Source organism: Limnohabitans sp. MORI2 (assembly GCF_027925025.1).
Classification (GTDB): Bacteria; Pseudomonadota; Gammaproteobacteria; order Burkholderiales; family Burkholderiaceae_C; genus Limnohabitans.
Genome location: NZ_AP027058.1, coordinates 1,475,603 through 1,590,692, shown reverse-complemented (window position 1 = coordinate 1,590,692; position 115,090 = coordinate 1,475,603). Strand labels below are relative to the sequence as shown.

Genomic DNA, 115,090 nt, shown 5'->3' with positions numbered 1-115,090 from the left:
TAACGAAATGCGTGCCGTGTTGCATCGCGATCGCGTCAAAGCGCGTGTGGTGCGCTTTGATCGCAAAGGTCGACCAGAGGGGCGCGTGGTTGAAATTTTGGAACGATCCAAGCAGCCCATCATTGGTCGCTTGCTGCAAGAGAGTGGCGTTTGGTTAGTGGCCCCTGAAGACAAACGCTACGGTCAAGATGTCTTGATCAACAAAGGTGCCACGGCCAAAGCTGCGGTGGGACAAGTGGTGGTGGTCGAGTTGACCGAGCCACCCAGTTTGTATGGTCAGCCTGTAGGCCGAATCAAAGAAGTGCTGGGCGAGGTGGACGACCCAGGCATGGAAATCGAAATCGCCGTGCGCAAATACGGTGTGCCCTATGAGTTTTCGGATGCGTGCTTGGCCATGGCGCGCAGCTTGCCTGATCAAGTGCGGCCACAAGACAAAAAGAACCGTGTGGATTTGACGGATGTGCCGCTCGTCACCATCGATGGCGAAGATGCGCGTGACTTTGACGATGCTGTGTATTGCGAACCTGCCAAAGTGGGCAAGGGCAAAGGCTGGCGTTTGTTGGTGGCGATTGCCGATGTGAGCAACTATGTGGAAACCGGCAGCGCGATTGACGTGGATGCTTATGACCGCGCCACCAGCGTGTACTTCCCGCGCCGAGTGATTCCGATGTTGCCCGAGAAGCTATCGAATGGTTTGTGTTCATTGAACCCAGACGTCGAGCGTTTGTGCATGGTGTGCGACATGCTCATCAGTGCCTCTGGCGATGTGGAGGCGTATCAGTTTTATCCAGCGGTGATGTTTAGCCATGCGCGCTTTACCTACACCGAAGTGGCGGCCATTTTGTCGAACACGCGCGGCCCAGAAGCGGCTAAGCGAAAAGACCGCATCGAAGACTTGATCAACTTGCACGATGTCTATGGCGCATTGCTCAAAGCGCGCCGAGTGCGAGGTGCAGTGGACTTTGAAACCACCGAAACACAAATCGTGTGTGACGAAAGTGGCCGCATTGACAAAATCATTCCTCGTGTGCGCAACGATGCGCACAAGCTGATTGAAGAGGCCATGTTGGCGGCTAACGTGTGTAGCGCGGATTTCATCTTGCAAAGCAAGCACCCAGGTTTATTCCGTGTGCACGAAGGCCCAACACCCGAAAAGATTGACTTGTTGCGTGGCTACCTCAAAGCCACAAACGTGGGTTTGACGGTGGGCGACAACCCAAAGCCATCGGAGTTTCAAGCGATTGCAGAGGCCACCAAAGAGCGGCCAGACGCACAGCAAATCCATTCGATGTTATTGCGCTCGATGTCGCAGGCCGTTTACACACCCGACAACAACGGCCACTTTGGTTTGGCGTTTGAGGCGTACACCCACTTCACCAGTCCGATTCGTCGTTACCCCGACTTGCTGGTGCACCGCGTCATCAAAGCGATTTTGACCAAGCGCAAATACACCTTGCCGGCATTGCCTACACCGGGTGAAGCGCATGCCAAACTGGCGCGTCGTTTGGCGTCACGTGTGCGTGAACCAGAAGGCAAATTGGCAGTTAAGACCAAGCCATCACCAGATCAACAAGCCTGGGAAGCTGCAGGTTTGCACTGCAGCGCTAACGAACGTCGCGCCGATGAAGCCAGCCGCGATGTGGAAGCATGGCTCAAGTGCAAATACATGCGCGAGCATCTGGGGGAGGAATACAGCGGTGTGGTCACGTCAGCAACTGGCTTTGGCTTGTTTGTGACCTTGGATGCTATGTACGTCGAAGGCCTGGTGCACATCACCGAGCTGGGTGGCGAATATTTCCGCTTCGATGAAATGCGTCAAGAGCTGCGTGGTGAGCGCACAGGCATTCGCTATGGCATTGGTTCACGCGTGCGCATTCAGGTGAGTCGTGTGGATTTGGATGGCCGCAAGATTGATTTCCGCTTGGTGCGTGAAGCCGATGAGCTGTTGCCTCGCAATGGCAAAGAGGCTTCTGGTTCGCCCATGCAGAACTTCAAAACAGCGGTGAAAAAAGCATTCACCAAAATCAGTGGCAAGGGCGGGCGTGGTGAACCTAAATCGTCGTCAGGGCGCTCGGGTAAATCTGCTGACAAAAAAGGTGGCGCAAAGAGTCGACGTTCCCGAAAGTAGGTCGTTTTGGTGTTAACGCACTGATGCAGCCAGTAGGGCTGCATCGAGTACAGGCCCCGTGCTAGGCCATTCGTCTGCTATCTGCCCGTGTGCAAACACGGCTTGGCAGGTTGCTTCAAACACATCGTGATTGCTTGTGATGTACGCGCCAACCAGACCCGCCAGTACATCCCCGGTGCCAGCCGTGGCAAGCAAGGCATTGCCAGAGCCGTTGATGACGGGTGTTTGCATTGGGCCGGCGATGATGCTGCCCGAGCCTTTGAGTATCACCACGCACTGAAAGCGCTGAGCCAATTGTTGCGCGGCAACGATGCGGTTGTGTTGCACCTCCTTGGTCGTGCAGTTCAACAAGCGTGCTGCTTCAAGTGGATGTGGTGTGAGCACGGTGGGCTTGAGTCGTGCGCTACGTTTGATCAACAAGCTTTGCAGGGATGTGTCGCGTGCCACCGCATTGAGTGCATCGGCATCGAGCACCAGTTGTTGCGAGGATGACAGCACGTTCGGCAAAAGTGCGTGTATGTCATCGCCGCCACCGCAGCCGCACACGACAGTGGATGTTTGGAGATTCAAATCTTCAGGTGCGCGCACCATGAGCGGTGGGTGCGCTGCTGAGATGGCATGTCTTGCAGAGGCATCCAAGACGCCTGTGAATACTCGGCCTGCACCGCCATGCAAAGCTGCGACCGCTGCAAGAGTGGCTGCGCCGCTCATGCCTGACGCTCCACCAATCACCGACACGTCACCATAGCTACCTTTGTGTGAGTTGTGTGATCGTCGTTTCGCTGTTGTGATGCCTTGCTGTAGCCAAGCGCTGCATGCCTGTGTAGTTTCAACGTGAAGGTCGTTGAACCAAACCTGACCTGATGCATCACGCCCATCAGCGCTGAATAAACCCGGTTTTAAGGTGAGCAAACTCAGCGTGTGACACTGTGAATTGGTTGGGCCTGATTTGGCAGGTCCCAACCATTCACCTGTGTCTGCATTCAAGCCTGTGGGGATGTCGACGCACAGCGTCGGGGCCGCGGTGTTTTGCAATGCGTCTAGCCACTGTGCCATCACGCCATCGGGGCTGCGTTGTGCGCCGATGCCAAGCAGCGCATCAATCGCTAGGTCAAATTGTTCGGGAATTTGCTGGGCAAACGTCACGCCTGCTGCTTTGGCGCGTTGCCATGCGCGTTGCGCGTCAACTGGGCAGTGTTCATCTTGGCCTAACCAAGTCACGATAGGGTGTTTGCCCCACGATTGCAAATGCACGGCAGCTTCAAGGCCATCGCCACCATTGTTGCCAGGGCCGCAGGCAATCCAAATTTTTTGTGCGTGCGGTGCGATCGCCAATGCCAGTTGTGCCGTGGCCAAACCCGCACGTTGCATCAGTGTGTAAGCGGGCAGGGTGGCTTGTGCTTCGGCCTCAATGCTTCGGGTCTGCGCCACGTTGTACAGCGGCCATTTGGTTTGGCTGTTGATGCGTTGCGTCAGGCCGAGTTTGCTCATCGTTGAAGATGCAGTCGTTCAAGGCCGAGGCCTTGTAAATCAATGTCTGGGCTTTTGCCGTTGATGCTATCTGCCACTGCGCGGGCACTGCCGCAAGCCAAGGTCCAACCGCTTGCGCCGTGACCGAGGTTAAGCCACACACCCGAGATGCCACTGGCGCCGACGATGGGCGGGCCATCCGGCAGCATCGGGCGCGAGCCTTTCCACACCTGCACACTGTCTTGCGTACGTGCCGCCCCCGGAAACCAATTGTCCAGCACGCGGTATAGCGTTTTGATACTGGCAGGGTCATGGCGTTTGGCGTTGCCGCCAATTTCGGAACCGCCTGACACACGAACACGTTGTCCCAAGCGGCTGATGGCCACTTTGTATTGTTCGTCGATGACGCCACTGCGTGGCGCATCTAAAGGTTCACGCACGGCTGCGCTGATGGCGTAGCCGTGCACTGCAGCTAATGGAATGCGCAGCCCCAAGGGGCGAACGATTTGCGCACTCGCCAAGCCTGCGCTTACAACCACCGCATCAAACTTTTCCCCCATGTCGTGCTCAGAAGTGCGAATTGTTTTGGGTTGCGCGTTAGAGAGCGGCTGTACGGGCGTGTTGAAGTGAAATTTCACGCCCAAGGCTTCGGCTTCGCTCTTGAGCAGCAGCGTGAACTGGCGGCAGTTGCCAATTTCGTCGTCCGGAAAATGAATGGCTTGCGCCAGAGTTGTTTCGGGGTTGAGCGCAGGCTCAATGCCACGCGCTTCTTCGGCGTCGAGTGTCTTGAAACTCAGCCCTGCATCGCGCATGACTTGCAAGCTGTCTTGCATGAGTTGGATTTCTCGCTCTGTGCGCAGCAGCACCATGAAGCCTTGACTGTGCTCGTGCTCCAAATTGAGGGTGTCGGTGAGCGTGCGCATGCGGTGATGGCTGTACTCAGCCAAGCGCAGCATGCTGGCACGGTTGCGTGCGAAAGTGGCGGGTTTGCTGGCTTTGCGCATTTGCCACAGCCAGCGCCAATCGGCCATGCTAGGGCTAGAAATACGCAGCGGCGTGTCACGTTGCCACAGGTGCGACAGGATGTGTTTGACCACGCCTGGACGTGCCCACGGCGAGGCATAGCCTGCAGATGCAACACCAGTGTTGGCAAAGCTGCACTCTTCGGCGGCTGCGCCATTGCGTTCGAAAACGCTGACTTGGTGGCCTTGTGTGGCTAGTTCGTAGGCGGTGGTGATGCCAATCACGCCTGCGCCAATCACGGCGACCTTCATGGGCAAATCCTTGTTGAAGGCGTGTGGATGGGGGGTAAGGGCATGTCTGGGTGTGCTAGAATCATCGGGTTTTTCCGAGGTTTGAGGCGTTTGCATCAAGTTCGGATAAATATCACTCGCAAACCAGCCCAATCAAGGTGTTGCCAAAAGCTTTTCAAGAATGAAAACTGGCGGTGATGATGGGCTGGATTTTAGACCCAACCTTTGGAGTAACTCTATGTCAGTCACTATGCGCGATATGCTGGAAGCCGGCGTCCACTTTGGTCACCAAACTCGCTTCTGGAACCCCAAGATGTCACCGTTCATCTTCGGTCACCGCAACAAAATTCACATCATCAACTTGGAAAAATCGTTGCCGATGTTCCAAGACGCCATCAAGTTCGTCAAGCAGTTGTCTGCGAACCGTGGCACCGTGTTGATGATCGGTACCAAGCGTCAATCACGCGAAATCGTCGCCGCTGAAGCACAACGTGCTGGCGTGCCTTATGTTGACCAACGTTGGTTGGGCGGCATGTTGACCAACTTCAAAACAGTCAAGACATCGATCAAGCGTTTGAAAGATATGAAAATCCAGCAAGAAGCTGGTTTGGACGCTTTGTCTAAAAAAGAACAACTGATGTTCAAGCGCGAAATGGAAAAGCTTGAGAAAGACATCGGCGGCATCCAAGATATGGCTGTGTTGCCAGATGCGATCTTTGTGATCGACGTCGGCTACCACAAGATTGCCATCGCTGAAGCTCGCAAGTTGGGTATCCCATTGATCGGTGTGGTGGACTCTAACCACTCACCCGAAGGCATCGACTACATCATCCCAGGTAACGATGACTCTTCTAAGGCTGTGACTTTGTACGCTCGCGGCATCGCTGACGCGATCATCGAAGGTCGTGCCAACGCCACCAACGACTTGGTCAAAGCTGTGACCGAAGGCGGCGAAGAGTTTGTTGAAGTCGCTGCTTAATCGCGCAACCCAAGCTTGAAAAGGGGCTTGTGAAGCCCCTTTTTCACACCCAAATTGTTTTGAACTGAATACGGAGAATTTAAATGGCTGCAATTACCGCAAGCATGGTCGCTGAACTGCGCGCAAAAACTGACGCTCCCATGATGGAGTGCAAAAAAGCTTTGACAGAGGCCGATGGTGACATGGCCAAAGCGGAAGAGTTGTTGCGCGTCAAGCTCGGTAGCAAAGCTGGCAAGGCTTCTAGCCGCGTGACCGCCGAAGGCGTCGTGGCAAGTTTCATCAGCGGCAACACAGGTGCTTTGCTCGAAGTGAACTGCGAAACTGACTTCGTGACCAAGAACGACAGCTTCTTGGCTTTGGCGCAAGCCGCTGCCAAGTTGGTGGCTGAACACAACCCAGCTTCGATTGAAGCTTTGGGTGCGTTGCCTTACGAACAAGAAACTTTCGGCCCAACGCTCGAAGACGTGCGCAAAGGCTTGATTGGCAAGATCGGTGAGAACATGAGCTTCCGCCGCTTCAAGCGTTTCGACGGCGCACACAAGTTGGCTTCATACTTGCACGGCACACGCATTGGTGTGTTGGTCGAGTTCGATGGCGACGAAACAGCGGCTAAAGATGTGGCCATGCACGTGGCAGCGATGAAGCCTGTGGCATTGACCAGCGCCGATGTGCCTGCTGACTTGATCGAAAAAGAACGTTCAGTAGCTGCAGCCAAAGCTGCCGAGTCTGGCAAGCCTGCCGACATCGTCACCAAGATGGTGGAAGGTTCTGTGCAGAAGTACCTCAAAGAGGTGTCTTTGTTTGACCAAACTTTCGTCAAGAACGACAAGCAAACCGTTGAGCAAATGCTCAAGGCTGCCAACACCAAAGTGGCTTCTTTCACCTTGTATGTGGTGGGCGAAGGCATTGAGAAGAAGGTTGACGACTTTGCAGCCGAAGTGGCCGCCCAAGTCGCTGCCGCTAAGCAAACTGCTTAAACATCAAGGGGGGCTTAGGCTCCCCTTTTGATATCCCCCGTACATCAATTTCACCGCACACATCAAGGAGCTTTTTCATGACCACACCTCAACCAGCCTTTAAGCGCATTTTGCTCAAGCTGTCTGGGGAGGCCTTGATGGGCGACGATGCGTTCGGTATTAACCGCGCCACGATTGAGCGCATCGTGGGCGAGGTCAATGAAGTCACGCAACTCGGTGTGGAAGTGGCGGTGGTGATTGGTGGCGGCAACATCTTCCGTGGTGTCGCGGGCGGCTCTGTCGGTATGGATCGCGCTACGGCAGACTACATGGGTATGCTGGCCACGGTGATGAACTCTTTGGCTTTGGCTGATGCCATGAACAAAACCGGCATGACCGCACGCGTGATGTCTGCGATTGCAATTGACCAAGTGGTTGAGCCTTATGTTCGTCCTAAGGCGTTGCAATACCTCGAAGAGGGCAAGGTAGTCGTGTTTGCCGCCGGTACAGGTAACCCCTTCTTCACCACCGATACAGCAGCGGCTTTGCGCGGTGCTGAGATTGGTGCAGAAATGGTGCTCAAGGCCACCAAAGTGGATGGTGTGTACACCGCGGACCCCAAGAAAGACCCTAGCGCTACACGTTACAGCGAAATCAGCTTTGACGACGCCATTGGCCAAAACCTCGGCATTATGGATGCCACAGCATTTGCGCTGTGCCGTGACCAAAAATTGCCAATCAAAGTGTTCTCTATTTTCAAGAACGGTGCGCTCAAGCGTGTCGTCATGGGCGAAGACGAAGGCACCTTGGTGCACGCCTAATTTCCGATTTATCTGAACCTCACTCTGCTACCTGAGGAGCACAACATGACCATCGCTGATATCAAGAAAACCACTGAAACAAAAATGGGCCAATCGATTGCGGCCTTTAGCAACAGCTTGACCAAAATTCGCACCGGTCGTCCCAGCCCGTCGCTGTTAGACAGCGTGCAAGTCGACTACTACGGTTCCATGGTGCCGATCAGCCAAGTGGCCAACGTGTCTTTGTTGGATGCGCGCACCTTGAGTGTTCAGCCTTGGGAAAAACCAATGGCTGCCAAGATTGAAAAAGCCATCCGCGACAGCGATTTGGGTTTGAACCCATCGGCCATGGGTGAGTTGATTCGTGTACCCATGCCACCCATGTCGGAAGAGCGTCGCAAAGAGCTGACCAAAGTGGTTCGCAACGACGGCGAAAACGCCAAGATCGCTGTGCGTAATTTGCGCCGCGATGCCAACGAATCTGTGAAGAAATTGGTCAAAGACAAACTCGCTTCTGAAGACGACCAAAAACGCGCGGAAGCCGACATCCAAAAAGTGACCGACAGCCACATTGCTGAGATTGACAAACTCATCGCCAGCAAAGAACAAGAAATCATGGCGGTCTAAGCCAGATGCTCAAGCAACGCGTCATCACCGCGCTGGTTTTGTTGGCGCTGCTGCTGCCAGCTTTGTTGGCGAATACTGCTGAGCCTTTGGCGGGCCTGACCCTTGTCTTGATCGCTGCAGGTGCTTGGGAGTGGGGGCGTTTGAACGGGTTTGCTATGCGTGGCTCGTTGCGTGTGGCCGCCGTGTGCGTGATGCTGTGCTTGTACACATGGTCTGCACGCTGGGCCTATGACGCACCAGCCCATGTTTGGACGATCACCGGTGCTGCTTGGGTGCTTGTGGCTGGCTGGTTGATTCGCCAAGGCGTCGATCGTTGGGCCAGCATTTCACGAGTTCTGCGCTTGGTGGTGGGCGTGTTGGCGCTGTGGCTCACATGGGTGGCGATGTACCAAGCCAAGGTCATAGGCGTGAACTTTTTGTTGTCGGTGTTGTTCCTCGTGTGGATGGCCGACATTGCTGCTTATTTTTCAGGCCGAGCGTTTGGTCGCCGCAAACTTGCTCCCGCCATCAGTCCCGGCAAAAGCTGGGAAGGTGTGTGGGGCGGTATGGTGGGCGTGTTGCTCATGGCTTGCGTGTGGATTTGGATCGACACCCAATATGCGGTGGATGCCCCGAGCCTTTACACCCGTCTATACAACCGCGGCGTACCTTTCTTGGTATTGGCGACGCTGTTCCTCACCATGATGAGTGTGGCGGGGGACTTGGTGGAGTCACTGGTTAAACGCAGTGCTGGCATGAAAGACAGCAGCCAATTGCTGCCAGGGCACGGTGGTGTGTTGGACCGTGTGGATGCCTTACTACCCGCCTTACCGTTGGCCATGATGTTGGCGCAAACGGTGTGATGGACAAACATAAAAGCAGATCCTCGGATATGAAGCCACAACACATCACGGTGCTGGGCTCTACAGGCTCAATTGGCACCAACACCCTAGACGTCATCGCACGTCACCCAGATCGTTTTCAAGTGTTCGCACTTTCTGGCGCCACGCAAGTGGATTTGATGTTGCGCCAATGCGCGCAGTTCAAACCGCGCTTTGCAGTGATGGTTCACGCAGAGGCTGCACAGCAACTCAAAGACAAAGTCAAAGCAGAAGGCTTAGCGACCGAAGTGCTCAGTGGCGCTGTGGCCTTGGATGAGATTGCTGCTCATCCGGAAGTGGATGCCGTGATGGCTGCTATCGTGGGTGCTGCCGGTTTGTCGCCTTGCTTGGCGGCTGCACGTGCAGGCAAACGTTTGCTGCTCGCAAATAAAGAAGCTTTGGTGGTTGGTGCTGAAGTATTTTTAGATGCTGTCAAACAAGGCGGTGCCACACTGCTGCCGATTGATAGCGAGCACTCCGCGATTTTTCAGTCCTTGCCAGAGGATGCAGGGACTTGGGATGCGCGTGTGGAAAAAATCATTCTCACCGCATCGGGCGGACCGTTTCGCACGCGTGATTTGGCTACGCTCAGAGATGTGACGCCTGAGCAAGCCTGCGCACACCCCAATTGGGTGATGGGGCGCAAAATTTCGGTGGACTCCGCCACCATGATGAACAAAGCGCTGGAAGTGATTGAGGCGCGTTATTTGTTTGGCTTACCACCCGAGCGTTTAGAGGTGGTGATTCACCCACAAAGCATCATTCATTCCATGGTGCAGTACCGAGACATGTCGGTGGTCGCGCAGCTAGGAACACCTGATATGCGTGTACCAATTGCTTACGGTTTGAGCTGGCCTGAGCGCATGGATTCAGGCGCGCAAGCTTTAGATTTTCATGCCTTGTCAGCGATGACCTTTGAGGCTTTGGATGACCACGGTCACCCCGAACGTTTTGCTGGGATTCATTTGGCGTGGGATGCTTTGCGTGGTCCGCGCGGTACAACTGCCGTACTCAATGCGGCCAATGAAATCGCAGTGGCCGCATTCTTGGAGCGCCGCATTCGCTTTGATCAAATCCATGCTGTCAATCAAGAAAGCTTGACACAACTTTCCCCCTCTGTGCCTCACACGCTCGATGATTTATTGTCATTGGATGCCCAAGCGCGTGTTGTTGCAGAGCAAGTGGTTCGTTTGTTGGCCTCTTAATTCATGACGCTGCTTACATTCTTGCTGGCGTTAGGAGTACTCATCACGGTGCATGAGTGGGGGCATTACCGTGTCGCGGTTGCTTGTGGTGTCAAGGTGTTGACCTTCTCCATTGGATTTGGCAAGCCATTGTTGCGCTGGAAATCTCGTCGCTCACATCTAGGGCAAGAGACGGAGTTTTGTATTGGCTGGATACCCTTGGGTGGGTTCGTGAAGATGCTAGATGAGAACGAGGGCGAAGTGGCAGCCAAAGATTTGCCCATGGCTTTCAATCGTCAGCCCTTATGGGCGAGGGCATCTATTGTCCTAGCCGGACCTTTGGCTAATTTGCTTTTGGCAGTGTGTTTGTATGCCGCGATGTTTGGTATCGGTCAATACCAAACGTCAGCCACCTTAGCGGCGCCGGTCGTGGGGTCTGTGGCTGATATCGCCGGTTTACAAAGTGGTGACACTGTGTTGCGATTGGGAACGCATGCGGATGATTTGGACGAAGTGACCTCTTTGGAGAACATGCGTTGGCAGTTGTTGCAGCAGGCAGAGTCTGCGGTTTACTTAGAGGTGAAATCTCTGGGCAAGCAAACACCGCACGTGTTGCATTTGCCAGAGTTGCCCTCTGGTGTGATCACAAAGGAAGCGAATGCATGGCAAGCTCGGGGTTTGACCGTGGCATGGAGTCGAGCCCTGGTGGGTGAAATTCAACCTCATTCACCCGCTCAAAAAGCAGGTTTGCAACATGGCGACGAGGTGTTGCGCATTGATGGAAAAGTAGTTATTGATGCCTATGCTTTGCGGTCCATCGTGCGTCAGAGTGGTTCAGAGGAAGAGCCACCTTGGCAGATGTGGGAGATTGCACGTGGTGGGCGATACCTCACCCTGAATGTGCGTCCTGAGCGCGTTTTCGAGGGCTCTCAGCATTTCGGGCGAATCGGTGCGCAAGTCGGTGAGCCCCCCGCTCAGGTCTGGGTTCAGTCAGATGCGTTTGACAGCATCTCTCGTGCACTCTCGCAGACGAGACAAGTTATCACCATGACGCTTGAGATGTTAGGCCGTTTAATCACAGGCCAAGCCTCGTTGGACAACTTAAGCGGGCCGCTAACTATGGCCGATTACGCGGGGCGATCGGCTAACCTTGGTATGAGCGCTTTTTTGGGCTATTTGGCTCTGGTTAGCATCAGCTTGGGCGTGTTTAACCTGCTGCCACTGCCTGTGCTCGATGGTGGGCACCTGTTGTATTATCTTTATGAGGCCTGCACAGGCCATCCTCCCTCACCTGATTGGCTTGATGCCTTGCAGCGCGTGGGTCTGGTGGTCCTTGTGACTTTGATGGTTTTTTCTCTTTTTAACGACATGGTTCGCCTAGGCTGGCTTTTATAGCCACCTGAACATACACAAGACTATGCAATTTCCAGAATTTCGTCGCACCACTTTGGCCCAGACAACTGCATTTTTCGCAGGAGCCTTGATGGCGCTCAATGCGCTCGCCGCAAACCCTTTCATGGTGCGCGATATTCGTGTGGAAGGTTTGCAGCGTGTCGAGCCGGGTACTGTTTTTGCCTCCGTGCCATTTCGCGTGGGAGATCAATACACCGATGAGAAAGGTGCAGCGGCCATTCGGAGTTTATTTGCGCTTGGACTTTTCAAAGATATTCGAATCGAAGTCAACGGCGATGTGCTGGTGGTGATTGTGGAGGAGCGTCCTAATATTGCCTCTGTTGAATTCATTGGGACCAAAGAATTCGACAAAGATACATTGAAAAAAGCGCTCAAAGATATTGGTTTGACGGAGGGGCGTCCCTTTGATAAGGCCTTAGCAGACCGCGCTGAGCAAGAGCTCAAGCGTCAGTATGTGAACCGCAGTTTGTACGGTGCGGAAATCATCACCACCATCACACCGGCAGAACGCAATCGCGTGAATTTGTCGTTCACCGTGATCGAAGGCGATTTGGCCAAGATCAAAGAAATGCGCGTGGTGGGTGCCAAGGCATTTGATGAGTCCAAGTTGTTGGATCAGTTTGATCAAGGTACAGGCAACTGGCTGAGTTGGTACACCAAATCAGACCGTTATTCGCGCACCAAACTCAACGCTGATTTAGAAACATTACGTGCTTGGTATCTGGCCCGTGGTTACTTGGAATTTCGCATTGATTCCACCCAAGTGGCAATTTCTCCAAATAAACAAGACATCAGCATCACCATCAACGTGACAGAAGGTGACCGTTTTGTGGTCTCTGAGGTGGCGATGGAAGGCTACTACTTGGGCAAAGACGATGAGTTCAAGTCGCTCATTGAAATCCAAGCAGGCAAGGCATACAACGCCGATGAGGTTGCTCGCACCACCAAGGCCTTCAATGAGTATTTTGGTAATTTCGGTTTTGCTTTTGCGCGTACAGATGTTCGTCCGGAAATTGACCGTGCCACCAACCGTGTGAAGTTGGTGTTGGTTGCAGATCCTGCTCGCAGGGCTTATGTGCGACGCATCAATATTGTGGGCAACAACCGCACGCGTGACCAAATCGTACGTCGTGAATTCCGTCAAACAGAGGCATCTTGGTATGACGGTGAGAAAATCCGTTTGTCACGCGACCGTATCAATCGCCTGGGTTACTTCAAAGACGTCGAAATTGACACGCAAGAAGTGCCATCGACACAAGATCAGGTGGATTTGAATGTCAATGTGGTTGAGAAGCCAACGGGCATGTTGACTTTGGGCGCGGGTTTTTCAAGTGCTGAAAAAATGACGTTGTCTTTTGGCGTTCAGCAAGACAACGTATTTGGTTCAGGTCACAACCTTGGACTGCAGATCAGCACCAGTAAATTTAATCAATACTACATTCTGAATACGACAGATCCATACTTCACAGAGGATGGTGTGTCGCGTACCTATGAGCTGTATCACCGATCTAGCAAGCCATACCTCACCCAAGGCGGTAACTACAGATTGATTACTTCGGGTCTAGGCTTGCGCTTCGGTATTCCTTTCAGTGAACTCGACCGAGTGTTTGTTGGGGCTGCTGCGGAGCGGACAGAGCTTGTGCCTGGTACAAATATGCTGGGTGTTCATGCCGAGCTGTGCCAACAGTTTGGTTGCATCGCGCAGAACTTACCCATTACAGCGGGCTGGGCGCGCGATAGTCGTGACAGTTATCTCAACCCAAACAATGGGAAGTTCATTCGACTTAACTCAGAAGTTGGCACTTTTGGTGATGCGCGATACGCCAAGCTGGGCGGACAGTATCAGCAATATTTACCGCTGACCAAGCAGTACACATTTGCTTTTAATGCCGATTTGGGTCTGGGCAAGGGCTTGAATGGGCAAACCCTGCCTTTCTATAAGAACTACTACTCTGGTGGTCTGGGTTCTGTGCGCGGTTTCGAGCAAGGTACTCTAGGTCCACGCGATGTGACTGGTCCAGTGATCGGTGGTGCGAAGAAGGTGACATTGAATACAGAGTTTTTGATGCCATTCCCAGGAGCTGGCAACGATCGAACACTGCGTTTGTATGGTTTTTACGATGTGGGTAATGTTTTTGGTGAGTTCCAAAAAATTGAGGTCAGCCAGTTGCGTAGCTCATATGGCGCTGGTCTGAGCTGGGTCTCTCCGATGGGACCATTACGTTTTGCGTGGGCACGTCCGATTCGTTCGTTCCCAGGCGATAGAATTCAACAATTGCAATTCCAAATTGGGACGTCTTTCTGATGACTACGCTGATTCGTCAAATTTCCTTGGCTGTTTTACTGAGCTTGGCGGCGGTGCATGCGCAAGCTGAGGAAATCCGCATTGGCTTTATCAATACAGATCGTATTTTTAAAGAATCAAATACAGCCAAACAAGCGCAAGCCAAGCTTGAGCAAGAGTTTTCCAAACGTGAAAAAGAGCTGATTGATGCAGAGAAGTCTTTGAAATCAGCGGTTGAGAAATTTGAGCGTGATGCGCCTACGTTGTCTGAGTCACAACGCATGACGCGTCAAAAGCAGTTGGGTGAGCAAGACCGTGACTTCCAACGCAAACGCCGTGAGTTTCAAGAAGAGCTCAATGCCCGCAAAAACGAAGAATTCCAGCAAGTGCTCGAACGTGCCAATCGTGTGATCAAGCAAGTGGCTGAAACTGAAAAATATGACCTGGTGTTGCAAGAAGCTGTGTACATCAACCCCAAGCACGACATCACCGACAAAGTGCTGAAGGTCATCAACGCCGCTAAATAATCTGCCGTGGCACTGCGTCTCGGCCAGATCGTTGAAAGTTTGGGTGGTCGCCTCATTGGTGACCCCCAACACCTGATTCAAAAGCTTGCGCCGCTTGACACCGCTCAAATCGACGCGCTCAGTTTTCTAAGCAACCCCAAATACCAATCTCAGCTTGCTACGACGCAAGCAGGCTGTGTCATTGTGTCGCCGTCAGTTGCCGAAACTGCAGAAGTTTCGACGGCCTTGATCGTGGCGGACAATCCCTATCACTACTTTGCACGATTGACTCAGCTTTGGCGTCAACACACACGTGTGGCTAATGACCCATTAGTTCACCCGAGTGCGGTGATTCACCCTCAAGCCCATGTAGATGCCAGTGCGCGCATTGGTCCTCTGTGTGTGGTCGAGCGCGGCGCGCATATTGGCGCGAACACATGGTTGAAATCAGGCGTCACCGTGGGCGAAGATTGCCGCATCGGTGAGCGTTGCATCGTGCACGCAGGCGTGGTCATTGGCGCTGACGGATTTGGTTTCGCTTTGTTCGAAGGGCGTTGGGAAAAGATTGAGCAACTCGGTGCCGTGCGCATTGGTAACGATGTAGAAGTTGGTGCGAACACCTGTATTGATCGCGGTGCTTTGGACGACACCATCATTGAAGACGGTGTCAAGCTAGACAACTTGGTGCAAATTGGTCACAACGTCCATGTCGGAGCCAATACGGCCATGGCCGGTTGTGCTGGCGTGGCAGGCAGTGCACGCATCGGTGCCAATTGCACGGTGGGTGGCGGCGCGGTTGTATTGGGGCATTTGCAATTGGCCGATGGTGTTCACATCTCGGCAGCTTCGGTGGTCATGCGCTCCATTCGTCAGCCTGGCCAGTACAGCGGTGTGTTCCCAATCGACGACAATGCTGCGTGGGAGAAAAACGCCGCTACGCTACGCCAATTGCATCGCTTGCGCGACCGTATCAAATCTCTTGAATCAGCTTTTGAAAGTCAAAAAAAATGAGCATGGATATTCACCAAATCTTGAAGCAGTTGCCACATCGCTACCCATTTTTGTTGGTAGATCGCGTAACCGAAATTGATAAAGGCAAGAGCATCAAGGCGCTCAAAAATGTGACCATGAACGAGCCGTTCTTCGGTGGCCACTTTCCGCATCACCCCGTCATGCCTGGTGTGTTGATTTTGGAAGCCTTGGCTCAAGCCGCAGCCTTGTTGGCATTTGACACCTTGGGTGCTGCACCTGATGACAAAACTGTGTATTACTTCGCGGGTATCGATGGTGCGCGTTTCAAGCGCCCCGTCGAGCCAGGTGATCAGCTCACGCTTGAAGTGGAGCTGGAGCGTATGAAAGCTGGCATCTTTAAATTCAAAGCACGTGCCAAAGTGGGTGATGTGGTAGCCACCGAAGCTGATTTGATGTGCACCATGCGTTCTATCGCTTAACACGCCAACCCAAAGATGAGCCTCATTCACGCCACCGCCATTGTGGACCCCAAGGCCGAGCTTGACAGTTCGGTGCAGGTGGGGCCTTACACCATCATTGGCCCGAACGTTCGCATCGGCGCAGGCACGACCGTTGGTCCGCATTGCGTCATTGAGGGCCACACCACGATTGGCAATGACAACCGAATTTTCCAATTCAACTCATTGGGCGCTATTCCGCAAGACAAGAAGTACGCGGGCGAGCCTTGCGAATTGATCATCGGTGACCGCAACACCATTCGTGAGTTTTGCACGTTCAACATTGGCTCACCCGGCGATGCGGGCGTGACCAAAGTGGGTAACGACAACTGGATCATGGCTTATGTGCATTTGGCACACGATTGCATCGTGGGCAACCACACCATCTTCGCTAATAGCGCGCAGTTGGCTGGTCATGTGCATGTGGGCGACTGGGTGATTTTGGGTGGCTTCACCGTGGTGCATCAGTTCGTGCGCATTGGTGCACACAGCTTCTCGGCCATGCATTCGTTGTTGTTTGCCGATGTACCTCCATTTGTGATGTGCCAAGGACAACCTGCTGAGCCTCGTTCGATGAACTTTGAAGGCTTGCGTCGTCGCGGTTTTTCAGCCGAACGAATCAGCGCGGTCAAAGGCATGCACAAAGCCTTGTATCGCGATGACTTGACCTTAGAGCATGCCAAAGAGCGCATTGCCGCTTTGACCCAAGAAAAACCAGAGGCTGCGCCCGATGTGGCCATGATGCTGGACTTCTTGAACACTACATCGCCGCAACGCGGCATCATTCGCTAAAACTCATGGCTGAGGGCCTGTCTTTCTCGCTCGTCGCAGGCGAGGCCTCGGGCGATTTGCTGGCGGCTCTGTTGCTTGGCGGTATGCGTGAGAAGTGGCCTGCCATGCATAGTTCAGGCATTGGCGGTCAGCGTATGGCTGAGCAGGGTTTCCAAGCGCAGTGGCCTTACGAAAAACTCGCCGTGCGTGGCTATGTCGAAGTGCTGCGCCATTACCTAGAAATTGTGGGCATTCGCAACCAGCTGCGCGAACGCTTGCTGGCTCATCCACCCAGCGCTTTCATTGGTGTGGATGCACCCGACTTCAACCTTGATTTAGAGCGCGACCTCAAAGCACAAGGTATTCCAACGATTCACTTTGTGTGTCCTTCCATTTGGGCATGGCGCGCAGACCGTGTCGAGAAGATTCGCCAAAGCGTCGACCACGTGTTGTGCATCTTCCCGTTTGAAACCGACTTGCTCGCGCAGCATGGGATTGATGCCACGTATGTGGGGCACCCTTTAGCCAAAAACATTCCCGATGTGCCTGATCGTGCAGCTGCTCGGACTGCACTAGGCTTGCCGCAAGACGCGACGGTGGTGGCGTTACTACCAGGTAGCCGCAGCTCTGAAATTGAGTATTTGGCGAAGCGCTTTTTACAAGCAGCGCAACGAATGGCTAAGCAACAACCAGGCATGCACTTTGTGTTGCCCGCCATGCCTGCTTTGCGCGCGCGTATCGAGACCATCGTCAAAGGAGTGGGCGAGGTGCCCAATCTCTTAATCCTTGATGGTCAATCTCATGCGGCCTTGGCAGCCTGTGATGTCACACTCATTGCCAGTGGCACGGCCACACTCGAAGCCGCGTTGTTCAAGCGTCCCATGGTGATTGCCTACAACATGAACTGGCTGAGCTGGCAAATCATGCGCCGTAAAAAGCTTCAACCTTGGGTCGGTTTGCCCAATATCTTGTGCCAAGACTTTGTTGTGCCTGAGTTGTTGCAAGACGCTGCTACGCCCGACGCACTGGCACAAGAGGTGTTGCAATGGCTACACAACCCTGCGGCAGCGGCCGCTGTTCAACAACGCTTTGCCGCGCTGCACGATACGCTGCGCCGCGACACACCCGCACTGGCGGCTCATGCGATCGAAAAAGTTCTTGCGCGCTGAGCAAGCCGCGCTCATTTGGGACGCCCCAGGCTTAATCGCCGGGGTGGATGAGGCTGGCCGTGGGCCGCTGGCGGGGCCTGTAGTGGCCGCTGCCGTGATCTTGGATGACTTGAACCCCATTGCGGGCTTGGCCGACTCCAAAAAACTCACCGCCTTGAAGCGCGAGCGTTTGTACGACGAGATTCGCGCCAAGGCTTTGTGCTGTTCCATCGCTGAAGCGACGGTGGAAGAAATTGACGAGCTCAATATTTTGCAAGCCACCATGTTGGCCATGCGTCGCGCCGTAGAAGGCTTGCGCCTGAAACCCACCAAGGTGCTGGTCGATGGCAACCGCTTGCCCGTCTTGGATGTGTTGGCCGAAGCCATAGTCAAAGGCGACAGCAAGGTGCAAGCCATTTCAGCAGCGTCCATCTTGGCTAAAGTCCACCGTGACCGTTGGTGCCAAGAGTTGCATGCGCAGTATCCGCAATACGGTTTTGATGGCCACAAGGGCTATGGCACCGCGGCGCACTTGCAAGCCCTCAAAAAGCACGGCGCTACGCCTTGGCACCGCAAATCGTTTTCTCCTGTGACCGAGGTGTTGAAATGAACTTGATCACCTCGCGTGACAACCCCTTGGTCAAAGACCTGCGCCGTTTGTCGCAAGACAGCACGGCCTATCGCAAACTGGGACGCGTGTGGCTTGAGGGCGATCATCTGTGCCGTGCTGCACTCACGCGTGGCGTCAAGCCTGAGCATGCGGTGTTTGCTGAATCGCTGTGGGCCAATGCGCCGCGTGAGTGGACGCAAGCAGCTGAGCGCAACACCGTGTTGCCCGACGCGCTGTTTGCCGAAATCAGCAGCCTTGAGTCTCCCGCCAAGATGGGATTTGTGTTGAAGGCGCCGGCATCCCAAGAAGTTCAAGCCACCACACCAACGGTCGTACTAGATCGTGTGCAGGATGCAGGGAATGTGGGCTCGATTTTGCGAAGTGCTTCTGCCTTTGGCTTTAAGCAAGTGTTGGCGATCAAAGGGGCAGCAGCTTTGTGGTCACCCAAAGTCTTGCGAGCTGGTATGGGCGCACATTTCGGGCTTCATTTGGTCGAAGGTCTGAGCGTCGACGATTTGAATGCCTTGGACATGCCTTGGGTCGCCACCAGCTCGCACCAAGGTCCGTTTTTGCACACCTTGCTGGCCGAAGCTAAGCTGCCCATGCCCTGCGCTTGGCTGATGGGGCATGAAGGGCAGGGCGTGTCGCCCGCCTTGGCCGAGCGTGCGGCTGTTCATGTACGCATTGCCCAACCAGGCGGAGAAGAGTCGCTCAATGTGGCCTCGGCTGCTGCTATTTGCTTACACGCCAGCGCCACCTGTCATTTGGCTTAATTCGCCTACTTTGATTCGGGAAAACCAGTGCCTCGGATATAATGAGAGGCTTTCCCGCATCAACCCGTACGCCACAGCTCAAACCTAGGCAAATTCCTCGAACAAAGCAGCCCAAGAGACACGTTCTCTGGTAAGCGCTGAGGCGTACCCGAACTATTCCGGAGAACCCAGTGCTTTTGTCTCTTCAGGGAACCTTCCCGCCCGCCATCTTGGCGCTCGCAGACGGCACGGTCTTTATCGGCAACTCGATCGGAGCATCAGGCTCTACCGTCGGCGAAGTGGTGTTCAACACCTCACTCACCGGCTACCAGGAAATCCTCACTGACCCCAGCTACTGCCAGCAGATCGTCACCTTGACGTACCCGCATATCGGTAACTACGGCGTCAACGTGGAAGACATCGAAGCTGACAAAGTCCATGCCGCTGGCTTGATCATCAAAGACCTGCCTTTGGTCGCAAGCAACTTCCGCTCGAACCAAACCTTGTCGGCCTACTTGACCGATGCAGGCACGGTTGCGATTGCCAACATCGACACCCGTCAACTCACTCGCATCTTGCGTACCAAGGGCGCGCAAAACGGCGCGATCGTCGGCTTAGCCAAAGGGCAAGAAGTCACACAAGCCGTGATCGACCAAGCGGTGGCTGCCGCCAAAGGCGCCCCCAATATGGCGGGCCTAGATTTGGCCCAAAAAGTCACTGTGTCCAAGTCGTATGAGTGGACACAGACCGAGTGGACCTTGGGCGAAGGCTACGGCAACTTGACTGCACCTAAGTTCCATGTGGTCGCTTACGACTTTGGCGTGAAGAAAAACATCTTGCGCATGTTGGCCCAGCGCGGTTGCAAAGTGACCGTGGTGCCTGCGAAGACGCCTGCGGCTGAAGTGCTCAAGCACAACCCCGATGGCATCTTCTTATCTAACGGCCCTGGCGACCCTCAGCCTTGTGACTACGCGATTGCTGCGGCTGCTGAGTTGATCGAAACCGGCATTCCCACATTCGGCATTTGCTTGGGTCACCAAATCATGGCTTTGGCCAGCGGTGCCAAAACCTTCAAGATGAAGTTTGGCCACCACGGTGCCAACCATCCCGTGAAAGACCTCGACTCAGGTCGTGTCTCTATCACCAGCCAAAACCACGGTTTTGCGGTGGACGAAAAATCATTGCCAGCCAACTTGCGTGCCACGCACGTGTCTTTGTTTGACGGCACGTTGCAGGGCTTGGCCCGTACCGACAAGCCCGCGTTTTGCTTCCAAGGTCACCCCGAAGCATCGCCCGGTCCACACGACATTGCTTACCTCTTTGACCGCTTCATCAAATTGATGGAGGCGAAATAATCATGCCCAAGCGTTCCGACATTAAAAGTATTCTCATCATCGGCGCAGGCCCGATCATCATTGGTCAGGCGTGTGAGTTTGATTACTCTGGCGTGCAAGCGTGTAAAGCGTTGCGTGAAGAGGGCTACAAAGTCATCTTGATCAACAGCAACCCTGCCACGATCATGACCGATCCAGCCACGGCAGACGTCACCTACATTGAGCCCATCACTTGGCAAACGGTTGAGAAGATCATTGCCAAAGAGCGTCCCGATGCCATCCTGCCCACCATGGGCGGCCAAACCGCGCTCAACTGTGCGTTGGACTTGTGGCACCACGGCGTGTTGGCCAAGTACAAGGTCGAGCTAATTGGCGCAACGCCTGAAGCCATCGACAAAGCCGAAGACCGCTTAAAGTTCAAAGACGCCATGACCAAGATCGGTTTGGGCTCTGCGCGTTCAGGCATTGCCCACAGCATGGAAGAAGCGTGGGATGTGCAAAAGCGCGTGGGCTTCCCCACTGTCATTCGCCCCAGCTTCACGCTCGGCGGCACAGGCGGTGGTATTGCCTACAACTCGGAAGAGTTTGAAACGATTTGCAAGCGAGGCTTGGAAGCGTCACCCACCAATGAGTTGTTGATTGAAGAATCGCTCGTCGGCTGGAAAGAGTATGAGATGGAAGTGGTGCGCGACAAGGCGGACAACTGCATCATCATTTGCTCGATCGAAAACTTAGACCCTATGGGTGTGCACACCGGTGACTCGATCACCGTGGCGCCCGCGCAAACCTTGACCGACAAGGAATACCAAATCATGCGCAATGCCTCGTTGGCTGTGTTGCGTGAGATTGGTGTGGACACCGGCGGTTCGAACGTGCAGTTCTCCATCAATCCGAAAGACGGTCGTATGGTCGTCATTGAGATGAATCCACGTGTGTCGCGTTCATCGGCATTGGCTTCTAAAGCCACGGGTTTCCCGATTGCGAAAGTCGCAGCTAAGTTGGCTGTGGGCTACACGCTTGATGAGCTCCGCAACGAAATCACGGGCGGTGCTACGCCTGCGTCGTTCGAGCCATCGATCGACTATGTGGTGACGAAGATTCCACGTTTTGCGTTTGAGAAATTTCCAACCGCTGACAGCCGCTTGACCACCCAAATGAAATCGGTGGGCGAGGTCATGGCCATGGGGCGTACCTTCCAAGAGTCCTTCCAAAAAGCCTTGCGCGGTTTGGAAGTGGGCGTGGATGGCATGAACGAAAAAACGCAAGACCGCGAAGTGCTCGAGAAGGAACTGGGCGAGCCAGGTCCAGAGCGCATTTGGTATGTGGGCGATGCGTTTGCGCAAGGCATGAGCGTGGAAGAAGTGTTCTCGCTCACCAAGATTGACCGCTGGTTCTTGGTGCAGATTGAAGAGATCGTGAAGATCGAGTTGGAGCTTGAGACCACCACGCTCGAAGCAATTTCTGCCCAAGAGTTGCGCGCCTTGAAAAAGAAGGGCTTCTCCGATCGCCGCTTGGCCAAGTTGCTCAAGACCACAGAGCACGCTGTGCGTGCACGTCGCCATGCGTTGAATGTTCGTCCTGTGTACAAGCGCGTGGATACCTGTGCAGCTGAGTTCTCCACAGACACGGCGTACATGTACTCGTGCTACGAAGGCCATGGTGATGGTGAGTGCGAAGCAGAACCCACCACCAACAAAAAAATCATGGTGCTCGGCGGCGGTCCTAACCGCATCGGCCAAGGTATTGAGTTTGACTACTGCTGCGTTCACGCTGCACTCGCCATGCGCGAAGACGGCTATGAAACCATCATGGTCAACTGCAACCCAGAGACTGTGTCGACCGACTACGACACGTCGGACCGCTTGTACTTTGAGCCATTGACGCTCGAAGACGTGCTCGAAATCGTGGACAAAGAAAAACCAACTGGCGTCATCGTTCAATACGGTGGTCAAACACCTTTGAAATTGGCGCTCGGCTTAGAAGCTGCTGGCGTGCCCATCATTGGTACCAGCCCCGACATGATTGACGCTGCGGAAGACCGTGAGCGTTTTCAAAAGTTGTTGCAAGACCTCGGCTTGCGCCAACCCCCCAACGCTACTGCACGCACTGAAACCGAAGCGCTTGAAAAAGCCGCTGAGTTGGGCTACCCCTTGGTGGTTCGCCCCAGCTATGTGTTGGGTGGTCGTGCGATGGAAATCGTGCATGAGCAACGTGACCTTGAGCGCTACATGCGCGAAGCGGTCAAAGTGTCGAACGACTCGCCCGTGCTCTTGGACCGTTTCTTGAACGACGCCATCGAGTGCGATGTTGACTGCTTGCGCGACCCAGAAGGCAAGACCTTCATCGGCGGCGTGATGGAACACATTGAACAAGCGGGCGTGCACAGCGGTGACTCGGCTTGCTCCTTACCTCCTTACTCATTGTCAGACGCCACAGTGACTGAACTCAAGCGCCAATCCGCTGCGATGGCCGGTGCTTTGAATGTGGTCGGCTTGATGAACGTGCAGTTCGCGATTCAACATGTGGATGGCAAAGACGTCATCTACGTGCTCGAAGTGAACCCGCGCGCGTCACGCACCGTGCCTTATGTGTCCAAAGCGACTGGCATTCAGTTGGCCAAGGTGGCAGCACGTTGCATGGCTGGTCAAACGCTCGCATCACAAGGTATCGCCAAAGAAGTCACACCGCCTTATTTCAGCGTGAAAGAAGCAGTGTTCCCATTTGTGAAGTTCCCAGGTGTCGATACGATTCTTGGCCCAGAGATGAAGTCCACGGGCGAAGTCATGGGCGTGGGTAAAACATTTGGCGAAGCATTCGTGAAGAGCCAACTGGGTGCAGGCACCAAGTTGCCTCGTCCACGCGATGCCGATGGTCGCTCGACAGGCAAGGTGTTCATCTCGGTGAAGAACAACGACAAGCCCCGTGCCATCAAAGTGGCGCGTGAGCTGTCTGCCTTGGGCTTTGAATTAATTGCCACCAAAGGTACTGCGTCTGCAATTATGGAGGCGGGTGTGCCTTGCGATGTGGTGAACAAAGTGACTGAAGGTCGCCCACACATCGTGGACAGCATAAAGAACAACGAAGTCGTGTTGGTCATCAACACCGTGGAAGAGCGTCGCAATGCGATTGCTGATTCGCGTCACATTCGTACCTCGGCATTGCTCAATCGCGTGACCACTTTCACCACCATCGCCGGCGCGGAAGCGGCTGTGGAAGGCATGAAGTACATGGACAAGTTGGAAGTTATTTCGGTGCAAGAAATGCACGCCCAATTGACAGCTTAAGGACGCACGATGAGTACAGTTCCTATCACCAAACGTGGCGCAGAAAAGCTCAAGGACGAGTTGCATAAACTCAAAACCATTGAGCGTCCCAACGTGATTGCTGCGATCGCTGAAGCACGTGCCCAAGGCGACTTGAGCGAAAACGCGGAATACGACGCAGCCAAAGACCGTCAAGGTTTCATCGAAGGTCGCATTCAAGAAATTGAAGGCAAGCTGTCGGTGGCTCAAATCATTGACCCAGCATCGCTCGATGCGGGTGGTCGTGTGGTGTTTGGCGCTACGGTTGCATTGGAAGACGAAGACACCGGCGACAAGGTGACTTACCAAATCGTGGGTGAAGACGAAGCCGATTTGAAACTCGGTCTCATCAACATCAGCAGCCCCATCGCCCGCGCCTTGATTGGCAAGGAAGAGGGTGATGTGGCCGAAGTGCAAGCACCAGGCGGTGTGAAGCACTACGAAGTGGTCAAGGTCTCTTACCTCTAACCCCTCACATGGCGCGGCTACAGATTTTCTTGGCGGCGCTGTGGTGGGGTAGCCTGTGTGCGGTGGGCTTCATGGTGGTGCCCATGCTGTTTATGCATTTGGAGACACCAGCCATCGCTGGACAAATGGCTGCAAAGCTTTTCACTGCGCAATCTTGGTTGTCACTGGTGTGTGGTCTGTTGCTTTTGCTAGCTGCTAAGCGCTTAAATCAAGACGACTCACATACGCCATCACCTTGGGTGATTGGTGGCATGCTGTGTGCCCTGTTGATTGAGGTGGCTGTGAAGCCCCACATCGTGGCGCGTGACAATCTGATGCTGTGGCACAACTTAGGTACGGCTTTTTATGCGTTGCAGTGGGTGTGTGCTGCAAAGGTGCTCTGGGCCTTGTACCCCGACAAAAAAGAGCTTGCCGTTGCAGCAAGCTCAGAATCTAGCCATTAACCCAAGCTGCGCTTTTTGACCGAAATCTTTTTGGGTTTGGCGCGTTTGACTTGACCGCCAGATGTCAGGCGTTGGTTGCCCAGCACGCGCAGAGTTTTTACTTCGGGGCGTTGGCCGCCTCGGCTGCTGTACTTGAGCACTTTCACATCGCGAGGGCCGGCCATGCGGTCTTCGTCAACGGTGCGTTCTTTTTCAGCGCGAGGGCGCCACAACACAAACAGTTTGCCGATGTGTTGTATGGGGGCCGCGTTGAGTTGGTCAGCCAAAGCGACAAACATGGCTTCGCGCGCTTGGCGGTCGTCGCCCAACACGCGGATTTTGATGAGGCCGTGCGCGTTGAGCGCCATCTCGGCTTCTTTGATCACGGCAGGTGTTAAGCCATCGTTGCCAATCATGACAACAGGGTCTAAATGGTGCGCTTCGGCGCGGTGAATTTTGCGTTGAGCAGGTGTGAGTTGTATTGCGGGCATGGGGGTATTATCCCCGCTCGCTCAGAGGTATGAATTGAAAGCTAAAACTAAAAGCAAAAAGGTCAACAAAACATGGTTGAACGACCATGTGAACGATACCTACGTCAAGCTGGCTCAAAAAGACGGCTACCGTGCGCGTGCGGCTTACAAGCTCAAGGAAATCGACGAACAGCTTCACCTCATCAAGCCCGGCTACACCGTGGTTGATTTGGGGTGCACACCTGGGGCATGGTGTCAATATTTGCGCCGTCGTATGTCTCCCAGTGGGGCGGCAGTTGGTGAACTCAATGGCACCATCATCGGCTTAGATATCTTGCCCATGGAGCCGATTGAAGATGTGACCTATATCCAGGGTGATTTCCGTGAGGAAGAGGTCTTGGCACAGCTAGAAGCCGCCTTGCAAGGCCGAATTGTGGATGTGGTGGTGTCTGACATGGCTCCCAATCTGACGGGGATTGAGTCGACCGATGCCACTCGCATTGCCCATTTGATTGAGCTGGCGGTGGACTTTGCGCAAAAGCACCTCAAGGACGATGGTGCATTGGTGGTCAAACTCTTTCACGGCAGCGGTTACAGCGATTTGGTGAACTTGTTCAAAAGCACGTTTCGCGTGGTCAAACCGATCAAACCAAAGGCCAGCCGTGATAAGTCAAGTGAAACCTTTTTGGTTGGTATGGGCGTGAAAAGTCGCGTTTGCGCAAATCCTTGATTTTTCTAAGGCTGCTTGCGATGAATAAAGCAGCCCCCAGTGCTTGAAACGCCTAAAATCAGGCCCATCTCAGTACATCTCGTACTTTTCTTATTTCGGAGCCCACATTGAATAATCAATGGTTCTCAAAAGTCGCTGTTTGGTTGGTCATCGCTTTGGTGATGTTCACTGTGTTCAAACAGTTTGAAACACGCCCAGGCGCAGGCTCTGGCTACCTTGGCTATTCGGACTTCCTTGAAGAAGTTCGCGCCAAGCGCATCAAAACCGCCACCATTCAAGAAGGTCAGGGCGGTACAGAAATTAGCGCTGTCACCAACGACGACCGCAAGATTCGTACGACGGCCACTTATCTCGACCGTGGTTTGGTGGGCGACTTGATCGCCAATGGCGTGAAGTTTGACGTCAAGCCCCGCGAAGAAGGCTCGCTCCTGATGACCCTGCTGGTCAGCTGGGGCCCCATGCTGTTGCTCATTGGTGTATGGGTGTACTTCATGCGTCAGATGCAAGGCGGCGGCAAGGGCGGGGCGTTCAGCTTTGGCAAAAGCAAAGCGCGCATGCTCGACGAAAACAACAACCAAGTCACGTTTGCTGACGTGGCAGGTTGCGACGAAGCCAAAGAAGAAGTCAAAGAAGTCGTGGACTTCTTGAAAGACCCACAACGCTTCCAAAAATTGGGTGGTCGGATTCCACGTGGTTTGTTGTTGGTTGGCCCTCCCGGTACTGGTAAGACATTGTTGGCCAAAGGCATTGCTGGCGAAGCCAAAGTGCCGTTCTTCAGCATCTCGGGTTCAGACTTCGTTGAGATGTTTGTAGGCGTGGGCGCGGCACGTGTGCGCGACATGTTCGAGAACGCGAAAAAGAATGCACCTTGCATCATCTTCATTGACGAGATTGATGCTGTGGGTCGCCAACGTGGTGCCGGTGTGGGCGGTGGCAACGATGAGCGCGAACAAACCTTGAACCAAATGTTGGTCGAGATGGATGGTTTTGAAACCAACCTCGGCGTCATCGTGGTGGCTGCCACCAACCGTCCTGACATCTTGGATGCCGCTTTGCTGCGCCCCGGCCGCTTTGACCGCCAGGTGTATGTGACCTTGCCTGATATCCGGGGTCGTGAGCAAATTTTGAATGTGCATATGCGCAAAGTGCCAATTGGCCAAGACGTGAACGCCAGCGTGATTGCACGTGGCACACCAGGCATGAGCGGTGCTGATTTGGCCAACCTGTGTAACGAAGCTGCCTTGATGGCTGCGCGCCGCAACGCGCGCGTGGTCGAGATGCAAGACTTCGAAAAAGCCAAAGACAAAATCTTGATGGGCCCCGAGCGCAAGAGCATGGTGATGCCCGAAGAAGAGCGTAAGAACACGGCCTACCACGAAGCCGGTCACGCCTTGATTGGCAAGCTCTTGCCCAAGTGTGACCCCGTACACAAAGTGACCATCATTCCGCGTGGTCGCGCTTTGGGCGTGACCATGAGCCTGCCTGAAAAAGACCGTTATAGCTACGACCGTGAATACATGCTGAACCAAATCAGCATGTTGTTTGGTGGCCGTATCGCCGAAGAAGTGTTCATGAACCAAATGACCACAGGTGCAAGCAATGACTTTGAGCGCGCTACATCGATCGCACGTGACATGGTGACGCGTTACGGCATGACCGAGGCCTTGGGCCCCATGGTCTACGCCGAGAACGAAGGCGAAGTGTTTTTGGGCCGCTCAGTCACCAAGACCACCAGCATGTCAGAGGCCACCATGCAAAAAGTGGATGTGGAAGTGCGTCGCATCATTGATGAGCAATACAACTTGGCTCGCCGTTTGATTGAATTCAACAGCGACAAGATGCACACCATGGCAAAGGCTTTGCTTGAGTGGGAAACCATCGACAAAGAGCAAATTGACGACATCATGGAAGGTCGTGAGCCACGTCCACCCAAAGACTGGACACCACGCACCCCTTCAGGTGGCGATGGCAGCGGTGGCAGCCCTGCGGTTCAAGCCGATCCATCACCCAGCGCTGCTTAAAGCGCAACGAAGAACCGAAAACGGGGCGTAAGCCCCGTTTTTCATGGAGTGTTTATGTTTTGGCAAACCTCACGTTTTCGCATTGATCTCAACCAACCTCAGGTGATGGGCATCGTCAATGTCACGCCTGACTCGTTCTCAGATGGCGGACAACACGCCAGCACACATCAGGCGTTGGCCCATTGCGAGCAACTGCTCAAAGAAGGCGCACATATTTTGGATATTGGCGGTGAGTCAACCCGACCCGGTGCGCCCGCCGTGAGCTTGGAGGAGGAGTTAGCGCGCGTGTTGCCCGTGGTGCGCGAAGCAGTGCGTTTGAATGTGCCGATTTCTGTGGATACCTACAAAGCCGAGGTCATGCAAGCAGTGTTGGATGCGGGGGCAGACATCATCAACGATGTGTGGGCTTTGCGTCAGATCGGCGCTCAGCAAGTAGTTGCTGCACACCCTGCATGTGGCGTGTGTTTGATGCACATGCACGGGGAGCCCCAAACCATGCAGACATGGCCGATGCAAGGAAGCATCACGCAGCCTGTTGCAGAATTTTTAATGCACAACGCACAAGCCTTGCAAGCTTTGGGTGTTGCACACGAGCGTATTGCCCTTGATCCCGGAGTGGGGTTTGGTAAAACAGTGGCTCAAAACTTTGAGCTGCTAGCGCATCAAAAACAGCTGTTGACCTTGGGCTATCCCTTGCTCGTGGGATGGTCACGTAAATCGTCTATCGGGGCAGTGACGGGGTGTGAGGTGGGTGATCGCATGCTGCCTAGCGTGGCTGCGGCGGTCATCGCTGTTGAGCGCGGCGCACGAATTGTGCGTGTGCATGATGTGGCGCAAACCGTTCAAGCACTCAAAGTTTGGCAGGCCGCTCAAGTTTGAGACAATCACCTCAAACCGATAAAAAACAACAACAAATACCAAGGCAAATAAGATGACACGCAAATATTTCGGCACAGACGGCATTCGCGGAACCGTGGGTCAAGCGCCTATCACCCCTGACTTTGTATTGCGTTTGGCCCATGCTGTGGGCCGTGTGCTGAAGCAAACCGAAGCGCACCCCACGGTGTTGATTGGCAAAGACACACGCATCTCTGGCTACATGCTGGAGTCAGCCCTAGAGTCTGGTTTCAACTCGGCAGGCGTCAATGTGGTGCTGCTTGGGCCCTTGCCAACACCCGGTGTGGCCTACCTCACGCGTGCGCAGCGCGCGAGCTTGGGCGTGGTCATCAGTGCCAGCCATAACCCGTTTGCCGACAACGGCATCAAGTTCTTCAGTGCCAATGGCAACAAGCTCAGCGATGCTTGGGAGTTGGCTGTGGAAGCCGCCTTGGAAGAAGCGCCTGTGTGGGTGGACTCGGCTAATCTTGGTAAGACCAAGCGCTTGGACGATGCGGCGGGCCGTTACATTGAATTTTGTAAGAGCACGTTTTCAAATGACCTCACGCTTAAAGGTTTGAAGGTGGTGGTGGATGCAGCGCACGGTGCTGCTTATCACATCGCGCCCAAGGTCTTTCACGAATTGGGTGCTGATGTGATCGCGATCGGTTGCAGCCCCGATGGTTTGAACATCAACGATGAAGTGGGCGCCACGCATCCTGATGCTTTGGTGCGTGCCGTCAAAGCCAACCATGCCGACTTTGGCATTGCGTTGGATGGCGATGCTGACCGCTTGCAAATGGTGGATGCGCAAGGGCGCTTGTACAACGGCGATGAGTTGTTGTACCTGATGGCGGATGATCGATTAGCCAATGACGAAGTCGTGCCGGGCGTGGTGGGTACCCTCATGACGAATATGGCTGTCGAAGTGGCTTTGAAAAAACGAGGCGTTGGCTTTGTGCGTGCCAAGGTGGGTGACCGTTATGTGCTGGAAGAGCTCGCGAAAAACAAATGGATTTTGGGTGGCGAAGGTTCAGGCCACTTGCTGGCTTTGGACAAGCACACCACGGGGGACGGCTTGGTGAGTGCTTTGCAAATTTTGCAAACTTGCGTACGCAGTGGCAAAACGATGGCCGAGTTGCTCAAAGACGTGACGCTGTTTCCTCAAACCCTCATCAACGTGCGTTTGCGCCCAGGGCAAGATTGGCAATCAAATGCGCGTATGAAAGAGGAAGTGCAAAAAGCCGAGGCCGAGTTGGCAGATACAGGCCGTGTGCTCATTCGCGCCAGCGGCACCGAGCCTTTGGTGCGTGTGATGGTCGAGGCCCGTGATGAAGCGCAAGCCAACGCGTGCGCCAAGCGCATTGCCGATACCTTGTCGGCTTAAGTCGTCGGCAATATCTCCAACACCAATTCTGGCGGACGACACAAACGTGTGCCGTTGGGGGTGATAACGATAGGGCGGTTCATCAGCACGGGGTGGGCCAGCATGGCATCGATCAGCGCGTCTTCTGTGAGGTTCGGGTTGTCCAAACCTAGCTCTGCATAAATCGCCTCTTTGCTGCGCATCAGTGCGCGTGCCGAAACACCCGTGGCTTGGATGATGTCTTGTAACTCATGGCGTGTCGGTGGCGCGTCCAAATACAAAACCACTTCAGGCTCATAGCCATGTTCGCGCAAGAGGGCTAAGGCATTGCGTGAGTTGCTGCACTTGGGGTTGTGATAAATCTTGATTTCGTTCATGGGTTTATCCATCAATGACGCACCTGAGTGCCGCGTGTTGGACGATAAGCGGCGCGCCACAACACGGGCAATAAAACTGCGGTGGTCACATACAAGGCCAAACTGCCGGTTTGCCAAAATGCAATGGGTGACTGAGGGGTGAGCCATGTCAACCCCGACACATCAAAGCCTGCGCCATAAGCCACCACATAACCGCCCGCCAAACCTAAGCCCCATAGCAACACGGTGTAAGTGATAAGCGGCAGTACCGTGATGCCGTAGCAGCGCAGGGTGAATACGCAAAACACTTGCACCGCATCGGCCACGTGGTAGAGCATTAGCCATAACAGCAACGTGGCGGCCAATGCTGCCACCTCCGGCGACTGGGTGTAAAACTGTGCAATGGTGTGATGTTGCCACCCAATCAAACCTGCCAAACTCAGGCTCAGAAGCAGCACCAAGCTCAGGCCTGTTCGTAGCGCCTGACGCGCACGATGAATTTGCCCAGCACCAATCCAATAGCTCACACGCGAGCTGCTGGCGATGGAAAGTGACAAGGGAATCATGTAGAGCACCGCTGTCATGTTGGACACGATTTGGTGGCTTGCGGTGGCGACGACGCCTAAGCGTGCGATGAACAAAGACATGAGGGTGAAGGAGGTGACCTCCACGCCGATGGCCAATCCACTGGGTAGTCCTAAGCGTACGAAGCGTAGCAGTGTGGTTGCATGTGGTTTTTCCATAGGTGCCCAAATCCGATAGGGCTTGTAGAAGTCTTGCGTACGTAGCAACCAAACGGCCAGTCCCAGCATGAGGATCATCACTGCCAAGGTTGCCCATGCACAGCCAGCTAAACCCAAGGGCGGCAGAACGTTTGGAATACCCAATACCAAAGCGATGGACAGTGGAATTTTGACCATCAAAGCACCGACTTGCACCCACGTCACCAACTTAGGTTTGCCTAAGCTTTGATTGAGTGTGCTGTACATGCGAAACAGCAATGACGCGGGCAATCCAAAAGCCACGATGTTCAGATAGCCGCGAACTTCAGCTTGCAAGTCAGCAGGGACTTGCGTCCAGTTCAATAAAACATCTGGGCAGAGCAATGCCCACATGCCTAAGCTGGCGGTGATGGCACACAAGTACAAAGCTTGTCGAACCGATCGTCCGACCTCGGCATGACGCTGTGCGCCATGCAGTTCAGCCCAAACAGGCAGTAAGGCTTGCAGCATGCCCATCAGCGATATATGCACTGTGACATAAGTGGCCGAGGCAACAGCCAATGCTGCGAGCGCTGTGTCTGCGAAGTGTCCGGCGACCAATGTGTCAGTGATGCTGAATGCCATCACAGCCAGCTGTCCGACCATCACAGTGCCGGCATGACGCATGATGGTTGCGCGTTCGCTGCTCATGGGTAGATCAAGGTTGACGGCGATGGTAGAGCGTCACATTTTCTTTTCTATCAGCTGGGCGATAGATGCTGCGCACACGTGTCCACTCGCTGAGCTTGACCACCTGATTTACTTCAGGACGTAAATCGTTATCAACCACGAGCCAAGGACATGAACGTTCCTGAGATGTTGTGGTCATTTCAGCTTTTTTCACATCAAAACCACCGTGGTAATGAAAGGCCATCATTTGGCTTGTGCTCAAACCGTAGCTGAGCAGGCAAACACTGCTGGATCGGTTGGGGTCTTGTTTGTTCATCACAGTTTGGATTTGCTGAACCCAGGGCTTGTAGCTGAAGGCGAAGTCCAATAAAGGTAGCCATAACGTCAAAAGCAACAGCCAACTCAACGCCGCGCCACCCGCAGGAAGAACCAAGCTTTTCCACAAAGCATGACGATTTCTTGCAGAACGCCAGCTCACGAGCCATCCCCAGACGAAGGTGGCAGCCAAAGCTATCAAGAATGGAATCCATTCGAAGGTCGGTTCAAAACCAGGTGCCAAACGTGCCACATTGGCGGCTGGTTTGGCTGGCCATCCTGTTTGCATTGCAATCCAGATGATCCAGATGATCAAGGCCGAGCCGGTGAAGAACAACAAGGTGAACCAATCGATCAAGGCGGCCACACTGCGTCGCAGGGTAGGAAGTGCAAACGCAGCCAGGGTGGCAAAGGCGGGTAGCGCCAGCAACAAAGTACGACTCGAAGAGGGGGTTAACAAGGCGGTGCTGACGGTCAGTAGCATGAACCACATGGGCAGCACCAAATGACGGCTCCAATGCGTTGAGGCCCATTGGCGGCGCCAGTGCCATAAGGTCCAGATCGCCAATGGCCAAGCAGGCCATGTGAACCAAACCAAAAGACGGACCAAGTTTCGCCAAGCTTGAGGGTCTTGGTGCAGTGGTAACAGGCGCCAATGCCAAATCTCTAATGTTGTTGCAAGTGCAGCCACTGCGAGTCCTACAAGCAGCAACCAAAGCGCATGTTGTCTAGCGGTCTTTGGGGATGTACTTTGACGGTCTAAAAGACATAAGAGACCGCTGCCAACGGCCATCAGCACGGCAAAACTGGGGGCGCCACTGAGGCACAAACCCAAAAGCCCGATGGTCAAGGCTGTCAAACTGTAGCGTGGGTGGTAGGGCAGGGCAGCCACACCATAAAAAACAAAGCTCACGAGAGACAGTTGCATCAAGATCGGGCTGGCTTCATGTGACAGCAGTGCCAATCCCAAACAGGCGATGAGCGCAAGTACCGCGCCATCAGCGATGGTGCGGGCGTAGTCCTTGGGTTTTGCCTCGCCACCAAATGCAAACGGCACAGGTTGCGCTTGTGGGCTTAGGGCTAAGTAATACACGCCATGCCATGTGCTGGCCAATGTCAGTGCCAACAGCAGCGCGAATGGAAGGCGAACCGCCAATCCTGCGGACATCCAACTAGGGGCGATTTGTATGGCCCATGCACCGAGCCAGTAGGGCAGCAACGCATCAAGTTCTGGAAGTTGGCCCCAGATGTTTGGGTTGAACCAATCACTACTGCCTTCAGCCAAGGCGAGCATGTAGCTAAAGGCGTTGAATTCATTACCCTTCCAAGGCTCTCGGCCAATCAATCCTGGCAGCACATAGGCAGCGCAGAACAACCACAGCGCTAGACGCGGCAAACGACGCACAGCACTTTGTGGAACGATGGCAGGGGTGGGATGGGTCACAGTCGTTTAAATAAAAAAGGCAGCACGGAGGGCCGGGCTGCCTTGTTTGAAGTGAGCGCAGGGCTTACTTGGCGGCTGTTTTGCCGTACTTGTTACGGAAGCGCTCAACGCGACCACCCATGTTGTCCACAGATTTTTGTGTGCCTGTGTAGAAGGGGTGTGATTCGCTGGTGGTATCCAACTTGAACAATGGCAGCTCGCGGCCGTCTTCCATGGTGATCATTTCTTTTGTGTTCGCGCATGAGCGAGTCACAAATTTGAAACCGTTGGACATGTCCATGAAACAGATTTCACGGTAGTTGGGGTGAATGCCTTCTTTCATCGCTTTTTCCTTAGCAGCTGCGGTAGCCATGCCGACCTATTTCGACACACTTTCCGCAAAACGCGTCATTATGCCACGAAAGAACGCGTTTTTATCGCAAGACCGCTAAGGCAAAGGGTAGGCTGAGCATGCCCATCAAGGTCGATAAAGTCACCAAGCCCGCCACAAACGCACCGTTGTAGCCCATACGGGCGGCCAATACGTAGCAACTGGACGCTGTGGGTAGCGCCGAAAACGCCAACAACACGCTGGTTTGCGTGTGATCTAGTCCAAAAGCTCCCGCCAAACCGAAGGCCAGCAATGGCGTGATGAGGTGACGAATGGCCAACAATGACACTGCCAGTGCCTTGGCTTTCATGAGGTGTCCGAACTGCATGCCAGCACCGGCGGCCATCAATCCCAAAGCCAAAGATGCTGCACCGATGCGCTGCAGGGTAGGCTCGGCCCAGTTCGGAATTTGCAAGCCCACGATATTGGCCAAGAGGCCTGATGCCGTGGCTAGGATGAGCGGGTTACGAACCAGCTCTCGTCCAAAGCTGCGCTGAGAATGACGCGCCATGGGCCACACAGCGGCCACGTTGAACATGGGGACGCACACGCCAATCAACACCGCAATTAACAACAGCGCCTGCGGGCCAGCGATGCGCTCAGCCAAGGCCAAGGCGATAAAGGAGTTGAAACGAAAGGCTACTTGTGCGCTGGCCGCATGCATACGGGCATCTATGTGTCGCCCCAGTAGCGGTAACTTGGGGAGTACATAAGACAGCGTCACGCTGCTCAAGCCCAGCATCAACCCTGCCATGATGAGATGAGAGGCGGCTTGTAAATCCAAAGGCGTTCGCACGATGGAGTGAAACAACAACACGGGGAAGAGAAAGAAGTACACCAAGCTCTCTACCTGTTCCCACACGGTGCGGTTGAGTGCGGTGTATTTACAAACGAGATAGCCGCAAAGAATGAGCGAGAAATCGGGAAAGAGGAGTTGGGCGTAATTCACGTGCTAAGAATAACCGCACTGGAATCTCCGAGTGTGTTGTCAGCGTTTACGATTGACCCTCACATGACACATTCTGTTCCTCTTCATGTTGCTGCACCCGATGCCAACATTGACATCTTCATTGATGCGCTTTGGTTAGAGCACGGTTTGGCCCCCAACAGTTTGGCGGCCTATCGGCGTGACTTGAATTTGCTCTCAGCTTGGCTGCACACGCAGGGCACGCATTTGCTGGCAGCGCAAGAGTCTGACTTGCAACAGTACTTTGCACACCGCCATGCCGAGACCAAAGCCACCAGTGCCAACCGTCGTTTGACGGTGTTCAAACGTTTTTACCGTTGGGCTCTGCGCGAGCGCATGTTGGTGGCCGACCCCACGTTGAAATTGCTGACGGCCAAACAACCCGTGCGTGCACCCAAAAGTCTGACCGAGGCGCAAGTGGAGAGTCTGCTCAATGCGCCAGATGTATCCACAGGTTTAGGTATGCGAGATCGAACCATGTTGGAGCTGATGTACGCCAGCGGCTTGCGTGTGAGCGAGCTGGTGGATCTGAAAACTTTGCATGTTAGCTTGAACGACGGTGTGCTACGAGTGATGGGCAAAGGTAGCAAAGAGCGCTTGGTGCCGTTTGGCGAAGTGGCACGTGATTGGCTGCAACGCTATTTGAATGAGGCGCGACCTGCGTTGCTGGCTGGCCATCAAACCGAAGCTTTGTTTGTGACGGTGCGTGGGAAAAATGCGGGCGAGGGCATGACACGCGCGATGTTTTGGCAGCTCATCAAACGCTACGCTTTGCTAGCGCAAATCCACGCGCCCATTTCGCCGCATACCTTGCGCCATGCGTTTGCCACCCACTTGTTGAACCACGGCGCCGATTTGCGCGCGGTGCAAATGCTCTTGGGGCATGCCGATATTTCTACAACCACCATTTACACGCACATTGCGCGTGAGCGTTTGAAGAGCCTGCATGGGCAGCACCATCCTCGCGGGTGAGGCGTGTGCAGTTTAGAAGCGGGCGATCTTAGGCTCCGAGCAGGTAACCAATTTCCACATCAGTAAAGCCTGCGCGTTTGCGAGCTTCTTCGTTGAACGGTGGGCGTAAGTTGGGCGCTTCGTATTGCTTCACCAATGCGCCATACAAAGGCACGGGGTCAAGCCCGCGTTGTTCGCACAGCCAGCGATACCAATGGTTGCCAATGGCGACATGGCCGACTTCGTCGCGCAAGATGATGTCAAGCAAGTCCACGGCTTTCAAGGCGCCAGGACTCGCTGCTTTGCGCAACTTGGTTTGAATCAAAGGCGTGGCATCCAGCCCGCGTGCTTCGAGGGTGCGAGGCACCAAGGCCATGCGGGCTAGCACATCACCCGCTGTTTTCTCGCACATCTGCCACAGGCCATCGTGGGCATCGAAGTCGCCATATTCGTAGCCCAACTCATGGAGTAGCTCATGCAAGATGGTGAAGTGGTAAGCCTCTTCGTGCGCGACCAGCAGCCAATCGCGGTAAAACGCTTCGGGCATGTCGCTGAAGCGCCAAACGGCATCCAGTCCCAAGTTGATGGCGTTGAACTCGATGTGACACACCGCATGAATCAGCGCCGCCAAACCTTCGGACGTAAAGGGCGTGCGGCTGGGCACGTCTTTAGGTGGCAGCAGGTGTGGGCGTTGAGGGCGACCAGGCAAGGCAGCGGTCGGTGTGAGCACCTCACTGGGTGCAAGTGCTAAATGGGGTTGTTGGGCCCATAGGGTCTGCACAGCAACCACTTTGTCTCGTGGGTGGCAAAGGCACAGGGCATCAAGGGCGTGTTGGCGAAGCGACATCCCTACAATTGTAGGAAAACACACACTGCAAGGAGACTTCTATGGCCGTTTACCAACTTGATGACTTGACCCCAAACATCGCGGACTCCGCATGGGTGGCCGACAACGCGCAAGTGGTGGGTGATGTGCACATGGCCGCCGACAGCAGTGTCTGGTTCAGCTCGGTGGTGCGCGGTGACACGGCCACCATTCGCATAGGCGAAGGTACCAACATCCAAGACGGCAGCGTGCTGCATGCCGATGTGGGCATTCCGCTCACCATTGGGAAACATGTGACGGTGGGCCACATGGTGCAGCTGCATGGCTGCACGATTGGCGATGAATCGCTCATTGGCATTGGTGCTGTGGTGCTCAATGGCGCGAAGATTGGCAAAAACTGTTTGGTGGGTGCGGGTTCTCTTGTGACCGAAGGCAAAGAGTTTCCCGACGGCTCCATGATTTTGGGAAGCCCTGCCAAGGTGGTGCGCGAGCTCACTCATGAGCAAATTGAAGGGCTGCGCCGCAGCGCGCAGCACTATGTGACTAACAAAAACCGCTTCAAAGCGGGCTTAAAGAAAATTGCTTGATGTCTCAACTGCATAAATTTTTGTTTGATGGCATGCCCGTGCGTGGCATGTTGGTGCAACTCACCGATGTCTGGCAAGAGGTGCTCAAACGCCGTGCCGCCAACGCCGAAACTGGTGCTTACCCAGAGGCTGTGCGCCATTTGCTGGGCGAGATGACGGCGGCTTCGGTGTTGATGCAGTCGAACATCAAATTCAACGGCGCCTTGGTCATGCAAATTTTTGGCGATGGCCCTTTGAAGCTGGCTGTGGTTGAGGTGCAGCCCGACCTGAGCTTGCGTGCTACGGCCAAAGTGGTGGGCGAGTTGGGCAATGCCAGCACTTTGCCCGAGATGGTGAACGTCAACAACGAAGGCAAATGCGCCATCACCCTCGACCCGCTCAACAAAATGCCAGGCCAGCAGCCCTACCAAGGTGTGGTGCCTTTGTTTGATGACCAACGTAACAAACTCGATAAGTTCAGCGATGTCTTGCAGCACTACATGCTGCAAAGTGAGCAGCTCGACACCACCTTGGTGCTGGCTGCCAACGACACCACGGCAGCTGGCTTGTTGATCCAACGCTTGCCTGTCAAAGGGGAAGCCAACTTAGCAGCTCAAGCCAGTATGGGTGACGAGGACGGCATTGGCTTGAGTGAAGACTACAACCGCATCTCTATCTTGGCTGCGAGCTTGACGGCTGATGAGCTGTTGAATTTGGATGCCGAAACCATTTTGCGACGCTTGTTTTGGGAAGAAAAACTGGTGCGCTTTGAGCCCTTGCAACCGAAGTTCGCATGTTCATGCAGCCGTGAGCGAGTGAGTAACATGATTCGCAGCTTGGGCACCGACGAAGTGGAAAGCATCTTGGCCGAGCGCGGCAATGTGGAAGTGGGTTGCGATTTTTGCGGTCAGCAATACCGCTACGACGCAGTGGATGCCGCGCACATTTTCACTAGCGCTGAGTCTCAACCACCCGCGCCTTCATCGTTGCACTGAGCGTTTAGCCTTTGACAAGGCTGGTGAATAAGCGGTGCTCGCAGTCGCCGTCACCACAGGTTTCGCAGGGGCCGCTCCAGCGTGTAGGCGGCTCAGGGCGCTCTAGCTGCTTGGCCCAGTCAGGTGCTTGGCGACCTATACAAAACAAAGCGTTCTCTAAGCGCTGCTCGCCCGTGCCGTACACGACTTGGTAAGGCAGTCCAGCCAGCCCCAACATGTGACGCACGGCTGCATCGACGGGTTCGCGCACATGCGGGCCATCGCGCTGCAAACCGTCACTCACCCAGGGTAGATCTAAGCCAGTCAGTAGCGTGACGTCATACACCGCTTGATGCGCCAAGGCCAAGGCATTCAAGCTGTCATCGTTGAACAACATTTGACTGTAGACAGCCGTCATCAACGGTGTGGTGTCTGCAATCACCACGGCATCCGCTGGCGCTGCGAGTACCCGTGCCATTTGTGTTTCGACGATGTGTAACTGTTCGTCTTGACGCGGTGTGCGCTGATGGATGTCACACCATTCACGCAGGTATTCGTCCACGCGGTGTACCGCCAAACCCGATTGCTGCAACTGTGCGCACAGGTCATGCGCCAGCTGTGACTTGCCTGTGCTTTCAGCACCGAGCAGCGCAATCTTCATGCTCTCGCTTCCTCTTGGACATGCTTGCGCCAAGTGCGCCAGCCTACCGCACTGAGCGCAATGAACACGAGGTAGAGCAGCGTGGTGAGCCACAGACCTTTCCACGCAAACAACCCAGCGGCGACGATGTTGACGATGATCCAAACCGCCCAATTTTCCAAGCGCTTGTGTGCCAGCAAATATTGGCCGACCAAGCTGAAGGCAGTGGGGAAGGCATCCCACCAAGGCACATCGGTGTCGGTGAAGTTCAGCAGCACGGCTCCCGTGCTTAGCCATAGCAAACTGCCCATCCAAGCTAAGTTGAAGCGCTGGCGCGCAGGCATGCGGGTGACGGGTAAGGGCGCGCCCTCTACGCCGCGCAGCCACACGGACCAGCCCCAAAGAGCCAAGACGACGAATAGCACTTGCAGCAGCGCGTCGCCGTACAAGCGTTGGCTCCAAAACAAAAAGAAATACAGCACAGAGCTGATAGCGGCCAAAGGCCAACCCCAATGCAATTCAACGATGTTGCACACAATCATCGCGAAGGCCAGTAGCACAGCGATGAGCTCAAGCCAAGAAGTGTCGAGGCCCCAAAGGGTGAATGCGGTCGAGAAAAGGAGTTCGGTCACTTCGCGATTTGCACGAAGACTTCATTCGGCTTGACCATGCCGATTTCAGAGCGGGCGCGCTCTTCGACCATTTCCAGACCGTCTTTGAGGTCATGGAGTTCAGCGCTGAGGCGGTCGTTGGCCAGCTGCGCAGCAGCGTTCTGCTGATTTTGTTCTTTTAAGGTCTGACGCAGGCGCATCACGTCAGGGATGCTGCCGCGACCAAACCACAGCTGGCCCTGCAGCACAAGCAGCAGGGCAATCAGCACGAGGTGGAGTGGTCGCAACATCACGCGTGATTAACGCAAGTTGTAGAAGGCAGCACGGCCTGGGTACACGGCCACATCGCCCAAGTCTTCTTCGATGCGCAAGAGTTGGTTGTACTTGGCCATGCGGTCAGAACGGCTCATGGAGCCAGTTTTGATTTGGCCAGCATTCAAGCCCACGGCGATGTCGGAGATGGTGGAGTCTTCGGTTTCGCCAGAACGGTGCGAGATGACGGCGGTGTAGCCAGCGCGCTTGGCCATCTCGATGGCTTCAAACGTTTCAGTCAAAGTGCCGATTTGGTTGATCTTGATGAGGATCGAGTTGGCGATGCCCTTGTCGATGCCTTCTTTGAAGATCTTGGTGTTGGTCACGAACAAGTCGTCACCCACGATTTGCACTTTCTTGGCCAAGCGGTCGGTCAACACCTTCCAACCGTCCCAGTCGCCTTCGGCCATGCCGTCTTCGATGGAGATGATGGGGTACTTGTCGCACCAAGTGGCGAGCATGTCGGTCCATTGTTGGGCGGTCAATTGCAAGCCTTCGCCGGCCAAGTGGTATTTGCCGTCTTTGTAGAACTCGCTGGCAGCGCAGTCCAAGCCCAAAGCGATTTGCTCGCCAGGGGTGTAGCCTGCGGCGGTGATGGCGTCCAAGATCATTTGGATCGCTGCTTCGTGGCTGGCTACGTTGGGGGCAAAGCCGCCTTCGTCGCCCACGGCAATGCTCATGCCTTTGTCGTGGATGATTTTCTTCAAGGCGTGGAACACTTCAGCACCGTAACGCACGGCTTCACGGAAAGTAGGAGCGCCGACTGGGATGATCATGAACTCTTGCAAGTCCAAGTTGTTGTTGGCATGTGCGCCACCGTTGATGACGTTCATCATGGGCACGGGCAGTTGGTTGCCGTTCATGCCGCCGAAGTAACGGTACAGGGGCAAGCCAGACTCTTCAGCTGCAGCGCGAGCCACAGCCATAGACACAGCCAACAACGCATTGGCGCCCAAGCGGCTCTTGTTGTCGGTGCCGTCGAGGTCGATCAAAGTCTTGTCGAGGAAGGCTTGCTCAGAAGCATCCAAGCCCAAAATGGCTTCAGAGATTTCGGTGTTGATGTGCTCAACGGCTTTCAACACGCCTTTGCCAAGGTAGCGGCTTTTGTCGCCATCACGCAGCTCGATGGCTTCGCGGCTGCCGGTGGATGCGCCAGATGGCACAGCGGCACGGCCCATGGTGCCGGACTCCAACAATACATCACATTCCACGGTGGGGTTGCCGCGGCTGTCCAAAATTTCACGGGCGACGATGTCGACGATAGCGCTCATTTGTGTTTTCCTATGGTCAAGTTTTTAAAAAAGGTTTTCGGCTGTGTGCTTGGCACTCAGGCCTCAAAGTTGTTTTCTAAGAAGGGGTGCTTTTTGGTCACGGCGTCGAGTTCAACCAATGTTTCCAACAAAGCTTTCATTTTGTTCAAGGGCACGGCGTTGGGGCCGTCCGACCAAGCCTCTGAGGGGCGAGGGTGGGTTTCCATGAAGAGGCCTGCCACACCTGCGGCCACACCTGCACGGGCCAGAACGGGCACCATCTCGCGCGCACCGCCGCTGCTGGTGCCTTGGCCGCCTGGCTTTTGCACCGAGTGGGTCACGTCAAACACCACAGGGGCGCCTGACTTGCGCATCTCAGCCAAGCTCACCATGTCTGCCACGAGGTTGTTGTAGCCAAAGCTCACACCGCGTTCGCAGGCCAAGAAGTTGTCTTCGGGCAAGCCAGCTTCGCGTGCAGCGGCGCGGGCTTTGTCGATGACGTTTTTCATGTCCCAAGGGGCCAAGAACTGGCCCTTTTTGATGTTCACGGGTTTGCCTGATTGCGCGACAGCACGAATGAAATCAGTCTGGCGGCACAAGAACGCAGGCGTTTGCAACACGTCGACCACGCTGGCTACGGTTTTGACTTGCGACTCGTCATGCACATCGGTGAGTATGGGTAGGTGCAATTGGCGACGCACTTCATCCAAAATTTTCAGGCCCGCATCGATACCCACGCCGCGTTTGGTGTTGCCAGACGAGCGGTTGGCCTTGTCGAACGAGCCTTTGTAGATCAGCGGGATGCCCAAACCAGAGCAGATCTCTTTGAGTTGGCCGGCCACGTCAATGGACATTTCCAAGCCTTCGATCGAGCAGGTGCCTGCGATCAAAAAGAAACGCTGGTCGAGGCCGACATCAAATCCACAAAGTTTCATGGCGTGCATTCCTTTGAAAATTAAGCCTTGGCCTTGTGTTCAAGTGCGGCCTTGACAAAGGCGTTGAACAGCGGATGGCCGTCCCATGGGGTGGACTTGAATTCGGGGTGGAACTGCACGCCCATGTACCAAGGGTGCACGTCTTGCGGCAGTTCGATGATTTCGGTCAGGTGCTCACGTTGTGTAAGGGCTGAAATCACCAAGCCGGCATCACGCAGTTTGTCCAAATAGTTGACGTTGGCTTCGTAGCGGTGGCGGTGACGCTCGGTCACCACATCGCCGTAGATTTTGTGAGCCAAGGTGCCAGGGGCCACATCTGAGCTTTGTGCGCCCAAACGCATGGTGCCTCCTAAGTTGGAATTCTCGTCGCGCACTTGGATCGTGCCGTCTTCGTTTTTCCACTCGTTGATGAGCGCGATGACGGGTTGTTCGCAGTCGGCCACAAATTCGGTGGAGTGGGCTTGCGTCAAGCCTGCTTTGTGGCGAGCGTATTCGATGGTTGCCACTTGCATGCCCAAGCAGATACCGAGGTAAGGCACTTTGTTTTCGCGGGCGAATTGGGCAGATGCAATCTTGCCTTCCACGCCGCGAATGCCAAAGCCCCCGGGCACCAACACCGCGTCGAATTTTTCGAGTTGGTTCACGTTTTCGGGCGTGATGAATTCAGAATCTACGTATTCGATCTTGACGCGCGCATGGTTCTTCATACCAGCGTGGCGCAGCGCTTCGTTGAGTGATTTGTAGCTGTCAGACAGGTCAACGTACTTGCCCACCATAGCGATGGTGACTTCTGCTTTGGGGTTGGCCACTTCGTGAACCAAGTCATCCCAGCGTTGCAAATTAGCAGGCTGGGCGTTGATGCGTAGTTTTTCGCACACCAAACGATCCAAGCCTTGCTCGTGCAGCATGCGAGGCACTTTGTAGATGGTGTCCACATCCCACATGGAGATCACGCCCCACTCGGGCACGTTAGAGAAGAGGCTGATTTTTTGGCGCTCGTCTTCAGGGATGGGGCGATCTGCGCGGCACAACAAAGCATCGGCCTGAATGCCGATTTCGCGCAGCTTTTGCGCGGTGTGTTGGGTGGGCTTGGTTTTGAGTTCGCCAGCGGCAGCAATCCAAGGCACGTAGCTCAGGTGCACAAAGGCGGTGTTTTGTGGGCCGAGCTTCAAGCTCATTTGACGCGCAGCTTCGAGGAAGGGCAGAGACTCGATGTCACCCACAGTGCCGCCGATTTCCACGATAGCCACGTCGACCGCTTCGGGGGTTTCGTAGGCCGCGCCTCGTTTGACGAACTCTTGAATTTCGTTGGTGATGTGCGGGATGACCTGCACGGTCTTACCCAAGTAGTCGCCACGGCGCTCTTTGTCGAGCACGCTTTGGTAAATTTGGCCGGTGGTGAAGTTGTTGGCCTTTTTCATGCGCGTCGTGATGAAGCGCTCATAGTGGCCGAGGTCGAGGTCAGTTTCTGCGCCGTCTTCGGTGACGAACACCTCGCCGTGCTGCAGGGGCGACATGGTGCCGGGGTCTACGTTGATGTAGGGGTCCAGCTTGATGAGGGTGACTTTGAGGCCGCGTGATTCAAGCAAGGCGGCGAGTGAGGCGGCTGCAATTCCCTTGCCTAGGGAAGAGACAACACCGCCGGTGACGAATACAAATTGGGTCATGCCAGATCGGGAGACTGTCTCCCGGTAGGTGGAAATCGAAATTATAGGCGCTCTGCTACATTGCCACCCATGTCTGATCTGTCAAATAAACACATTGTTTTGGGTTTGAGCGGTGGCATCGCTTGCTACAAGGCGGCGGAGCTGTGCCGCGCTTTGGTGAAAGCTGGGGCGACGGTGCAAGTGGTGATGACTGAGGCTGCGGCCCAGTTCATCACACCAGTCACGTTACAGGCCTTGTCGAATCGCGCGGTCTATGTTTCGCAATGGGATGCGCGTGAGCCCAACAACATGGCGCACATCAACTTGAGCCGTGAGGCTGATGCCATTTTGATTGCTCCCGCTAGCGCCGACTTCATGGCCAAACTGCTGCATGGTCGTGCCGATGATTTGCTCAGCCTCATGTGCCTAGCCCGACCGATTGAGCGCGTGCCTTTGATCTTGGCTCCTGCCATGAACCGCGAAATGTGGCAGCACCCCGCCACGCAACGCAACATGGCGCAACTTACCGCAGACGGTGCGCATGTCTTAGACGTAGGGCAGGGCGAACAAGCCTGTGGCGAAACCGGTGACGGCCGCATGCTGGAGCCAGAAGAAATTTTGGAAGACCTCATCGCGTTCTTCCAACCCAAAGTCTTGGCAGGCCAGCATGTGCTTGTTACAGCAGGCCCTACCTACGAGGCCATGGACCCCGTGCGCGGCATCACCAATTTGTCCAGTGGCAAGATGGGGTTCTCAATTGCTCGCGCAGCGCGCGAAGCAGGTGCGCAAGTGACCTTGGTCGCTGGTCCCGTTCGTTTACCTACGCCGCGCGGCGTGCAACGTGTGGATGTGCGCTCGGCATTGGACATGCAAGCTGCTGTGGCCAAGCATGTGGATGCGGCTTCAGTGTTTGTGGCGACGGCTGCCGTGGCCGATTGGCGTGTGGCCAGTGTGGCTGGGCAAAAAATCAAGAAAGACGGCTCTGGTCAGTTACCGCAACTGAACTTTGTTGAAAACCCAGACATCTTGGCTGGCGTGGCGCAATCGGCGCGTGCCCAAAGCGGTGCTTTGTATTGCGTGGGATTCGCCGCTGAAAGTCATGATTTGCTCAAGCATGCCACGGCCAAACGCGAACGCAAAGGCGTGCCGCTGTTGGTCGGCAACATCGGCCCTGCGACGTTTGGCTTGGATGACAACGCTTTGTTGTTGGTGGACGCACACGGCCACCAAGAACTGCCGCATGCCAACAAACTGACCTTGGCGCGTCAATTGGTGGGTGAGATTGCCCGCCGTTTGAACCCTTAATTTTTCACACTCAATTTTTCATTTGAAGCACTATGAAACTCGACGTCAAAATTCTCGATCCCCGCATGGCTGAACAGCTGCCGCAATACGCCACACCTGGCAGCGCTGGCTTAGATTTACGTGCTTGTTTGGATGCACCCATCACGCTCGAACCTAACGCTTGGCAATTGGTGCCAACGGGCATCGCCATTCATTTGGCCGACCCTGCGTATGCTGCGCTTATCTTGCCTCGCTCAGGCCTCGGTCATAAGCACGGCATCGTGTTGGGTAATTTGGTGGGCTTGATTGACAGCGATTACCAAGGCCAGCTCATGGTCAGCGCTTGGAACCGCAGCGATGTGGCATTCACACTGGAACCCATGGAGCGTTTAGCGCAGTTGGTCATCGTGCCAGTGGTGCAAGCCCAGTTCAATGTGGTGAATGAGTTTGCGGGCGCGACCGAGCGCGGCGAGGGCGGTTATGGCTCGACCGGTAAGAAGTAAAACGTTGGCAATGCGAAGTTAAGAGCCCAACAAAAAGCAGCTCTCGGGCTGCTTTTTTGATGTGCAGAGATAGATCTCAGTGCAACAGATCGCTACCCGGTGCTTGCGGCTCAATTTTGAAGAAGCCTGTCCCTAAAGTGCCGCGCTCAAGTTCCTCTTGCGTGGCTTCACGCACAGCCTGCACATCGAGGTGAATGCGAATGGCAATTCCCGCGAGCGGGTGGTTGCCGTCAAGCACCACGTGTTCTGGGTAGATCTCGGTGACGGTGTAGAGCAAATCTTGCGGTGCATCTGGGTTGCAGCCTTGTGGCAGCGCGTGCCCTTCAAGCGTGTGGCCTTCTTCCAGCTCTTTCGGAAAGCGCGAACGCGCTTCTAAAAACACCAAGTTTTCGTCATAGTCGCCGAAGGCTTCCTCGGGTTCGAGTTGCAAGTCGATGTGGTCTCCCACGCTGTGGCCTTGCAGGGCTTCTTCGATCTTGGCCAGCAGGTCATCGCCACCCACTAAAAATTCAACTGGGCTGTCTAATTCATCGAGCACTTCGCCCAAAGTGTCTTTCAAGGTCCAAGTTAAGCCGACCACGCAGTGTTGTGTAATTTCCATAGGGCAAAATTGTCGCACGATGCATGTGAATAAACCCCTGACCCTGCTCGGCGGCATCAGCCCCGCCGAATTTATGAGCACTTATTGGCAGCGCAAACCTTTGCTGGTACGCCAGGCCATTCCGGAATTCAAAGCCTTGCTCAGCCGTCCTGAGCTGTTCGACTTGGCCGAACACAACGAGGTCGAATCTCGCTTGGTGATTGGCTCCAATGGCGGCAAACGCGACTGGCAAATGCAGCGCGGCCCGTTCAAACGCCGCGCAATCCCCAAGCTCACCGACCGCGACTGGACTTTGTTGGTGCAAGGCGTGGATTTGCACGACGACCGTGTGGCTGCTTTGATGCAGCAATTTCGCTTCATCCCAGACGCCCGTCTAGACGATGTCATGATTAGCTACGCCACTGAAGGCGGCGGTGTAGGGCCGCACTTTGACAGCTATGACGTGTTTTTGTTGCAAGCCCACGGCCAGCGCCGCTGGCGCATTGGTCGGCAAAAAGATTTGTCCTTGGTGCCCGATATGCCGCTGAAGATTTTGGCGAATTTCAAGCCCGAACATGATTGGGTGCTCAACCCCGGTGACATGCTGTACTTGCCGCCGCGCTACGCACACGATGGCATTGCACAAGGTGAGTGCATGACCTACTCGATTGGGTTTCGTGTGCCTCAAGCCGGCGATTTGGCACGTGAACTGTTGGTCCGCTTGAGCGAAGGCGCGGAAGATGCGGTTGGCTGCGATTTGTACAAAGATGCTTCGCAACCAGCTGTTGCAAAGCCAGCGGCCATGCCTGAGGGATTGATTGATTTTGCAAAAAATGCGTTGCAAAAATCGTTAAAAGATCCTAAATCTCTTCAACGTGCTTTGGGCGAGTATTTGACAGAGCCCAAAGCCAATGTCTGGTTTGAGATGGGGGAGATGCCCGATCGACTGGTCTCTGTGCGTTTAGACCGACGAAGCAAGATGATGTACGACGATCACCATATCTTCCTGAATGGGGACAGTTGGCGAGCCGCAGGCCGGGATGCGGCGCTGATGCGCCGTTTGGCAGATTGCCGAGAGTTAACAGAGGATGAGCTCAAAAATGCCAGTTCTGAGGCTTTAAGCCTGCTGATGGAGTGGTGTGACGATGGTTGGTTGCACGGTAAAAACTAAATTTAGTGAGATTGACGCGTAACTGACATTGTTTTTGAACAATTATAGGATTTACCCTATAATTGAAGTCTGAGTTGGCGGGCTCGAGTCCATCTGCTCGGTTGTGGTGCAAACCACAGCAATTTCCGGAAATTGTTTTCATCCCCCTTTAAGGAATATCGAAATGAACAAGTCAATCCTGTTGGCATCTTTGTTGGCTGCTGCCGCTCTCGTCGCTTGCGGCAAAAAAGAAGCTCCTGCTGTTGAAGCCGCTCCTGCTGCAGCTTCTGCTCCAGTTGAAGCCGCTTCTGCTGCTGCTTCTGAAGCCGCTGCACCAGCTTCTGACGCTGCCAGCAAGTAATCAGTTTTCGAACTGACTGCAAAAGCCACCTGTGGGTGGCTTTTTTCATGGCTAATTCGGTATGCGGTTTTTTTTTAGACCTCAATCCAATGAGAGCCATCGATTGGGTCAGCGACATCAATGTCTTCTGGTGCGCACCCTAAAGCCTCGCTCAAGCTCAAACGTGCTAATGCAGGCGTATTGTTGCGTTCGCTCAAGTGTGCGGCTTGAACGTGCTTCAGCTTAGGGTGTTGAATACGAGCGAGCAATTCAGCCGCGGCCTGATTGGCTAGGTGTCCCCAAGGACCAGCGACGCGTTGCTTTAAAAAATTAGGGTACGCCGATGCTTCTAAAAGTGCTGGATCGTGGTTGGCCTCAAGCAAGAGTGCATGGCACCCTTGTAGAGCATCAACCACATGCGAGGAAGCATGACCCAAGTCGGTCACAACGCCTAAGTGACGATTCCCATCGTTACAGCGTAGTTGGAGCGGTTCCCTAGCGTCATGTGGCACCGTGAAGGGCATCGCCTGTAAGGCGCCTATTTCGATAGCACAACCATCTTTTGCATAGCGCACCATGTGCTCAAAGGGCTGCCACGTCTCGTTTGAAATGGTTAGCCATGTTCCTTGACTCATCCACAATGGTTTAGCGTATCGTTTTGTCAAACTACGCGCGCAGCCGATGTGATCTCCATGTTCATGGGTGATGAAGATGCCATCGATCTCTTCGACACAGGTGCCTGCTTCAATCAGGCGAACCTCAAGTTCGCGCAGCCGAAGGCCGCAGTCAATGAGTAAGCGAGTGGTGTGGACGCCACTTCGCGCTTCTACTAACGTGGCGTTGCCTGAGCTCCCGCTGCCAAGATTTTTAAAGCGCAGCACGCGCCAAACCCTCTTGAGAGCAGTTACTGCAAATCGTCAGAGAGTAATTTCAGGATCCGTTGCGCCACGGGGGTGTTTTCGGACTGACCCGAGGCATTCAAGACGCTCACCTCTGTATGGCTGTCAAGTTTGCGCACGTAAATGCGATATTTGACGGGGCCTGCCTCAGGGGTGCTGCTGAACATCTTGCTAAAGAAGCCTTTTTCCTCTTTCGCCGCGACATCGACATAGCGCACAAAATACAAGCCTTGAGCGCGATCTCGGTCTTCAACGGTGAAGCCTGTGCGGTCTAAGGCTAGGCCAACACGTCGCCATGCAACATCAAACGAATCGGGAATATTCAGCTGCGTCGCATCGCCTTTTGTCACCAAAGAGGTCTTGTTAGGCGATGCATTTGTTTGCGCAGTTGCAGTTTTAGCTTGTTCAGCAGACACGCCAAGCTTGATCATCAGACGGCTCAAGAACTCCGCTTCGAGTTCGGGGTCATTAGGGCGAGGCTGCCAAATTGTGCTGGTTTTTGAGTTGTCTTTGTATTCTTCGCTCATGCCACGGTGCGTGATGAAGATATCAGAGCCGCCGGAGTTGTTGCGTTCAATGCGGGTGCGAAATTTGTCACGTTCGCCAGATGAGTAGAGTCCATCCAAAACTTTGCCGAGCGTTCGACGCACAAAATCTTGCGGAATTTTTGCCCTGTTTTCTGCCCACTCGGTTTCTAGCAGTCCAAGTTGCTGCTGCTGAATGGTGTATTCAAAACCGTTTTCTTTCCAAAACTCTTGAACAATTGGCCAAACAACATCTGCTGATCGATTGACCACCAGCCAACGTTGTTTGCCATCGCGCTCAATGCGCACGTCGTTCACTTGCTTGGCTGCTGTAGCGGCAACAGTAGGCGCAGGACGATTGGCCATGCCACTCGCCGTCACGGCGCTACCCGGCACTGCATAGCGTGTGTCACGATTCAGTTGGGTGAGGTCCGGCGGAATGTCGAGAGGCACAACTTTGGTGCCACCTTGGGTTTTGTAGTTGACCTTGTCTCCATCCATGATGGAGCCGCAGCCGCTGAGCAACACCAAAGTGGTCAGCGCAACTGCTGTGCGATTTGAAGCAAAAGAATTTTTCACAGCCAAGGCCTTTTCAAAAATCAAATCAAACCAGCAGCGCGCAATGCGCCTTCCACCACAGGCTCGTTCGCCTTGGTGAGCTCGGTCATGGGCAAGCGCAGCGTTGGGCCAGCAAGGCCCATGCGGTGCATGGCCCACTTCACGGGAATGGGGTTGGCTTCCACAAACAAGTGTTTGTGAACAGGCATCAACTTAAATTGGATTTCCATGGCGCGTTTGACGTCACCCGCAATGGCAGCCATGCACAGCTCGTGCATCAAGCGTGGGGCCACGTTGGCGGTCACGCTGATGTTGCCTTGGCCGCCGCACAGCATCAATGCCACGGCAGTTGGATCGTCACCGGAGTACACGGCAAAGCCTTTGGGCACATCACGAATCAACCACTCGGCGCGTTCGATGTTGCCAGTGGCTTCTTTGATACCCACGATGCCGGGCACTTGGGCCAAACGCAGCACGGTGTCGTGTGCCATATCGGCCACTGAGCGGCCGGGCACGTTGTACAAAATCACGGGCAAGTCCACCGCTTCGGCGATGGCTTTGAAGTGCAGGTATTGGCCTTCTTGCGTGGGCTTGTTGTAGTAGGGCACGACTTGCAGCTGGCAATGTGCGCCCACCTTTTTGGCGTACTTGGCCAGCTCGATCGCTTCAGCGGTCGAGTTCGCGCCGCATCCAGCCATGATGGGCACATGACGCTCGGTGTGTTTGGCAGCCTGTTCTACAGACACGCGGATGATTTCGCAGTGCTCTTCCACATTCACTGTGGGGGACTCGCCGGTGGTGCCCACGACGCCAATGCAGTCGGTGCCTTCGGCGATGTGCCAGTCAATCAATTTGCGCAGGGTGGGGTAGTCGACGCTGCCGTCTGTGTGCATGGGGGTGGTCAAAGCCACGATGCTGCCGGTAATGGGTGTCATGTCCGCGAGTTCGGTCAAGGAAAAACGTTCATTCTAGCGATTGCAAACGCTGTTTTTAGTTGGAAAGTGGGTAACGCACGGGTGTTTCTGTGTCTTGCGTTTCCCGTACGGCGACGATGCGTTGCACAAAGCGATCGGGTTGGGGAATGAAGACCTCTTGAAAGGCCACCACCCGAAGGTCCCTGCACACATTCAGCAATTCACCCTGATGCAGCAAAAAATCAGGGCGAGAGGGTTTGCCTACCGATGCATTGCCATTAGAAAAGGTTTCATAGATGAGTACACCGCTAGGCGCAAGGCTCGCCAAAATGTGTGGCCAAAGTGGTCGCCACAGGTAGTTGGTCACCACCACGCAACCAAACGTGCGCCCTGGCAAAGGCCAAGGTCCGTTTTCGATGTCCGCACAGATGGTTTCACCCAAGGAGCTGACGGCGGCTATGGCTTCAGGGTTGCGATCAACGCCTGTGACAGGATGGTCCAAGGCCGCAAAATGTCGCATATGACGGCCGTGGCCGCAGGCGATATCCAGCACGCTGCAACCCGCTGGCAGCAGGTGGGTCCATCGTGCGACCCAATTCGACGTGGGTTCTTGCCCGTGAAGCACCGTACTCATCTTAGAAACATCCCCATACCTGATTCGCCAAAGTCAGCAAAAACTCGGGCTGCAAATACATCGACATCACCGCCACCAGCGCAGCGAAGCAGGCCAAGCCAATCAAGGCTTGGCGAATCCATGTGCGTGAGATGAGCATCATTTGAAAATTCAGGCCATCGCAGCGGCAGGTGCACGCTCGATGGCAGTTTCTTTCACGGGCAAATTTACCAAGGCAGCAAACACACCGAGTGCGATGGAGATGTACCAAACAATGTCGTAGCTGCCGGTTTTGTCATACAAGTAGCCACCCAGCCACACTCCCATGAAGCTGCCAATTTGGTGACTGAAGAACACAAAGCCGCCCAACATGGACAAATGCGCCACGCCAAAAATCTGCGCCACCACCGCGTTGGTGGGCGGCACAGTGGAGAGCCAGAGCAAACCCATGACCGAAGAAAAGATGTACACGCTCATGGGCGTGAGGGGGGCCAGTAAAAAGAGCACGATCGCGACTGAACGCGAAAAATAGATAAAGGCCAAAATTTTGCGCTTGGCCAAACGCTGGCCCAAGCTGCCAGAGATGTAGGTGCCAAATACGTTGCAAAGACCAATCAGCGCCAAGGCAATGCTGGCCACCTCGGGCGACAAACCTTGGTCTTTCAGGTAGCTGGGCATGTGCACACCGATGAACACCACTTGAAAGCCACACACAAAGTAGCCAGCCATCAGCAGCTGAAAGCTGCGGTAGTTAAACGCTTCACGCAGTGCATGCATGATGGACTGCTCACGGTGCGGCGTAGCGCCGCCTGCAAAGCCTGGCTCGCGCAAACCATAAGCCAAGGGGATGACCAACAGTGCGGCCATGGCTAGCCATGCCAGCGCCTCTTGCCAACCAAATGTGCTGATCAGGTAGCCCTCGGTCGGCACCATCAAAAACTGACCAAACGAACCCGCTGCCGCAGCCACGCCCATGGCCCATGAGCGTTTCGCAGCGCTCACGTTGCGGCCAATCACGCCGTAGATCACGGCATAGGTGGTGCCAGCTTGCGCAATGCCAATCAAGACACCGGCTGTGGCCGTGAAGAGCGCGGGCGTTGACGAATAAGCCATGCCCAACAAGCCCAGGGCATAAAAGACGGCGCATGTGACGATGACGCGAAACGCACCAAAGCGATCTGCCAACATGCCAGAGAAAATGCCCGCAAAACCCCAGGTCAGGTTTTGAATGGCAATCGCCATCGCGAAGTTTTCACGGGTCCAGTCTTGGGCTTGGGTGATGGGTTGCAACCACAGACCAAATCCGTGGCGCACGCCCATGGACAAGGTGACGATGGCGGCCCCGCAGGCCAGTACTTGCCACATGGGCAGGGTTTTGTGTGGGTGGGTCATGCATTGACTTTAACCAATGTGCTGGCAAAGCGCTGTCACGGGGGCTTTCACGTTGGCGCTTTCAATGGGGCGAATTCACGAAAACTGTCGGTCTGTTGTTTTATACAGTATCAAATTTGAAACTGTCTACAATGCCGCCCCATGGCAACAAAGCAACCCACTACACCGCCCCAGTACTCGGAAGGCTCGATTCGCGTCCTCAAAGGACTCGAACCCGTCAAGCAGCGTCCGGGCATGTACACCCGCACCGACAACCCCTTGCACATCATCCAAGAGGTGTTGGACAACGCCGCCGACGAGGCCCTCGCTGGACACGGCAAGAAGATTTCCGTCACGCTGCACAGCGATGGCTCGGTCAGCATCGAAGACGACGGCCGTGGCATTCCGTTTGGCATGCACCCCGAAGAAAAAGCGCCCGTCATTGAGCTGGTGTTCACCCGCTTGCATGCGGGTGGCAAGTTCGACAAAGGCTCAGGCGGTGCGTACAGCTTCTCCGGCGGTTTGCACGGCGTGGGCGTGAGCGTGACCAACGCGCTGGCCAAACGCATGGAAGCCACCAGCCACCGCGAAGGCCAAGTGGCCCGCTTGGTGTTTGCTGGCGGCGACGTGGTGGAAAAACTCAGCACCCGCAAGCAAGAAAGCGGCGACCGCAAGCAAGGAACCACTGTGCGCGTGTGGCCCGATGCCAAATACTTTGAATCCTCAGCCTTGCCCATGGGCGAGCTGGTGCACTTGCTGCGCAGCAAAGCGGTACTGATGCCTGGCGTGAGCGTGACGCTCATCAATGAAAAAAACAAAGAAACCCAAAACTGGCTCTACAAAGGCGGCCTGCGCGACTACTTGATGCAAACGCTCAACGGCGACCCCGTGATTCCTTTGTTCGAGGGCGAGGGCTATGCCGACAAAAACCACGACAGCTTTGCCGAAGGCGAGGGCGCTGCGTGGGCGGTGGCCTTTACCGAAGACGGCCAACCTGTGCGCGAGAGCTATGTCAACTTGATTCCTACCAGCGCGGGCGGCACGCACGACAGCGGCTTGCGTGATGGTTTGTTCAATGCAGTCAAGAGTTTTATTGAGCTGCATGCCTTGCTGCCTAAGGGCGTCAAACTTTTGCCCGAAGACGTGTTTGCCCGTGCCAGCTATGTGCTGAGCGCCAAGGTGCTCGACCCGCAATTCCAAGGCCAAATCAAAGAGCGCCTCAACTCACGCGATGCCGTGCGTTTGGTGTCCAGCTATGTGCGACCCACCATGGAGCTGTGGCTGAACCAGCACGTGGACTACGGCAAAAAACTGGCTGAGCTCGCCATCAAGGCCGCACAAACACGTCAACGCGCTGGCCAAAAAGTTGAAAAGCGCAAAGGCTCAGGCGTGGCCGTGTTGCCTGGCAAGTTGACAGACTGCGAAAGCCGCGACATCAGCCACAACGAAGTGTTTTTGGTTGAGGGCGACTCTGCAGGCGGAAGCGCCAAGATGGGCCGCGACAAAGAAAGCCAAGCCATCCTGCCGCTGCGCGGCAAGGTGCTCAACACCTGGGAAGTCGAGCGCGACCGCCTGTTTGCCAACAACGAAATTCACGACATCTCGGTGGCCATTGGCGTAGACCCACACGGGCCTAACGACTCGCCTGATTTGAGTGGCTTGCGCTACGGCAAGATTTGCATCTTGTCAGATGCGGACGTGGACGGCTCGCACATCCAAGTGTTGTTGCTCACGCTGTTCTTCCGTCACTTCCCCAAGCTCATTGAAGCGGGGCATGTGTTTGTGGCGCGCCCCCCGCTGTTCCGTGTGGACGCACCAGCCCGTGGCAAAAAGCCAGCCACCAAGGTGTATGCCTTGGACGAGGGCGAGCTCACAGCCATCCTCGACAAGCTGCGCAAAGACGGCGTGGCCGAGGGCAAGTGGAGCATCAGCCGCTTCAAAGGTTTGGGCGAGATGAGCGCTGAACAACTGTGGGACACCACCTTGAACCCCGACACCCGCCGCCTCATGCCCGTGCAACTCGGCATGTTGGACTTTGCCGCCACCGAAGGCTTGATCACCCAACTCATGGGCAAAGGCGAAGCCGCCGCACGCCGCGAGCTGATGGAACTGCATGGCGATTCGATTGAGATTGATGTATGACCGATTTGTTAACCCCCGAACTGCCTGCCGCCGATAACGACGGCGACATCGCGCTGGGCCACTACGCCCAACGCGCCTACCTTGAGTACGCGCTCAGCGTGGTCAAAGGCCGCGCCTTGCCCGATGTGTGCGATGGCCAAAAGCCCGTGCAGCGCCGCATTTTGTATTCCATGTCCCGCATGGGCTTGGGCTTTAACGGCAACTCAGGCGCCAAGCCCGTCAAGTGCGCCCGCGTGGTGGGTGACGTGCTGGGCCGCTACCACCCGCACGGCGACAGCGCGGCGTACGAAGCCCTCGTGCGCATGGCGCAAGACTTCGCGCAACGTTACCCCCTGATCGACGGCCAAGGCAACTTTGGTTCGCGCGACGGCGATGGCGCTGCGGCCATGCGATACACCGAAGCCCGACTGGCCAAAATCACTTCTCTGCTGTTGGACGAGATTGACGAAGGTACGGTCGACTTCCAGCCCAACTACGACGGCTCCACCGAGGAGCCCAAGCAGTTGCCCGCCCGTTTGCCATTTGCTTTGCTCAATGGCGCCAGCGGTATTGCGGTGGGTATGGCCACTGAAATTCCGAGCCATAACCTGCGCGAAGTGGCCGATGCGTGCGTCGCCCTCATCAAGAGCCCGAAGCTGAGCGACGACGAGCTGATGCAAATCTTGCCCGGCCCCGACTATCCCGGTGGCGGCCAAATCATCAGCAGCGCGTCTGACATTGCCGATGCGTACCGCACAGGCCGTGGCTCGCTCAAAGTGCGTGCACGTTGGGTCATTGAAGACTTGGCGCGTGGTCAGTGGCAATTGGTGGTGAACGAGCTGCCACCTGGCGTAAGCAGCCAACGCGTGTTGGAAGAAATTGAAGAACTCACCAACCCTAAGGTCAAGACGGGTAAGAAGGCGCTGAGCGCTGAGCAAACCCAACTCAAGGCCACCGTGTTGGCAGTGTTGGATGTGGTGCGCGATGAGTCGAGCAAAGACGCGCCGGTGCGCTTGGTGTTCGAGCCCAAGACCAGCCGCATTGAGCAGCAAGAACTCATCACCACTTTGCTGGCGCATACCAGCTTAGAAACCTCGTCGTCCATTAACCTCACCATGGTGGGCATTGACGGTCGCCCCGTACCCAAGTCGTTGCGCGACATGTTGAACGAATGGATCGAGTTCCGCTCTGCCACCATCCTGCGTCGCTCGCAGCACCGCTTGAACAAAGTGTTGGACCGCATCCATATCTTGGAAGGTCGCCAGTTGGTGTTGCTCAACATCGACGAGGTGATTGCCATCATCCGCAACAGCGACGAGCCTAAGCTGGCGCTGATCGAGCGATTCAAACTCAGCGAGCGTCAAGCCGAAGACATCTTAGAAATTCGCCTGCGTCAGCTGGCACGTTTGGAAGCCATCAAGATTGAGCAAGAGTTGAAAGACTTGCGCGACGAACAAGCTAAGTTGGAAGACATCGTGGGCAACCCATCGGCGCTGCGCCGATTGATGGTGAAGGAAATCGAAGCCGACGCTAAGACTTTTGCCGATCCACGCCGCACGCTCATTCAAGAAGAGAAAAAAGCGGTGGCCGAAGTCAAGGTCATCGACGAGCCTGTGACCGTGGTGGTCTCTGAGAAAGGCTGGGTGCGCGCGCGTACGGGCCACGGCCACGAAGCCAGCGCATTTGCCTTCAAGTCGGGCGACGGCTTGTACGGCACGTTTGAGTGCCGCACGGTGGACACCTTCATCGCGTTTGGCTCCAATGGCCGGATCTACTCTGTGCCTGTGTCTGCTTTGCCCGGCGCGCGTGGCGATGGCCAGCCCGTAACCACTTTGATTGATTTGGAATCGGGCACTCAATTGCTGCACTATGTCGCTGGCCCTGCAGGCGCCACGTACTTGCTTAGCAGCACGGGTGGCTACGGCTTCATGGCCAACATCGAGCACATGATCTCGCGCAACAAAGGCGGCAAAGCCTTTGTGTCCTTAGGCGACGGCGAAACCGTGTGTCGCCCATCGCCTGTGAGCGGTGGCTCTGGCTCTCAACCGTTCGTTGCTGCCACACATGTGGCGTGCGCTTCAGCAGGTGGCCGCGTGTTGACCTTTGAGTTGTCTGAACTCAAGGCGATGGAAAAGGGCGGTCGCGGCTTGATGCTGATTGACCTAGAAGCCAAAGACACCTTGGCGGGCGCGGCTGCGTATACACGCAGCGTGCGCATTGAAGGCATTGGCCGTGGCGGCAAAGTGCGCGAAGAAACGCTAGAAATTCGCAGCTTGAATAATGCTAAAGCGGCACGCGCCAAGAAGGGCAAAGTGGCTGACTTGGGCTTTAAGCCCAATGCGGTGGTGCGGGTGGAGTAACTTGCAGCTAGCCAAATAGAAACGGCCCTTGCTTGCAAGGGCCTTTTTCTTTGGTGCAATAAAAAAGCGGCTCAACGAGCCGCTTTTTTATGAGGTATCAAGAATTAAGCCTTGGCTTTTTCTTTGGTCGCTGCAGGGGCGGCTGCGTCGGCGTCTTTTTTGGGCGGGCTGCAGTCAAAGCACACAAACATGGATGAACCCAAGATGCGCTTGAAGGAGCCATTGTTGCGGGGTTTGTGGATGCCGCATTTGATGCAGCTCATGGTGTCGCCAGTGCGGCCAAGGCCTTCGAAGGGTGAACCGCCTTTTTTCGACTTGTAGCGCAAACCATCGTTGGAGATTTCTGTTTTTTCTGGGCGTGACATTCGTTGTAGTTCTCGAGGCAAAGATGATATTTTCGCAAATTTATCAACCGTTCTGGCAAGCGGGGCAGAAAAACCTCAAAAATCAACGCAAAAAACGCTTGGAAAAGCGCAAAACACCCGCCCCAATGCGCCTAGAGATGGTTTGGCGGTGTTTGGCGAACAGCACATAAGCAGGTTGCAACACGGGCATGAGCCAGCGGCGTGACAACAACCATGCCAGCACAGGTAGTCGGGCCAGTTTGTAGGCGGCTGCAAATACAGGTACGCCCACCAGCACTTGACCGTCGGCTGTTCGGCCATGTATCTGCGCCATCGCAGCTTCGCACGAGATGTTGTGACCAGCCGCTGCAAAGCCAGCTTGGGTGATGTCGACAAAAGCCAGTTGGCCAGTCGAATTTCGGCTTTGCAAAAACTCCACTTCAGCCACGCACAACGGGCATTGGCCATCGTAGTAGAGCGTGAGTTCAGGGGCGGGGGTGTCTATTGCATCGGACATAGGTATAGGCTAGCACGCACGAACAAAGCAGTGCGTGAGGTAGGGGCATGAACACAAGCGCATCAGGCAGAATCCAGCGCATGACCCAAGCTTGTTTTGATACATCGAGTTCTGCTGCGCAGCGTGTGGCGCATGCGTTGGAAGTTGCGGCCCAACCGTCAGCACAACATGTCTTCACCCAGCTCTACGCCGATAGTGCACAGGCCACCGCACAGCAATGCGATGCTCAGGTGACAGACGGCCGTCACCTAGGGGCTTTACACGGCGTGTGTGTCACCCTCAAGGACAACATTGACGTGGCGGGCGAAACCACTCTGGCTGGTGGCGTGGTGTGTGCAGGTGAAGCCCCCGCGTTGCGTGACGCACCTGTGGTGCAGCGTTTGCGCGATGCTGGTGCGCTGCTGCTGGGTAAAACCAATATGAGCGAGTTTGCTTTCTCGGGCGTGGGCATCAACCCACACCATGGCACGCCTGTTAACCCTGCTGATCCCTCACATGCGCGCGTGCCCGGTGGTTCGTCATCGGGCGCCGCAGTGTCGGTAGCTTTGGGGATGGCAGATGCTGGCATTGGTACAGACACGGGCGGATCGATTCGCATTCCTGCTGCGCTGTGCGGTTTGGTGGGTTACAAAAGCACACAAGTGCGTATTCCGTGCACGGGGGTGATGGAGCTGTCGCGCACGCTGGACACGGTGGGTAGCATCACCCGGTCGGTGAGTGCTTGTCTCGCGGTGGATTCGGTGTTGTCGCAACAACCATTGCCCACCGATGCCACTGACTTGCGCGGTCTGCGATTTGCTGTGCCACAAACCTTGATGATGGATGATGTGGACGCTACCGTGGCACAAGCCTTTGCACGAACTTTGCGCCGCATCAGCGATGCGGGAGCGATGGTGGTGGAGATCCCGTTCAAAGCATTGGGCGACATTGCCGCGCTGAGCATGCCGGGTGGTTTTTCGCCAATCGAGGGCTACGCGGCGCATCACGCACGTCTAGAGCGCGGGGGGCATCAGATCGATCCCCGAGTGGTCGCCCGCATGATGTTGGGTAAAGGCATCACTGCACAAGACTACCTAGAGTTGCACAACCGCCGTCATGCTTGGATAGCCGCGGCCCAACAAACGCTGCACGGCTTTGATGCGATGTTGTGTCCCACAGTGCCCATCGTTGCGCCGCTCACGCAGCCACTTCTCACAGACGACGAGGCTTTTTTCAAAGTCAACCGCTTGTTGCTGCGAAACCCTTCGACCATCAATTACATGGACGGCTGCGCGTGGAGTTTGCCTTGCCATGAGGCAGGCGAATTGCCGGTGGGCTTGATGGTGTCGGGCTTGGCTGGGCAAGATGCGCAGCTAGCCGGGGTGGCCTTGGCTTTAGAAAACTTAATGAATGGTTTACATACCTAGACCACAATCGGCATATTGAAAGAAAGCGAGCAAGCTATGACTAAATTTCGCACTCTGGCTTTGAGTTTGTTGTTGGCAGCTACCGCTGGTACCGCCATGGCCCACGGCCCACATGGCGGGTATCGCGGAGGTTATTACCGTGGCGACTACTTCTGGGGCCCTGCGTTGATGGGTGGAGCCATTGTGGGGACATCCATTTATTTGTCGCGACCTGTGCAGCCTTCGACTGTGATCGTCACCACGCCGCCAGCTGTGGTTGTGACCAGTCCCCAGCCGACCCAATGGGTGAATGGTCAACCCGTGGCTCAGCCGGTCGAGGCCTACTATTGCCGCGAGACAGGGCAATACTTTCCCGTGGTGCAAACCTGTGTCAGTCCTTGGCTGGTGGTGATGCGCTGAGGTTTTTGTCAAGCTGTCATCCGTTTGTTCGCACCGCGCGTTGTAGAAACACTTCTTAACCGAGTGAGTTCTTTATGAAACGCGCCTCAGTCCTCTTTGCTTGTTTGTTGTCCACCGTGTTGGCGCTGCCAGCGCAGGCGCATGGCTACGGCCATGGTAGTGGCTATGGCGGCCATTACGGCGCTGTGCATGGTGGCTACCGTGTCGACCATGGCTATCGAGGTGATTGGGGCCGAAATTGGGTTGGTCCTGTGCTTGGTGCTGCCATTGTCGGGAGTGCCATATACGCAGCCAGCACACCGAGCTATGTGATGCCGCAGCAAGTGGTGGTGCAGCAGCAATACGCCCCTCCGAGTCGTGTGGCGTATTTTTGTCCCACCTCGCAACAGTTCTACCCGAACGTTCCAACTTGCCAAGTGCCTTGGCAACCTACCAACTACTGAAACAAAAAGCCGGGCTAGCCCGGCTTTTTGTTGGTGGTTGGCATGCTTAAAAGCGTGATTGAAGCTTATAGCGTCACCACTTCTTTGTGGCCCACGCGGTTCGAGTAGCGCACTTTGCCACCCGACGTCTCGAGTTCTACGCGTGCACTACGACCTCCATACACATGATGCTTGAGCCATTCCAGCTCTTGTTTCATTTCAGCATCGCCCGCCAGCACACGGCTCCAGCAGCGCAGGTCGGCAGACCATCGGTAGTTGCGGGCTTTGAGTTTGTCTTTGGTTTCAAACGGGGAGTTGATGGCATACACCTTCTGCTGCGGCTGGTTCAACGTGAGCAAGACAGCTAGCAGAGCAGTTTGTTGGCTTTGTGGCAACACCAAGTTGAGTAACTCCAACAAAGCCCAACAATCAGCTTCGGCACGGTGGGCTTCATAGAAATAGCCTTGGGTGGTGAGCAAATATTCCAGTTTGGCAGAGCCAAAACCCTCTTCGCGCCAGTCGATGTCTTTGATACTGCAAGCCCAGTTGAGTTGTTCAAACAAAGGCCAGCGGGCTTCGACGAAGGGGCGGTCGAATTGGGCGTTGTGGGCAATCACCACGTCCACATTTTTTAAAAACTCAGCCACGCGTGAGTCGTCAATGCGCAAGCCCTTCACCATGTCATCGGTGATGTGGTGCACGGCCGTGGTGGCAGGTGGGATTGGAAAGCCTGGATCTTCCAACTCGTCCAACACATCGGTGACGCGATAGACCACGCCTGACACGGGATCAAACTCAAAGGCCAGCATGCCCAACTCAATCACGCGGTCGTTGGCAACATCAAAGCCGGTGGTTTCGGTGTCTAGCACGATGCCTTTGCTGAGTTTCTGACCAGGGGCTGGCGTATTGAACACACGACCCGGTACGAGTCGGCGAAGCACGCGGTAGTCTGGATGTTGTTCAAGTTGTTGGGCGAGTTGTTCGAGGTCTTGAGTCATAGTGCAATGTTAAGCGTGGTCAGCTTGTGTGGCGTTGCGCTTGGCAATGACCTGTGCAAAAAACACACCGAGCAGTATCACCCCCATGGCGACTGCTCCCAATACATGGGCAGAGCTGAAGTGGTTCATCAAGGTCGCGAACAGCAAAACGCCCAAAGATTGGCCTAAGAACAAAAAACCGGCAAATAAGGTCACGCCCGTACCGCGCGCCGTGGGCACCATTTGTGTGGCCTTGGCCTGCATGGTGTTGTGAAACATGGCAAATCCAAATCCCGCCATAAAACACGAGGGCAAGGCCAGTTGCCACCATGGACAAAATGCGACGACCCCAAAAGCAATGCCAAAGTACAGGCCTCCAAACTTGGCCAAACCCACTTCACCAAAGCGTCGGATTGCCGATTTTGCGGCGGCCATATAAGCCATGCCACCCAAACCAAACAGTGCCGTTGTGCCGCCTGCCAGTGTGAGTGAGATGTGATGGGTGTGGTGCAAGTGCGAGGCAGTCACGGCCAATAAGCCAAAGATCATGGCACCTTCCAGCATCGCGATGGTCAGTAGCGTGCGAGCCCAAGCATCGTGTGCCACTTCTTGAAGTTGTTTGAAAAACCCCGACCGAGCATGCCCGTGAGGGGGGATCTGCTCTAAGTGTGGGAGTTGTTGCCACAGCAAAAAACTCACGCTGGCAAATGTCAGGGCCATCAAGCCAAATGCCCAGCGCCAACCCAAAGTGTCGGTGAGCAAGCCGCCGAATAACTGCCCTGCGGTGATGCCGAGCATGGTGCCCAAACCTACACGGGCCAGCGTCTCTTGACGTTGCTCGTAATTCACCACGTCACCCACCCAAGCCAGCGATAGCGGAATGATGGCGGCTGCGGCCAAAGCTGATCCCATACGCGCAGCCACCAAGAACGCTAGATTCATACTCAGCGCCGAGAGCAAAGCGCCCACGCTGCACATCATGGCGGCGAGCATCACCACTCGGTATTTGCCAAATCGATCACCCACAGGTCCATAGAACAGTTGCATCAAGCCGTAGGTGATGGCAAACATCGAAATGACTTGCGATACCTCGCTGATGGAAGCCTGAAATACCTGTGATAACTCAGGCAGCATGGGGTCGCAGATGCGTTGCAAGGCCATGCTAGAGAAGGTGGCCAGTGATAACAAAAAAATCGCCCGTCGTGTGCTGGGCGAGAGGGCGTGGGAAGTGGGTGTGATTTTTTTCAAAACGAGTGTGACTTTACCGCCCGCGATCCATCTGCGCTGTCGCGTGTAAGTCAAAGTCTAGAAATTCGTAGTTGGCAGTTTAGGATTGCGACTATGAGATTTTTTGTGTATTTGTCAGCTTTTGCTTTGAGCTGGTTGACGTTCCATGCTCACGCCCAGTCAGATCATTTAGACATGGATGTGGAGGTGTTGGGTGTGTATTTCACACCGCCTGCCAATGCGGCGGTGGCCATTGTCAAAGCCATTGATGCGAGCGAGCGTGAGGTGTTGGTGCAAGCCTATGGGTTCACGCACAACGGCATTGCCCAAGCTTTGGTACGAGCCCATGAGCGGGGTGTGAGGGTACGGGTCTTGTTGGATCAGAAAAGCCAAAGCTCGAACCGCTATGTCATAGGTGTTTTGAGCGATGCGCAGATAGAGCTGCGCCAAGATGGCAAACATGCTATTGCGCACAACAAGGTCATGGTCATCGACCAAGCGATTGTCATCACGGGGAGCTTTAATTTCACCAACTCGGCAGCTAGCCGTAATGCTGAGAATTTCCTCGTGCTGAAATCTGAAGACTTGGCTGAGCAATACCGCTTGCAATGGAAAAACCACTGGGCGCACAGCGTGGAATGAGGCTTTGGGAAGGATTTAGTCTGTCAGCTCTAAAAGCGCACCCAGTGGGGGCGAAAGGCTTGTCAAAGGCCAACTTGTCTCTAAAATACCTCTTATGCTGCACTGCAACATAACTTAAGCCACTTGGGCAGGTTCGGAGCAGTTTGAACATCCTTTTAAATTTTGGAGATATGAAATGACTTTGACACCTGAACAAGTAATCGCTGCGAACAAAGCCAACTTGGAAACTTTGGTTGGTTTGACCAACAAAGCATTCTCTGGCGTTGAGCAACTCATCGAGTTGAACTTGGCTGCTGCTAAAACCACATTGGCTGACTCTCAAAAACAAGCCAATGCTGTGTTGACAGTGAAAGACGCGCAAGAGTTGTTGGCTTTGCAAGCCAGCTTGTTCCAGCCTTTGGCCGAAAAGGCTGTGGCCTACAACCGTCATTTGGTCGAGATCGCCAACGGTACTGGCTCACACTTCCAAGGTCACTTGGAATCTAAAGTGGCAGAAGCTCAAAAAGCTTTCCACGACATGGTGGACAACGCTGCCAAGAATGCACCTGCTGGTTCTGAAGCTGCTGTGGCCGCATTCAAAACCGCTGTTGCCGCCGGCAACAACGCGTTGGAATCTGTGCAAAAAGCTGTTAAGCAAGCCACCGATGTTGCTGAAGCCAACTACAAAAACTTGACTGAAACTGCTTTGAAGACAGCCAAGCCTGCTGCGAAAAAGCGTTAATTTTTAAGGTTCTCCAAGACCTTCGAAATGCGGCTCCTTCGGGGGCCGTTTTTCTTGGTAGTGTGAACGCCTTGCAGTAAAGTCATGCGTATGAACAAACGCTTGTTTCTCAGTGCTTGTCTCACGCCCTTGCTAGTTGCGTGTTCGTCGCTGTCGCGCAAGTCGTCCTCCACGTCGCAGAGCTATCCCAATAACCCAGCCAAGCGCCAAGACATCGTCATGCAAGCCATGGCCATGCTTGATCGTGGCTACACCTACGGCGGCAAAAAACTCCACACCGGTTTTGACTGCTCAGGCTTGGTGACGTTTGTCTACAGAGAGTCGGCAGGCATTGCCTTGAAAGGTAGTGCCGCGCAAATGGCTGAGGCCACGCGCGCCATCGAAGTGTCTCAAGCTCATCCAGGTGACTTGGTGTTTTTCAACACACTTGGACCATCGTTCTCACATGTGGGCATCTACATTGGCGACGGGAAATTTGTGCATGCAGCCAACGAGCGCACAGGTGTGAAAACCGAGCGCTTGAACAATGCCTATTGGTCCAAGCGATTTGAGGGTTATCGCACCGTGTTTGCGTGATCAAGTGCGATTGCGAATCGCTTGAGCCGCTTCTTTGACCAGTGCAGGGCCTTTGTAAATCAAGCCGGTGTAAATCTGCACTACGTTCGCGCCCGCTTCAATTTTCGACACCGCATCTGCGCCGCTGAGCACGCCGCCCACGCCAATAATGGGAAAGTTCGGTCCCATCGCTGCACGCAGCTGGCGAATGACCGCATTGCTTTTCTCAAGCACTGGCGCACCTGATAGGCCACCTGTTTCTTCGGCATGCGCCAAACCTTGCACCGCATCGCGGGCAATGGTGGTGTTGGTGGCAATCACGCCCCACAAGCTGTTGGCCAGCGTTGTGTCGGGCGTGACGCAGTGGCGCTTCAAGGTGGCCGCAATCACGGCCACTTGGGCTTCGTCTAAGTCGGGCGCGATTTTGATGAACACCGGCACTTGCTTGCCGTGTTGTTGCGCGAGTTCGTTGCGGCGCTGGGCCACGGAAGCAATCAAGGCATCCAGTGCTTCGTCGCTTTGCAGTTCGCGCAGGTTTTTGGTGTTGGGGCTGGAGATGTTGACCGTCACATAGTCGGCATGCGGGTACACGCCGTTCAAGCAGATCAGGTAGTCATCTACCGCGTTCTCGATGGGCGTGACGGCGTTTTTGCCAATGTTCAGGCCGAGCAGCATGGGCGTGTCACCGCCCTTGTGGCGGAACTGCGCTTGCTGCACATTGGCCAAAAACGCATCTAGGCCTTCGTTGTTAAAGCCCAAACGGTTGATGAGCGCGTTGGCCTCGGACAAACGGAACATGCGTGGTTTGGGGTTACCCGGCTGGCCCTTGGGCGTGACCGTGCCCACTTCAACAAAGCCAAAACCCATGGCGGCCAAACCGTCGATGCAATGCGCGTTTTTGTCCAAGCCTGCGGCCAACCCTACGCGGTTGGGGAACTTCAAGCCAGCCAGTTGAATGGGGTCTTGCACACGCTCTTGGCAGTAGGCCCAAGACAGCGGCGTGTTTTGCGTGAGGGCCAACATGGCCAGCGTGTGTTCGTGGGCAGTTTCGGCGTCCATGGCAAACAAGAACGGACGGGCGAGCGAGTAGGGCAGTAACGACATGGATAATCTCAGACTTTGAAAACTTCTTTGCTGGATTTTCGCCGATGAGCACTCCCACTTTCACCCAAGATGAATTGAAAACTTTGGTCGGCCAAGCCGCGCTGCAATACGTGGTGCCTGGCGAGGTGGTGGGCGTGGGCACGGGCTCCACGGTCAACAAATTCATTGACGCACTGGCCAGCATGAAAGACCAAATCAAGGGCGCGGTGTCCAGCTCAGTGGCTTCCACCGAACGCTTGCAAGCCTTGGGCATCCCAGTGTTTGACGCGACAGAGGTGCAAAGCCTGTCGGTCTATATCGACGGTGCAGACGAAATCGATCACCAAGGCCACATGGTCAAAGGCGGCGGCGCGGCGTTGACCCGCGAAAAAATTGTGGCCGCATTGTCCAAAAAATTTGTGTGCATCGCCGATGAAAGCAAGTTGGTCGATACGCTCGGCGCGTTTCCGTTGCCTGTAGAAGTTATCCCGATGTCGAGTGCGCAAATCATTCGCCAATTCGCGGCGATGAGCGGTGCGGGCAAAGTGCGCATGAAAGACGGTCAACCTTTGGTCACTGACAACGGCCAACACATCGTCGATGTGACGGGTCTCAAAATCACCGACCCCGTGGCATTTGAAGCCACCGTCAGCCAATGGCCGGGCGTGGTGACGGTTGGCGTGTTTGCGTATCAAAAAGCGCAGGTGTGTTTGCTGGGCACCTCTGCCGGTGTGAAAACGCTAGAGTTTTGAAAAGCCTAGGCCCGTCATACTGCGCATTGGTGTTGGGCGCATCGGGTGCGCTGGGGCGAGCGTTTGTTGACGCTTTGCAAACCGATGCGGCTTGCTCGCATGTGGTGGGTCTGTCGCGTAGCTCGCAGCCTGCATTTCGCTTAGAGGACGAGGTCAGCATCGCGGCTGCGGCGGCTGAACTCGCTTCGACGTCTCAAGGTCCGTTTCACCTCATCATCGATGCCACTGGTGCACTCACGATCGACGGGCATGGGCCAGAAAAACACATGGGCGCGCTCAATGTTGCGCAACTGGCCCGTGCGTTTGAAGTCAACACCATTGGGCCTGCGTTGTTGCTCAAACACTTTGTGCCTTTGCTGGTCACCGATGAGCGCAGCATCTACGCCAAGCTATCGGCACGTGTAGGCAGCATCAGCGACAACGGCAAAGGTGGCTGGTATGGCTATCGTGCAGCCAAAGCGGCAATGAACATGGTGTTGCAAACCGCAGCCATTGAGGCTGCACGCAAACGCCCACAACTTGTGGTGGCCGCCATGCAGCCGGGCACAGTGGCATCCAATTTGTCAGCGCCGTTTGTGAACGCGCAAGACTGCCTCACGCCCGCGCAATCGGTGGCGGGTTTACTCAGTGCTTTGGATAGTTTGCCAGCGAAAGCAGCTGCGCACTTTGTGGACTACAAAGGCGCACCGATTCCTTGGTGATGCTCAATGCGCGGCGCTCATACCTTGGTGGCGGAGCAAAGCATCCAGCTGAGGTTCGCGGCCACGGAAGGCTTTGAACGACTCCATCGCTGGGCGGCTACCGCCTACTTCTAGGATGGTTTCTCGGTACCGGCGGCCGGTGTCGATGCTGGGTGTGCCATCGGCAGCGGCGGTTTCTTCAAAGGCGGCATAGGCATCGGCGCTCAGTACCTCGGCCCATTTGTAGCTGTAGTAGCCCGCCGCATAGCCGCCCGCAAAGATGTGGCTGAAGGTGTGTAGCGTGCGTCCCCAAGTTGGGGCTTGAAGCACGGCGACTTCGGCGCGCACATCGCGCAGCACTTGCATGAAGTCTTGGGCTTTTTCGCCCTCGGTGTGCAAGCGCATGTCCACGAGCGAGAACTCGATTTGACGCAGCGTTTGCAAGCCGCTTTGGAAGTTTTTGGCGGCCAGCATTTTGTCGAACAGCTCGCGGGGCAACGGTTCGCCCGTATCCACATGTGCCGTCATATGGCGCAGAACGCTCCACTCCCAACAGAAGTTTTCCATGAACTGGCTGGGCAGCTCGACCGCATCCCACTCCACGCCGCTGATGCCAGAAACATCACGCTCGTTCACTTGCGTGAGCATGTGGTGCAAGCCGTGGCCGCATTCGTGGAAGAGGGTGATGACATCGTCATGCGTCAAGAGCGGGGGCTTGCCGTTCACGCCTTCAGCGAAGTTGCATACCAAGTGCGCCACAGGCGTTTGCAATGCACCTGTGTCGGGGCGTAACCAGCGTGCGCGCACATCGTCCATCCACGCGCCACCACGTTTGCCTGCGCGTGCGCCTGGGTCGAGGTAGAACTGGCCTACCAGTTGGCCCGCACGTTCGATGCGATAGAACTCAACAGCAGGGTGCCAAGCCGGCGCGGAGTCACGGCGAATGCTCACCTCAAACAAGGTTTCCACAATCTTGAATAAACCTGCCAACACCTTAGGCGCAGTGAAGTATGGTTTGACTTCTTGCTCACTGAAGGCGTAGCGCGCTTCTTTGAGCTTCTCGCCGATGTACGGCCAGTCCCACGGTTGTGGGTCTTGCAGGTTCAGGTGCTCAGCTGCGAAGGCGCGCATTTCGGTCACGTCTTGCTCGGCGTAGGGGCGGGCGCGTTTGGCGAGGTCGCGCAAGAAGGCCATCACCTCGGCGGGCGACTGCGCCATCTTGGCGGCCAGCGACACCTCGGCGTAGTTGGCGTAACCGAGCAGCTCGGCTTCTTCTTGGCGCAGAGCCAAAATTTCTTGGATGTACTTCGTGTTGTCTTGCTCAGGCTTGTCGGCTTGCACGGCTTCAGATTGGTCTGACGCCCGCGTGGCATAAGCGCGGTAGAGCTTCTCGCGGAGTGACGAGCTGTGCGCAAACTGCATGATGGGCAGGTAGCACGGCATTTTCAAATTCAGCTTGTGGCCAGCCACGCCATCCTTCTTAGCCGCTGCGCGTGTGGTTTGCAACACGTCGTCTGGCACACCGGCCAACTCTTCGGCGGCGACGATGGCTGACCATTGATCGGTCGCGTCGAGCACGTTCTCGCTGAACTTTTGGCTCAGCTCTGCTTGGCGTTCTTGAATGGCTGCAAAGCGCTCTTTGGCTGAGCCTGTGAGCTCTGCACCTGACAACACAAAGTTGCGCATGGCCAAACTGTGGGCATGCTTTTGCTCTGCGTTGAGGCTGTTCACATCCATGGTCTTGTACTTGGCGTACAAGCGCTCATCTGCGCCCAAACGGGTCCAAAACTCTGTCACACGGGGCAGGGCCTCTGCATAAGCGGCGCGCAGCTCAGGTGTGTCTGCCACGCTGTGCAAGTGGCTGATGGCGCCCCATGCGCGGCTCAAACGTTCGGTGGCCACATCCAGCACCGAAGCCATGCGGCTCCACTCGGCAGGAAAGTCGACGGCCGTCACTTGCTCGAGAGCAGCATCTGCGGCAGGCAACAGTTCGTCCAAAGCAGGCGCGATGTGTGCGGGTTCGATGCTGTCGAACAACGGGAGGTCAACGAAGTTGAGCAGTGGATTGGCGTGTGACATAAATCGATCTAAAAATTTAGTGCTTCTCAGATAAGGCCCGTTGCGCTGATTCCAAGGTGTTGACCAAGAGCATTGTGATGGTCATGGGGCCAACCCCACCCGGCACAGGGGTGATGTAGCCCGCCACTTCTTTCACGCCGTCAAAGTCCACATCACCGCAAAGCTTGCCTTCATCGTTGCGGTTCATGCCCACATCCAGCACAACCGCGCCGGGTTTGACCATGTCGGCTGTCAACACATTGCGTTTGCCCACGGCGGCTACGACGACGTCGGCTTGCAGGGTGAGCGCTTTCAAATCTTGGGTGCGCGAGTGCGCCACGGTCACGGTGGCGTCTTTTTGCAAGAGCATCAATGCCATCGGCTTGCCCACGATGTTGCTGCGGCCAATCACCACGGCATGTTTGCCTTTGAGGTCATAGCCAATGCTCTCGAGCATCTTCATGCAGCCATACGGTGTGCAAGGCCAAAAACCAGACATGCCGGTCATCAACGCACCGGCGCTGGCAATGTGAAAACCGTCCACGTCTTTGGCGGGGCTGATGGCTTCAATCACTTTTTGCGCATCGATGTGCGCAGGCAAGGGCAGTTGCACCAAGATGCCGTGAATGCTGTCGTCGTGGTTGAGTGCGTCCACACGAGCGAGCAACTCGGCCTCGGTCATGGTGGCTTCGTATTTTTCAAGCACCGAATGCAGACCCGCGTCTTCGCACGCCTTGACCTTGTTGCGCACATACACCTGGCTGGCTTGGTTGTCGCCCACCAAGACTACGGCCAAGCCGGGGGTGAGTCCCTTGGCTTTGAGGACCGCCGTGTCGGCAGCGACTTGGGCGCGCAGTTGTTTGGAGAGGGCGTTGCCGTCAATGAGTTGTGCAGTCATGTTTGTATGCAATTTTCAAAAGTTGAATTGAAAACGCCCGTGATGTACGGGCGTTTTATGAGGGTCGAACCGCAGGGTTTTAAGCTTTTGCCGCGTTTTGTCCGAGGGCTGTTTTAAGCAAGTCGGCGACCGTATTGGCGTTGAGCTTTTCCATGATGTTGGCTCGGTGCGCTTCTACAGTTTTGATGCTGATACCCAAGTCGTCTGCAATTTGTTTATTCAAGCGACCTGCCACGATGCGTTCAAGCACTTGGGACTCACGCGTGGTGAGTTTGGACATCAATGCGTCGCGGCTAGCAGCCTGCTGGTATTCGGCAAACGAGGTGTTGGCTTGCGCCAGCATGCGTTCGACCAAATTGACCAAGGCAGTTTCGTCAAAAGGCTTTTGGATGAAATCCATGGCGCCTTTTTTCATGGTGTCCACGGCCATGGGCACATCGCCGTGACCAGTGATGAACACGATAGGCAGTGGCGACTTGCGTTCGACCAAACGGTCTTGCAATTCGAGGCCGGTCATGCCACCCATGCGGATGTCCACGATCAAGCACGCTACTTCACGTGGGTCGTATCTGCTGAGGAAGGTTTCAGCAGAATCGAAACAGCGAACGCGGTAGTCCTTGCCTTCGAGCAACCATTGCAAGGAATCACGGACGGCCTCGTCGTCGTCTACCACGTAGACCGTACCTTTTTTGGGAATCAAACTCATCAAAGAACTCCAACCTATCGGACCGGTAGCCAAAAGGAAAACCGGCAACCCGTTATTTCCTCAGCATTGTAGAGGTTCTCGGCCTTCATCCGGCCTTGGTGCGACTCGACGATGGATCGGCACAAATTCAGGCCAATGCCCATGCCCTCGGATTTTGTCGAAAAGAACGCTTCAAACAAATGCTCCATCACCTCTGGGGGGAGGCCTCGACCGGTGTCGGTGACTGAAAATTCGATCACAGGTTGACCTTCTTCGCTGCGCGGTAATACCTTTAGCTCTACATCGCGGCGCGTGAGTGGGCGTTGGGCGAGGTCAATCGATTCGGCCGCGTTGCGCATCAAATTCACCAAGACTTGTTCAATCAAGATGGGGTCAACGTTAATGGAAGGCAAGCGTGCCGCTACCACCTGGGTGAGTCTGACCTGTCGCCGGCGCATTTCGATACCCGCCAATTCCACGGCTTCCGCCACCATCAGGGAGACATCGGAGGCGGTTCGATTCGGTTCGCTGCGTTTCACAAAGCTGCGAATGCGATGAATGATTTGTCCTGCGCGCTGCGCTTGGTGTGCGGTTTTCTCCAAGGCCTTGAGCAACTCTTCTTCGTTCAAGTTGTTGGATTTGATGCGCGACATCATGCCGCTGCAATAGTTGTTGATGGCCGTGAGGGGTTGGTTCAACTCATGCGCCACGCTGGACGCCATTTCACCCATGGTGATGAGTCGGCTAGCCGATTGCGCACGCTCGGCTTGCACTTGTGCCTGCTCTTCGGCGTTGCGTCGTGGGGTGATGTCTGAGGCAATCACCATTTGGGCCAAGCGCCCATCCACCCAGTTGAGGTAACGCGAGCGCACCTCTAGCCATTTGCCTAGTTCAGGTACAAAAATTTCTGCGTTTTCTGCTTTGGTCTCGGTGATGCCTTCGGTGGGCAGTCCCATCAGCCCATCGTCTTGGTCAATTCCGTCGTCGTCCGCGGCTTCTGAAGTGCTGACGTTGCGTGGCTGGCCTGCCTGTGTGACCAAGCTTAAGTGACCCTGCGTTGTGTTGGCGAACCATTGGCGATAGAGCTTGTTGGCAAACAACAATTCTTTGCTGCCCAAGGGGGCCACTGACACAGATGCATCCAAGCCCTCTAACACCGTGGTGAACCGGTCATGTGCGGCTGAAAGTTGTTCGCGCACACGGTTGGGCTCGGTGATGTCGGTCATCGACGTCATCCAGCCGGTTTGTTGCCCGCGTGCATCAACCAAGGGAGAAACATACAAGCGCGCATCAAACACTTCGCCGTTTTTACGCTTGACGCGCACTTGAAAACCGCTGCTGGTGGTTTCGCCTTGCAGTTCTTGGTTGAGCTTTTGCTCTAAGGTTTCGCGGTCTTCATCTGGCCAGTAGGGGAAGGGGGGCACTCGACCTACCAATTCTTCTTCGGTCCAGCCCGTCATTTGGCAAAACGCGGCATTCACATAGGTGATGCGGCCTTTGAGGTCCATGGCGCGCATGCCGGTGAGGATGGAGTTTTCCATCGCGCGGCGAAAGTTGGTTTCGGCCACCAAGGCTTGTTGTGCTTGCACTCGGCGGCGGGTGTGTCGCCAGGTGCCAATCAACATCCATGCGGTCATGGCGCTGAGCACAGCCACCAACCAAAACACGCCGTTGCCAATCAAACCCTGTGAGGTGCGGTAGGCCTGTGCGTGGAGTGAGAGTGCATAGCCCACGGGTGTGATGGGCACTTCATATTCGTTGGTTTGAAACAACCACGGCAGGACCTCGGTCACTTTGGGACGTGCTTTGTTGGCTTGTCCTGCCAACACGGTGTTGTTCACATCGCGTAGCGATACAGCGTAGCGGCTGGCAATTTCGTTGGGTACTGCAAAGCGCAACATGCCATCTAAGGTGTACTCAGCCAGCAAGACGCCTTCAAATTTGCCATGGTTCAAGATGGGGACGTGCAACTGCAAGTGCGTGTATGGCGCTGTACTTGTTCGTTTCTCAAGAATGGGTTGTGAGTAAACAGGTTGCTGCAAATCACGGGCAAGCTGAAGAGTGGTGAGCGTTTCGTGATGGGCAACCAGTGCCCCCGTTACAAAACTCATGGTTGAGTTGTTGCTTGCACTGGCGTAACTGGCGTGCACGCGTTGACGCGCATCGACCCACGTCAAGCTTGCCAATTCAGGACTTTGATTTAACAGACTTTGTGCGTCGGTTGCGAAGGCTCTGCTATCGGTTTCCCTGTTGGCAATGTCACGCGCCATGCGCATGATTTGCTCTTGTTTATCTAGCAAGCGCAAACGCAAACGTTGTTGGGCGTACTCCACATCGCGGCGGACCACCTCTTGCTCTCTCATGATTTCCTCATAGCGCAGGTACCAAAACGCGGTGGTGATAGCGGCCATGAACAGCACCACGGCAGCCAGTGGCGCCATGAATGCAAAGCGGTCTTGACGATTGGGGGTTTGTTTGCGCCACCAGGTGCGCCAATGGCCTATCAGTGCTTGAAGAAACGGGAGGGTCGATGTTTTTTGCATGTCCTCTGAGTTTATGCGCGAGGGTAAACGCGGACACTGAGTAATTATTGAATTTCATAATAAGAAATCAATGTCCGCTATTTGAAATTTTTAAAATTTGTGCGAAACTCCGTACATTCGAGTCAAAACAGTGCAACAAGAGGAGACAAGCATGTCAGCACAACCGAACGATCTGCGCACCGACGTGGACAGCCAAGAAACGCGTGAATGGATGGACGCGTTGTCCGCCGTCATCAATGCAGAAGGGCCTGAGCGCGCGCACTTCTTGTTAGAGCAACTGCTCGAACATGCACGCGAGAGCAGCATCGACATGCCGTTCTCTGCCACCACGGGTTACGTCAACACGATCGAACCCGATCAAGAAGCCCATTGCCCCGGCAACATCGAAATTGAAGAACGCCTGCGCGCTTACATGCGCTGGAACGCGATGGCGATGGTGGTCAAAGCCAACCGCCACAACCCCGAAGACGGGGGCGACCTCGGCGGTCACATCGGTTCATTCGCTTCATTGGCCCACATGTTTGGTGCGGGCTTTAACCACTTCTGGCATGCTGAAAACGAAAACCACGGTGGCGATTGTTTGTACATCCAAGGTCACGTGTCTCCCGGCGTTTACGCCCGTGCTTACCTTGAAGGCCGCTTGACCGAAGAGCAATTGCTCAACTTCCGTCAAGAAGTAGATGGCAAAGGTTTGTCCAGCTACCCACACCCCAAACTCATGCCTGAGTTCTGGCAGTTCCCCACAGTGTCGATGGGTCTTGGCCCATTGATGGCCATTTACCAAGCGCGCTTCTTGAAGTACTTGCACGCACGTGGCATCGCCAACACCGAAAACCGCAAGGTGTGGGTGTTCTGCGGCGACGGTGAGATGGATGAAGTTGAATCCTTGGGTGCGATCGGTTTGGCCGCTCGCGAAAAACTCGACAACTTGATCTTCGTGGTCAACTGCAACTTGCAACGTTTGGACGGCCCTGTGCGCGGCAACGGCAAGATCGTGCAAGAACTCGAAGGTGAATTCCGTGGCTCAGGCTGGAACGTCATCAAACTCTTGTGGGGCAGTGAGTGGGACAAGCTCTTGGCCCGCGACAAAGACGGTGCGTTGCGCAAGTTGATGATGGACACCTTGGATGGCGACTACCAAGCGTTCAAAGCCAACGACGGTGCTTATGTGCGCAAGCACTTCTTCGGCCGTGACCCACGCACGCTCGAGATGGTTGCCCACATGAGCGACGACGAAATTTGGGCTTTGAAGCGCGGCGGTCACGACCCACAGAAGGTGTACGCGGCTTACCACGAAGCGGTCAACACCAAAGGCCAACCCACCGTGTTGCTCATCAAGACCGTCAAAGGTTTTGGCATGGGCAAAGCAGGCGAGGGCAAGAACAACGTGCACCAAACCAAGAAGCTCACGGATGAAGACATCAAGTACATGCGTGACCGCTTCAACATTCCAATCCCAGACAGCGAGCTGTCGAAGATTCCTTTCTACAAGCCTGCAGATGACACGCCCGAAATGCGTTACCTGCACGAGCGCCGCAAGGCCTTGGGCGGCTACTTGCCACACCGTCGTACAAAAGCGGATGAAAGCTTCACCGTGCCATCGCTCGACATCTTCAAGTCGGTGATGGAGCCCACCGCCAAAGGCCGTGAAATCTCCACCACACAAGCGTATGTGCGCTTCCTCACGCAGCTCTTGCGTGACCAAGCTTTGGGCCCACGCGTGGTGCCTATCCTTGTGGACGAGGCCCGTACCTTCGGTATGGAAGGTTTGTTCCGTCAAATCGGTATTTACAACCCAGCGGGTCAGCAATACACACCGGTCGATAAAGACCAAGTGATGTACTACAAAGAAGACGTGGCTGGCCAAATCTTGCAAGAGGGCATCAACGAAGCCGGCGGTATGTCGAGCTGGATTGCAGCGGCTACTAGCTACTCCACCAGCAACCGCATCATGGTTCCGTTCTACGTGTACTACTCGATGTTTGGTTTCCAACGGATTGGCGACTTGGCATGGGCCGCTGGCGACATGCAAGCACGCGGCTTCTTGTTGGGCGGCACATCGGGCCGTACCACTCTGAACGGCGAAGGCTTGCAGCACGAAGACGGTCACAGCCACATCATGGCCAACACCATCCCGAACTGCGTGTCGTATGACCCCACCTTCGCACACGAAGTTGGCGTCATCTTGCACCACGGTTTGAAGCGCATGGTCGAGAAGCAAGACAACGTCTTCTACTACTTGACCTTGTTGAACGAAAACTACGCCATGCCCGGCCTCAAAGCCGGCACCGAAGAGCAAATCATCAAAGGCATGTACTTGCTGCAACAAGGCGAAGGCAAGAAGAACGCACCACGCGTGAACTTGTTGGGCTCGGGCACCATCTTGCGCGAATCCATGGCCGCACGCGATTTGCTCGCCGCCGATTGGGGCGTCGCTGCCAACGTGTGGAGCTGCCCAAGCTTCAACGAACTCACACGTGACGGCCAAGACGCTGAGCGCTACAACTTGTTGCACCCCACCGAGACACCGAAGGTGCCTTTCGTGGCGCAACAGTTGGACCCCTACGTTGGCCCCGTGGTCGCCTCGACCGACTACATGAAAGCCTACGCCGAACAGATTCGTCCGTTCATCCCCAAAGGCCGCACCTACAAAGTGTTGGGCACAGACGGCTTCGGTCGTTCCGACTTCCGCAGCAAGCTGCGCGAGCACTTTGAAGTCAACCGCCACTACATCGTGGTCGCAGCCCTCAAAGCCCTCAGCGAAGAAGGCACTGTGCCAGTAACACAAGTGGCTGAAGCCATCAAAAAGTACGGCATCAAAACCGACAAGATCAACCCGCTGTACGCATAACAAATCGGGAGACACAACATGGCATTGGTAGAAGTAAAAGTCCCGGACATCGGGGATTTCGACGAAGTCGCAGTCATCGAGCTGCTGGTCAAAGTAGGCGACACCGTGAAAGCGGAACAGTCCCTCATCACCGTCGAATCAGACAAAGCCTCGATGGAAATTCCATCGAGCACAGCCGGTGTGGTCAAAGAGCTCAAGGTGGCTTTGGGCGACAAGGTCAAAGAAGGCTCAGTGGTGTTGGTGGTGGAAGCCGCTGGTGCTGCCGCAGCTTCAGCAGCCGCACCTGCAGCAGCTGCTCCTGTAGCCGCTGCACCAGCCCCAATTGCAGCCGCTGCCCTCGTGGCCGCAGCGCCATCAGCATCGGGCCCCATTGAAATTCACGTGCCAGACATTGGCGACTTCAAAGACGTCGCGGTCATCGAAGTGTTTGTGAAGCCTGGCGACAGCATCAAGGTCGAGCAATCGCTCATCACCGTGGAGTCTGACAAAGCCTCGATGGAAATTCCATCGTCACACGCGGGTGTGTTGAAAGAGCTCAAGGTCAAAGTGGGCGACAAGGTCAACATTGGTGACTTGTTGGCCATTCTCGAAGGCACGGTGTCTGCCGCTGCTGCGCCTGTGGCCGCTGCCGCTTCTGCTGTGGTCGCCGCTGCACCTGCGGCTGTCGCTGCACCCACAGCCGTTGCTGCTGCGGTGGCTGCCGTGGCAGCGCCTGCGCACGCACCTGGTGGTACGACCTTGGGCCTGCCACATGCATCACCTTCAGTACGCAAGTTCGCACGCGAACTCGGTGTGCCGTTGGAAGAGCTCAAAGGCACAGGCCACAAAGGCCGCATCACACAAAGTGACGTGCAAGCGTTCACCAAATCTGTCATGTCTGGCGCGACACAAACCAAGGCGCAAGCTGCCAAAGGTGGCTCTGCTGGTGGCGATGGTGCAGCGTTGGGTCTCATCCCATGGCCGAAGGTTGACTTCGCCAAATTCGGCCCCATCGAGCGCAAAGAAATGGGCCGCATCAAAAAGATCAGCGGCGCTAATTTGTTGCGCAACGCCATCATGATTCCAGCCGTCACCAACCATGACGATGCTGACATCACTGAGTTGGAAGCCTTCCGTGTGTCGACCAACAAAGAGAACGAAAAGTCGGGCGTCAAAGTCACGATGCTGGCGTTCTTGATCAAGGCTTGCGTGGCCGCGCTCAAGAAATACCCAGAGTTCAACAGCTCGCTCGATGGCGATGCACTGGTCTACAAAAACTACTGGCACATCGGCTTTGCCGCTGACACGCCCAATGGTTTGATGGTGCCCGTCATCCGTGATTGCGACAAAAAAGGCGTGCTGCAAATCAGCCAAGAAATGTCAGAGCTGGCCAAGAAAGCACGTGACGGCAAACTCGGCCCCGCGGAAATGACCGGCGCAACCTTCACCATCTCTAGCCTCGGCGGCATTGGTGGCAAGTACTTCACGCCCATCATCAACGCGCCCGAAGTGGCCATCCTCGGTGTGTGTAAGAGCACCATGGAACCCGTGTGGGACGGCAAGGCCTTCCAGCCACGTTTGATGTTGCCTCTGAGCTTGACGTGGGACCACCGCGTCATCGACGGCGCAGCAGCGGCACGCTTCAATGCGTACCTCGGTCAAATCCTCAGCGACTTCCGTCGCGTTCTTCTCTAAGGATTTGATATGGCACTGATTGATATCAAAGTTCCAGACATCGGCGACTTCGACGAAGTGGCCGTGATTGAGTTGCTCGTCAAAGTGGGTGACACCGTCAAGGCTGAGCAATCGCTCATCACCGTGGAGTCCGACAAAGCGTCGATGGAAATTCCATCCTCACACGCGGGCGTGGTGAAAGAGCTCAAGGTCAAGCTGGGCGACAAAGTGAGCGAAGGCTCTGTGGTGTTGGTGTTAGACGGTGAGGGTGCATCTTCGGCTCCTGCACCTGCTGCAGCACCCGCGCCCGCACCTGCCCCCGCTGCTTCGCCTGCTGCCCCCGTGGCGGCTGCGCCTGCACCCACAGCTTCGTCGTTCGGTGGCAGCGCCGACATCGAATGCGATGTGATGGTGTTGGGCGGTGGCCCCGGTGGTTACTCCGCCGCCTTCCGTGCGGCCGACCTCGGCTTGAGCGTGGTGGTGGTCGAGCGTTACCCCACCTTGGGCGGTGTGTGTTTGAACGTGGGTTGCATCCCATCCAAAGCTTTGCTGCACGTGGCAGCGGTGATGGACGAGGTGGCGCACTTGGGCGACCTCGGTGTGGACTTTGGCAAGCCAGTGGTCAACATCGACAAGCTGCGCGGCCACAAAGAAAAGGTGATTGGCAAACTCACCGGCGGCTTGGGCGCGATGGCCAAGATGCGCAAGGTGAGCATCGTGCGTGGCTACGGCAACTTTGTGGGCGCAAACCACATTGAAGTGCAAGAAACCACAGGCACAGGCCAAGAGAAAACGGCCAGCAAAAAAGTGGTGGCGTTCAAACGCGCCATCATCGCCGCGGGTTCGCAAGCGGTGCATTTGCCTTTCATGCCCAAAGACCCACGCGTGGTCGACAGCACCGGTGCATTGGCCCTCAAAGAAGTGCCCAAGAAAATGCTCATCGTCGGCGGTGGCATCATCGGCCTAGAAATGGGCACCGTGTACAGCACACTGGGCGCACGCTTGGATGTGGTGGAAATGATGGACGGCCTCATGCAAGGTGCGGACCGCGACTTGGTCAAGATCTGGCAAAAGATGAACCAAGGCCGTTTTGACAACATCATGCTCAAGACCAAAACGGTGGGCGCGCAAGCCACACCCGAAGGCATCAAGGTGCAGTTTGAAGGGTTGGACGGCACGAAGAGCGAAGGCACTTACGACCTCGTGTTGCAAGCCGTGGGCCGCACGCCCAATGGCAACAAAATTGCTGCCGACAAAGCAGGCGTGGCCGTGACCGACCGCGGCTTCATCAACGTTGACATTCAAATGCGCACCAACGTGCCGCACATCTTCGCTATTGGCGACATCGTGGGCCAGCCCATGTTGGCGCACAAAGCGGTGCACGAAGCACACGTGGCGGCTGAGGTGATTGCAGGAGAGTTGAAGGGCGACAAAGACTTGGCCGCTGCGGCGTTCAACGCACGCGTCATCCCAAGCGTGGCCTACACCGACCCCGAAGTGGCCTGGGTGGGCTTGACCGAAGACCAAGCCAAAGCGCAAGGCATCAAGGTGAAAAAGGGCTTGTTCCCTTGGACCGCCTCGGGCCGCGCCATTGCCAATGGCCGCGACGAAGGCGTGACCAAACTGCTGTTTGACGATTCACCCGAGGCCCACGGCCACGGCAAGATCCTCGGCGGCGGCATGGTGGGCACGCACGCGGGCGACATGATTGGCGAAGTGGCCTTGGCCATCGAGATGGGCGCAGACGCCATCGACATTGGCAAGACCATCCACCCACACCCCACGCTGGGCGAAAGCATCGGCATGGCGGCAGAAGTGGCGCACGGTAGCTGCACGGACTTGCCGCCTAGCAAGAAGTAAACGCTTCGCGCTGCAAACAAAGAAGCCGCCAACCTGAAAGGGTTGGCGGCTTCTTTACGTTCTGCCAGCTCAGTGGTTATTGATTTTTTGCGTGAGCAATAGCCTCATTCAAACCTTGCTTGATGCTGCCAAATGCATCAACCGGCATTGATCGAATTTCATAACTCGTACTCCGCCCACTCGCCTCAGACCGCATCAACACACCGCGCTCTAGCAGCTCGGTGATGTCGCGCAGAGCAGTGTCTTGCGAGCATTTGGCAATCGCTGCCCACTTGCTGGTGGTGAGCTTGCCGTCAAAGCCATCTAGCAGTTTGTTGAGCAGTTTGATTTGTCGCTCGTTCATGGGTGTGTCGGCCCATTGCCGCCAGAAGTTGGCTTTGCTCAGCACGGCAGACAGCGTGCCTTGTGCGCCTTGCACGGCGCGCAGCAAGCAACCCAAAAACCACTCTAGCCAATCGGTCACGTCCAGCGTGCCTTTTTGGGTGCGTTCGAGTTGGTTGTAATAGTCTTTGCGCTCGCGCTGGATTTGCGCCGACAGGCTGTAGTAGCGCTGTGCTGTGCCTTCGGCGCGGGCCAATGCCAAGTCGCCCACGGCGCGGCCCATGCGGCCATTGCCGTCGTCCATCGGGTGCACCGTTACAAACCACAAGTGGGCCAGCCCGGCTTTGATCAGCGGGTCGTCTTGGCTGGCGGTGTTGAACCAATCTAGGAACAAAGCCATTTCAGCATCTAGCGTATTCGCAGGCGGGGCTTGGTAATGCACGCGTGGGCGGTACGGCGGGCCAGACACCACTTGCATGGGGCCTTGTGCGTCGTTGCGCCACGCACCCACGCGGATGGGCGTCATGCCGCTATAGCCAGTAGGGAAGAGGGCGGCGTGCCAGCCGCACAGGCGCTGCACTGTCAGTGCTTGGTCGTGCTGCTGAGTGGCGTCTAGCACCATGTCCACCACGCCATCCACATGGCGGTCGGTGGGGGCCAGTGCGCCAATGTCCACGCCTAAGCGGCGGGCGATGGACGAGCGCACCGACTCGGGGTTGAGCATTTCGCCCTCGATCTCGCTGGTCTTGATCACGTCTTCGGTTAGTACGCGCAGAGTGGCTTGGTTGCGTTGCTCTAGGCCAATGTCGTGCATGCGGCCCAGCAGCAGGCCTTGTGCGTGGTGCACTTGCGCCAGTAGTGGGGCCAAGCGCGTGTGCGCGTAAGTCCACTTGGGCCAAGTGTCTTGCTGCCAGATATAAAGTTTATCGCCGCTATTCATGCGGTGATTATGCGGTGAATGCGCCTCATGTGCAAGATATTCAATGCATATTTTGCGGTGAATATGTGGTTTTATCGCCGCAAACTACGTTAAATCCGTGTCTTCACTATTGATGAGAAAATCTTAATAAATTTCAAGCTGAATTTGTACTTTATCTTATGCATCCAGATACTTTATTGGCACTCTCGAAGCGATTGGCTGACTTTGCCCAAGAGCGAGATTGGGCGCAATTCCATTCTCCAAAAAATCTAGCGTCAGCCTTAGTCGTAGAGGCTGGAGAACTGTTGGAGCCATTTCAATGGTTGACGGAAGCACAAAGCCGTTCATTGAGTTCTGAGCAATTGGCTGCGGTTACAGATGAAATGGCAGATGTGCTGTTGTATCTAGTGCAACTCGCCAATGCGTTGCAGGTTGACCTACCTAAAGCTGCTCATGAAAAGGTCACTCGTAACGAGCAACGCTACCCAGTTGAGAAGGCCAAAGGGCGAAGCACTAAACACGACGCGTTGTAAACCTTAATCGAGCATAGTTTGTGATTATTTACCAATCAGACAAGCGCGAGTTTTTGCATCACGCCTTGCACGACGATATTGAGCAGGTATTGCTGCAGCAAATGCGCAATGTTTCAGGTCAAGGCGCCGCGCAGCCTCAGATGGCGGCATGGAAGTACTCATTAATGGAAATGGCTAAGGTGCTTCATGATGAGGAGATTCCAGATGACATCGGTGTCGCTATTGAGTACCAGTTGCCACAGAGTGCCAAGCGGATTGACTTTTTAATCACTGGATTAGATGCGCTTCGCCAGCCTAAAGTTGTGATCGTAGAGTTGAAGCAATGGTCAACAGCACGAGTGAGCGATAAGGATGGCTTAGTTTGGGCATACCGAGGGGGGCGTAGTGGTGAAACCGAAGGTTTGCACCCAAGTTACCAAGCTTGGTCTTATGCAGCTTATTTAGAGGACTTCAATACGGCTGTTCAAGAAGGTTCGATTGGTTTGCAGCCTTGTGCGTACTTGCACAACTACCCCCGTGATGGGCAAATTGATCATCCGAACTATTCTGCACATGTGAAGCGAGCGCCTTTGTTCTTAGCTCAAGAAAAGGCCAAGCTTCAAAGCTTTATCCGCGAACATGTGCGCTATGGCGATAAACGTCACACTCTTTACGCTATTGAAAATGGTCGTATCAAGCCTTCGAAAGTATTGGCTGATGCCGTTGGAGCTTTGCTGCAAGGTAAGCCTGAGTTTGTATTGTTGGATGATCAAAAGGTTGTTTACGAAACTTGTCTGAATATTGCAAAACGTGCTGAGCATCGCAAGCAGGTCGTGATAGTTCGGGGTGGCCCTGGTACTGGAAAGTCCGTGGTAGCTCTAAATTTAATGGGTAGCTTGCTGCAGAGCCAGATGCACGTTAGCTATGTCTCTAAGAATGCCGCCCCTCGTGCAGTCTATGCCGCACGGCTTGCTGGCACCATGAACAAGACACGGTTCAATAATCTCTTTAAGGGGTCTGGTAGCTTTATGACGGCGGAGGAGGATAGCCACGATGTATTGATCGTGGACGAGGCCCATCGCCTGAATGAAAAAAGTGGACTCTATCGCAACCAAGGTGAACATCAAGTCAAAGAGCTCATGCAGGCAGCTCGCTGCAGTATTTTCTTTGTCGATGATGATCAAGTAGTGACGGTGAATGACGTCGGCCATAGCGAGGTCTTACAACAATGGGCGCAACTCTTGGATGCAGAGGTTACTCAGCTCTCACTAGCGTCTCAGTTCCGGTGTAGAGGATCAGATGGCTACTTAGCTTGGCTAGATGACGTACTGGACATTCGATCTACAGCTAACCCCTTGCTTGATACTTCAGAGTACGACCTGCGCGTGCTCGATAGTCCAGCAGAGTTGCATCGCTTGATTGAGCAAAAGAATGCTGGGAACAATCGATCACGTGTTGTTGCGGGTTACTGCTGGACTTGGCCTAGCAAGAAGACTCCCGAAGCTTGGGATATTGTGATGCCCGAGTTCGATTACAAACGCCGTTGGAATTTGAGCAAGGATGGAAGTTTGTGGATCATGGCTCCCAGTTCAGTAGCTGAGGTGGGGTGTATTCACACCTGTCAAGGCCTAGAGCTGGACTATGTTGGGGTGATCATTGGGCAGGATTTACGCTTTGCAGATGGCAATGTCGTTACGGATGTAAGCCAACGAGCCCGATCAGATCAGTCGGTTAAAGGTTTGAAGTCCCTTGCAAAGTCTGCGCCTCAGGATGCTAAAGAATTAGCTGATCGGATTATTAAGAATACATACCGCACGCTTATGACTCGCGGAATGAAGGGCTGTTTTGTCTACTGTACCGATCCTGCGTTGGCCTCTCATTTGCGGAGTCGACTTATGGTTTCAGCCAAACATTCAAATTCGGCGTCTCCTAATCTTGTAGATCAACCACTACCAGGGACAACGGTACCCGCTGATTTGCCATATTTGCCATTGCAAACCGTGAGCGATCCTGAACGTATGGCAGGTGTTAATGCTATTCCGGTGCTGGATTTGAAGTTTGCAGCTGGTAACTTTAGTTCGGTCCAAAACTTGGACGATGGAGCTTTGGCATGGGTGTCCCCACCAGATTGGCTAAGTTTCCAACCTGGCCTTTTTGTTGCCCAAGTTCTTGGGGAATCCATGAACCGCCGAATTCCAAACGGTGCGTGGTGCCTATTTCGTGCTAATCCTGGCGGTACTCGAAACGGAAAGGTAGTCGTTGTTCAGCACCACAGTATTGATTGCCCTGACACAGGTGCGCGCTTTACAGTCAAGGTTTATCACAGCGAGAAGCAGTTCAATTCAGACGAGGAGTATGTGAACAACCGAATTACTTTGAGTCCAGACTCTAGTGATGCAGGCTATCAGCCAATTGTTATTACTTCTGAATTGGGCGATGAGGTTATGGTGGTTGCAGAGCTATTACTTGTGTTTTCTGATGTTTGAAACAATGGGCGTTGGTTCAAGGGCAGTTCAGATACCAGTGTCTTTAAGGACTCATTACTGCGCGATTTTTCTTTGACAAGATCAATGCGCTCCGAGGTAACACCCCTCAGCCCGCTCCCCATCCGCCTCATCACCTTCTTCGCTGCACAGCGCAGTAATCAAGGCAAGGTCTGCCACTTGGCCGGGTAGCAGCAGCTCTTCATTGGTCCAGCGCTTGACCAAGTGGCCATTGGCCACGCCGCCGGTGTGTGGGGCTTGGTAGGCGCGGCGGTGTTGCATGGTGATGCCGCTGTTGGCGTTGGCAATCAAGCGGCTTTCGCCCAAGGCCCAAGGTTCAAAGTAGGCGTTGGCGGCGGCATCGACTTGGCGGAAGTAGCTGCGTGCGCCTTCGGCGTTGAGCTTCTTGCGCACGGTACGGGTGATGAGGCCTTGCAGGTGGTCGAGCGCGGCGTAGTCCATTTGCTCCAAGGCTTCGGGGCTCATGTCTTGTGTGGCCAGCGCGGATGTGGCGGCCAGCTCGGCAGGCAGCACTTGCACCATGGCTTTGACCACATCGCGGTGCGGCGCAATGGCCGTGGCCACGCCGCGTGTTTGCGGCTGGATGGGGCAGCGAATTTCCACAAAGCGCGGCTTGACGGGGCCCGTGCAGCCGTCGTGGTGGTAGTACTCGCCTTGGCTCAGCCGCCCCTTGCTAGAGCGCCCGCGCACATCGCGGTAGGTGGGGTGCTGGGTGTGGACGTTTAGGCACGCCACCAGGCCCGTAGCATCTACCAGTTTGTAAAAAGCTTCGCGCCATTCGGGTTGCAGAAGTTTGTCGTGCAGGTAGTCGTTAGGAGTTTCTTGGCCTACTTCTCCTTCAATCACCAACACAAAAGGCTTGGGCCTGCGCACGCGCCACTGGCAGTTGGCAAATTCCAGCACTGAGCTGGAGGTGTCAGATTGTGTGGCGGCGCTTGGGTTTGTAGGGGCAGACATGCCCCAATTTTAGAGTTGGTTTAAAACTCAAACCCACCTTGTTGGCGCACCGCTGCAGAAGCAGCGCCCGTTAGCAAATCGGCCAACAGCTCAGCATGCGCTGGGTTTTTCGCGTGGGTGCAAATGCCCAAGGTGTAGTCGGTACTCAGCTCAAACTCAGCGGGCAATACATCGACCAAGTCCACGCCTTGGGTGTAGTTGATTTCGGTGACTTGGGTGCAGCCAATCAAACCGCTCTCGGTGCTCTTGACCATTTCGCCCATGGCGGTTGCGCCGTTGGGGAAGACGCGAAATTTGCTGCGCATGGTTTCATCCAAGCCCAATGCTTTAAGCACGTTCATGAAGTGAATACCGGCGGTGGCTTTGTCGGGGTCTGGAAAGTAAATGCCTTGTGCGGCGCTCATGGCAGCGTGCAGTTGTTCGCGTGTTTTGACCTGAGGGTGTTTTGTGCCTGTGCGCACCGCCACACCTGTTTTCACCTTGCCTAACGAGCGCGCGCTACCCGCCACCACATGCCCCGAGGCAACGAGTTGCTCAATGAGTGGTTTGGTGAGGATGACCACATCGCAAGGCGTACCGCCCACGAGTTGGTCGCGCATTTGGCCCACCGCGCTGAAGGTGCCGTGCACGGTGTCGCCTGTGCTTTTTTCATATTCGGCTTGTACCGCTTTGACCACGGCTGCGGCTGCGCCGCCACTCAATACATGCATGGTGTTCTTTCTGTGTGTGGTGGTCAGTCGGCTTTTGCGCCCGACACTTTGACGATATTTGCCCACTTGGCAATGTCGGCATTGAGGTATTGGTCAAACTCAGCCACGGTCATCGACATGGGCACAGCGCCTTGTTTGGCCCAAGCAGCTTTGACGTCTGGGTTGTTGACGATCTTGCGCATCTCAGCGTTGAGCTTGTTCACGATGTCAGCGGGCGTGCCTTTGGGGGCCATGATGCCTAACCAAATGGTGGCTTCGTATTTGGGCACGGTTTCAGCCACGGTGGGGACATCAGGCAAGTTGGTAGAGCGTGCAGCGCCTGTGGCGCCCAGCATGCGCACTTGGCCGTTACGCGCAAATTCAGCCATGGTGGTTTCGGCGTCAAACATCACATCGACTTGGCCGCCCACGATGTCGGTGCGAGCACCCGAGCTGCCCTTGTAGGGGATGTGCGTCATGTTGATGCCGGCCATGTGTTTGAACAGCTCGCCCGCCATGTGGTACGGCGTGCCGTTGCCAGACGAGGCGTAGTTGAGCTTGCCCGGTTTGGACTTGGCCAAGGCCACGAGTTCGGCCACGTTTTTCACTGGCACAGAGGGGTGAACCACCAGCAGCAAGTTGGAGTAGTTCACGGGCGCAATGCCCACAAAGTCTTTCATCAAACCAAAGGGCTTGTTGGGGATGAGCGACTCGTTGACGGTGTGAGCGTTCGACATCATCAACAAGGTGTAGCCGTCAGCGGGTGACTTGGCTGCGAAGTCTGTGCCGATGATGGAGCCAGCGCCAGGCTTGTTGTCAATCACAAAGGGTTGCTTGAGCTCATCGCTCAAGCGTTGCGCCATGAAGCGGGCGTAGTTGTCAGCAGGACCGCCTGCAGCAAATGGCACGACGATTTTCACGGGACGGTTGGGGTAGCTTTGCGCGTGAGCAAGGCCACAGCCAAGCGCCAAAGCAACGGCGATGAGTTTGAGCGAACGTGGCAGTTGAATCATGTGATGTCTCCGTGATGTGGAAGGTTTAGTCAACTTTGCCAATGCGTGTCACGAGGGCTGTCATTTCTTTGGCATCGGCTTGCACGAAGCGCTCAAAGTCAGCGGCATCTTGGTACATGAACGAGGTGCCAGAGGCTGTGAGTGCAGCCACGGCCCGTGGGTCTTGCGCGGCAAACTTGGCGGCTTGGCGCAAGCTGTCGATCACGGCGGCAGGCGTGTCGGCAGGCACAAACATGCCCGACCACTGCGAGTATTGAATGGGCACGCCCAACTCTTTGAAGCTAGGCACTTCGGGCATGCTGGCCAAGCGGCCTTCACCCCAATGCGCCAAGGCACGCAGCTTGCCGGAAGCAATTTGTTGCTTCACGCTGGCAGGCCCCGTGGAGACAGCGTCGATTTGCCCACCGAGCAACGACAACACTGCAGGGGCAGCCCCGGTGTAGGGCACATGCAGCATGAAAGTAGACGTGGCCGACTTGAGCTGCTCCATCGGCACATGCATGGTGCCGTAGTTACCAGACGAACCAAACGAAATTTTTCCTGGATTGGCCTTGGCGTACGCAATGAATTCGGCATAAGTTTTCCAAGGGCTGTCAGCGCGCACCACCAGCACGGTGGGGTCAGCGGTGAAGCGTGCAATGGGCTTGAGTTGGTTCACCTGATACAGCGGGGCACGCTGCAAAATTTTGTCTGCTTCAGGCAGCACCACGAGTGAGGACAGCGACATGAGCACGGTGTAGCCATCGCCCTTGGACTTGGCCACTTGCGCCATGCCAATGCCACCACCTGCGCCACCTTTGTTTTCCACCACGATGGGTTGCTTCAAGTAGCGCGACATGGCTTCAGCCACAGGTCGGCCCACCGTGTCAGCCACACCGCCCGGCGGGAAGGGCACGACCATGGTGATGGGTTTCGTGGGATAGCTCTGTGCGAAAGCGCTGAAGCTGAATGCAACAGCCATGGCAGCGCTGAGTCCGGCGCGAATCAGTTGACGTCGTTCCATGTCTTGTCTCCTTCGGTTGTTCGCTAGCAGGTCAAGTGCATGCTTGCCTGCTTTTTTAGTTTTAAACGAAGCGGTTTTCGATGCTGCCCACGCCGTCAATCTCGACGCGGATCACATCACCTTTGGCGATGTAGCGGGGAGGGTTGAGGCCCATGCCCACACCGGCTGGTGTACCCGTGGCAATGACGTCACCAGGGTAGAGCGTGATGCCGCGTGAGATGGTTTCGATCAAGGTGGGGATGTCGAAAATCATGTTCTCTGTGGGGCCGTCTTGGCGTAGCTCGCCATTCACCCAGCAGCGCACGCGGGTGTTGCGGCCATCGACTTCGTCAGCCGTAACGATCCACGGACCCATGGGGCAGAAGGTGTCAAACGACTTGCCCATGTCCCATTGTTGGTGGCGCATTTGCACATCGCGTGCGGTCACGTCGTTGACCACGGTGTAGCCAAACACATGGCTCATGGCGTCAGCCTGGGTGATGTTCTTGCCGCCCTTGCCAATCACCACGGCCAATTCAGCTTCGTAGTCAATTTGTTCGGAGATGGCTGCACCTGGCAGGTGCACATCGTCAGTTGGGCCGACCACGCACTCGGGCACTTTGGTGAAGACGATGGGCCATGCTTTGGTGTCTGTGTTGCTGTCTTTGAAGACTGAGGCTTGCAGCTCTTTGGCGTGTGCGTGGTAATTGCGGCCCACGCACCACACGTTGCGGCGCGGAATAGGCAAGGGCGCTTCGAGGTGCACGTGTGTGATGTCGTGTGGTGTGCCTGCCAGCTCAGGCAGCGCATGTCCAGCGGCGAGTGCATCGATGATGGGCTGCGCGCCGTGATGGGCTTGGTCTTCGGTGAGCGCAAACGCGGTGACGTGTTTGCCGTCTGCAGAAACTTGGCCGACGTGGCGTTGACCGTTGAGCTTGAAAGTAGCGATGCGCAAAGTGTTCTCCTGAGATGAATGGTTTGTCTTGGACCAATTTAAAACATCTTAGGAGGGATGTGTCCTGCGTGCAGACACACACGAGACACCGTGTTGATAAAGGTTTTAAAGCTTCAAAGCTTCCCACACGCGATAGGCGGCATACGCATCGTTGGCGGCGTAAACCAGCTGCGATGCGCTCAAGCGCAAATTGGCCCAATTGCTGGTGCCGGCCTTTTTTGACTTTTGAAAACGCTGGTTGAACAGCACAGCCACTGCGCCTTTGACGCCCATTTCTTTGCGATAGCCCTGGGCTTTGAAAATGGTGTTCAGTTCCAAAATGCCCGCAGGCTCCACACCAAATTTTTGGATGATGCGTTTGCGGTCGTCGCCCAAACCAAAGCCTGCTTTGGCAATGCCTTCGCGCGCTAACAAGTCGGCAGCGACAGCGCGGCACTCGGGGTCGTGCAGCTGAAACACCCAAGCGCGTTCGCCCGTGGCGAGTTGCAACACATGCGGGCCATCAGATGCTTCGCCCACGCGAAAGGTGGGCTTCGATTCAGTGTCAAAGCCCCAAGCTTGTGAGGCAATCAACGCATCGTGAGCCTGCTGCGCTTGTTGGCCGGTGTTGACCAAGGTGATGCGGTCAAGCCCCAAACGAGGAAACTCTGGAAGCAGGGCGATGGCTTCTTTGTCGGGGGTGTCGCGGCGTTGTGTCATGTGTGACTGATCTCAACGCTTCTTAGATTTGAACGCCGTTTTCTTGTTTTTCTCAATTGCTTCTTTACGCACAGCGCGTTCGGCATCGGCTTGTTTGCCTTCGGCTAACCAAGCTGCAAATTCTTCTGGCGTTTCTAGCGTGACACGGCCCAATGCGGCTGAGCGGAAATCGTGAATGACGATGTGCGCGGCTTTGGTGAGGTTAATACGCCCACCGCTTTGCACCGCGCCGCGTTTGCGGCCAATGGCCTCCAACATTTCTTCATCGGTGTGGCTGGCCACGTCGTCGATGGAGTAGCGCTGTTTGAGTTCGTTGGGGTAGTGGGGAATGAGGTAGTTGAGCAGCTCAAGCGCGACGGTTTCTTCGTCAAACGCGTTCACGCCAATCGCGCCGCTGGCCGCGAGGTTGAAGCCGCTTTGCTCGACGATGATGCGTGGCCAGAGCACGCCGGGGGTATCGTACAAATAAAAGTCATCGGCCAAGGCAATGCGTTGCTCGGTTTTGGTCACGCCAGCTTCGTCACCCGTCTTGGCCGCGCGTTTGCCTTTGAGTGTGTTGATGAGGGTGGACTTGCCCACGTTGGGAATGCCGCAAATGAGCACGCGCATGGGTTTGACCATGCCGCCACGGTTGGGGGCGAGTTGTTGGCAAGCATCAATCAGCGCTTTGGCGGGGGACGTCATGCTGGTGTCTAAGCCAATGGCACGCACACCGGGCATGGCGTTGTAGTGGGCCAGCCACAAGGCGGTGCGGGCTGGGTCTGCCAAATCTTGCTTGCTCAAAATCTTGAGCGCGGGCTTGCTTTTGATCAGCTCGGCCAGCATCGGGTTGGCGCTAGAACCCGGCAAACGGGCGTCGAGCATTTCGATGACAACGTCAATCTCTTTGATGCGCTCCCCAATCGCCTTGCGCGTGAGGTGCATGTGTCCGGGGAACCATTGAATAGCCATAGTCTTGATTGTCGTTCACGCGGCGTGGGTGGCTGCCTGCAATCGCAGATGCACGTCATCTGCCAAATCGACGGGCAGTTGTTGCTTGGCTTTGAGGTAGTGCTCGGTGAACACTTCAAAGTAGGCGTTGAGGGCTTCGGCGGCTTGCGTGTCCTCGGCCAGCGCCAAGCACATCGCACCCACTTCGGCGGTGCACAGGTGCGCTTCGCTTTGAGCACGACGCAGTTTGTAGCGTGAGAGTTGTTCGGGGTGCAGGCTGAGCACTGGGAAGTTTTGCAGATAGGGGCTTTTGCGAAACATCTTGCGGGATTCGTCCCACGTGCCGTCTAACAAGATAAATAAGGGGCGCTTGTTGTCGTTGTGCGTTAGCTCATGCACAACGCGTGTGTCATCGGCAAACTCAGCAGGGAACACCACATAGGGTTGCCATTGCGGATTGTTCAGCAACGCCAACAGTGCAGGGGCAACTTCGGTACGCGCCCATCCAAAGGCAAAGGTGTCAGCTACCACATCGGCAATTAACCAGCCGGTGTTGCTGGGTTTGAGTGGCTCGATGTCGGCCATGAGCAAACACATGCCTGCGCGTGTGGGCACGTCGGGTCTCAGAGCACAGATGCAGTGCGAGGGGACCAAGCGGCAGCCGCTGCAGCGTTCACCTTTAGGGCCGCCTCGGGCTAGAAAGGGTTTGACGCTGCGGGTGAGGCGGGCTGCGCGTAAACGAGAAACAGCGTGAGGCACAGCTTATTCAGCGACGTTGCACTCGCGGCGCAGCAGCGCCAGTGCATCATGCAGTTTGTAGTCGTGGTCACTGGCCAGCGTGTCGAGTGATTCATCGATGAAGGTCTCCCACATATCGATGTAATCGTCTTGATGTTCAGCCGGTGCATTGGCTTGGATGAACGCGGTGGCCAGTTCGGGCTGCACGCCGGATTTGCGGATTTTGCGAACCAGCGTGGCAGCGGTTTTTTCGCTCAGCAATGTTTTGCCCGTGCTGCCCGTGGCAATGCACAAGAAGAGGGTGAGCAATGAGCTGTCGTCGCTGTGGCCACCCGTGGCTTTGGACCATGCGGCAGAAGTTTGGCGGTCAAAGTGGTCCACCTCAGACAAGCCGTCTTCCACCCAAAAGTAGCGGCCTACAAAAGCAGGCGTTTGGTTGAACAACTTTTGCGGTGTGAGTTTGGCATCCAAGATTTTGGGCAAGTCAGCCTCAACGCTTTGTCGCACTTGTTCGACGGCAGCTTTGAATTCGGCAGGCAGGTTTTTAGGCGCAGTCAAGTTGATGGCTTTGGTGGCACTGGGTTTGCGCAGGGTGGCGATGATTTTTTGGAAGGCCACCCAGTCTGGCATTTCTTTGTGTTTGGTTGCAGCTGCCAGCAATGCCGTACGAATGACGGCCTCGGCATCGCAGCCCGCTTCTTCTAAATCATCGGCGTGCAAGCCCAGTTGATCGGCCATCCAAATGGCGGCGTCGATGACGTGCGCCACTTGTTGGCGCTTGGCCAGCTCAGCTTGGTAGTCAGCCAAATTACAGAGCGACCACTTGGCCAAGTGTGGGATGTGTTTGTCGCTGAAGCCGCCATGCTCGTTCATGCCAAAGTGCGTGTTTTGCGGCATGACGATGAGGGCTTTGAGCATGTCTGATGCAGCCTTCGAGCGCGACATGAACGAGTGCTCGCGCAAGTGCTCAGCGGCTTTGCGTAAGTCGCCACCGCTTTGAATTTCAAGCGTGAGGCTGACCAAATTGACGATGCGGTCTTTGGCTTTTTCAAGCTCGGGGCGCAAAAACTCGCTGCCAAAGTAGCGCGCAATTTGCACCATGCCTTTGGGCGCATCGGTTTGAATGGCTTCTAACTTTGCAGCGTCCAAGATGCCATGTTGCACGCCGTAGGCAAGCGCTTTTTCGAAGAAAGGGCGGTCATCAAAGATGGCGATGGATTGCGTCATGGTGGCTAGTCAGCTTAGATCGCGGATTCTTCGTCAGAGTCACGCGCAGCGGGTGTGGCTTGGCCGCGGTCGGTGGCGCTGGTCTCGACCTTGCCATCGTCTTCTTCCTCTTCTTCGTCAGAGAGGCCCGCATCAAAGGCGCGTGCTTTGGCGCGCAGCACCAAGAGCATTTCGATGAAGAGGTCTGGAATTTTGTGGCGCAAGATCCACGCGAGTTGCATCCAGTCTTGGTCGGCCACTTCGTCTTCTTCGACGCGGGGCTTCACATAGGCTGAGCCGAGCAGGGCGCTTTCAGACAGCATGTCACCGTCGTCTTCCATGGTGTCAAACGTGCCGGTGCGGGCGAAGGCTTCGATGCGGCTCCACTTTTCGCTGAAGTAATCGGCCAGCGCTTCAGCGCCACCTTCCAAATCACCAATCGCGGTGAGGAACTCAATGGGGTCGGCATCCTCGCGGAAGATGATGGAGTTCATCATGCCGCGCAAGTGGGTTCGTGTGAGGTCTTTGTATTGTTTTTCAATCACCACGGCACGCGCAAATTGCTCGGGCGTGACCAGCAGGTTGATGACCGATTCTTTGGAGGTGTCGTACTCGCGAATCACGGCCAAGATGTCTTTGGGGGGCAGCTGCTCTAGCACCACCATCAGCGCTTGGTCGCCTTCGGCATCGGCCAGTTCGACCAGTGCCGCTTCTGCGCCTGTGATGTCGCCTGCGGCGATGAGGCTTTGTGTTTTGGTGATCAGTGCAATGGCATTTGTTTTGTCGGTCATGGGGTCACCTGTTTATTCTTTGCTGTCGAAGCCTTGTTCAACCATCCACGCGTTGCCTGCTTCTTCGCGTTCGCGGGCCTCGCGCTCTTCGTCCGATTCGGCTTGGTCGCCGCGTTCGACGTTTTCCAAGTCTTCATCGGCATCGGCGGCACCCGTGCTGCGTCGCATCGGCGTGCCGTGCATGTACTCCAGGGCTGCGGCCACGCTCATGAACCAAGCGCCCACAGGCTCGGCCAAGATTTTGTCGACGATGGGTTGTGCCCAAGGTGCAATGCGCACGCCTTCAGACAAGGTGTCCCAGCTCAGCAAATCATCCGCGTCTAAGGTGATGAAGTGGTCCATCAACTCAGGCTCATGGAATTCAAACGCTTGGTGCAACACCACAGCCACCATCTCGGGGCTGAGATCCATCATCTGCAACAGGAACTCTAGCTCTTGGCGCTTTTCAGCCAAACGCTTGTCGAGGATGTAGTGGCCTTCTGAATCTGAGTTCAGATCGTCCAGCTCGGCTTGGTAAGCCGTGCGCAGTTCTTGGAAAAAGGGAGAAATGCTCATGGTGTGTGGGCCTGTGCCAGTACGTGCGAGTTAGGAGCGGTTTAGCACTTGCTGAAAATACGCGCCCCAAATTTCGCGTGCAGTTTGCGCGGGGTCGTCCAATAAGTTACGGCGACGGTTGTCGTCATAGGCTTTGCGTTTGTCGTCGTCTGACAGCACGTCATAGGCCTCTTGCACCTCACGAAAACGTGCAGGTGCATCGGGGTCGCTGTTGCGGTCGGGGTGAAACTGCGAGGCTTTTTGGCGAAACGCGCGTTTGATGTCCGACAGCGAGGCATCGCTTTTGAGACCTAAGGCGGCGTAGTGTTCAGACACGTGAAACTCTTGGTGAATGACAGCGGTTGAGAAATTAAAGCGATTGCTTTAGGCGAATCTCTTCGACCTTGACAGGGCCCATGGGCACAGTCTTGGCGCTCGACATTTCGCGTTTGAAACCCGCCAGTTCGTGAAAGCGCATGGCGCGGTCATTGGCGATGGGCACCCAGATAGACACATGGGTGCAGCCTTCGTCTTGCAGGCCTTCACGGGCAGCATCCCACAACGCCAGGCCTACGCCTTGGCCCCAGTAAGCGGCATCGACATAGATGTCCCAAATTTCACCCATGGTGTTGGGCGTGCCTTTGTCACGTGAACGGTCAAAGCCCACAAAGCCCACAATCTTGCTGCCGTCCACGGCAACTTGCACTTGGGGTTCAGCAAATTCAATAGCTTCGCGCCAGTAAACGGTGTTTTTTTCTTCGGGTACGGGCAAGACTTTGCTGCCCGTTTGCATGGTTTTGAAAGCTTCTTTGGCGGTGGCTGCGTACAGCTCGGCGATTTTGGCGGCGTCGCGCATCGTGGCGGGACGGACTTCAACAGTTGTCAGGTTGGACATTCGGGGAACAATTCAGATTTCAGTAAAGCCCGCTATTGTCCCAGTAAATCTAGCGCGGCTCAGAGTTGGGTAGAGTAATGCCTTCGCTGCGTGCAGCCTTCTTTGTCTAACTCCCAAATCCATGCTCATTCTTGCCCCGATGGAGGGCCTGCTCGACTTTGTGCTGCGCGACGTGCTGACCCGCATTGGCGGGGTGGACCGTTGTGTGTCGGAGTTCATCCGTGTCAGCGGCACCTTGCTGCCCGAGCGCACGTTTTTGCGCATCGTGCCCGAGCTAACCAACGGTGGCCGCACCTTTGCGGGCGTGCCTGTGCGCCCACAGTTATTGGGGTCAGACCCCCAGTGTTTGGCTGACAACGCCGCGCGTGTGGCTGGCATGGGCTGCGATGGGGTGGACCTCAACTTTGGTTGCCCCGCCAAACAGGTCAATCGCCACGGCGGTGGCTCGGTGCTGCTGCAAGACCCAGAGGTTCTGTACCAAATCGTGCGAGCCGTCCGCGCTGCAGTGCCAGCCCACCAAGTGGTGTCGGCCAAGATGCGCTTAGGCTTCAACGACGACAGCACTGCCGAAGAATGCGCCTTGGCCTTAGAGGCGGGCGGGGCCAGCGAAATTGTGGTGCACGCCCGCACCAAGGCTGACGCGTATCGTCCGCCCGCGTATTGGCACCGCATTGCAGATATCAAGGCCAAGGTGAAAACACCGTTGGTGGCGAATGGCGAAATTTGGAATGTGCAAGATGCCTTGCAAGCACGTGCTGAGTCGGGTTGCTTTGACTTGATGTTGGGGCGAGGCATGGTTGCGAACCCCGGACTGGGCTGGGCCATTCAAGCGCACGACGCTGCAGCGCAAGGTTTGCCCGCACCCTCTGTGCCAGTTCAATGGCAAGATCTGCCGCCGCACCTATACACGTTTTGGCAAATTGTGTCGGGCCATGTGAGCGAGCGGCACAGAGCAGGGCGCTTGAAGCAGTGGTTGAATTTTTTGCGCAAGCATTACCCCGAGGCAGAGGATGCCTACATGTATGTGCGCACCTTGACCAGCCCCAAAGACATAGATGCTTGGTTTGCAAAATAAACACCTTCATCCTTGGCAAGTCATCACAGGCGGCATTTGCGGCTTGGTGCTGACCATCGGTTTGGCTCGCTTTGCTTACACGCCTCTGTTGCCAAGCCTTCAAGCCCAAACGGGATTGACCGATGCCGCCGCAGGTGGTTTGGCCGCCATCAATTACGCCGGTTACATGAGCGGTGCGTTAGCGGCCACATGGATTGACGATGTGCGCTGGCGGCATTGGCTCTACAGCGCGGGTTTGTGGATGGCCTTGATCACGGTGGCTGCGATGGCGCTGACCAGTTGGATGCCTGCCTGGGCTTTGATTCGCTACATCGGTGGCTTGTGCGGCGCAACCGGCATGTTGTTGGGCTCTGGCTTGGTGTTGGGTTGGCTCATGCGCCAAGGCCGCCGGCCTGAGCTCGGTTTGTATTTCATTGGTTTAGGCCTGGGCATTGTGGTGTCGGCCATGGGCGCGTGGGGCTTGTCGCAGGTGTGGCCCATATGGTCGGACCAATGGCTAGCGTTTGCCGCGCTGGGCTTGGTGTTTTTTGTGCCCGCTTGGAAGTGGCGTCCGCCTGTGCCGCCGCAGGTGGTGGTGGCGCATGACGCAGCACCTGCAGCAGGCTTGGGCTCACGCCGTTGGGCGTGGACGATGTTGACCAGCTACTTTGCGGCGGGTTGGGGATTTGTGATCAGCGCCACATTCACCGTGGCAATTGTCGAGCGCGAGCCAGCACTAGCAGGTCAAGGCCCATTGGCTTGGGCAATGGTCGGCATGGCGGCCATGCCAGCAGTTTTCATTTGGGATTTGGTCGCGCGGCGTGTGGGTGACAAGCGGGCTTTGCTGTTGGCGTTTTGTTTGCAAACGCTCTCGGTCATGTTGCCCGCGATGTCGGGTGCGTTGTGGGCCGCGTTGGCGGGTGCTGTGGGTTATGGCGCAACTTTTATTGGCATTGTGAGCATGACGTTGGCTTTGGTAGGACGCAGGGCGCCTAACAACCCAGGCAAAGCGATGGCCAAGCTCACGCTGAGCTATGGCGTTGCGCAAATCCTAGCCCCCGTGATTGCAGGTCATATGGCGCAGACCACCGGCACGTTTAAGGGTGCGCTGTGGTTGACGGCTTTTGTGATGACGGCGGGTCTGGTGCTGCTGGCAACGTTGCCCGAGGAGGGATGAGTGAATAGGCCGGGCGATTCAAGCGAGTTGCTCAAATGCCGTTGCTGGACAAAACAACCAGCCCCTTGGGGGTTTGCAAGGTGGCTTTCAAATTCGCGGGGCCTTCGGTCACTGCGATGTGCTTGAGTTCAATCGCGTCATAAGCACCCTGCAATTTGTCTGCACTAGGGTGGTTCACTTCAATGCTTTGTAGCGTCACACCCGAGCGAGTGAGGGTGTTGCGTGGGTGTAGCTTCAGCGGGTCGGTGGCATCGGGCTTGCCCCATTGAATGAGCGTGGGCATACAGCCGTCGAACAAACGCTGTCCATCCGCGCGCACAGAAATTTGCCAATTGAGCGTGCCACGGTTGGTGCGGCGACTGCAGGGGATAGCGGGGCCGCGGTCGATGCCTTGCATGCGAATGGCCATGCGTGCGGCACGGATGTCGGGGGTGTTGACCACAAAGTGGACCAAGCGCGGCTCTTTGGCTACGGCTTTTTGCAGGGCTGGGTTGTCCATGTCGTACCAGCGAGTGGGGCAAGCGCGTTTGGGCCGTACAGAAGCTGGGTTGATGGCGATGATTTCGACGTAGGCCATCGGGTGAGCGGGGGATGCAACCTTGAACAAGCGGTTGTGTGTGCCGTAGAGCGTGTGCTCGCCGCCGGGTCCAGGCGTGATGCCCAGAGTGGCTTCGCACCATTGCACGCCTTGTTCTAAATTTTTGGCAACGATGACGAGGTGGTCTATTTGTGTCTGCATGGGGCAGCACGATACCACTAGGACTGGGCGAGTCTTTGGCGCAGCTCTGTTTTGAGTACTTTGCCGTAGTTGTTTTTGGGCAAGCTGTCGACCAATTCATAGCGCCTGGGGCGTTTGAAGCGGGCGATTTCGTTAAGGCAGTAAGCGTCTAGGTCTTTGGCGCTAACGGTGCTGCCTGGTTGCGCCACCACAAAAGCGACGATGACTTCACCCCACTCGGGGTCAGGTGCGCCCACCACAGCCACTTCGCTCACGCCTGGGGCTTGCAACAGTACTTCTTCTACTTCGCGTGGGTACACGTTGGAGCCGCCGCTGATGATGAGGTCTTTGCTGCGATCTTTCAGCGTGAGAAAACCATGCGCGTCTAAGCAACCCATGTCACCCGTGAACAACCAGCCATCGCGAATGGCCGCTTGCGTGGCTTCTGGGTTGCGCCAGTAACCGGCCATGACGCTGTCGCCTTGGATGAGCACTTCACCCACTTCGCCCAAGGGCAGGTCATTGCCATGTTCATCGGTGATGCGGATTTGTACCGGTGTTTGTGCCACGCCGATCGAGGCTAAGCGTTGCGCGTGCTCGGGGTGTGTGGTGTCGCTCAAATGAAAGCGAGAGAGCGCCGTGCCCACCATCGGGCTTTCACCTTGACCATAGATTTGCACAAAACGAGGCCCCATGATGCGCAGGGCGCGCTGAATGTCTGCGGCATACATGGGGGCACCGCCATAAACGATGGTCTTGAAGGCGCGTGCACAGTCTGTGGGTGTGAGTGATGTGTGTTCGGCGTGGTCGACCAAGCGTTTGACGATGGTGGGTGCGGCAAACATGGAGAGTGGCCCAACAGACTGTCCGAGTTCAAACAACTCCGCTGCGTCAAAACCACCAGACGCGGGAACCACATGGCGTGCGCCAGCCATCACATGTGGGATGGCGTACAAGCCTGCGCCGTGTGACATGGGGGCGGCGTAGACGATGGCATCTTGCGCAGCCACCGCATCCACATCGGTGAAGTAGGCCAGGCCCATGGTCATCAAATTGCGGTGGGTGATCATCACACCCTTAGGGCGGCCCGTAGTACCGCTGGTGTAAAACAACCAAGCAAGGTCGTTTGACTCCCGTTCGATGATGGGTTTTGCAGGGGGCTCATCGCTTGCGGTAGGCATGGCCCATAGCTCATTCGCTTGCGCACTGTCGACATCAATGACGCGTTGCAAGCCCGTGAGTTGTTGCTCTGTATCGGTGGTGATGTCGGATGTCACAAAGGCCCAACTGGCTTGTGCGTTGTCGAGGATCCATTGCGTTTCGCGCACATGCAACTTGGCATTGATAGGCACCACGGCCAGACCGGCCCACCATGCGCCAAATAGCACCTCAAGGTAGCGTGGATGGTTGTGCATGAACAGGGCGATGCGATCGCCGGGCTGCAAGCCGGCCTCTTTAAATTGTTGGGCCAAATGCGCGCAGCGTTGCGCCCATTGCGCGTAAGTTGCCACAGCCTGTGTGCCGTGAAAAATAGCCGCGCGGTTGGGGAACTGTCGCGCCATGCGCTGAAGTAAATGAGCCAAGTTCAACGAAATCTCTCCACAAAGAGCTGAATGGCTGAACGATACAACGATTAACTGTGGGAGGATTCAGCCCTTATGAATTCCAGCAAATCCATGGCCAAGCGCCCAACCGAAGGCGAACGCCTTTCCAAACGTGTCATGCAACTGCGCGACTGTTCACGCCGTGACGCAGAGCAGTACATAGAGGCCGGCTTTGTGCGTGTGGAGGGGGTGGTGGTGCAGGAGCCGCAGCATCGCGTAACCACACAAAAAGTGACCATCGATGCAAATGCGAGTTTGCTCAACCTCATGTCGGTCACATTGATTTTGAACAAGCCTGCGGGGTGGACGGATGGCTTAGAGCCTGCTCCCAGAGGCTCCCAAGACGTACGCAACTTGCTCACACTGGAGCGCCACAGCAAGTATGACCACAGTGGTGTGCGTTTCTTAAAAAGTCATTTGACCAAGCTAGATGCCAGTGTGCCGTTGGAGTACGAAGCCACAGGATTGATCGTGTTTACCCAAGACTTTCGGGTGCAGCGCAAATTGATCGAGGACATGGCCTTCATCGAGCAAGAGCTGATCGTGGACGTACGTGGTGAAGTGATGCCTGACGCCTTGCGTCCGATTGAACGTGCCATGCGCGACGAGCGCATGCGTTTGCCCGAATTCAAAATCAGCGTGAACAGCAGCAAGCGCGATCGCAGCAAGCTGCGCTTGGCGGTGAAAGGCTCGCACCTGGGTCTAGCGGTTTACCTGTGTGAACTTGCAGGTTTGGAAATTTTGGCATTGCGCCGCATCCGCATGGGGCGTGTGAATTTGGGGGATTTAGAAGAGGGCGCTTGGCGCTACCTTGCCGAAGGTGAGCGGTTTTAATGCCTCAAGCCGAAAGGTTTAGTTGTCGTTGCCAGTTGCAGGCACGCGGCGCGCGCCCGTAAAACGACGCTCCCAATAAGCATCACGCATATCTTCGACGCGGACTTGCTTGCCGGGGCGAGGTGAGTGAATGAACTTGTTATCACCCACATAAATCCCTACATGGCTGAAGGTTTGACGCATGGTGTTGAAGAACACCAAGTCGCCAGGCTTCAGGTCTTGTTTGTCGATTTTTTCTGTGACTGCTGCTTGCTCGCTGGCGCGGCGGGGCAGTACTTTGCCCACAGTTTGTTCGAACATGGAGCGTACAAAACCGCTGCAGTCAAAGCCTGTGGCTGCATTGGTTCCGCCGCGACGGTAAGGAACGCCCAAGAAGGTCATGGCGTTACCGACCAAATCAGAGGCCTTATCTCCCACCGATTGACGCATCTGGTCCATTTGCGCGACGATGCCGCGCTCGGCCAAATAGCGCTCAATATCGTCTGCCGCATTGTTCGACGGTGCAGCATGTGCACTGGCGACGCAGCAAAGGATGAGGAGGAGACGTTTCAACATAACTCGCCATTCTAACTTGTTTCCTGTGAAAAATGATCACAAAAACTTTGTAAGTTGTTGATTTGATTAGGGTTAATCCTAAAGTAGACGCTTTTGATTTGTGCTGGGTTTCGCATCGTCGATACTTGACGTATTCATTCACTTACTTTGTAACTTGCATGTTGCTCGACGACCAAGAATCCCAACTCGTGCTGGTGGACTACCAAGCCCGCCTGATGCCCGCCATTTTTGAAGCTGATTTGGTGCTGGCCAACGCGATGCGTCTGGCGCAATCGGCGCATTGGATGGAAGTGCCGACCTACGGCACAGAGCAAAACCCAGACAAGCTGGGTCAAAACCCAGCAGAGTTGCGTGCCTTGTGCCGCCGCACCATTGCGAAGATGAGCTTTAGTGCTTGTGCGGACGGATTGAGCGAACTGTTACGTCCGGCAGCACGCGCACCCGCTGGCAATGCCCGCAGCTTGCCTAAGCATTTACAAAAGGCCGTGCCGCAAGAGCCCACCCGTCAAAGCATTGTGATTGCGGGTTGTGAGGCGCATATTTGCTTGCTGCAAACCGCATTGGATTTGCTGGAAGAAGAGTATTCCGTTTGGGTGGTCACGGATGCCTGCGGTTCTCGTACTGAGCGCAACCGCGATGCGGCCTTTGACCGATTGGCTGGCGCTGGGGCTGAGTTGGTCACGACCGAGATGGTGCTGTTTGAATGGCTGCGTACCGCAGAGGCTGACCCGTTCAGAGAAATCCAAGCCTTGGTGAAATAAAGGGTAACTACCCACCTGAAAAGTCAGCTTGTTGCAAGTCCGTCCTTCTCATAATTATGAATTCAGTACAGATTCGTTTTTAGGAGAGATAGATGGTTGCGTACGCAGATTTTCACCGCCGTTCGATTGAGGACCGTGATGCTTTTTGGTCTGAACAGGCCAAATTGGTGGACTGGGAAACCCAGCCGCAACAAATCTGCGATTACAGCAACCCGCCTTTTGCCAAGTGGTTCGTGGGTGGCAAAACCAATATTTGCTACAACGCAGTCGACCGTCACTTGAAAGATCGCGCCGATCAAGCGGCGTTGATCTTTGTGTCGACCGAGACCAACCAAGAGCACACCTATAGCTTTCGCGAGTTGCACGCTGAAGTGCAGCGCATGGCCGCGATTTTGAAAGACTTGGGCGTCACCAAGGGTGACCGCGTCTTGATCTACATGCCCATGATTGCCGAAGCGGCATTTGCCATGTTGGCTTGTACCCGTTTGGGTGCTATCCACTCGGTGGTGTTTGGTGGTTTTGCCTCTCATTCTTTGGCCACTCGCATTGAAGATGCTTCGCCTAAAGTCATCATCAGTGCTGATGCGGGTTCACGCGGTGGCAAAGGCGTGCCTTACAAGCCATTGTTGGACGAAGCCATCAACTTGTCGGCACACAAGCCCAGCAACGTCATCATGGTGGACCGCAAGTTGGCGGCTTTCACGCCAGTGGCTGGCCGCGATGTGGACTACGCCACCGAGCGTGCCAAGCACATGGATGCGGTGGTGCCTTGCGAGTGGGTTGAGTCGACTCATCCCAGCTATACCCTGTACACATCGGGCACCACAGGCAAGCCAAAAGGCGTGCAGCGCGACACAGGTGGCTACACCGTGGCATTGGCGGCCAGCATTCCTAACATCTACCAAGGCAAACCTGGTGAGACCTTCTTCTGTACCAGCGACATCGGTTGGGTGGTGGGCCACAGCTACATCATCTACGGCCCACTGATTGGCGGCATGGCCACCATCATGTACGAAGGCCTACCCATCCGCCCAGACGGCGGCATCTGGTGGAGCTTGGTAGAGAAGTACAAAGTCTCGGTCATGTTCAGCGCACCCACGGCGATTCGTGTGCTCAAAAAGCAAGACCCAGCATTGCTCACCAAGTACGACTTGTCCACACTCAAGGCCTTGTTCTTGGCTGGCGAACCTTTGGACGAGCCAACCGCCAAGTGGATTTCTGAAGGACTCAACGGCAAAGCCATCATCGATAACTACTGGCAAACCGAAACTGGTTGGCCTATCTTGACCATTTGCAACGGCGTTGAAAAAGCCCCGAGCAAGTTTGGTTCACCCGGCAAGGCGGTGTACGGCTACAACGTGAAGTTGGTTGACGACCAAACTGGCGAAGAGCTCACAGGCGCCAACCAAAAAGGCGTGTTGACCATTGAAGGCCCACTGCCTCCCGGTAACTTGCAAACCATTTGGGGTGACGACAACCGCTTCGTCAACACCTACTGGAAGACCGTGCCCAACAAGCTCGTGTACAGCACGTTCGACTGGGCTGTGCGTGATGAAGATGGCTACTACTTCATCTTGGGCCGTACCGATGACGTGATCAACGTGGCCGGTCACCGCTTGGGCACCCGCGAAATCGAGGAGAGCATCTCTAGCCATCCCAACATCGCTGAAGTGGCGGTGGTGGGTGTGGCCGATCAGCTCAAAGGTCAAGTGGCCATGGCGTTTGCCATTGCCAAGGACGCTTCTGGTTTGACCAACGAAGCCGCTCACAAAGCTTTGGAAGCCGAAGTCATGAAGGTGGTGGACGGTCAGCTCGGCGCTGTGGCCCGTCCTGCTCGCGTGATCTTCGTCACATCCTTGCCTAAGACCCGCAGCGGCAAGTTGCTGCGCCGTGCCATCCAAGCGGTGTGCGAAAAGCGTGATCCAGGTGACTTGACGACCATCGACGATCCAACCGCTTTGCAACAAATCAAAGACCAAATCGTTTGATTTGGGGCTTGAAGACGCGATAACAATAAGAAAAAGCGCACACGGCTAGGTTTCGGTGGCACAATCTTGGATGCACTAGGTCAATCCTGATCACAGTCGCATCTGCTAACCGGTCCAGCCGTGTCGCAGAGGTTTTTTTCCAACCAACTAATGTTCCCTGCAGGGGAACGGAGGTCAGCGCAAAATGAGTGAGACAACCGTCTACCAAGCCTATTCAGGCAATACCCATCTCTTCGGGGGCAACACCCCTTACGTCGAAGAGATGTATGAAAACTACCTAGCCAACCCAGGCAGCGTGCCCGATTCATGGCGCGAGTACTTTGACGCGTTGTCACATGTGCCCGCAGTCGATGGCTCTAACGCCAAAGACGTGCCTCACTTGCCCGTCATCAACGCGTTTGCTGAACGCGCCAAAGCCGGCGGCACCAAAGTTGTCATGGCCAGCGAAAACGCTGAAATGGGCCGCAAGCGCACTGCTGTGCAGCAGCTCATTGCCGCTTACCGCAACGTGGGCCAACGCTGGGCAGACCTCGATCCACTCAAGCGCACCGAGCGTCCTCATATTCCTGATCTCGACCCCGCTTTCTACGGCTTCACCGACGCCGACCAAGAAACCGTGTTCGACACCAGCAACACTTTCTTCGGCAAGAACAGCATGTCTTTGCGCGAGCTGCTCAACGCTTTGCGTGAAACCTACTGCGGTACCTTGGGCGCCGAGTTCATGTACACCTCAGAAATGGGTGAAAAGCGTTGGTGGCAAGAGAAGTTGGAAAGCATCCGCAGCAAGCCCAACTTCAACTCTGACCAAAAGAAAACCATCCTTGAGCACTTGACAGCTGCAGAAGGCTTGGAGCGTTATCTCCACACCAAGTATGTGGGTCAAAAGCGCTTCTCTCTCGAAGGTGGCGAAAGCTTCATCGCTGCGATGGATGAGCTGATTGAACAAGCCGGTATCAAAGGCATTCAAGAAGTTGTGATTGGCATGGCCCACCGCGGTCGTTTGAACGTGTTGGTCAACACCATGCGCAAGTTGCCTGCCGACTTGTTTGCCGAGTTCGATCACACCGCCCCCGAAGACCTGCCAGCCGGCGACGTGAAATACCACCAAGGCTTCAGCTCTGATGTGTCCACCAAAGGCGGCCCCGTGCACTTGTCTTTGGCGTTTAACCCCTCTCACCTGGAAATCGTCAACCCCGTGGTGGAAGGTTCTGTACGCGCTCGCATGGACCGCCGCGCTGACCCAACAGGTAGCCAAGTGTTGCCCGTGTTGGTCCACGGTGACTCCGCTTTCGGCGGCCAAGGCGTGAACCAAGAAACCTTGTGCTTGGCCCAAACCCGTGGTTACACCACGGGCGGCACAGTGCACATCATTGTGAACAACCAGATCGGTTTCACCACCTCTGACCCACGCGACATGCGCTCAAGCGTGTTCTGTACCGACATCGTCAAGATGGTCGAAGCGCCTGTGTTGCATGTCAACGGTGATGATCCAGAAGCCGTCGTGTTGGCCACACAGTTGGCCCTCGAGTACCGCATGACCTTCCGCAAGGACGTGGTCATCGACATCGTGTGTTTCCGCAAGTTGGGCCACAACGAACAAGATACCCCAGCGCTGACTCAGCCGCTGATGTACAAAAAAATCGCCGCTCACCCTGGCACACGCAAGCTGTACGCCGACAAGTTGGCTACGCAAGGCTTGGGTGAGACGCTGGGCGACGAGATGGTCAAGGCCTACCGCGCCGCTTTGGACGCCGGCAAGCACTTGGACGATCCCGTTTTGACCAACTTCAAGACCAAGTACACCGTGGACTGGTCTCCCTTCATGGGCAAGAAGTGGACAGACGCTGGTGACACCGCCATTCCGATGACCGAGTGGAAGCGCTTGGCCGAAAGAATCACCACCATCCCAGACTCTGTGACGCCTCACGCTTTGGTGAAGAAGGTGTACGACGACCGCGCAGCCATGGGCCGTGGCGAGATCAATGTCGACTGGGGCATGGGCGAGCATATGGCTTTCGCATCCTTGGTGGCCAGCGGCTACCCCGTGCGTTTGTCAGGTGAAGATTGCGGCCGTGGTACGTTCACACACCGCCACGCCGTGATTCACGACCAAAAGCGTGAAAAGTGGGACACAGGTACTTACGTTGCTTTGCAACACGTGACTGAAAACCAAGCGCCATTCACCGTGATCGACTCGATCTTGTCTGAAGAAGCGGTGCTCGGTTTTGAGTACGGCTACGCCTCTAACGATCCCAACACCTTGGTGATTTGGGAAGCCCAGTTCGGCGACTTCGCCAACGGCGCGCAAGTGGTGATCGACCAGTTCATCGCCTCGGGCGAAGTGAAGTGGGGCCGTGTGAATGGCTTGACCGTCATGTTGCCTCATGGCTACGAAGGCCAAGGCCCAGAGCACAGCTCTGCACGCCTTGAGCGCTTCATGCAATTGGCTGCTGACACCAACATGCAAATCGTGCAGCCCACCACGGCCAGCCAGATCTTCCACGTGTTGCGTCGCCAAATGGTGCGCGACTTGCGCAAGCCTTTGATCATCTTCACGCCGAAGTCCTTGCTGCGTAACAAAGACGCGACATCGCCTGTGTCTGAGTTCACCAAAGGAGGCTTCCAAACCGTTATTCCAGAAAACAAAGCACTCAAGGCTGACAAGGTCAAGCGCGTGCTGGTGTGTTCTGGCAAGGTTTACTACGACTTGGTCAAAAAGCGTGAAGAGTTGGGCGCTGACGATGTGGCGATTTTGCGCGTCGAACAGCTCTATCCATTCCCACACAAAGCTTTCGCGGCTGAGCTCAAGAAGTACCCCAACGCCACTGAATTGGTGTGGACGCAAGACGAGCCACAAAACCAAGGCGCATGGTTCTTCGTGCAGCACTACATCCACGAAAACATGTTGCCTGGCCAAAAGCTCGGCTACTCAGGTCGCGCCGCTTCTGCGTCGCCAGCCGTGGGTTACTCACACTTGCACCAAGAGCAACAAAAGTCGCTCGTCGAAGGTGCATTCGCCAAGCTCAAGGGCTTTGTGCTGACCAAATAAATCGTTGAAACGAAATACCAGATACAGAAAGAATTGATATGGCAATCATTGAAGTCAAAGTTCCTCAGCTGTCCGAATCTGTGGCCGAAGCCACCATGCTGCAATGGAAAAAGAAAGTGGGCGAGTCTGTCGCTGCAGACGAAATCTTGATCGACATCGAGACCGACAAAGTTGTGCTCGAAGTCCCTGCGCCTGCTGCTGGCGTGTTGTGCGAAATCGTGGTCGCTGACGGCGGCACCGTGACCGCAGAGCAACTCATCGCCAAGATCGACACCGACGGCAAAGTGGGCGCAGTTGCTGCAGCCCCAGCCGCCGCACCTGCTGCTGCAGCGCCCGCTGCTGCTGCACCTGCAGCCGCTGCCGCTGCATCCACCAGCAAAGCTGGCGTAGCCATGCCCGCCGCTGCCAAACTGATGGCTGACAACAACTTGGCCGCTGGCTCTGTGGCTGGCACAGGCAAAGACGGCCGCGTCACCAAAGGTGATGTGTTGTCTGCTGTCGCCGGTGGCGTTCAGTCCACTGCTGGCGTGATTCCTACAGGCGCACCGACCAAGGCTTTGCCACAAGTGGCAGCACCTTCCGTGTCATTGGGTGACCGTCCTGAGCAACGCGTGCCCATGACACGTCTGCGTGCTCGCGTGGCCGAGCGTTTGTTGCAATCGCAATCGACCAACGCCATCCTGACCACGTTCAACGAAATCAACATGGCCCCCGTCATGGACATGCGCAAGCGCATGCAAGAGAAGTTCGAAAAAGAGCACGGCGTCAAGCTGGGCTTCATGAGCTTCTTCGTCAAAGCGGCAGTACACGCCTTGAAGAAATTCCCCGTGTTGAACGCCTCTGTGGATGGCAACGACATCGTGTACCACGGCTACTTCGACATCGGTATCGCTGTGGGTTCGCCACGCGGTTTGGTGGTGCCAATTTTGCGCAATGCCGACCAAATGAGCTTTGCCGAAATCGAGAAGAAGATTGCTGAATTCGGCGTGAAAGCGCGTGACGGCAAGTTGGGCATCGAAGAGATGACTGGTGGTACGTTCTCGATCTCCAACGGCGGTACCTTTGGTTCGATGATGTCGACACCGATCATCAACCCACCACAGTCTGCGATTTTGGGCGTGCACGCGACCAAAGACCGCGCCATGGTGGAAAACGGCCAAGTGGTGGTTCGCCCTATGAACTACTTTGCGATGTCTTACGACCACCGCATCATTGACGGCCGTGAAGCTGTCTTGGGCTTGGTGGCGATGAAAGAAGCGCTGGAAGATCCAGCTCGCCTCTTATTCGACATCTAATTCATCTTCATTCAATGCCCCCAGTTTGGGGGCGTTGTTCATTTCAAGAGAAATTTTTATGAGCAAACAATTCGACGTCGTCGTCATTGGTGGTGGCCCCGGTGGCTACATCGCAGCCATTCGCGCTGCACAACTCGGTTTCCAAGTCGCTTGTATCGACGAGTGGAAAAACGCAGCCGGTGGCCCCGCACCCGGCGGCACCTGTACCAACGTGGGTTGCATTCCTTCTAAGGCTTTGCTGCAGTCCAGCGAACACTTTGAGCATGCCAACCATCATTTCGAAGAGCACGGCATCACAGCCAAGGACGTGAAGATGGATGTGGCCAAGATGATTGCCCGCAAGGACAACGTTGTGAAGCAAAACAATGACGGCATCTTGTACTTGTTCAAGAAAAACAAGGTCACGTTCTTCCACGGTCGTGGCAGCTTTGCTGGCAAAGCCGAAGGCGGTTACACCATCAACGTGGCTGGCAAAACCGAAGAGGCCATCACGGCCAAGCAAGTCATCATCGCCACAGGCTCGAATGCCCGTGCGTTGCCTGGTACACCGTTTGACGAAGTCAACGTGTTGTCCAACGACGGTGCGTTACGCGTGGGCGCTGTGCCTAAGAAACTAGCCTTGATCGGCTCCGGCGTGATCGGTTTGGAGATGGGTTCTGTGTGGCGTCGTCTCGGCGCTGAGGTGACCATCCTCGAAGGCCTGCCCACATTCTTGGGCGCGGTGGACGAGCAAATCGCCAAAGAAGCCAAGAAGGCTTTTGACAAGCAGGGCTTGAAGATCGAGTTGGGCGTGAAGGTCGGCGAGATCGTCAACGGCAAGAAGGGCGTGACCGTCAACTACACCAACGCCAAAGGCGAAGCGGTGGTGCTCGACGCAGACAAGCTCATTGTGTCGATCGGTCGCGTGCCCAACACGATTGGTCTGAACCCAGAAGCGATTGGCTTGCAGCTCGACGAACGCGGCGCGATTGTGGTGGACGGCGACTGCAAAACCAACGTTCCTGGCGTGTGGGCGGTGGGCGACGTGGTGCGTGGCCCGATGCTCGCGCACAAAGCCGAAGAAGAGGGCGTTGCTGTGGCCGAGCGCATCGCAGGCCAACACGGTCACGTCAACTTCAACACCATTCCCTGGGTCATCTACACCAGCCCCGAAATCGCTTGGGTGGGCCGCACAGAGCAGCAGCTGAAAGAGCAAGGCGTGGCGTACAAGGCTGGCACGTTCCCGTTCCTCGCGAACGGCCGTGCGCGCGCTTTGGGCGACACCACCGGTATGGTGAAGTTCTTGGCCGATGCCACGACCGATGAAATTTTGGGCGTGCACATGGTGGGTCCACAAGTGTCAGAGTTGATCTCTGAAGCCGTGGTGGCGATGGAGTTCAAAGCTTCTGCTGAAGACATTGCACGCATTTGCCACGCACATCCCTCGTTGAGCGAAGCGACCAAAGAAGCGGCTTTGGCCGTGGATAAGCGCACCTTGAACTTCTAAAAGTTTCAACGCCTTGCGCCTAAAAGCCCGCTCTCACCGGCGGGCTTTTTTCATGGGCAAGGCACAATAGAGCCCTATGTCAGAGCACAAACCTGTTTACCAAAATTACCTCAGAGAACTTGAGGCACGAGGCTTTCAAAGTGACCCTGCGCAATTGCGCGCCATTGAGGCGCTTGAGCGTTGCGCGGCCGACTGGGATGCGTATCGTGCGAAGCGTTCGAACGCATTGAAAAAGCTCGTCAATCGATCCGAGATTCCAAAAGGCGTTTATATGTTCGGTGGGGTAGGGCGCGGTAAGAGCTTTTTGATGGATTGCTTTTTTGAAGCGGTGTCCATCAAGCGCAAAACCCGTTTGCACTTTCACGAATTCATGCGTGAAGTTCATCGTGAGTTGCGTGACTTGCAAGGCACAGTAAATCCGCTGGATGTGTTGGGTAAAAACATTTCCAAACGCTACAAACTCATTTGCTTTGACGAGTTTCATGTGGCTGACATCACCGATGCCATGATCTTGCATCGTTTGCTGGTGTCTTTGTTTGACAACGGCGTGGGCTTTGTCACGACATCTAACTTCGAGCCCAATGGTTTGTATCCCAATGGCTTGCACCGTGACCGCATCTTGCCCGCGATTGATTTGCTCAACGAGCGCATGCAAGTGCTCAATGTGGACAACGGCACCGACTACCGCCGTCGCACCTTAGAACAAGTGGATCTGTACTTGCAGCCTCTAGGTGAAGCCACCGATGCCAAGATGACAGAAGCGTTCAACCGTTTGGCGGAATGTCAAGATGAAGACCCCATATTGCATATCGAGGCACGCAAAATCAAAGCACGTCGCCGCGCTGGTGGTGTGGTGTGGTTTGATTTCAAAGATCTGTGTGGCGGTCCTCGCTCGCAAAATGATTACTTAGAAATTGCGAGCCAGTTTCATACTGTGTTGCTGAGTGATGTGCCGCACATGCCAGTGAACCGTGCTTCTGAGGCACGTCGTTTCACTTGGTTGGTGGACGTGTTGTACGACCGTCGCGTCAAGCTCATGATGTCTGCGGCTGTATCCCCTGAAGAGCTTTACACAGAGGGGCCGATGTCGCACGAGTTTCCACGTACGGTGTCGCGTTTGAACGAGATGCAATCGGCCGAGTTCTTGGCGCTAGAACGTCGCACCGTGGATACGGGGCTCACATGAAAAAGTTAGTCTCATTTTTGCTCGCTTGTCTATGTTTGTTCGCGTGCGCTGCTCGCGCGCAAACTACTATCTCCGCCGATGTCACTTCGGATGCCACAGAGCAAAGGGATGCTGAACGTGAGTTGGAGCGCGCACGCTTGACGGCAGCCCGCCAAGCACTTGAAGATCAATACAAACAAGAGTTGGCCCAGTGCTACCAAAAGTTTGATGTCACCAGCTGTCGTTTGAAAGCACGCGATCGTCGAATCGATGCGGATACGCTGCTGCGTGTCGATGAGCTCCGATTCAACGCCCAAGAGCGACAAATTCAATCAGAGAATACGCGTCGCTCTCTGGCTGAACGCAACAGTGAGGCTGAACAGAAAAAAGCCGAAGCGAATCGTGCTGCTGCGATTCTTGCCGCCAAAGAGCGTGCCGACGCCAACGCTCAAAAACAGCTTGACCATGCGCTGAAGGGCACTAAACGGGGGGATTACGAGCAAAAACTCCGTGATGCAGCCCAGCACCGAGAGGACGTTGCTAAAAAATTGCGTGAGCGCAAGGGTGAGCCAGCTGCGCCGCTACCCCCTCCCAATCGATGAGTCACCCTCTGCATGATTTGGTGCAAGAAGCTTTTGCACCTTTAGGTGTGCTCGAACGTGCCACCGACCACTTTACGCCTCGTCAAGGTCAAACCGACATGGCATTGGCTGTGGCCGATGTCGTGGCTCATGGCGGGAGCCTGGTGGTGGAGGCCGGGACGGGCGTAGGTAAAACCTTTGCCTATTTGGTGCCTGCTTTGTTGAGTGGTGAACGTGTCTTGTTGTCGACGGCCACCAAGGCCTTGCAAGATCAGCTGTTTGCGCGCGATTTGCCACGCTTGGTGCAGGCGCTGAACTTACCCATTCGCTTAGCCTTGCTCAAAGGCCGCTCGAGTTACTTGTGCACGCACCGCATGGAAATGGCGCGGCGTGACACACAAATTTCAGATCGACACACGGTCCATCTGCTGTCCCGCGTCGAAACATGGTCACTCAGCACACGTACGGGTGATTTGGCAGAGTTGCCCGGTCTGGATGAGCGTTCTCCATTGATTCCACTCATCACATCTAACCGTGAAAACTGTTTGGGTTCTCAGTGTTCCAAATTCAAAACTTGCCACGTCAATGCAGCTCGTCGTGAAGCTCTGGGGGCTGATGTGGTGGTCATTAACCACCATTTGTTTTTTGCTGATATGGCGGTCCGTGAAACGGGGATGGCCGAGCTGTTGCCAAGTGTGCGTGTGGTGATTTTTGACGAGGCGCACCAACTCAATGAAGTAGGCGTCAATTTTTTAGGGCATCAATTAGGCACAGCGCAGTTGCTAGATGTGACGCGCGATCTATTGGCGACGGGCTTGCAGTTGGCGCGCGGCTTGGCCGATTGGCAGGGCGTGTGTTCTGGCCTTGAGAGAGCCACGCGAGAATTGCGCTTAATCGGTGGCAAGCGCATGGGCGCCGTGAAGCTGCGCTGGACGGAACAGGCGCCAGAGGGTATTCATGTTGGCGCATGGATGCAGTCACTAGAAGATGTCGGTGCAGCATGTGTGCAAGCGCTTCACGCGCTAGACACCGTCAGTGAAATTGCGCCTGACTTCATGCGCTTGCATGACCGTGTGGCTGAAATGGCCAAGCGTGTGGATGCCTTCTTGAACCCTTGTGCCCCTGATGCTGTGCGTTGGGTGGATGTGAGTGCATCGCAAATGCGCTTGATGGAAGCGCCTTTGGACATCGCAGAGACAGTGCGTGAGCGCTTGATGACGCAGTCGCCTGTCATCGAAGAAGATGCCGTGGCTGATGCAGATACACGCCCTCGGGCTTGGGTGTTTACCTCGGCGACCTTGGGGGATGATCCACGCTTGCGTTGGTTCACGGAGCCATGTGGCTTAGAGTCTGCGACCGTGCTGCGCGTGAGCAGCCCGTTTGATTACCCTGCACAAGCATCGTTGTATGTGCCGCGAGATATCGTGCGTCCAAACGATCCCGCGCACAGTTCACAAGTTGCGACCATTGCCAGCAATGCGGTGCGTTGTTTAGGGGGGCGCACCTTGGTGCTCACCACCACCTTACGCGCTTTGCGTGTGATTGGTGATGTGCTGAAGCAGCAGCTTGAAGGCTCAGGGGTTGAGGTGTTGGTGCAGGGCGAATGGCCTAAGCGCCATCTGATGGAGCGGTTTCGTGAAGGTGCTCATGTGGGAGAGGCGGGCTGTGTCTTGGTCGCCTCGGCCACTTTTTGGGAAGGGTTTGATGTGCCGGGTGATGCGCTGCAGCTGGTCGTTATCGACAAGCTGCCGTTTCCGCCACCCAATGACCCCTTGGTCGAAGCACGCAGCAAGCGATTGGAGTTGCAAGGTCGCAGCCCTTTCAACGACTATTTTGTACCTGAAGCCGTGGTGGCTTTGAAGCAAGGGGCCGGACGTTTGATTCGCACGGAGTCCGATCGAGGGGCATTGGTGGTGTGCGACAACCGTTTGGTTACCACAGGCTACGGCCGCCGCTTGATCGCCGCGTTGCCGCCAATGCGTCAGGTGCAGACGAATGAGGAATTGGTTGAAGCGCTCGAGGCGCTTCACCAAGACTTTCTCACCAGAGTTGCCACCAAGACTTTTTAGGGGCTGCCCGGTCTGGATAGACAAAGGTGCTGTTGGGATAAGACTTCTCTAAGACACGTTTTGTGTCATCACGAAGTTGTACCAATCCAAGCTTGTCGTAGCTTTGAACCATGATGAACAACGCTTCTTCCACTGCGGGCACATCGCGGTACTCTTGTACCGTGGTTTGGGCTCGGTTGATGGCTGCAACGTAAGCGCCACGTTGAAAGTAAAATCGAGCCACATGCACATCAGAACGCGCCAATGAGTTTTTGATGAACGCCATGCGAAGACGTGCATCTTCTGCATATTTGGATGAGGGGAAGCGAACTACCAGCTCGCGGAAGGCTTCGAAAGATTCTTTGGCTTGTTTGGGGTCGCGTTCGGCGAGGTCTTGTTCAGCGAGTGACGACATCACGCCCAAGTTATCGTTGAAGTTCACCAAGCCTTTTAAGTACAGCGCATAGTCCAACGCTGGACTTGCGGGGTGCAGTTTGATGAAACGATCCAGCGTCGCAACAGCTTGAACGGGTTCGTTGGTTTTGTATTGAGCCCATGCTTTATCTAGCTGCGCCTGCTGAGCTAAGGCGGTGCCTGCAGCGCGACCTTCGAGCTTTTCGTACATGCCAATGGCCTTGTCATAAGCTCCTGCAGCGAGCTCATCTTTCGCCTCGCTAAACAGCTTGTCGTTGCTCCAATCTTTGGTTGGGTCGTAATTGCTGTCAGCACATCCTGTGAAAAGAATGGCCGTTGACAGGCCAAGGGCCATCCACACCGTCGATAATTTGAGTCGTAACACCACAGGTCTACCTCTTGAATCAAAGTCAAACCATTCTATCGGCACAGCCATCCACTCAAGCCTGCGACTCGGAGGACGTTTTGCTCGACGAACAGAGCGATTTTGTCGAGGAGGCTGATGTTGAAACCCGTGAGCTTGAAATTCCGACAGCGTTGCATGGTGAACGTTTAGACCGTGCACTGGCGGTGTTATTGCCTGAGTTTTCTCGCAGCTACTCGCAACAGCTCTTGGGGGATGGTTTTGTCAGCTGTGTGCTGCCCACGCCGCGTGTGATGACGAAGGCTTCGGCGAAAGTGCGCATGGGCGAGCGCTACCAGCTCACTTTGAAACCCACGCCGCAAAGCCAGGCCTTCAAGCCAGAAAACATTCCATTGAATGTGATTTATGAGGATGAGGATCTGCGCGTGCTCTTCAAACCCGCTGGCTTGGTGGTACACCCCGCGCCCGGTAATTGGAGCGGTACCTTGCTCAATGGCTTGTTGGCGATGGACCCGCAAGCGGTGATGCTGCCGCGTGCTGGCATCGTGCACCGCTTAGACAAAGACACCAGCGGCCTCATGATCGTGGCGCGTACCCGTCGCGCCATGGATGCTTTGGTGGCCATGATTGCCGAGCGTCATGTCCATCGCGAATACTTGGCTGTGGCCTACCGCAAATGGGTGGGGCAACCTGTGCGTGATGTGGTGGCCGCGATCGGTCGTGATTACAAAAACCGCTTGCGCATGGCTGTGGTCGATCTCGAGCGCCTGCCTGGCAAAGAAGCGCACACGACATTCGAGTGTTTGAGCAGTCAAGAAGAGGCTTGCTTGGTGCAATGCACCTTGCACACAGGTCGCACCCATCAAATCCGTGTTCACATGGCGCATTTTGGTCACCCGTTGGTAGGGGATGCTTTGTATGCGGGCCCCATGAACATGGGCATTGAGCGCCAAGCTTTGCACGCCTTTCGTTTAAGTTTTGACCATCCCATCAGCGGGGAGGCGCTTGAGTTTGAGGCGCCGTTGCCAGACGACATGGTTCATCTGCTGGCTGTTTTGGGTCTCAAACGGCCCGAATCTGCCTAAAAACGGCCTCCGGTACAATACGCGCTCACGCTTGTGAAAGCGGTGAGCCCTTTGGCTCTGACTTGCCGATGCCCCGCATCCGCCCCTTATTTCCTCGACCCTTGACCCGGAACTCGCACGATGAACACCGTGGATGCCAAGCGCGTACTTGAGACCGCCCTGATTTGTTCGCACCAACCCATCCAGATTCGCGATTTGCGCGTGCTGTTTGCTGACGCCTTGGGCGCCGACACCATTCGCACTTTGCTCGAAGAGCTGCAGCTCGACTGGGCTCAGCGCGGCGTTGAGCTGGTGCAAGTGGCCACAGGCTGGCGTTTTCAAAGCCGACCAGAAATGCGCGAGTTTTTGGACAGACTCAATCCTGAGAAGCCGCCCAAGTACTCGCGTGCTGTGATGGAAACTTTGGCCATCATCGCCTACCGCCAGCCCGTGACACGTGGCGACATGGAAGACATCCGTGGCGTGACAGTTAACTCTCTCGTCATCAAACAACTCGAAGACCGAGGGTGGGTGGAGGTCATTGGCCACCGAGAAACCGTGGGCCGTCCTTCGTTGTACGCCACCACGCGCCAGTTTTTGGACGACTTGGGTCTAGCCTCGCTGGACCAATTACCCGTGTTTGACAGCGACCAAGCGCAAGCCAATGCGTTTGCTCGTTTGGGTGAAGCCGATCCGTCTTTGCAATTGGACATGGCCTTAGAGCCCACCGACGGCGAAGCCGTGGTGATTGAGGTGCCCGCTGCCGACAACGCGGATGCGCCTATTTTTGAACTTTCCTCCCCCAGAGACCCCGCCTCAAACGGCGACGAGACACATGAACACTAAATCCAACGGCCTGGGTGGCAAACCAAACCAAACGACGCACGACGAATTTTTAGAAGACGACGACACGACTTTTGATTTCGACGATGTGGTGTCTGGCGAGTTCGACGCCGAGCTCATTCGCGCCGAATCTGCCCCCGAAAAACGTGTGCTGTTGCCGCAACCCGAATCGCCCAAGTTGCACAAAGTCTTGGCCCAGTCG

109 protein-coding genes (2 of these 109 cut by a window edge) are annotated in these 115,090 nt (G+C 55.5%); 60 read left to right on the top strand and 49 right to left on the bottom strand.

Features of this window, described 5'->3' with window-relative positions; all coding sequences use genetic code 11:
* Positions 1-2,128 carry the 3' portion of a ribonuclease R gene (gene rnr / locus QMG27_RS07485; protein WP_348773632.1) on the top strand. The gene continues 122 nt to the left of window position 1, outside the view, so only the last 2,128 of its 2,250 coding nucleotides appear in the window; its start codon lies off the left edge, out of view; it ends in the stop codon at positions 2,126-2,128.
* Positions 2,129-2,140: 12 nt separating this feature from the next.
* Here rnr and QMG27_RS07480 read toward each other — a convergent pair whose 3' ends face one another.
* Together QMG27_RS07480 and QMG27_RS07475 are read right to left on the bottom strand one after the other, a co-directional pair.
* The gene (locus tag QMG27_RS07480) at positions 2,141-3,619 is read right to left on the bottom strand and encodes an NAD(P)H-hydrate dehydratase (RefSeq protein WP_281810446.1); all 1,479 of its coding nucleotides are present in this window, start codon (positions 3,617-3,619) and stop codon (positions 2,141-2,143) included.
* Entirely contained in the window at positions 3,616-4,872 is a 1,257-nt protein-coding gene (locus QMG27_RS07475; protein WP_281810445.1) for a D-amino acid dehydrogenase, read from the bottom strand. Before QMG27_RS07475 ends, QMG27_RS07480 begins: the two co-directional genes overlap by 4 nt.
* Positions 4,873-5,089: 217 nt before the next feature.
* Between QMG27_RS07475 and rpsB the strand changes: the two genes are divergently transcribed.
* From rpsB to QMG27_RS07380, 19 genes are all read left to right on the top strand, one after another.
* Entirely contained in the window at positions 5,090-5,830 is a 741-nt protein-coding gene (rpsB, locus tag QMG27_RS07470; protein ID WP_281810444.1) for a 30S ribosomal protein S2, read from the top strand.
* 83 nt (positions 5,831-5,913) lie between these two features.
* The gene (tsf, locus tag QMG27_RS07465) at positions 5,914-6,807 is read left to right on the top strand and encodes a translation elongation factor Ts (RefSeq protein WP_281810443.1); all 894 of its coding nucleotides are present in this window, start codon (positions 5,914-5,916) and stop codon (positions 6,805-6,807) included.
* A 77-nt stretch (positions 6,808-6,884) separates the two neighbouring features.
* Complete coding sequence (gene pyrH, locus QMG27_RS07460) at positions 6,885-7,607, top strand: UMP kinase (protein ID WP_281810442.1); 723 nt, start codon at positions 6,885-6,887, stop codon at positions 7,605-7,607.
* Positions 7,608-7,652: 45 nt separating this feature from the next.
* Positions 7,653-8,213 (top strand): ribosome recycling factor, encoded by a 561-nt coding sequence (gene frr / locus QMG27_RS07455; RefSeq protein WP_281810441.1) that lies wholly within the window; start codon positions 7,653-7,655, stop codon positions 8,211-8,213.
* 5 nt (positions 8,214-8,218) lie between these two features.
* Positions 8,219-9,055: a phosphatidate cytidylyltransferase gene (locus tag QMG27_RS07450; RefSeq protein ID WP_281810440.1), complete on the top strand. Its 837-nt coding sequence runs from the start codon at positions 8,219-8,221 to the stop codon at positions 9,053-9,055.
* 29 nt (positions 9,056-9,084) lie between these two features.
* The gene (gene ispC / locus QMG27_RS07445; RefSeq protein ID WP_281810439.1) at positions 9,085-10,278 is read left to right on the top strand and encodes a 1-deoxy-D-xylulose-5-phosphate reductoisomerase; all 1,194 of its coding nucleotides are present in this window, start codon (positions 9,085-9,087) and stop codon (positions 10,276-10,278) included.
* Between the two features lie 3 nt (positions 10,279-10,281).
* A complete protein-coding gene (rseP, locus tag QMG27_RS07440) occupies positions 10,282-11,652 on the top strand; it encodes an RIP metalloprotease RseP (protein ID WP_281810438.1) in 1,371 nt (456 codons plus the stop codon).
* 88 nt (positions 11,653-11,740) lie between these two features.
* Entirely contained in the window at positions 11,741-13,975 is a 2,235-nt protein-coding gene (gene bamA / locus QMG27_RS07435) for an outer membrane protein assembly factor BamA (RefSeq protein WP_281814560.1), read from the top strand.
* The gene (locus QMG27_RS07430) at positions 13,975-14,481 is read left to right on the top strand and encodes an OmpH family outer membrane protein (RefSeq protein WP_281810437.1); all 507 of its coding nucleotides are present in this window, start codon (positions 13,975-13,977) and stop codon (positions 14,479-14,481) included. Before bamA ends, QMG27_RS07430 begins: the two co-directional genes overlap by 1 nt.
* 6 nt (positions 14,482-14,487) lie before the next feature.
* The gene (gene lpxD, locus QMG27_RS07425; RefSeq protein ID WP_281810436.1) at positions 14,488-15,471 is read left to right on the top strand and encodes a UDP-3-O-(3-hydroxymyristoyl)glucosamine N-acyltransferase; all 984 of its coding nucleotides are present in this window, start codon (positions 14,488-14,490) and stop codon (positions 15,469-15,471) included.
* Positions 15,472-15,473: 2 nt separating this feature from the next.
* On the top strand, positions 15,474-15,911 hold the full coding sequence (gene fabZ, locus QMG27_RS07420) for a 3-hydroxyacyl-ACP dehydratase FabZ (RefSeq protein WP_281810434.1): 438 nt from the start codon (positions 15,474-15,476) through the stop codon (positions 15,909-15,911).
* Between the two features lie 15 nt (positions 15,912-15,926).
* Positions 15,927-16,721: an acyl-ACP--UDP-N-acetylglucosamine O-acyltransferase gene (gene lpxA / locus QMG27_RS07415; protein WP_281810433.1), complete on the top strand. Its 795-nt coding sequence runs from the start codon at positions 15,927-15,929 to the stop codon at positions 16,719-16,721.
* A 5-nt stretch (positions 16,722-16,726) separates the two neighbouring features.
* Positions 16,727-17,869, top strand: coding sequence for a lipid-A-disaccharide synthase (lpxB, locus tag QMG27_RS07410; protein WP_281810432.1), 1,143 nt, complete (start codon positions 16,727-16,729; stop codon positions 17,867-17,869).
* Complete coding sequence (rnhB, locus tag QMG27_RS07405) at positions 17,841-18,458, top strand: ribonuclease HII (RefSeq protein ID WP_281810430.1); 618 nt, start codon at positions 17,841-17,843, stop codon at positions 18,456-18,458. Before lpxB ends, rnhB begins: the two co-directional genes overlap by 29 nt.
* Positions 18,455-19,231 (top strand): RNA methyltransferase, encoded by a 777-nt coding sequence (locus QMG27_RS07400; RefSeq protein WP_281810429.1) that lies wholly within the window; start codon positions 18,455-18,457, stop codon positions 19,229-19,231. The genes rnhB and QMG27_RS07400 overlap by 4 nt, the downstream gene beginning before the upstream one ends.
* Before the next feature lie 170 nt (positions 19,232-19,401).
* On the top strand, positions 19,402-20,565 hold the full coding sequence (carA, locus tag QMG27_RS07395) for a glutamine-hydrolyzing carbamoyl-phosphate synthase small subunit (RefSeq protein ID WP_281810428.1): 1,164 nt from the start codon (positions 19,402-19,404) through the stop codon (positions 20,563-20,565).
* A 2-nt stretch (positions 20,566-20,567) separates the two neighbouring features.
* Positions 20,568-23,828, top strand: a complete 3,261-nt coding sequence (gene carB, locus QMG27_RS07390) for a carbamoyl-phosphate synthase large subunit (protein WP_281810427.1) — start codon at positions 20,568-20,570, stop codon at positions 23,826-23,828.
* A 9-nt stretch (positions 23,829-23,837) separates the two neighbouring features.
* A complete protein-coding gene (greA, locus tag QMG27_RS07385; protein WP_281810426.1) occupies positions 23,838-24,314 on the top strand; it encodes a transcription elongation factor GreA in 477 nt (158 codons plus the stop codon).
* 8 nt (positions 24,315-24,322) lie between these two features.
* Positions 24,323-24,757, top strand: a complete 435-nt coding sequence (locus QMG27_RS07380; protein WP_281810425.1) for a DUF4149 domain-containing protein — start codon at positions 24,323-24,325, stop codon at positions 24,755-24,757.
* On the opposite strand, the gene QMG27_RS07375 is transcribed toward QMG27_RS07380, so the two are convergent.
* Positions 24,754-25,227: a YhbY family RNA-binding protein gene (locus tag QMG27_RS07375; RefSeq protein WP_281810424.1), complete on the bottom strand. Its 474-nt coding sequence runs from the start codon at positions 25,225-25,227 to the stop codon at positions 24,754-24,756. The genes QMG27_RS07380 and QMG27_RS07375 overlap by 4 nt on opposite strands.
* 34 nt (positions 25,228-25,261) lie before the next feature.
* On the opposite strand from QMG27_RS07375, the gene QMG27_RS07370 reads away from it, so the two are divergent.
* From QMG27_RS07370 to glmM, 4 genes are all read left to right on the top strand, one after another.
* Positions 25,262-25,936 carry an RlmE family RNA methyltransferase gene (locus QMG27_RS07370; protein WP_281810423.1) on the top strand — a complete coding sequence of 225 codons (675 nt, stop codon included), beginning with the start codon at positions 25,262-25,264 and terminating at the stop codon, positions 25,934-25,936.
* Positions 25,937-26,043: 107 nt separating this feature from the next.
* Entirely contained in the window at positions 26,044-27,957 is a 1,914-nt protein-coding gene (gene ftsH, locus QMG27_RS07365) for an ATP-dependent zinc metalloprotease FtsH (RefSeq protein ID WP_281810422.1), read from the top strand.
* 54 nt (positions 27,958-28,011) lie between these two features.
* Complete coding sequence (folP, locus tag QMG27_RS07360) at positions 28,012-28,836, top strand: dihydropteroate synthase (protein ID WP_281810421.1); 825 nt, start codon at positions 28,012-28,014, stop codon at positions 28,834-28,836.
* A 52-nt stretch (positions 28,837-28,888) separates the two neighbouring features.
* Positions 28,889-30,220, top strand: a complete 1,332-nt coding sequence (glmM, locus tag QMG27_RS07355; protein ID WP_281810420.1) for a phosphoglucosamine mutase — start codon at positions 28,889-28,891, stop codon at positions 30,218-30,220.
* On the opposite strand, the gene arsC is transcribed toward glmM, so the two are convergent.
* The 5 genes from arsC to QMG27_RS07330 form a co-directional block, all read right to left on the bottom strand.
* Positions 30,217-30,576 (bottom strand): arsenate reductase (glutaredoxin), encoded by a 360-nt coding sequence (gene arsC / locus QMG27_RS07350; RefSeq protein ID WP_281810419.1) that lies wholly within the window; start codon positions 30,574-30,576, stop codon positions 30,217-30,219. The genes glmM and arsC overlap by 4 nt on opposite strands.
* Positions 30,577-30,587: 11 nt before the next feature.
* The gene (locus tag QMG27_RS07345; protein ID WP_281810418.1) at positions 30,588-31,967 is read right to left on the bottom strand and encodes an MATE family efflux transporter; all 1,380 of its coding nucleotides are present in this window, start codon (positions 31,965-31,967) and stop codon (positions 30,588-30,590) included.
* A 7-nt stretch (positions 31,968-31,974) separates the two neighbouring features.
* Positions 31,975-33,705, bottom strand: a complete 1,731-nt coding sequence (locus tag QMG27_RS07340; protein ID WP_281810417.1) for a hypothetical protein — start codon at positions 33,703-33,705, stop codon at positions 31,975-31,977.
* 64 nt (positions 33,706-33,769) lie between these two features.
* Complete coding sequence (locus QMG27_RS07335; protein ID WP_281810416.1) at positions 33,770-34,027, bottom strand: type B 50S ribosomal protein L31; 258 nt, start codon at positions 34,025-34,027, stop codon at positions 33,770-33,772.
* A gap of 91 nt (positions 34,028-34,118) precedes the next feature.
* Positions 34,119-35,024 carry an AEC family transporter gene (locus QMG27_RS07330; protein ID WP_281810415.1) on the bottom strand — a complete coding sequence of 302 codons (906 nt, stop codon included), beginning with the start codon at positions 35,022-35,024 and terminating at the stop codon, positions 34,119-34,121.
* Between the two features lie 63 nt (positions 35,025-35,087).
* Here QMG27_RS07330 and xerD point away from each other — a divergent pair, with 63 nt between their 5' ends.
* Entirely contained in the window at positions 35,088-36,014 is a 927-nt protein-coding gene (xerD, locus tag QMG27_RS07325) for a site-specific tyrosine recombinase XerD (RefSeq protein ID WP_281810414.1), read from the top strand.
* A gap of 28 nt (positions 36,015-36,042) precedes the next feature.
* Here xerD and QMG27_RS07320 read toward each other — a convergent pair whose 3' ends face one another.
* Complete coding sequence (locus tag QMG27_RS07320) at positions 36,043-36,840, bottom strand: ferritin-like domain-containing protein (RefSeq protein WP_281810413.1); 798 nt, start codon at positions 36,838-36,840, stop codon at positions 36,043-36,045.
* Between the two features lie 41 nt (positions 36,841-36,881).
* Between QMG27_RS07320 and QMG27_RS07315 the strand changes: the two genes are divergently transcribed.
* Positions 36,882-37,406 (top strand): gamma carbonic anhydrase family protein, encoded by a 525-nt coding sequence (locus QMG27_RS07315; RefSeq protein ID WP_281810412.1) that lies wholly within the window; start codon positions 36,882-36,884, stop codon positions 37,404-37,406.
* Positions 37,406-38,380 (top strand): Hsp33 family molecular chaperone HslO, encoded by a 975-nt coding sequence (locus QMG27_RS07310; protein WP_281810411.1) that lies wholly within the window; start codon positions 37,406-37,408, stop codon positions 38,378-38,380. The genes QMG27_RS07315 and QMG27_RS07310 overlap by 1 nt, the downstream gene beginning before the upstream one ends.
* Positions 38,381-38,384: 4 nt before the next feature.
* Here QMG27_RS07310 and QMG27_RS07305 read toward each other — a convergent pair whose 3' ends face one another.
* Genes QMG27_RS07305 through QMG27_RS07280 form a run of 6 tightly spaced genes read right to left on the bottom strand, consistent with a single transcriptional unit; the run spans position 38,385 to position 43,774 of the window.
* The gene (locus tag QMG27_RS07305; RefSeq protein ID WP_281810410.1) at positions 38,385-39,020 is read right to left on the bottom strand and encodes an ATP-binding protein; all 636 of its coding nucleotides are present in this window, start codon (positions 39,018-39,020) and stop codon (positions 38,385-38,387) included.
* Positions 39,017-39,631, bottom strand: a complete 615-nt coding sequence (gene pnuC, locus QMG27_RS07300) for a nicotinamide riboside transporter PnuC (RefSeq protein WP_281810409.1) — start codon at positions 39,629-39,631, stop codon at positions 39,017-39,019. The genes QMG27_RS07305 and pnuC overlap by 4 nt, the downstream gene beginning before the upstream one ends.
* Positions 39,628-39,900: a cell division protein FtsB gene (gene ftsB, locus QMG27_RS07295; protein ID WP_281810408.1), complete on the bottom strand. Its 273-nt coding sequence runs from the start codon at positions 39,898-39,900 to the stop codon at positions 39,628-39,630. Before ftsB ends, pnuC begins: the two co-directional genes overlap by 4 nt.
* A 9-nt stretch (positions 39,901-39,909) precedes the next feature.
* Positions 39,910-41,193: a phosphopyruvate hydratase gene (gene eno / locus QMG27_RS07290; RefSeq protein WP_281810407.1), complete on the bottom strand. Its 1,284-nt coding sequence runs from the start codon at positions 41,191-41,193 to the stop codon at positions 39,910-39,912.
* 56 nt (positions 41,194-41,249) lie between these two features.
* Complete coding sequence (gene kdsA / locus QMG27_RS07285; protein WP_281810406.1) at positions 41,250-42,107, bottom strand: 3-deoxy-8-phosphooctulonate synthase; 858 nt, start codon at positions 42,105-42,107, stop codon at positions 41,250-41,252.
* 20 nt (positions 42,108-42,127) lie between these two features.
* Positions 42,128-43,774 carry a CTP synthase gene (locus tag QMG27_RS07280; protein ID WP_281810405.1) on the bottom strand — a complete coding sequence of 549 codons (1,647 nt, stop codon included), beginning with the start codon at positions 43,772-43,774 and terminating at the stop codon, positions 42,128-42,130.
* Between the two features lie 69 nt (positions 43,775-43,843).
* Here QMG27_RS07280 and coaBC point away from each other — a divergent pair, with 69 nt between their 5' ends.
* Positions 43,844-45,058: a bifunctional phosphopantothenoylcysteine decarboxylase/phosphopantothenate--cysteine ligase CoaBC gene (coaBC, locus tag QMG27_RS07275; RefSeq protein WP_281810404.1), complete on the top strand. Its 1,215-nt coding sequence runs from the start codon at positions 43,844-43,846 to the stop codon at positions 45,056-45,058.
* 32 nt (positions 45,059-45,090) lie between these two features.
* A complete protein-coding gene (gene dut, locus QMG27_RS07270) occupies positions 45,091-45,540 on the top strand; it encodes a dUTP diphosphatase (RefSeq protein WP_281810403.1) in 450 nt (149 codons plus the stop codon).
* A 76-nt stretch (positions 45,541-45,616) separates the two neighbouring features.
* Here dut and QMG27_RS07265 read toward each other — a convergent pair whose 3' ends face one another.
* Entirely contained in the window at positions 45,617-46,141 is a 525-nt protein-coding gene (locus QMG27_RS07265; protein ID WP_281810402.1) for an FKBP-type peptidyl-prolyl cis-trans isomerase, read from the bottom strand.
* 19 nt (positions 46,142-46,160) lie between these two features.
* Here QMG27_RS07265 and QMG27_RS07260 point away from each other — a divergent pair, with 19 nt between their 5' ends.
* Entirely contained in the window at positions 46,161-47,291 is a 1,131-nt protein-coding gene (locus tag QMG27_RS07260; RefSeq protein ID WP_281810401.1) for a cupin domain-containing protein, read from the top strand.
* A 163-nt stretch (positions 47,292-47,454) separates the two neighbouring features.
* A complete protein-coding gene (locus QMG27_RS07255) occupies positions 47,455-47,631 on the top strand; it encodes a hypothetical protein (RefSeq protein ID WP_281810400.1) in 177 nt (58 codons plus the stop codon).
* Positions 47,632-47,705: 74 nt separating this feature from the next.
* Here QMG27_RS07255 and QMG27_RS07250 read toward each other — a convergent pair whose 3' ends face one another.
* Genes QMG27_RS07250 through QMG27_RS07225 form a run of 6 tightly spaced genes read right to left on the bottom strand, consistent with a single transcriptional unit; the run spans position 47,706 to position 52,510 of the window.
* Positions 47,706-48,491, bottom strand: coding sequence for an MBL fold metallo-hydrolase (locus tag QMG27_RS07250; RefSeq protein WP_281810399.1), 786 nt, complete (start codon positions 48,489-48,491; stop codon positions 47,706-47,708).
* Between the two features lie 23 nt (positions 48,492-48,514).
* Positions 48,515-49,612, bottom strand: a complete 1,098-nt coding sequence (bamC, locus tag QMG27_RS07245; protein WP_348773615.1) for an outer membrane protein assembly factor BamC — start codon at positions 49,610-49,612, stop codon at positions 48,515-48,517.
* 20 nt (positions 49,613-49,632) lie between these two features.
* Positions 49,633-50,526 carry a 4-hydroxy-tetrahydrodipicolinate synthase gene (dapA, locus tag QMG27_RS07240; RefSeq protein WP_281810398.1) on the bottom strand — a complete coding sequence of 298 codons (894 nt, stop codon included), beginning with the start codon at positions 50,524-50,526 and terminating at the stop codon, positions 49,633-49,635.
* Between the two features lie 55 nt (positions 50,527-50,581).
* Complete coding sequence (locus QMG27_RS07235) at positions 50,582-51,139, bottom strand: class I SAM-dependent methyltransferase (RefSeq protein WP_281810397.1); 558 nt, start codon at positions 51,137-51,139, stop codon at positions 50,582-50,584.
* Position 51,140: 1 nt separating this feature from the next.
* A complete protein-coding gene (locus QMG27_RS07230) occupies positions 51,141-51,281 on the bottom strand; it encodes a hypothetical protein (protein ID WP_281810396.1) in 141 nt (46 codons plus the stop codon).
* An 8-nt stretch (positions 51,282-51,289) separates the two neighbouring features.
* On the bottom strand, positions 51,290-52,510 hold the full coding sequence (locus QMG27_RS07225; protein WP_281810395.1) for an MFS transporter: 1,221 nt from the start codon (positions 52,508-52,510) through the stop codon (positions 51,290-51,292).
* Between the two features lie 141 nt (positions 52,511-52,651).
* Here QMG27_RS07225 and QMG27_RS07220 point away from each other — a divergent pair, with 141 nt between their 5' ends.
* Entirely contained in the window at positions 52,652-54,631 is a 1,980-nt protein-coding gene (locus tag QMG27_RS07220; protein WP_281810394.1) for a DNA topoisomerase IV subunit B, read from the top strand.
* Positions 54,628-56,970, top strand: a complete 2,343-nt coding sequence (gene parC / locus QMG27_RS07215; protein ID WP_281810393.1) for a DNA topoisomerase IV subunit A — start codon at positions 54,628-54,630, stop codon at positions 56,968-56,970. The genes QMG27_RS07220 and parC overlap by 4 nt, the downstream gene beginning before the upstream one ends.
* A gap of 104 nt (positions 56,971-57,074) precedes the next feature.
* On the opposite strand, the gene QMG27_RS07210 is transcribed toward parC, so the two are convergent.
* Both QMG27_RS07210 and QMG27_RS07205 read right to left on the bottom strand, forming a co-directional pair.
* On the bottom strand, positions 57,075-57,335 hold the full coding sequence (locus tag QMG27_RS07210; protein WP_281810392.1) for a hypothetical protein: 261 nt from the start codon (positions 57,333-57,335) through the stop codon (positions 57,075-57,077).
* A gap of 82 nt (positions 57,336-57,417) precedes the next feature.
* Entirely contained in the window at positions 57,418-57,831 is a 414-nt protein-coding gene (locus tag QMG27_RS07205) for a DUF393 domain-containing protein (RefSeq protein WP_281810391.1), read from the bottom strand.
* 80 nt (positions 57,832-57,911) lie between these two features.
* Between QMG27_RS07205 and QMG27_RS07200 the strand changes: the two genes are divergently transcribed.
* From QMG27_RS07200 to QMG27_RS07190, 3 genes are all read left to right on the top strand, one after another.
* Complete coding sequence (locus QMG27_RS07200; protein ID WP_281810390.1) at positions 57,912-59,237, top strand: amidase; 1,326 nt, start codon at positions 57,912-57,914, stop codon at positions 59,235-59,237.
* A gap of 36 nt (positions 59,238-59,273) precedes the next feature.
* Positions 59,274-59,636 (top strand): hypothetical protein, encoded by a 363-nt coding sequence (locus tag QMG27_RS07195; protein WP_281810389.1) that lies wholly within the window; start codon positions 59,274-59,276, stop codon positions 59,634-59,636.
* Between the two features lie 74 nt (positions 59,637-59,710).
* Complete coding sequence (locus QMG27_RS07190) at positions 59,711-60,079, top strand: hypothetical protein (RefSeq protein ID WP_281810388.1); 369 nt, start codon at positions 59,711-59,713, stop codon at positions 60,077-60,079.
* 65 nt (positions 60,080-60,144) lie between these two features.
* On the opposite strand, the gene QMG27_RS07185 is transcribed toward QMG27_RS07190, so the two are convergent.
* Both QMG27_RS07185 and QMG27_RS07180 read right to left on the bottom strand, forming a co-directional pair.
* The gene (locus tag QMG27_RS07185) at positions 60,145-61,056 is read right to left on the bottom strand and encodes a 3'-5' exonuclease (protein WP_281810387.1); all 912 of its coding nucleotides are present in this window, start codon (positions 61,054-61,056) and stop codon (positions 60,145-60,147) included.
* Positions 61,057-61,065: 9 nt separating this feature from the next.
* On the bottom strand, positions 61,066-62,223 hold the full coding sequence (locus QMG27_RS07180; RefSeq protein WP_281810386.1) for an MFS transporter: 1,158 nt from the start codon (positions 62,221-62,223) through the stop codon (positions 61,066-61,068).
* 153 nt (positions 62,224-62,376) lie between these two features.
* On the opposite strand from QMG27_RS07180, the gene QMG27_RS07175 reads away from it, so the two are divergent.
* The 3 genes from QMG27_RS07175 (at position 62,377) to QMG27_RS07165 (ending at position 64,201) form a co-directional block, all read left to right on the top strand.
* Positions 62,377-62,904 carry a phospholipase D family protein gene (locus QMG27_RS07175; RefSeq protein ID WP_281810385.1) on the top strand — a complete coding sequence of 176 codons (528 nt, stop codon included), beginning with the start codon at positions 62,377-62,379 and terminating at the stop codon, positions 62,902-62,904.
* Between the two features lie 175 nt (positions 62,905-63,079).
* Positions 63,080-63,625: a phasin family protein gene (locus QMG27_RS07170; RefSeq protein ID WP_281810384.1), complete on the top strand. Its 546-nt coding sequence runs from the start codon at positions 63,080-63,082 to the stop codon at positions 63,623-63,625.
* 84 nt (positions 63,626-63,709) lie between these two features.
* Entirely contained in the window at positions 63,710-64,201 is a 492-nt protein-coding gene (locus QMG27_RS07165) for a C40 family peptidase (RefSeq protein WP_281810383.1), read from the top strand.
* Here QMG27_RS07165 and QMG27_RS07160 read toward each other — a convergent pair whose 3' ends face one another.
* Positions 64,202-65,284 carry a quinone-dependent dihydroorotate dehydrogenase gene (locus QMG27_RS07160; RefSeq protein WP_281810382.1) on the bottom strand — a complete coding sequence of 361 codons (1,083 nt, stop codon included), beginning with the start codon at positions 65,282-65,284 and terminating at the stop codon, positions 64,202-64,204.
* Positions 65,285-65,328: 44 nt separating this feature from the next.
* On the opposite strand from QMG27_RS07160, the gene rpiA reads away from it, so the two are divergent.
* Together rpiA and QMG27_RS07150 are read left to right on the top strand one after the other, a co-directional pair.
* On the top strand, positions 65,329-66,015 hold the full coding sequence (gene rpiA / locus QMG27_RS07155; protein WP_281810381.1) for a ribose-5-phosphate isomerase RpiA: 687 nt from the start codon (positions 65,329-65,331) through the stop codon (positions 66,013-66,015).
* Positions 66,012-66,716, top strand: a complete 705-nt coding sequence (locus tag QMG27_RS07150) for an SDR family NAD(P)-dependent oxidoreductase (RefSeq protein WP_281810380.1) — start codon at positions 66,012-66,014, stop codon at positions 66,714-66,716. Before rpiA ends, QMG27_RS07150 begins: the two co-directional genes overlap by 4 nt.
* A gap of 3 nt (positions 66,717-66,719) precedes the next feature.
* Here the strand turns inward: QMG27_RS07150 and QMG27_RS07145 are convergent, their stop codons facing one another.
* The 4 genes from QMG27_RS07145 to QMG27_RS07130 all read right to left on the bottom strand — a co-directional run bounded on the left by QMG27_RS07145 (position 66,720) and on the right by QMG27_RS07130 (position 72,879).
* Positions 66,720-68,774, bottom strand: coding sequence for a M3 family metallopeptidase (locus QMG27_RS07145; RefSeq protein ID WP_281810379.1), 2,055 nt, complete (start codon positions 68,772-68,774; stop codon positions 66,720-66,722).
* A 16-nt stretch (positions 68,775-68,790) separates the two neighbouring features.
* The gene (folD, locus tag QMG27_RS07140; protein ID WP_281810378.1) at positions 68,791-69,651 is read right to left on the bottom strand and encodes a bifunctional methylenetetrahydrofolate dehydrogenase/methenyltetrahydrofolate cyclohydrolase FolD; all 861 of its coding nucleotides are present in this window, start codon (positions 69,649-69,651) and stop codon (positions 68,791-68,793) included.
* 79 nt (positions 69,652-69,730) lie between these two features.
* Positions 69,731-70,357 (bottom strand): response regulator transcription factor, encoded by a 627-nt coding sequence (locus tag QMG27_RS07135; protein WP_281810377.1) that lies wholly within the window; start codon positions 70,355-70,357, stop codon positions 69,731-69,733.
* 14 nt (positions 70,358-70,371) lie between these two features.
* Positions 70,372-72,879 carry a PAS domain S-box protein gene (locus tag QMG27_RS07130; RefSeq protein ID WP_281810376.1) on the bottom strand — a complete coding sequence of 836 codons (2,508 nt, stop codon included), beginning with the start codon at positions 72,877-72,879 and terminating at the stop codon, positions 70,372-70,374.
* Positions 72,880-73,030: 151 nt separating this feature from the next.
* Between QMG27_RS07130 and aceE the strand changes: the two genes are divergently transcribed.
* Genes aceE through lpdA (QMG27_RS07115) form a run of 3 tightly spaced genes read left to right on the top strand, consistent with a single transcriptional unit; the run spans position 73,031 to position 79,243 of the window.
* Positions 73,031-75,730: a pyruvate dehydrogenase (acetyl-transferring), homodimeric type gene (gene aceE, locus QMG27_RS07125; protein WP_281810375.1), complete on the top strand. Its 2,700-nt coding sequence runs from the start codon at positions 73,031-73,033 to the stop codon at positions 75,728-75,730.
* 18 nt (positions 75,731-75,748) lie between these two features.
* Positions 75,749-77,404 carry a dihydrolipoyllysine-residue acetyltransferase gene (gene aceF, locus QMG27_RS07120; RefSeq protein ID WP_281810374.1) on the top strand — a complete coding sequence of 552 codons (1,656 nt, stop codon included), beginning with the start codon at positions 75,749-75,751 and terminating at the stop codon, positions 77,402-77,404.
* Positions 77,405-77,413: 9 nt separating this feature from the next.
* The gene (lpdA, locus tag QMG27_RS07115; protein WP_281810373.1) at positions 77,414-79,243 is read left to right on the top strand and encodes a dihydrolipoyl dehydrogenase; all 1,830 of its coding nucleotides are present in this window, start codon (positions 77,414-77,416) and stop codon (positions 79,241-79,243) included.
* A 76-nt stretch (positions 79,244-79,319) separates the two neighbouring features.
* Here lpdA (QMG27_RS07115) and QMG27_RS07110 read toward each other — a convergent pair whose 3' ends face one another.
* Positions 79,320-80,504 carry a Fic family protein gene (locus QMG27_RS07110; protein ID WP_281810372.1) on the bottom strand — a complete coding sequence of 395 codons (1,185 nt, stop codon included), beginning with the start codon at positions 80,502-80,504 and terminating at the stop codon, positions 79,320-79,322.
* Between the two features lie 158 nt (positions 80,505-80,662).
* Here QMG27_RS07110 and QMG27_RS07105 point away from each other — a divergent pair, with 158 nt between their 5' ends.
* Together QMG27_RS07105 and QMG27_RS07100 are read left to right on the top strand one after the other, a co-directional pair.
* The gene (locus QMG27_RS07105) at positions 80,663-81,016 is read left to right on the top strand and encodes a nucleotide pyrophosphohydrolase (protein ID WP_281810371.1); all 354 of its coding nucleotides are present in this window, start codon (positions 80,663-80,665) and stop codon (positions 81,014-81,016) included.
* Positions 81,017-81,036: 20 nt separating this feature from the next.
* A complete protein-coding gene (locus tag QMG27_RS07100) occupies positions 81,037-83,481 on the top strand; it encodes a DNA/RNA helicase domain-containing protein (protein WP_281810370.1) in 2,445 nt (814 codons plus the stop codon).
* Positions 83,482-83,562: 81 nt separating this feature from the next.
* On the opposite strand, the gene QMG27_RS07095 is transcribed toward QMG27_RS07100, so the two are convergent.
* From QMG27_RS07095 to QMG27_RS07035, 13 genes are all read right to left on the bottom strand, one after another.
* Positions 83,563-84,456, bottom strand: coding sequence for a hypothetical protein (locus QMG27_RS07095; protein WP_281810369.1), 894 nt, complete (start codon positions 84,454-84,456; stop codon positions 83,563-83,565).
* A gap of 20 nt (positions 84,457-84,476) precedes the next feature.
* Positions 84,477-85,166: a substrate-binding domain-containing protein gene (locus QMG27_RS07090; protein WP_281810368.1), complete on the bottom strand. Its 690-nt coding sequence runs from the start codon at positions 85,164-85,166 to the stop codon at positions 84,477-84,479.
* A gap of 23 nt (positions 85,167-85,189) precedes the next feature.
* Positions 85,190-86,158, bottom strand: a complete 969-nt coding sequence (locus tag QMG27_RS07085; RefSeq protein WP_281810367.1) for a tripartite tricarboxylate transporter substrate binding protein — start codon at positions 86,156-86,158, stop codon at positions 85,190-85,192.
* A 25-nt stretch (positions 86,159-86,183) separates the two neighbouring features.
* Positions 86,184-87,161, bottom strand: coding sequence for a tripartite tricarboxylate transporter substrate binding protein (locus QMG27_RS07080; RefSeq protein WP_281810366.1), 978 nt, complete (start codon positions 87,159-87,161; stop codon positions 86,184-86,186).
* 61 nt (positions 87,162-87,222) lie between these two features.
* A complete protein-coding gene (locus QMG27_RS07075) occupies positions 87,223-88,095 on the bottom strand; it encodes a fumarylacetoacetate hydrolase family protein (RefSeq protein WP_281810365.1) in 873 nt (290 codons plus the stop codon).
* A 105-nt stretch (positions 88,096-88,200) separates the two neighbouring features.
* The gene (locus QMG27_RS07070) at positions 88,201-88,794 is read right to left on the bottom strand and encodes a 3'-5' exonuclease (RefSeq protein WP_281810364.1); all 594 of its coding nucleotides are present in this window, start codon (positions 88,792-88,794) and stop codon (positions 88,201-88,203) included.
* Positions 88,795-88,806: 12 nt separating this feature from the next.
* Positions 88,807-89,745, bottom strand: coding sequence for a ribosome biogenesis GTPase YlqF (ylqF, locus tag QMG27_RS07065; RefSeq protein ID WP_281810363.1), 939 nt, complete (start codon positions 89,743-89,745; stop codon positions 88,807-88,809).
* Between the two features lie 15 nt (positions 89,746-89,760).
* Complete coding sequence (locus QMG27_RS07060) at positions 89,761-90,483, bottom strand: tRNA-uridine aminocarboxypropyltransferase (protein WP_281810362.1); 723 nt, start codon at positions 90,481-90,483, stop codon at positions 89,761-89,763.
* Between the two features lie 3 nt (positions 90,484-90,486).
* Positions 90,487-91,689: a hypothetical protein gene (locus QMG27_RS07055; RefSeq protein ID WP_281810361.1), complete on the bottom strand. Its 1,203-nt coding sequence runs from the start codon at positions 91,687-91,689 to the stop codon at positions 90,487-90,489.
* A 14-nt stretch (positions 91,690-91,703) separates the two neighbouring features.
* Complete coding sequence (locus QMG27_RS07050; protein ID WP_281810360.1) at positions 91,704-92,459, bottom strand: hypothetical protein; 756 nt, start codon at positions 92,457-92,459, stop codon at positions 91,704-91,706.
* Between the two features lie 12 nt (positions 92,460-92,471).
* Positions 92,472-93,014: a hypothetical protein gene (locus QMG27_RS07045; RefSeq protein WP_281810359.1), complete on the bottom strand. Its 543-nt coding sequence runs from the start codon at positions 93,012-93,014 to the stop codon at positions 92,472-92,474.
* Between the two features lie 30 nt (positions 93,015-93,044).
* Positions 93,045-93,329: a DnaJ domain-containing protein gene (locus tag QMG27_RS07040; protein ID WP_281810358.1), complete on the bottom strand. Its 285-nt coding sequence runs from the start codon at positions 93,327-93,329 to the stop codon at positions 93,045-93,047.
* Between the two features lie 34 nt (positions 93,330-93,363).
* Entirely contained in the window at positions 93,364-93,879 is a 516-nt protein-coding gene (locus QMG27_RS07035; RefSeq protein WP_281814555.1) for a GNAT family N-acetyltransferase, read from the bottom strand.
* Between the two features lie 130 nt (positions 93,880-94,009).
* Between QMG27_RS07035 and QMG27_RS07030 the strand changes: the two genes are divergently transcribed.
* Positions 94,010-94,963: a tRNA-dihydrouridine synthase gene (locus QMG27_RS07030; RefSeq protein ID WP_281810357.1), complete on the top strand. Its 954-nt coding sequence runs from the start codon at positions 94,010-94,012 to the stop codon at positions 94,961-94,963.
* Positions 94,953-96,119: a YbfB/YjiJ family MFS transporter gene (locus QMG27_RS07025; RefSeq protein ID WP_281810356.1), complete on the top strand. Its 1,167-nt coding sequence runs from the start codon at positions 94,953-94,955 to the stop codon at positions 96,117-96,119. Before QMG27_RS07030 ends, QMG27_RS07025 begins: the two co-directional genes overlap by 11 nt.
* Before the next feature lie 31 nt (positions 96,120-96,150).
* On the opposite strand, the gene QMG27_RS07020 is transcribed toward QMG27_RS07025, so the two are convergent.
* Positions 96,151-96,858: a VOC family protein gene (locus tag QMG27_RS07020; RefSeq protein WP_281810355.1), complete on the bottom strand. Its 708-nt coding sequence runs from the start codon at positions 96,856-96,858 to the stop codon at positions 96,151-96,153.
* 17 nt (positions 96,859-96,875) lie between these two features.
* On the bottom strand, positions 96,876-98,426 hold the full coding sequence (locus QMG27_RS07015; protein WP_281810354.1) for an AMP-binding protein: 1,551 nt from the start codon (positions 98,424-98,426) through the stop codon (positions 96,876-96,878).
* 69 nt (positions 98,427-98,495) lie between these two features.
* Between QMG27_RS07015 and QMG27_RS07010 the strand changes: the two genes are divergently transcribed.
* Positions 98,496-99,275: an RNA pseudouridine synthase gene (locus QMG27_RS07010; protein WP_281810353.1), complete on the top strand. Its 780-nt coding sequence runs from the start codon at positions 98,496-98,498 to the stop codon at positions 99,273-99,275.
* Between the two features lie 18 nt (positions 99,276-99,293).
* Here QMG27_RS07010 and QMG27_RS07005 read toward each other — a convergent pair whose 3' ends face one another.
* Positions 99,294-99,830 (bottom strand): C40 family peptidase, encoded by a 537-nt coding sequence (locus QMG27_RS07005; protein ID WP_281810352.1) that lies wholly within the window; start codon positions 99,828-99,830, stop codon positions 99,294-99,296.
* Between the two features lie 158 nt (positions 99,831-99,988).
* Here QMG27_RS07005 and QMG27_RS07000 point away from each other — a divergent pair, with 158 nt between their 5' ends.
* The 8 genes from QMG27_RS07000 to QMG27_RS06965 all read left to right on the top strand — a co-directional run bounded on the left by QMG27_RS07000 (position 99,989) and on the right by QMG27_RS06965 (position 112,224).
* The gene (locus QMG27_RS07000) at positions 99,989-100,591 is read left to right on the top strand and encodes an isochorismatase family protein (RefSeq protein WP_281810351.1); all 603 of its coding nucleotides are present in this window, start codon (positions 99,989-99,991) and stop codon (positions 100,589-100,591) included.
* A 92-nt stretch (positions 100,592-100,683) separates the two neighbouring features.
* Positions 100,684-102,579, top strand: coding sequence for a propionate--CoA ligase (locus tag QMG27_RS06995; RefSeq protein ID WP_281810350.1), 1,896 nt, complete (start codon positions 100,684-100,686; stop codon positions 102,577-102,579).
* Positions 102,580-102,763: 184 nt separating this feature from the next.
* Complete coding sequence (locus QMG27_RS06990) at positions 102,764-105,628, top strand: 2-oxoglutarate dehydrogenase E1 component (RefSeq protein ID WP_281810349.1); 2,865 nt, start codon at positions 102,764-102,766, stop codon at positions 105,626-105,628.
* A 38-nt stretch (positions 105,629-105,666) separates the two neighbouring features.
* Positions 105,667-106,923 carry a 2-oxoglutarate dehydrogenase complex dihydrolipoyllysine-residue succinyltransferase gene (odhB, locus tag QMG27_RS06985; protein ID WP_281810348.1) on the top strand — a complete coding sequence of 419 codons (1,257 nt, stop codon included), beginning with the start codon at positions 105,667-105,669 and terminating at the stop codon, positions 106,921-106,923.
* A 58-nt stretch (positions 106,924-106,981) separates the two neighbouring features.
* Positions 106,982-108,409, top strand: coding sequence for a dihydrolipoyl dehydrogenase (gene lpdA, locus QMG27_RS06980; protein ID WP_281810347.1), 1,428 nt, complete (start codon positions 106,982-106,984; stop codon positions 108,407-108,409).
* Between the two features lie 76 nt (positions 108,410-108,485).
* Entirely contained in the window at positions 108,486-109,595 is a 1,110-nt protein-coding gene (gene zapE / locus QMG27_RS06975) for a cell division protein ZapE (RefSeq protein WP_281810346.1), read from the top strand.
* Positions 109,592-110,176 carry a hypothetical protein gene (locus QMG27_RS06970; protein ID WP_281810345.1) on the top strand — a complete coding sequence of 195 codons (585 nt, stop codon included), beginning with the start codon at positions 109,592-109,594 and terminating at the stop codon, positions 110,174-110,176. Before zapE ends, QMG27_RS06970 begins: the two co-directional genes overlap by 4 nt.
* A complete protein-coding gene (locus tag QMG27_RS06965; protein WP_281810344.1) occupies positions 110,173-112,224 on the top strand; it encodes an ATP-dependent DNA helicase in 2,052 nt (683 codons plus the stop codon). Before QMG27_RS06970 ends, QMG27_RS06965 begins: the two co-directional genes overlap by 4 nt.
* Here the strand turns inward: QMG27_RS06965 and QMG27_RS06960 are convergent.
* Entirely contained in the window at positions 112,196-112,972 is a 777-nt protein-coding gene (locus QMG27_RS06960) for an outer membrane protein assembly factor BamD (RefSeq protein ID WP_281814553.1), read from the bottom strand. The two genes, QMG27_RS06965 and QMG27_RS06960, sit on opposite strands and share 29 nt — an antisense overlap.
* 110 nt (positions 112,973-113,082) lie before the next feature.
* Here QMG27_RS06960 and QMG27_RS06955 point away from each other — a divergent pair, with 110 nt between their 5' ends.
* The 3 genes from QMG27_RS06955 to QMG27_RS06945 all read left to right on the top strand — a co-directional run.
* Positions 113,083-114,066: an RluA family pseudouridine synthase gene (locus QMG27_RS06955; protein WP_281810343.1), complete on the top strand. Its 984-nt coding sequence runs from the start codon at positions 113,083-113,085 to the stop codon at positions 114,064-114,066.
* A 120-nt stretch (positions 114,067-114,186) separates the two neighbouring features.
* Positions 114,187-114,891: an SMC-Scp complex subunit ScpB gene (scpB, locus tag QMG27_RS06950; RefSeq protein WP_281810342.1), complete on the top strand. Its 705-nt coding sequence runs from the start codon at positions 114,187-114,189 to the stop codon at positions 114,889-114,891.
* Positions 114,881-115,090 carry the beginning of a pseudouridine synthase gene (locus tag QMG27_RS06945; protein ID WP_281810341.1) on the top strand. It continues 1,101 nt past the right edge of the window, so 210 of the gene's 1,311 nt are visible here — the first part of the coding sequence; it begins with the start codon at positions 114,881-114,883; its stop codon lies beyond the right edge, outside the window. The genes scpB and QMG27_RS06945 overlap by 11 nt, the downstream gene beginning before the upstream one ends.

Bases quoted from the DNA above. Each gene is read 5' to 3' on its own strand.
- QMG27_RS07480 (WP_281810446.1), bottom strand. From the start codon at position 3,619: ATGAGCAAACTCGGCCTGACGCAACGCATCAACAGCCAAACCAAATGG.
- QMG27_RS07475 (WP_281810445.1), bottom strand. From the start codon at position 4,872: ATGAAGGTCGCCGTGATTGGCGCAGGCGTGATTGGCATCACCACCGCC.
- rpsB (WP_281810444.1), top strand. From the start codon at position 5,090: ATGTCAGTCACTATGCGCGATATGCTGGAAGCCGGCGTCCACTTTGGT.
- tsf (WP_281810443.1), top strand. From the start codon at position 5,914: ATGGCTGCAATTACCGCAAGCATGGTCGCTGAACTGCGCGCAAAAACT.
- pyrH (WP_281810442.1), top strand. From the start codon at position 6,885: ATGACCACACCTCAACCAGCCTTTAAGCGCATTTTGCTCAAGCTGTCT.
- frr (WP_281810441.1), top strand. From the start codon at position 7,653: ATGACCATCGCTGATATCAAGAAAACCACTGAAACAAAAATGGGCCAA.
- QMG27_RS07450 (WP_281810440.1), top strand. From the start codon at position 8,219: ATGCTCAAGCAACGCGTCATCACCGCGCTGGTTTTGTTGGCGCTGCTG.
- ispC (WP_281810439.1), top strand. From the start codon at position 9,085: ATGAAGCCACAACACATCACGGTGCTGGGCTCTACAGGCTCAATTGGC.
- rseP (WP_281810438.1), top strand. From the start codon at position 10,282: ATGACGCTGCTTACATTCTTGCTGGCGTTAGGAGTACTCATCACGGTG.
- bamA (WP_281814560.1), top strand. From the start codon at position 11,741: ATGGCGCTCAATGCGCTCGCCGCAAACCCTTTCATGGTGCGCGATATT.
- QMG27_RS07430 (WP_281810437.1), top strand. From the start codon at position 13,975: ATGACTACGCTGATTCGTCAAATTTCCTTGGCTGTTTTACTGAGCTTG.
- fabZ (WP_281810434.1), top strand. From the start codon at position 15,474: ATGGATATTCACCAAATCTTGAAGCAGTTGCCACATCGCTACCCATTT.
- lpxA (WP_281810433.1), top strand. From the start codon at position 15,927: ATGAGCCTCATTCACGCCACCGCCATTGTGGACCCCAAGGCCGAGCTT.
- lpxB (WP_281810432.1), top strand. From the start codon at position 16,727: ATGGCTGAGGGCCTGTCTTTCTCGCTCGTCGCAGGCGAGGCCTCGGGC.
- rnhB (WP_281810430.1), top strand. From the start codon at position 17,841: ATGCGATCGAAAAAGTTCTTGCGCGCTGAGCAAGCCGCGCTCATTTGG.
- QMG27_RS07400 (WP_281810429.1), top strand. From the start codon at position 18,455: ATGAACTTGATCACCTCGCGTGACAACCCCTTGGTCAAAGACCTGCGC.
- carB (WP_281810427.1), top strand. From the start codon at position 20,568: ATGCCCAAGCGTTCCGACATTAAAAGTATTCTCATCATCGGCGCAGGC.
- greA (WP_281810426.1), top strand. From the start codon at position 23,838: ATGAGTACAGTTCCTATCACCAAACGTGGCGCAGAAAAGCTCAAGGAC.
- QMG27_RS07380 (WP_281810425.1), top strand. From the start codon at position 24,323: ATGGCGCGGCTACAGATTTTCTTGGCGGCGCTGTGGTGGGGTAGCCTG.
- QMG27_RS07375 (WP_281810424.1), bottom strand. From the start codon at position 25,227: ATGCCCGCAATACAACTCACACCTGCTCAACGCAAAATTCACCGCGCC.
- folP (WP_281810421.1), top strand. From the start codon at position 28,012: ATGTTTTGGCAAACCTCACGTTTTCGCATTGATCTCAACCAACCTCAG.
- glmM (WP_281810420.1), top strand. From the start codon at position 28,889: ATGACACGCAAATATTTCGGCACAGACGGCATTCGCGGAACCGTGGGT.
- arsC (WP_281810419.1), bottom strand. From the start codon at position 30,576: ATGAACGAAATCAAGATTTATCACAACCCCAAGTGCAGCAACTCACGC.
- QMG27_RS07345 (WP_281810418.1), bottom strand. From the start codon at position 31,967: ATGAGCAGCGAACGCGCAACCATCATGCGTCATGCCGGCACTGTGATG.
- QMG27_RS07335 (WP_281810416.1), bottom strand. From the start codon at position 34,027: ATGAAAGAAGGCATTCACCCCAACTACCGTGAAATCTGTTTCATGGAC.
- xerD (WP_281810414.1), top strand. From the start codon at position 35,088: ATGACACATTCTGTTCCTCTTCATGTTGCTGCACCCGATGCCAACATT.
- QMG27_RS07320 (WP_281810413.1), bottom strand. From the start codon at position 36,840: ATGTCGCTTCGCCAACACGCCCTTGATGCCCTGTGCCTTTGCCACCCA.
- QMG27_RS07315 (WP_281810412.1), top strand. From the start codon at position 36,882: ATGGCCGTTTACCAACTTGATGACTTGACCCCAAACATCGCGGACTCC.
- QMG27_RS07310 (WP_281810411.1), top strand. From the start codon at position 37,406: ATGTCTCAACTGCATAAATTTTTGTTTGATGGCATGCCCGTGCGTGGC.
- QMG27_RS07305 (WP_281810410.1), bottom strand. From the start codon at position 39,020: ATGAAGATTGCGCTGCTCGGTGCTGAAAGCACAGGCAAGTCACAGCTG.
- ftsB (WP_281810408.1), bottom strand. From the start codon at position 39,900: ATGTTGCGACCACTCCACCTCGTGCTGATTGCCCTGCTGCTTGTGCTG.
- eno (WP_281810407.1), bottom strand. From the start codon at position 41,193: ATGAGCGCTATCGTCGACATCGTCGCCCGTGAAATTTTGGACAGCCGC.
- kdsA (WP_281810406.1), bottom strand. From the start codon at position 42,107: ATGAAACTTTGTGGATTTGATGTCGGCCTCGACCAGCGTTTCTTTTTG.
- QMG27_RS07280 (WP_281810405.1), bottom strand. From the start codon at position 43,774: ATGACCCAATTTGTATTCGTCACCGGCGGTGTTGTCTCTTCCCTAGGC.
- coaBC (WP_281810404.1), top strand. From the start codon at position 43,844: ATGTCTGATCTGTCAAATAAACACATTGTTTTGGGTTTGAGCGGTGGC.
- dut (WP_281810403.1), top strand. From the start codon at position 45,091: ATGAAACTCGACGTCAAAATTCTCGATCCCCGCATGGCTGAACAGCTG.
- QMG27_RS07265 (WP_281810402.1), bottom strand. From the start codon at position 46,141: ATGGAAATTACACAACACTGCGTGGTCGGCTTAACTTGGACCTTGAAA.
- QMG27_RS07260 (WP_281810401.1), top strand. From the start codon at position 46,161: ATGCATGTGAATAAACCCCTGACCCTGCTCGGCGGCATCAGCCCCGCC.
- QMG27_RS07255 (WP_281810400.1), top strand. From the start codon at position 47,455: ATGAACAAGTCAATCCTGTTGGCATCTTTGTTGGCTGCTGCCGCTCTC.
- dapA (WP_281810398.1), bottom strand. From the start codon at position 50,526: ATGACACCCATTACCGGCAGCATCGTGGCTTTGACCACCCCCATGCAC.
- QMG27_RS07235 (WP_281810397.1), bottom strand. From the start codon at position 51,139: ATGAGTACGGTGCTTCACGGGCAAGAACCCACGTCGAATTGGGTCGCA.
- QMG27_RS07230 (WP_281810396.1), bottom strand. From the start codon at position 51,281: ATGATGCTCATCTCACGCACATGGATTCGCCAAGCCTTGATTGGCTTG.
- QMG27_RS07225 (WP_281810395.1), bottom strand. From the start codon at position 52,510: ATGACCCACCCACACAAAACCCTGCCCATGTGGCAAGTACTGGCCTGC.
- QMG27_RS07220 (WP_281810394.1), top strand. From the start codon at position 52,652: ATGGCAACAAAGCAACCCACTACACCGCCCCAGTACTCGGAAGGCTCG.
- parC (WP_281810393.1), top strand. From the start codon at position 54,628: ATGACCGATTTGTTAACCCCCGAACTGCCTGCCGCCGATAACGACGGC.
- QMG27_RS07210 (WP_281810392.1), bottom strand. From the start codon at position 57,335: ATGTCACGCCCAGAAAAAACAGAAATCTCCAACGATGGTTTGCGCTAC.
- QMG27_RS07205 (WP_281810391.1), bottom strand. From the start codon at position 57,831: ATGTCCGATGCAATAGACACCCCCGCCCCTGAACTCACGCTCTACTAC.
- QMG27_RS07200 (WP_281810390.1), top strand. From the start codon at position 57,912: ATGACCCAAGCTTGTTTTGATACATCGAGTTCTGCTGCGCAGCGTGTG.
- QMG27_RS07195 (WP_281810389.1), top strand. From the start codon at position 59,274: ATGACTAAATTTCGCACTCTGGCTTTGAGTTTGTTGTTGGCAGCTACC.
- QMG27_RS07190 (WP_281810388.1), top strand. From the start codon at position 59,711: ATGAAACGCGCCTCAGTCCTCTTTGCTTGTTTGTTGTCCACCGTGTTG.
- QMG27_RS07185 (WP_281810387.1), bottom strand. From the start codon at position 61,056: ATGACTCAAGACCTCGAACAACTCGCCCAACAACTTGAACAACATCCA.
- QMG27_RS07175 (WP_281810385.1), top strand. From the start codon at position 62,377: ATGAGATTTTTTGTGTATTTGTCAGCTTTTGCTTTGAGCTGGTTGACG.
- QMG27_RS07170 (WP_281810384.1), top strand. From the start codon at position 63,080: ATGACTTTGACACCTGAACAAGTAATCGCTGCGAACAAAGCCAACTTG.
- QMG27_RS07165 (WP_281810383.1), top strand. From the start codon at position 63,710: ATGCGTATGAACAAACGCTTGTTTCTCAGTGCTTGTCTCACGCCCTTG.
- QMG27_RS07160 (WP_281810382.1), bottom strand. From the start codon at position 65,284: ATGTCGTTACTGCCCTACTCGCTCGCCCGTCCGTTCTTGTTTGCCATG.
- rpiA (WP_281810381.1), top strand. From the start codon at position 65,329: ATGAGCACTCCCACTTTCACCCAAGATGAATTGAAAACTTTGGTCGGC.
- QMG27_RS07145 (WP_281810379.1), bottom strand. From the start codon at position 68,774: ATGTCACACGCCAATCCACTGCTCAACTTCGTTGACCTCCCGTTGTTC.
- folD (WP_281810378.1), bottom strand. From the start codon at position 69,651: ATGACTGCACAACTCATTGACGGCAACGCCCTCTCCAAACAACTGCGC.
- QMG27_RS07135 (WP_281810377.1), bottom strand. From the start codon at position 70,357: ATGAGTTTGATTCCCAAAAAAGGTACGGTCTACGTGGTAGACGACGAC.
- QMG27_RS07130 (WP_281810376.1), bottom strand. From the start codon at position 72,879: ATGCAAAAAACATCGACCCTCCCGTTTCTTCAAGCACTGATAGGCCAT.
- aceE (WP_281810375.1), top strand. From the start codon at position 73,031: ATGTCAGCACAACCGAACGATCTGCGCACCGACGTGGACAGCCAAGAA.
- aceF (WP_281810374.1), top strand. From the start codon at position 75,749: ATGGCATTGGTAGAAGTAAAAGTCCCGGACATCGGGGATTTCGACGAA.
- lpdA (WP_281810373.1), top strand. From the start codon at position 77,414: ATGGCACTGATTGATATCAAAGTTCCAGACATCGGCGACTTCGACGAA.
- QMG27_RS07110 (WP_281810372.1), bottom strand. From the start codon at position 80,504: ATGAATAGCGGCGATAAACTTTATATCTGGCAGCAAGACACTTGGCCC.
- QMG27_RS07105 (WP_281810371.1), top strand. From the start codon at position 80,663: ATGCATCCAGATACTTTATTGGCACTCTCGAAGCGATTGGCTGACTTT.
- QMG27_RS07095 (WP_281810369.1), bottom strand. From the start codon at position 84,456: ATGTCTGCCCCTACAAACCCAAGCGCCGCCACACAATCTGACACCTCC.
- QMG27_RS07090 (WP_281810368.1), bottom strand. From the start codon at position 85,166: ATGCATGTATTGAGTGGCGGCGCAGCCGCAGCCGTGGTCAAAGCGGTA.
- QMG27_RS07085 (WP_281810367.1), bottom strand. From the start codon at position 86,158: ATGATTCAACTGCCACGTTCGCTCAAACTCATCGCCGTTGCTTTGGCG.
- QMG27_RS07080 (WP_281810366.1), bottom strand. From the start codon at position 87,161: ATGGAACGACGTCAACTGATTCGCGCCGGACTCAGCGCTGCCATGGCT.
- QMG27_RS07070 (WP_281810364.1), bottom strand. From the start codon at position 88,794: ATGACACAACGCCGCGACACCCCCGACAAAGAAGCCATCGCCCTGCTT.
- ylqF (WP_281810363.1), bottom strand. From the start codon at position 89,745: ATGGCTATTCAATGGTTCCCCGGACACATGCACCTCACGCGCAAGGCG.
- QMG27_RS07055 (WP_281810361.1), bottom strand. From the start codon at position 91,689: ATGACGCAATCCATCGCCATCTTTGATGACCGCCCTTTCTTCGAAAAA.
- QMG27_RS07050 (WP_281810360.1), bottom strand. From the start codon at position 92,459: ATGACCGACAAAACAAATGCCATTGCACTGATCACCAAAACACAAAGC.
- QMG27_RS07045 (WP_281810359.1), bottom strand. From the start codon at position 93,014: ATGAGCATTTCTCCCTTTTTCCAAGAACTGCGCACGGCTTACCAAGCC.
- QMG27_RS07030 (WP_281810357.1), top strand. From the start codon at position 94,010: ATGCTCATTCTTGCCCCGATGGAGGGCCTGCTCGACTTTGTGCTGCGC.
- QMG27_RS07020 (WP_281810355.1), bottom strand. From the start codon at position 96,858: ATGCAGACACAAATAGACCACCTCGTCATCGTTGCCAAAAATTTAGAA.
- QMG27_RS07010 (WP_281810353.1), top strand. From the start codon at position 98,496: ATGAATTCCAGCAAATCCATGGCCAAGCGCCCAACCGAAGGCGAACGC.
- QMG27_RS07005 (WP_281810352.1), bottom strand. From the start codon at position 99,830: ATGTTGAAACGTCTCCTCCTCATCCTTTGCTGCGTCGCCAGTGCACAT.
- QMG27_RS07000 (WP_281810351.1), top strand. From the start codon at position 99,989: ATGTTGCTCGACGACCAAGAATCCCAACTCGTGCTGGTGGACTACCAA.
- QMG27_RS06995 (WP_281810350.1), top strand. From the start codon at position 100,684: ATGGTTGCGTACGCAGATTTTCACCGCCGTTCGATTGAGGACCGTGAT.
- QMG27_RS06990 (WP_281810349.1), top strand. From the start codon at position 102,764: ATGAGTGAGACAACCGTCTACCAAGCCTATTCAGGCAATACCCATCTC.
- odhB (WP_281810348.1), top strand. From the start codon at position 105,667: ATGGCAATCATTGAAGTCAAAGTTCCTCAGCTGTCCGAATCTGTGGCC.
- lpdA (WP_281810347.1), top strand. From the start codon at position 106,982: ATGAGCAAACAATTCGACGTCGTCGTCATTGGTGGTGGCCCCGGTGGC.
- zapE (WP_281810346.1), top strand. From the start codon at position 108,486: ATGTCAGAGCACAAACCTGTTTACCAAAATTACCTCAGAGAACTTGAG.
- QMG27_RS06970 (WP_281810345.1), top strand. From the start codon at position 109,592: ATGAAAAAGTTAGTCTCATTTTTGCTCGCTTGTCTATGTTTGTTCGCG.
- QMG27_RS06965 (WP_281810344.1), top strand. From the start codon at position 110,173: ATGAGTCACCCTCTGCATGATTTGGTGCAAGAAGCTTTTGCACCTTTA.
- QMG27_RS06960 (WP_281814553.1), bottom strand. From the start codon at position 112,972: ATGGCCCTTGGCCTGTCAACGGCCATTCTTTTCACAGGATGTGCTGAC.
- scpB (WP_281810342.1), top strand. From the start codon at position 114,187: ATGAACACCGTGGATGCCAAGCGCGTACTTGAGACCGCCCTGATTTGT.